A 115343-nucleotide genomic window follows, 5' to 3' on the forward strand; every position below is an offset into this window, starting at 1 on the left:
TCTTGCGGGATGATGACTCCCCGCTATGAAATTACTGCGACAAAAGCCCTATCCTAACAGCGAGCGCACAGCACCAAGCGGCAGTGGCAGCCAGTTGGGGCGGTTCTGGGCTTCGTACAGGCACTCATAGATGGCCTTATCCAGCACAAACGCTTCCAACAGCACCGGGTCGCTGCTGTCGCCATAGCCTTCCAGGAAGGCATCGATATTGCGGCGAGCCCACTGCTCAACACGCTCGGTCGCTGCCTCGGTGTCCTCACGTCCTGTCAGCAGCGGATAGTGAGCGGCATAATCGAAGGATCGAATCATGCCGGCGATATCGCGCAGGCGGTGGTCCGGCAGACGGCGCTCCTCCCACGGGCGCGACGGCTCGCCTTCGAAGTCAATCAAGCGCCATGAGCTTGGAGTGCGCAATACCTGCCCCAAGTGCAGATCACCGTGGATTCGCTGGACGACGGCACCACCTTCCGGTACCGCAGCCTCTGCGCGATTGAAGATAGCCTGCGCTTTATCCTTGACCTCCGCAATTTGTGGCACCACACCAGCGACGAAGTCCAGGCGAGCACGCAGGGGAGCCACCAACTCCGCACCGGTCAGGCGTTCCTTTACCGCGACAGCGGCGGCGAGGCTGCTGTGCACCGAGGCCACTGCTTCGCCGAGCGCACGGGCTTCGGAGGTAAAGTCGGTGCCCAAATCTTCCAGCGGGGTCTGACTGTCGCGGATGGCGTCGCGGACTGCGCCAAGAGCCAGCTCCCAGCCATCGACCGAGTTCGGTGCGAATTCCTGCAGCATGGCGGTGGTGTAGGTGTCCTCGCCAATAGTGGTCTCTACCCAGGAGTAGAGCTCAGGGACGAACTTGCAATCCGCCTGGGCCAGTGCGGCCAGCAGCTCCACATCGGCATTAGTGCCGGGGTAGAGGCGACGGAAGAACTTGCACATCACGCGGTCGTCGAAAATGACCGAGGTATTCGACTGTTCGACTCCCATAGGGCGGCCGGATTCCGGTCGGGGCTGCTCAGAGCCCGGCACACGCCGCAGTTCCATGCGGCCGAGCTTGCCTTCGTCGGAAAGCTTCTGGCCGAGTGCCGTGATGGCATCCGAATCGATCAGAGCGTCGTAGCCGACGATGCCCTCGGCGCGAACCAGTAGGGACTGCTCGTGGCCCTCGGGGACGTCCTGCGCCCAAGCGATGGGCAGCTGATAGGTCGGTGCGGAATGGGCGGTGTGCACTCTCACCAATGCGATATCGACATCGGGACTGTTGGGATTGTCGCGCAGTACGGGGTCAAGCGCGAGGATCTCGACGTGGTCGATGTCTGAGACCTTGTCAGCGAAAAAGCGCATCCTGACCAGTGTGTCTGCCAGCTCTTCGGCAATGAAATCGGCGGTGGGAATAGTCATTTCAGTTCATTCGCCTTTCGGGACTTAAAAGATCACTCTCTATTATCGGCGTTTGTGACGGCATCGGCATTGGCATCGGTGGCGGTGCCAGAGTGCTCGCGTGATGACGTCACCGGCGCGTCCGATATCGCCTGTGCAACCGGGATTGTCAGCGCGGACATTGAGACGCTCGATTCGGCGTTTGTCTCCGGCGGAAGCTGGATTTCGAACCAGTAGAAACCGTGGCCAGGAAGCGTGATTTGGTAGGAATCGGAGCCAATTGTGGGGAAGGGTACCGAACCCGTGAGCTCTACCGGTGTGGCACCGGCGAACTCGGACAGATCTAGTGAGACGGCCGCGGGATAGGAGGACAGGTTGTTGACGCACAGCAGTACTTCGTCGCCGAATGTGCGCAAATAAGTCAGAACAGAGGCCGTGTCGCTGTTTAACTCGCGGAAATCACCGAGTCCAAAAGCCTCATAGCGTTTGCGGACCTGAATTAGTCGACGCACCCAATTCAACAGGGAGTTGGAGTAGCTCGCCTGGTTTTCGACATTGACCGCCTGGTAGCCGTAGGTCGCATCCTGAATAGTGGGCAGGTAGAGCCGACCCGGGTCAGCCTTGGAGAACCCGGCATTGCGGTCGGGCGACCACTGCATGGGGGTGCGCACGCCATCGCGGTCGCCGAGCCATATGTTGTCGCCCATACCAATTTCGTCCCCGTAGTAGAGCACCGGCGAACCCGGTAGGGACAACAACAGGGCGTTGAAAAGCTCGAGTTGGGTGCGGTCATTTTGCAGCAATGGCGCTAGCCGACGGCGAATGCCGATGTTGGCCTTCATCCGTGGATCGTGCGCATACTCGGCGTACATGTAGTCGCGCTCGGCATCGGTGACCATTTCCAACGTCAGCTCATCGTGGTTGCGCAGGAAAATACCCCACTGAGCCGAAGAGGGAATCTCTGGCGTGGACTCCAGGATCTCCGAGATGGGAAAGCGGGACTGCTTGCGCACCGCCATGAAAATGCGTGGCATGAGCGGGAAGTGGAAAGCCATGTGGCATTCGTCGCCACCGACCTCCGGGTCGCCGAAGTATTCCACCACATCGGAGGGCCACTGGTTGGCCTCCGCCAGCAGGACGCGACCCGGGTATTCCTCATCCATGACCTTGCGGCAGCGCTTCAGAAAAGCGTGGGTCTCGGGCAGATTCTCGCAGTTAGTACCTTCGCGCTCGAAGAGATAAGGAACAGCGTCGAGGCGGAAGCCGTCAATGCCGAGATCCGACCAGAAGCGCAGCACATCGAGCATTGCTTCCTGCACCGCCGGATTGTCGTAATTCAGATCTGGCTGGTGGGAGAAGAACCGGTGCCAGTAGTACTGGCCACGCACCGGGTCGTAGGTCCAGTTGGAATCCTCGGTATCCACGAAAATAATGCGTGCGCCCGAGTAGGTGTCCGGGTCATCGGTCCAGACATAAAAGTCGCCGTAGGGGCCGTCTGGGTCGGTGCGTGACTGCTGGAACCACTCATGGCTATCGGAAGTGTGGTTCATCACCAGGTCAGTAATAACGCGGATACCGCGCGCATGGGCCTCGTCGAGAAGCACCTTGAAATCCTCGACCGTGCCAAACTCGTCGAGAACGGCGCGGAAGTCGCGGATATCGTAACCGCCGTCGCGCAGCGGGGAGTCGTAGAAAGGCGGCAACCAGAGGCAGTCAACGCCCAGCCACTGCAGATAATCGAGCTTTTCCGTCAGCCCTTTGAGGTCGCCGGAGCCGTTGTTGTCGGAGTCAAAGAAGGCTCGGACGAGCACCTCATAGAACACCGCGCTGCGGTACCACTCGTAATCTTTCTTGGCGATAGTCATGCATCCCAGCGTAATGACTATGCCGCTAGCCTGCAGAGGGAGTTTTCCTGCGAGATCCCACAAAACCGCGCGAGTCGGCTGTCCTAGGAGACCTCATGAAACACCTTTTAAACAGCCTTGTGTTCCTGAATCAGCGCGGCGAGTTGATACGCATCAGCCAGCGCCAACTCCGTTGCCACCGGTGTGACAGTTCCTGGCACCATGTCGATTCGCACGTTCGCCACGCCCGCTGCTTTCTTCAGCGGAGAAATGGTTAGCGTATGCCCCTGAATACGCTGCCAGGGGACTATGAACCGCGTGTGCCAGAACCGACCCTTGGTCACCAACAGCCCCCGCCGCGTGGCCTGCACCTTTTGAAATTTCCAGTCAATTGGGCTGAGCCACCATGCCGTGCGTGGAGTCTGCCAGGAGCACAACAGGTCATCGCCAGAGGCCGGTCCCGCAATCTCAGTCATCAAATCATCGACAATCGTATCGGTCTCCGCCGCCGGCGCCACGGGCACCAGTGCGTTGTTCGACTGTGTGCTGTCCAGGCCATAGCCCGCCACCGAGACATCCGCACGGGACCATTTCCACGGGCGCCACCAGAGCGGTTGCGCCACTTTAAAGCCATGAATGCGATCAATGGGAATGGTTTGAGCGCGTGTCGACAACAGTCCGGCGGTAATTGCCAGACGTCTGCTTTCCGACGACACCTTCAGCGTGAAATCCCACGACTGATTTAGTACTCCGAAAAGGCCGAGCGCGAAACTGCCAATCACAATCAGAGTAGTGATGGTTACTCCGCTGAGGATTTCCACGATGAAGTCGGTGAACAGCGCAGAGACAACGGCGAGGAGGACAAGGGCTATGCCTACGAAAAGACCGGGGCCAATGGCCACGGATGCGACCAACCGTCCGACATCGACAGGGCCAAAGATGGTCTTCGTGTCGGACATGCGGGAGGACATGTGGGCGTTGGAGGCTTGAGCAGCGGCGGGGCTGTCGCCGTCGTAAAGCGAATGCGCCAGTTCGGTGTCCAGCTTTTCTACCTCACCCAACACGTCGGCGCGGAACCGTTCGCACTGCGGGGGAGTGAGGTATTTGATTGCGAAGTGTGAATCGGAGCCGCCAGCTGTTTCAATGACAATTTCCGCGAGCCCGAAAATGCGCGCCAACAATGGTTGGTTGATATCGACCGCCTGCACGCGGTCGAGCCTTGCCGCGCGTCGAGAACGCAGTAGCCATCCGGAGCCGTAGCGAACCTCATCGTCGGTAAGTTCGTAGAACGTATACCTCCAGGACAACCACGAGAACAGAGCAATCAGGCCGATAATTATGGCGACCGCACCGGTACCGATAAGCAGGCCGAGCCATGCCCAGTCGTAGAGCTGAGTCACGACAGCAACGGCCAATTGCCACTGATTCGCAACTGCGAATGCAATCACCGCAGCGATTGTGGCGAAGCTTTTGAGCAGCGGGGATAGTGGATGAACTCTATGCTTCATTTAGAGACCCGCCATCCGGTCATGAGCACGCTGAGATAGACGGGTGCGCAGGGCGAGAGCTTCTTCGCGTGGCAAACCGTGGACGGCAGCATCCGAGCTCGCCGATGCTGTGTTGAGCTTCAGTGTTGCCAGCCCGAATAGTCGAAGGAGGGGTCCTTCATCGATGTCGATGAACTGAATCCGTCCGTAGGGAATGACAGTGATCGAGCGCCACCAGCGTCCGGAAGCAACGATGAAGTCGTTGTCCCCTTCGAGGTACCGGTGGGCACGAACTCGGCGGCCGATGAGCCAGTAGATATATGCGAAGTAGAGCACGCAGGCGAGGACACCTAACCACATCCACGGAGACCACATCACAGCGGCGACGACAGCTGCGATCGTGATAACTAGCAGGGGAGCGGCGTGCGCGATTCGCTTCACATTAGCCAGCGCGGGGTCGACCGGCTGCAGCGCAGAATTCTCGGGGATTAATAGATTAAGCGGCTCCATAGTTGACAGTTAAACACAGAGGGAAAGCTTGCCTCTCGCCTGGTGTATCGGTAAGAACGGTGGTTATGGATCGCAGGAAACTCATAGCAGTACTCATCACGCTGATTACCATTTTGGTCTGCGTAGAGATTTATCAGTACATGCAGACTTTGCCGAGCTAAATAGCAGCGCTAATCGGTGCGGCCAATGGCAAGCCTCAGCCGCCTCATGCGCCTAATCCCGTTTTATGCGCCAAAGAGCTGGCGCGGAGCCGCCCACGCATCGATGGCGATGCCCTCAACTGCCTGTGCGTCAGCGCCAGCAAAGGTGGTTATCTTGCGGTCGTCGTTGTAGCGGGGCATGTGCGAAGTGCCCTCGCGGATGAATTCGACCGCCACTTGGTGGAATGGATGGTTAGGCTCTTTCATACCGAAGAAGCGTGCAATATCGATGCAGTGCGGAGCACCACTGGTGCGGCCAGCAGGTGCGTAGCCCAACCCTTCTCCCGGTTCGAACTGTGCCGCCCACACATCCAGCTCAGCGGCCACGGACCGTTCGGCGACTTTAACAGCGTAAGAACGAATCGCGGAGTCAGAAATGACATTTCCCATCGGACGCTCGGCATAGGCGCCGGTCGGAAATTCGCCGTGGCCGCGATGCCCCTTGGCATAGCGCCGAGCCATCCACTCCCGCATGGGCAACTTGTCCATCGCCACAACCGGAGGTTCTGAGAAGAACTCTTCGCTGGTGGCGGTCACCATCGTGGGCAGTGTGGGAGCAAAGCTGTCAAAGCGAGGCCCAATTGCCGGATCCGAAGGCGAGGATGCCGAAACCAATTTCTGGGCCCGAGCGACCCTGCGTTCGTCGGCTCGCGAAAAGACCTCGGTGGACGGCGCACGTCCCACACCGATGCCCGCCAACGTGCGGCGGAGGCGCGAACCGGACAGCAGCGAGAAGGCCGGCGACATGGCGATGGTGCGCTGAATCTGACCGCGCGTGCGTTCGTCGGCCGCGAGGGTGAGCGCCAGCGCCGCACCCGCCGATTGCCCCGAGATAGTGATGTTGTCGATATCGCCGCCGAAGGCAGGCGCGTTCCGACGGGCCCACTGCAGCCCCAGATACAGATCATCAATGGCCCGGTAGGTCTCTGTTTGACTGTCGCGCCAGAATCCCTCCAGTCCCTTGCGGTATCCGAGCGAAACGGTGATGATGCCGGCCTGTGCAAAAGCCGTCGCGTCCGTCCAGGGCTCGGAGGGGTGCCCAAACTCGTAGCTACCACCGTGAATCCACAGCAATACGGGGTAGGAAGCGTCCGCGGGCCCAGTCGGTGCGGTGACGGTGAGAACTAACTCGCGCTCGGGCTCACAGCGCCGAGTGCCTGACTGTGGGCCGTCGGCCACTGGTGCCGACGCGGCAAACGGAGCAGCATCTGCGTAATCGATATTGAAAACTTGTATTGTGCCATCGTGAATCCGGCCAGTCAGTTGCCCGCAGGGAGCGGAAATAGTCGTCTCTGTCATGGCGGAAAACGCCTCCTCGTCACTGTTGGTCCTGCCAGAAGGGCGGGGAGCCTGTGGTAGTCGCGCTCGCGTTTTCGAGCACGCTACAGTTGAATTCACTATGACTAATGATGCACGAAATCCACTGTTGACACCGTCGGAATTGTTCTGCGAATTGCCAGATTTTGCGGCAATCGATGACAGCCACGTCCGCGAGGCGTTTAGCGAAGCAATGCGTAGCCATACACGCGAGATTGACGCCATCGCCACGTCGTCGGAGGCACCGACCTTTGTTAACACCATCGAGGCAATGGAGAAGGCGGGCCAAGATCTGGACCGCGTCGCTGCTTATTTCTTCAACGTTGCCGGCACGGACGCCACCGATGTCCGCATGGAAATTGAAGCCGAGATTGCCCCGCAGCTCACAGCACACCTGGATCAGATTCGCATGCGCAGTGACCTGTGGCAGCGCATCAATGCCATTGACAGCGTTGACGATGCCGCCAACCCGGAAGAAGCGAAGCTGCTGCTGAAGAAGGTCCGCGAGGACTTCCAGCGCGCCGGTGCGGACCTCAGCGACGAGGACAAAACCGAGCTTAGCCGCATCAATTCCCGCCTCTCTGAGCTTTCCACCGCCTTCGGCGAAAACCTGCTGAAGGACACCGTTGCGCGCGCCGTGGAAATCTACGACCGCGAAGAACTCGCCGGGCTTTCCGACGATGCCATTGCGTCCTTCGCCGCCTACGCGAAAAAGGCAGACACCGATGCGCCGTGGCTGATTCCACTGGACCTACCATCAACTCCTGCACAGCTGGCTGACCTCGATAATCCGGCTACTCGCGCCAAGCTCTACGAAGCCTCGCTGGGGCGCTCGGGTGCTGCCTCCGGCAAGTTCGACAACTCCGACATTGTGCTGGAAATGGCGCGCTTGCGTGCCCGCCGTGCCAAGCTGCTCGGCTACGACACGCATGCGGATTACGTCATTGCCAAGGAGACGGCAACCACCGCAGAGGCTGCTCGGAAGCTCATTGCAGACCTGGCGCCAGCTGCCATTGCCAATGCTGAAGGTGAGTACAAGCGGGTCGCTGATCTGGCTGGCGATGAGACGGTAACTGGCGCTGACTGGCCGTACTGGGAGCGCCGTCGTAAAGCGGAAGAATTCGCAGTCGACACGGATGAACTCAAGAACTACTTCGAGCTGCACCGTGTCATCGAAGACGGCGTGTTCTACGCTGCCCGCAAGCTCTACGGCATCGAGGTAGTCAAGCGCGAGGAACTGCAGGGATACGCGCCGGGCACGACCGTGTGGGAGGTACGCCAGGGCGGAGGCGAGACCATCGGCCTGATTATCACAGACTACTTCTCGCGTCCGACCAAGCGCGGTGGTGCGTGGATGAGCTCGTTTAGGGATCAGTCCCGTCTGTTGGGGCGCCTGCCAGTCGTGGTCAACGTGATGAACATCGCCGAAACCGAGCCGGGAACCCCGGTGCTGCTGACACTCGACGAGGTCACCACTGCTTTCCACGAGTTCGGGCATGCCCTCCACGGTCTGCTTTCCGACGTCACGTACCCGACCTTCTCGGGCACTAACGTCCCGCGCGACTTCGTGGAATTCCCCTCTCAGATCAACGAGAACTGGGCGCTTGAGCCGTCCATTCTGGCCAATTACGCCGTCCACGTTCGTACCGGTGAGCCGATTCCGGCCGAGCTAGTCGAGTCGGTGAAGAAGGCCCGCACCGCTGGTGAGGGATTCGCCACGGTTGAATACCTCGCGGCGTGCGCCATCGATCTCGCCTGGCACAGCCTCACTGAGGAGGAGGCAGCTCATGTCACTGATGTTGACGCTTTCGAAGCGGAAGCACTCGCCGAACTCGGCCTCGACGTTCCCCACCTGGCTCCGCGTTACCGCTCCCGCTACTTCAACCACATCTTCGCCGGCGGTTACTCGGCAGGCTATTACTCCTACCTGTGGGCGGAGGTTCTCGACGCGGACGGTTTCGGTTGGTTCACCGACAACGGCGGCGCCACAATCGGCGGCGGCAGCCACTTCCGCGAGGAGATTCTCTCCCGTGGTGGTGCCATCGATTTTATGGCCGCCTACCGTGCCTTCCGAGGTCGCGACAAGGACATCCAGCCGCTCCTCGAACGCCGCGGGCTGTCGGGCACTGATGCCTAGCTTCACGCTTTACGACGAGCGCCGCGACGGCCGCCCACTAGTTATTCCGGTCACCGGCAGGGTAGGTTGACACTCATGGCTGAAGCATTCGACAGGGTAGGGCAGTGGCTTATTCAATTGCCACTGCTTGCGCAGGTCAGCGTGCTATGCGCAGTTCTGCTGGTAGTCGGAGGGTTTGTTGCTTTCGTTCTCGTTGGTGCAATCGATGTCGTCAGCGGTCGTCTGTGGCAGTGGTCGGTGCGCCGGCGGGAGCGTTCGCAGGAGTGTCGAGGAGCGGGCAGCGACAGCTAGCCGATGCGGTAGTGGCCCGCGGATAGCTCACTGGGAGGCCCGAAGAATTGAGCTGGGACAAGCCCCCTTTAAGTATTGGGTCGCTATCGCTGCCCTAAGGTATGTCTTAAAGTATTAGGAAATTTGCCCAACAGGCTAGAGTTGGGTAGTTCGCAAATATTTCGCAGTAGGGAGCTGAGTTAGCATGCATCGGTCGAGGCACTCGAAGGTCCTACTTGCCCTAATCGTTTTGCTTCTTCTTATCCTCATCGCTGGTGCAGTCACCGATTTCCAGTTTTAGCCTCGGTTTTAGTGCCGGGCACATAACCTGAAAGATCGGTGAACAGCAAAAATGAGGGATTAGTCGCTCACGAACCAATTAACGCTTGAATCCGGGGAAGCGAGGCAGGTCCTCGACAAGCACGGCCTTGCCCTCGGCATCAGTTAGCGGAATACACCAGTTCGGGTACTGGTCGTGGGACGTGCCCGGCTGGTTCTGAGTGCGGCGGTCGCCAACCATGTCCACCAGCGCCTCGCACTTCAGCGCGGATGGCGTCTGGTCGAGGAAGCGGTGCAAACCCGTGACCAGCGCGTCAATTGGTGGCAGATTATCGCGGGTGAGGGACTGAACATCCATGTCTGCCGCAGCCGTGTCACCGAAACATCCGGCTTCCTTGGCCGCGCCCAAAACCTTTCGAATCCACTCGAAGTCCCGGCGGTCTTCCTCCGCGACGTCGGAAAGCAATAGCCCCAGGCGTTCCCGCAGTTTGATGTGTTCGCCTGCGAGATAGCCTGCTGTCGGCGGCAAATCGTGCGTGGTGACGGAGGACAAGCACAGGCTGCGGTAAGCGCTCGGTGGTTTCGGCTGGTCGCCTTCGGATTCAAACCACACGATTGAGGTGCCCATGATGCCCCGCGAAGCTAGGTAGTCCTGCACCCACGGCTCGAAAGTGCCCAGGTCTTCGCCTACCACGACGGCCCCAGCAAGCTCGGCCTCAAGTGCGAGAATGCCGACCATGGCCTCGTGGTCGAAGTACAGGTAGGTGCCATTGACGGGGGACTCCATCCGCGGCATGACCCAGAGGCGGAACATACCCAGCACGTGGTCAACACGAATGCCACCTGCGTGGCGAAGGATTGTGCGCAGCATGTCGCGCCACGGGCGATAGCCGGCCTCGGCTAGCTTGTGCGGGTTCCACGGCGGCTGCGACCAGTCTTGGCCGCGCTGGTTAAATCCGTCTGGCGGTGCGCCAACAGAGATAGCAGGAGCGAGCCAAGCCGCAAGGTTCTTGGCATCCGCACCGCCGGGGTGCACGCCGACGGCAAGGTCGGCCATGATGCCGATGCGCATACCCGCATCCAGGGCTGCCTCTTGTGCCTGACCGAGCTGCTGATCGAGAATCCACTGCACCCAGAGGTGGAACTGGAGGATTTCCTCCCGCAGAGATTCGACACTGGCGTGGTTGCCCAACGGTGGAACCAACTCGATATCGTTCTCGGCTACGGCACCAGAATCGGAAGTGGCAGCGCGGGCAGCATCGCGGGCAGCAGCGCGATCCGCGAGCTCGCGCTCGGTGCACCACGACGCGTAGTCGTATATGCCACGGCCCTCGGCCTCCAGCCAACGGTCAAATTCCGCCTGGCGTGCGCTGGACAGGGGAATCTTGTGAATTGCCCGCAATACCTTGAGCTTTGCAGCGTAGATGGGGTTGCGGTCAATCTCATCAGGGCTGTGATTGAGCTGGTGGAAAGAGTTCGCTAGCGCACGGGCTTCATCGGCCTCGTCCTTGTCCAGGTACCCGAACTCGTCGATAAGCTCTGGCCGTGCGTACAGCGGATTGACATAGCGGCGCGTGGTGGGCAGGTACGGTGAGTCTTCTACCGGAGGCAGCGGTTCTGCGGCGTGCAACGGATTGATGAGGACGAAATCAGAGCCCGCGTGCTGAGCGCTGACCTGTGCCAAGTCGCCGAGGGTAGCGAAATCGCCGATACCCCAGCTGCGGCTGGAGCGTACCGAGTACAGCTGTGCCATGACGCCATGCGCAGGATTCTGCACGTACTTGTCGGCAGTAGCGAGACGGTTGGGGGTTACGGCCACATCGCACTCAGCGACGTTGTCGTCGTTGACTGCACGCAAGCGGTGCCAACCAAGTGGCAGATCCTCTGGAATTGCGAAGGCGGCTTCTCCCATCAACACATCGCCGACCTGGCGTGGTGGAACCAAGTGGTGCACCTGTGCGCAGGGCCATTCTGCGCCATCCTCCAGTTTCACAGTCACGCTGACATTGCTGCCGTGTGGTACGTGAACCAGAACTCGGTGGAAGATGCCCTGGCGGGTAACTACCACGGGTGGGAGAAGGCGAGACCACTGCGTGTCCGCCCACTCACGACGGGCGTCGTTGATTTCGGCATCACTCGGATTTGGGCCCAAATCGATGTCGAGAGCAGCGAGAGTTTTTAGCACTGTCTCACGAGAGACGTGCACAAGTTGGCCCTCGGTGGAGTAGTAGGAAACCCCAACTCCGACATCTTTAGCGAGGTCGGCGAGCGGAGAGGAAAGGGGAGGATTGGAAGCTGCCTGTGTCACTCTTTCCATCATGCCAGTTTAGAAAAACTTTGCCAGTAGTAAGACAAATCACTTCGTTATCGAAATATTTAGTGAAATCACAACGGCGCAGGGTTTGATGTTCTAAGTTGATTCCTAACGAAACCAACGACGGACAGAACTACCGAAAGTAGGGGTTTGTAACTCGATGCGTGAATATACTACCGAGGCGAAATACGTCATCGGCGAGGACGAAACGATTATTACCTCGCTGCAGGAGCTGGTGCAGAAGCGCCCGAAGCTGGTGCTTTTCACCCGCCCCAAGAACTTTGAGTGGGTAAATGTCACCGCTCAGGAGTTTTATGACGAGGCAAAGGGGGTCGCTAAGGGGCTAATCGCCAATGGTGTTCAGCCGGGCGACCGCGTAGCGCTGCTCAGTGAGACTCGCTACGAGTGGAACCTGATCAATACCGCTATCTGGATGGCGGGCGCCGCTGTTGTCCCGATTTACGGCTCTTCTTCGTCTGGCCAGATTCGTTGGATTATTGAAAACTCCGGTGCTGTTTTCGCATTTACTGAGTCGCGTGAGCATACCGACCGCATGAAGCCGCTGCTGGTCGAAAAAGGCGCCGAGAACCCGGAGGGCGAGTCTCAGCTGCGTCGTGTGCTGGAGATTAACGCTTCCGCTACTGACACCATTAGCTACGAAGGCCGTGACATTGACGGCGACGAGGTCGAGCGTCGCATCAAGGACACCAAGGCCGACGACCTGGCAACCGTGATTTACACCTCCGGTACCACTGGCCGTCCGAAGGGCTGCGTGCTCCTGCACAGCAACTGGCTGGCGGAGGCCCGCGCCATCCTCACCAACGAGATTGGCCTGATTGCCCGTCCGGGTAACCGCATTCTGACCTTCCTGCCGTTGGCGCACGTGTTGGCTCACGCAGTGTCCCTGGCTTCGATTATCGCTGGTGCTACCCAGTCTCACTGGGCTGATACCAAGACCGTCACCCTGGAGTTCCAGCGTTCTCGTCCGCACCTGATTCTCGGTGTGCCGCGCGTGTTCGAGAAGGTTCGTGACTCCGCCTACGCCTCCGCTAAGGAGAAGGGCGCATTCGGTCTGGCCATGTTCGAGCGTGCTGAGGCCACCGCCATCGAGTACTCCAAGGCGCTGGATACTCCGGCAGGTCCGTCGCGTGTCTTGAAGCTGCGTCGCCAGCTCTACGATCGCCTGCTGTTCTCGAAGATTCGCGCAGCTATGGGTGACGCCGTTCAGTACACCATCTCCGGTGGTTCGGCTCTGTCCTCTGACCTCGGGCACTTCTTCCGCGGTCTCGGTGTACCTGTCTACGAAGGCTACGGTCTGACCGAGTCCACGGCTGCCATCACCGTGAACAACCCGGGCGAGCAAATCATTGGCACCGTTGGTCGTCCAGTTGGTGGCTGTTCCGCCGCTATCGCTGATGATGGCGAAGTTCTGCTGCGCGGTCCGGTTGTGTTTGACCGCTACTGGAAGAACGAAGAGGCAACCAAGGATGCCTTCATCGACGGCGAATGGTTTAAGACTGGCGACCTCGGTGAGCTGACCGAAGAAGGTCACCTGAAGATCACCGGCCGCAAGAAGGACCTCATTGTCACCGCCGGTGGTAAGAATGTCGCGCCGGGCCCGATGGAAGACCGCATGCGTGCGCACCCGCTGGTGTCCCAGGCAGTCGTCATCGGCGATGGTCGTCCGTTCGTCTCCGTGTTGGTCACCCTCGATGAGGAGGCACTGGAGAAGTGGAAGATTGAGCACTCCGTCCCCGAGCACACCTCGATCCGTGAACTCGCTGCCTCCAGCGCAGTTTTGCGCGCCGAGATTCAGGATGCCGTCAACTCCGCTAATGAGCTGGTTTCTCACGCAGAGGCTATTAAGAAGTTCCACATCCTGGACAAGGACTTCACCGAGGAAAGCGGCGAGCTGACCCCGACGATGAAGGTCAAGCGCAACATTGTCATGGACAACTACTCGCGCGACATTGAGGCTCTCTACCAGCGTTAATTCACTGTCAAGCCGCTGTCGATAGAAAACGGCAGCGTGTTGTTACCGCGCTAGCGCCCCTCACCCCATTAAGGTGAGGGGCGCTAGAAATTTTTAAGGAGTTTTCAGTTTTCGAACGCCGAAGTTCGCCGATATTTTCCGGCATTCGCCGAAATTCGTCGAAGTTCGAAAGACGAAACGAAAATGATGTCACCGAGGCCGAAGATGTCGTGGGAGGGCGGGCAATGATTAACCACTTCGATGCTCGGCTACGCCTGCGCGAAGTGACCCAAGAGCTCTACGACATTGGTGACGAAGTTGCCGAACACATCGAGCACCTCGCTCAGGCGGTTGCTGATGTAGATCGTGAGCTGGTGGACGAATGTGTCCTTGAGCTCGCTGACATCGTTGACGAGGCCGTTGAGGACTGCCGCCCTCTGATTGGTGAACTTGATGGGCTACGCCAAGCGTTTACCTCCGGCATTCGCTCGGGGCGCATCGGTACTCTTTCCTCTGCTTCGACACCGCGACGACACCCGCATCCGGCACCGAAGTCACCGGATGTGCAGTCGCTGTCACTCATCCCGGCGCCATTGAAGCATCCGGTTGCAGTCCCTACGGTCACGCAGGCAATGATTGCTCGCTCCGATGCCGTGGCCTCCTACCTGGAGGAACTCGCCGACTGGGTTTCCGCCGAAAACATCCGAGGCGTGGAAAAGCTCGGTAGTGTGGTGCTTCCGCAGCTTTACGCGCAGTCTGGTCGCCGTGCGCTGTCTGCTGCCGCTGCCTGGTGCGTTGCTGTTCCCGAGACTCATCCGGCAGTTGCAAATGCGCTGCGCGGCCGCAGGCCTCCGGAGTTCCTGATGGAACGCGCCCGCATTGATGAAATTGTTCGCCGCGTCAAGCAACGTCGAGCCAAGGAGCATGCGTGAGCGAAGCCTCCGCACACACCGATTCCTTCGGTGTCTACTTACACGTCCCATTCTGCGCCACCCGTTGTGGCTACTGTGATTTCAACACGTACACGCCAGGTCAGCTGGGCAGTGGCGAGACGCAGGGAGACTACCTCGATGCCATCGTGGCTGAGCTCGAGATGGCCGTCGTAAAGCACCCTGAACTCGCGCGTGGCGCCGACACCGTATTCGTCGGCGGTGGTACGCCGTCGATGTTGGGAGCGAGCGGTCTTCGTCGTCTGCTCGACGGTGTGCGCAACAGTTTTGGGCTTGCCGACGACGCCGAGGTCACCACTGAGTCGAATCCCGAGTCGACCTCTCCGGAGTTCTTCGAAGGCCTGGCCGAGGCAGGGTTTACCCGTGTGAGCTTGGGCATGCAGTCGGCTGTGCCGCATGTGCTGGCCACTTTGGATCGTACGCACACGCCGGGGCGTCCTGCGGCAGCGGTGGCGGAGGCCCGCGCGGCCGGTTTTGAACACATCAACCTCGACGTTATCTATGGCACGCCAGGGGAGTCGATGGCTGACCTCGATACGACGTTGGAGGCAGTCCTGGCCACGGAGGTTGATCATGTTTCGGCGTACTCGCTGATTGTCGAGCCAGGTACCGCGATGGCGCGTAAGGTTCGTCGCGGTGAGCTGCCGATGCCTGACGACGATGATCTCGCCGACCGCTACGAGCGCATCGATGCTGCACTGAGTCAAGTCGGTTTCTCCTGGTATGAGGTGTCCAACTGGGCGAAGCCGGGTGGCCAGTGTCGCCACAACATGCTCTACTGGCGCGATGGAAATTGGTGGGGTGCGGGGCCTGGTGCACATTCGCACCTGGATGGCACGAGGTTTTACAACGTCAAGCATCCGGCTCGCTACGCGGCGACCATTTCCGGCGGCGAGTTGCCAATCAAGGATTCAGAAGGGCTAACGGCCGAGGATCGACACACCGAGAAGATTATGCTGGGCCTCCGCCTGGCGGAGGGCATTGATGCCAATCTGCTCGGTGAGGATGAATTGGACAAGGCACGTCGGCAAGCGGAAGCGGGCATGGTGGAGTTTGTTTCCGTCGATGGTGGTCAGCGGATTCAGCTCACCAATCGCGGCCGTTTGCTGGCCGACGCAATAATCGTTGACATCCTTAGTTAAACTATCCGCATGTCATCTCAGACGGATAAGCGCAGGCAGGAAGTTCTTCGGGCAATTGTCTCGGATTACGTAGCTTCCCAGGAGCCGGTCGGCTCGAAGGCTCTGGTGGAGCGCCACAATCTGGGTGTGTCCTCGGCGACCATTAGAAATGACATGGCTGTGCTGGAGGCCGAGGGCTATATCCAGCAGGAACATGCATCGTCCGGGCGTATCCCGACTGAGAAGGGCTACCGCCTATTTGTGGACAACCTTTCGCAGATTAAGCCGCTGTCCCGGGCTGAGCGCCGAGCTATCCTCGAGTTCCTCGAAGGCGGCGTCGATTTGGAGGATGTTCTGCGCCGCAGTGTGCAGCTGCTGGCTCAGCTAACCCGTCAGGTTGCGGTGGTGCAGGTGCCGACGCTGGAGGTCTCCCGCGTCCGACACTGCGAGGTCGTCCAGCTCGCCGACGCGCGATTGTTGCTGGTAGTCATCACCGACACCGGGCGCGTGGAGCAGCGCAATGTTGAGCTGCCAGCACCGGTGGATCCCGATCTCGTGCCGCTGTTGCGTGAGCATTTCAACCGTGCGATGTCGGGGCACACACTTGCCGACGCGTCGATCGCGATTTCCGATCTTGCAGCTAACGCCCCGCGCGATTTGCGGGATGTAATCATCCGCTGCTCGACGGTGCTGGTGGAGTCGTTGATTGAGAAGCCGAATGACAGACTCATCCTGGCCGGAGCGTCGAATTTGACCCGTGGTAATATGGCCGGTCGCTTACCTTCTACGTTGCCCATGGTTCTTGAGGCTCTCGAAGAACAGGTGGTCGTGCTGAAACTGCTGTCGGCCGCGCAGGATTTGCACCATGTTCGCGTTTCTATCGGTGAGGAAAACGAGGACGAGGAGCTGCGCGCTACTTCAGTTGTTTCAACTGGCTATGGCACCGGCACTGAGATTTTGGGTGGCATGGGAGTAGTTGGCCCCACATTTATGGATTATCCGGGAACAATTTCCTCGGTTGCTGCTGTTGCACAGTACGTTGGCCGGGTATTGAAAGGAAGTAGCTAAAGTTGGCACGCGACTATTACGGCATCCTCGGAGTGGAGAAGGACGCTACGGACGCTGAGATTAAGAAGGCGTACCGAAAGCTGGCGCTCAAGTACCACCCAGACCGTAATCCGGGTGATGAAGAAGCTGCGGAGAAGTTCCGTGAGGCCTCTGAAGCGAACGAGGTCCTGCTGGATCCTGAAAAGCGCCGGATTGTGGATATGGGAGGAGATCCTCTCAATCCGCAGGGCGGTATGCCAGGCGGTGGCTTCGGCGGTTTCGGCGGCGGCGGAGTCGGCGATATCTTCGAGGCATTCTTCGGCGGTGCCGGCGGTACCCGCCAGCGCCGCTCGCGTGTGCAGCCAGGTGCAGATGCGCTGCTGCGTATTTCTCTGGGCCTCGATGAGGCATTCACCGGTGTCCGCAAGCCCATCACGGTGGACACCGCGGTGCTGTGTGACCAGTGCGAGGGAACCGGCTCGAAGTCCAAGTCCAAGCCGAAGATGTGTACCAGCTGTGATGGCACTGGCGAGATTCAACAGGTCCAGCGTTCCTTCCTGGGCAATGTGATGACCTCGCGGCCGTGCCCGACTTGTCAGGGCACCGGCGAGATCATCCCCGATCCGTGTAACAACTGCGGTGGCGACGGTCGCGTGCGTGCTCGCCGTGATCTGACGGTAAACGTTCCAGCAGGTATCTCTGATGGCATGCGTATTCGCATGGCAGGTCAGGGCGAGGTCGGCCCGGGCGGTGGCCCAGCGGGTGACCTCTACGTGGAAGTTGCCATGGACCCGCACCCTGTATTCGAGCGTGACGGCGATGATTTGCACTTTAACGTGCAGGTGCCCATGGCTGATGCCGCACTTGGTACCGAGTTTGAGGTCGACGACCTGCTCGGTGAGCCAATGACCATCAAGGTTGATTCGGGAACCCAGCCGGCAGAGCAGATTCGCCTGTCGGGCAAGGGAATGCCACATCTGCGCGGCGAGGGCAATGGCGACGTGGTCGCACACGTCGATGTCACAGTGCCGACGAAGCTGGACCGCAAGTCCCGCGAGCTGCTGGAGAAGCTACGCGAGCACCGCGATGATGATGCCAAGGTGGCAGACTCGAATGAGCGCCACGGTTTCTTCTCCCGTTTCCGCCGCCGTTAAAAGACGCCATCCCCAAAGCCCCCTCCAGTGAGTGTGAAACACGCATGAGTTTGCCCGTATTTCTCGGTGAGTTCACCGAGCTGCCGCGCCCGGAAGAAATCATTCGAATCCTCGGGTCGGAGGCCAAACACATCAGCGTTCGCAGGCTGAAAGAGGGCTCGGAGATTCTTCTTGCCAATGGTGCGGACAAGGTGGTGCGGGCACAGCTCATGCACGTAGATCCGCGTGAGGTCCACGTTCGTGTGGTCGCCGCCGAGGAACGTCCACGTCCGCGCCCGCACGTCACCGTGGTGCAGGCGCTGCCGAAGTCGGATCGTGCTGAGCTTGCGGTCGATTTGATGACCGAGGCCGGGGTCGATGAGATTATCCCCTGGGCGGCCGTGAATTGTGTGGCCCGATGGCAGGGTACCGCGAAGGTCACTAAGTCCCGTGCTAAGTGGCAGTCGGCTGCGCGCGAGGCAGCCAAGCAGGCTCGTCGTGCATGGATTCCGCCGGTCGCTGACCTACATAGCTCCGCCGATATTGAGCAACTCATCCGGGAAACCACGTCAGCAGGTGGTGCAGCAGCCGTTTTGCACGAGGAGGAAACAGCTCCGTTCGTGGACTTCGCCGCACGGGCAGCAAACGCTGACAAGGTTCTTTTTATCGTCGGCCCAGAAGGGGGAGTCAGCCCCGGGGAACTCGAGGCCTTCTGCGGCGCAGGTGCGAGCTCGGTTGTACTCGGCCCGACAGTTCTCCGCAGTGCCCTTGCTGGAGCTGCTGCTCTTTGTGCACTGGGGCCGTTGACAAAGCGCTGGGGCGGCGCACCCACGCGTGGTCAGTAGGATAGACGCATAATGACAAAGTATTCAGTAACTGCTCGTACCACTGCCGTCGTCGAGCTCGATGACAATCTCGCGCCGATCGTGGTCGGCTATGCGGACCAGAATCTGCGGCTGTTGGAATCTCTGCTGGCAGCGGATATTCATGTCCGCGGCGGGGTTGTGACAATCAAGGGTGCTCCGGCGGATGTTTCGTTGGCTGTCCGCGCTTTCAAGGAGCTGGAGGCGATGGCCCGTCGTGGGCACGAGCTCTCCCCGGAGTCGGTGCGGCACGCGGTGGGCATTGTGGATCGCGGGGAGAAGTCCGCCAGCGAGGTGCTCGGTGGCGGCATCGTGACTCATCGTGGCAAGACCGTGCGTCCCAAGACAGAGGGACAAAAAAACTATGTCGATGCCATCGACCGCTATAACGTTGTTTTCGGTATCGGCCCCGCCGGTACGGGCAAGACGTTCCTGGCCATGGCCAAGGCCGTTGCTGCGCTGAAGAATAAGCAGGTAGAACGCATTATTCTGACTCGCCCCGCAGTGGAGGCGGGTGAGAACCTGGGCTTCCTGCCGGGTACGCTGCACGAGAAGATCGACCCCTACCTGCGCCCATTGCATGATGCGATGCGCGAAATGCTTGAGCCAGAGTTGATTCCAAAGCTGATGGAAACTGGGGTAGTGGAGGTCGCACCGCTGGCGTACATGCGCGGTCGTACCTTGAACAATGCGTTCATCATTCTCGACGAGGCACAGAACACTACTCCGGCGCAGATGAAAATGTTCCTCACCCGCCTGGGCTTTGGTTCGAAGATGGTCATCACCGGCGATGCCAGCCAGGTCGACCTACCCCGTGGGCAGAAGTCTGGTCTGGCCGTCGCCCGTGAGGTGCTGCGCGGCGTGCCGGGAATTGCTTTTCCGGCGTTGGCCGCCGCAGATGTGGTGCGCAACCCGCTGGTGACCGCAATTGTCGAGGCCTACGATGACTACGATGCCTATAACGAAGGTATTGAGCAGGGCGCCGAGTCCCCACAAAAGCGACAGTCCGCCACAAAGCGATAAAGGACGCTGAAATTACATGAGCATTGAAGTTTTCAACGAGTCCGGTCAGGGCGTCAATGAAGAGTCGCTTATCGACGTTGCCCGGTATGCGCTGGGGCGCCTGGACGTGCATCCGGCAGCTGAGCTGAGCATTCACATTGTCGACTTGAAGACAATCGAAGACCTCCATGTGCGCTGGCTGGATCTGCCGGGGCCGACGGATGTGATGAGCTTCCCGATGGATGAGCTCACTCCTGGCTCTGGCCGACCGGATGCAGCTAGCCCAGGGCCTGCGATGCTGGGCGACATTGTGTTGTGCCCGGAGTTTGCCGCGGGGCAGGCGGAGCGTGCAGGCCATCCGCTGAGCCACGAGTTGGTTTTGCTCACCGTGCACGGCGTACTACACCTGTTGGGCTATGACCATGTCACGGCGGAGGAAGAGCGCCAGATGTTCTCTCTGCAGAATGGTCTGTTGGCGGACTGGTACGACGACATCGATCGTCGTGGCGTGAGCTTTTCCGAAAAACCAATCAACCCCAATGCGTTCCCGGAGCGTTCTAACGAGCGATGATCACTTTGGTAATTGTCGCCGTTGTGGCGATGATCTGCGCTGGCGGACTCAACACAGTCGAAACTGCGGTCGCAGGGATTTCCCGTGCACGCGTGGCAGAGCTGCAGCGTGACGAGGTCGCGGGTGCTAATGCGCTTCTCAAGGTCGTAGAAAATCGGGCTCGGCACGTCAATGTGCTGGTGATTTTGCGGACGCTGTGCGAGTCAATCGGTGCAGTGACGCTTGCGGCGGTCTGTCTTAAGCTTTTCGAGCCGGAGCGCTGGGCCATTGTGGCTGCAGTGGTGTTGCTGGCTCTGTTCACCTTCCTGGTCCTCGGGGTGTTTTCCCGCACGATGGGTCGGAAGAATCCATACTCGATTTCCCTTGCCACCGCGGTCGTCTTAAGTTTTATGGCCAAGGTGTTGGGACCACTGGAAAAGTTGCTGATTTGGTTCGGCAACATCATCACCCCTGGTGGTGGCTTCCGCGATGGCCCGTTCGCCACCGAAGTCGAGTTGCGCGAGATGGTCGATATCGCCCAGGAGCGCGGCATTGTGGAGCACGATGAGCGCCGCATGATTCAGTCTGTGTTTGATCTCGCGGAAACGTCGGCACGCGTTGTTATGGTTCCGCGCCCAGAGATGGTGTGGATCGAGGCAGATAAGCACTGTGGTCAGGCAGTGGCCCTTTGTGTGAAGTCAGGGCACTCGCGACTGCCGGTGATTGGCGAGAGCGTTGAGGACATCGTCGGCGTCATTTACTTGAAGGACATTGTCCAGCAGACGTACTCGCGTACTGATGGCGGCCGCGGCGTTCGCGTCTCCGAGGTCATGCGCAACTGCGTTTTTGTACCCGACTCCAAGCCACTGGATGATCTGCTCGATGAAATGCAGCGCACCCGCAATCACATCGCCATTCTCATCGACGAATATGGATCGGTCGCCGGCCTTATCTCTATTGAGGACATCCTCGAGGAAATTGTCGGTGAGATTGCCGATGAATACGACGAGGCCGAGCAGGCCCCCATCGAACCGCTGGGGGATGCCTCCTACCGCGTGCAGGCGCGCCTCAGCTTGGGCGAGCTCATTGAGCTTTACGACGAAGCCCACGGGCGCCAACTCGTTTTCGATGATGAGGTCACCGATGAGGTGGATACGGTCTCCGGTCTGTTGGCCTATGCGCTTGGACGTGTGCCACTACCCGGTTCGTACGTAGAATATGCAGGACTGAAGTTTACCGCCGAGGGCTCGCGTGACCGTCGTGGTCGTATGCGGGTACGCACTGTGGTGGTGGAGCCGACTGCGGAGTTCTACTCCGAGGAAGAAGATACTGATGGGCAATCTTGATGACATGCTGGCCAATGCCGGACTTGGCGGCGATGCTGATGATTACAGCGCGCCGGAGGGCTTTCGCTCCGGGTTCGTTTCCATTGTGGGACGTCCGAACACGGGTAAGTCCACGCTGACCAATTCCCTGGTGGGCGAGAAGATCGCTATTACCGCTAACCAGCCGGAAACCACGCGTCACCCGGTGCGTGGTGTGGTTCACCGCGAGAACTGCCAGATTGTTGTCGTGGATACGCCCGGTCTGCACAAGCCACGCACGCTGCTCGGTGAGCGCCTGAATGACATGGTTCAGGAGACCTATTCCGATGTGGATCTGGTCGCGATGGTCGTGCCTGCCGACGAGAAAATTGGCCCCGGTGACCGTTGGATCTACGAGAACGTCTCCAAAGGTTGCAAGAACATCATGGGCATTGTGTCCAAGGTGGATAAGGTCTCTCGCGACACCATTATCGAGCGCCTGATTGAGCTGCAGGAGTTGCTCGGTCCGGATGCTGAGCTGGTGCCACTGTCGTCGAAGTCCGGCGAAAACATCAACACGCTGATTGATGTAATGGCTTCCCAGTTGCCGGAGGGACCGCGACTGTACCCAAAGGGTCACATCACCGATGAGGATCTGCACACTCGGATGGCAGAGCTCATCCGCGAGGCGGCTCTCGGCGGTCTGCGCGATGAGTTGCCGCACTCTGTGGCAGTCCAGATTGATGAGGTGCTACCAAGCCAGGACCGCGAAGGCGTCCTGGACGTCCACGCTGTTATCTATGTCGAGCGTTCGGGGCAGAAATCCATTCTCATGGGGCGCGACGGTCGACGCATGGGCACCACCATTCACAAGGCTCGTAAGGAACTCATCGCGTTGCTTGGTCAGAATGTTTACCTTGACCTGCGCGTGAAAGTGTTGAAGGACTGGCAGTCGGACCCGAAGCAGCTGGGCAAGTTGGGATTCTAAAAAATTGGTCGAGCCGTATCGCGACCGTGCGCTGGTCGTACGCCGCTACGACCTCGGCGAAGCCGACCGCATCATCGTCCTTTTCACCCGCGACCACGGCCTAGTCCGCGGTGTCGCCAAAGGCGTGCGCCGAGCGAAGAGCCGCTTCGGCTCCCGCCTGTCACCATTCGTCGACGTGGATGTCAATATCTACCCACGCCGGGGGCTGTCCACTATCGCAGGCGCAGATACTGTGCGCACGTGGGCGGCACCGCTTGTCGACGACTATGCGCGCTACACCTGTGCGTGTGCAGTCCTGGACGTCGCCGAACGTATTGTCGGCGAGGAACAAGTGCCGGCTCCCGAATTGTGGGATCTCACCACCCAATCGCTCGACGACGTTGCGGCCGGTCGCCATCGCCCCGATTTGTTGTTGACCTCCTACATCCTGCGGGCAATGGCACAGGCCGGTTGGCAGCCAAGCCTCTTTGAATGCGCAGGCTGTGGCAAAGCCGGGCCTCATCATGCGTTTTCTCCCGCACTGGGTGGAGCAGTGTGCACTAACTGCAGGCCACCGGGCGCAGATACTCCACCGACCGAGGTTCTGCATCTGATGTGGCAGCTTGCTCATGAGCAATGGGCGGGCATCGATACGTCGTCAAGCGAATTTGAGGGGCGGATGGCGACGGCGCGTACCCTAACGGCGAAGTACCTGCAGTACTACCTGGGCCGCCGGGTGCCGGCGCTGGAACATGTGGATGCTTTTTGGCAGTAAATAGTAGCGGTGGGGCACAATAGGAAGCGTGTTGAATCCTCCTGTACCGCAGCAATTCGTGCCCAATCACATCGCGCTTGTGATGGACGGCAATGGTAGATGGGCCGAGCAGCGTGGGCTCAAGCGCACCGAGGGGCACAAGCGCGGTGAAGCCGTGCTGATGGAGTGCGTCGATGCTTGTTTGGAGATGGGCGTTAAGCACCTGTCGGCCTACGCATTTTCTACTGAGAATTGGCGCCGTTCTGTCGATGAGGTCCGATTCCTGATGGGCTTTAATCGTGATGTGCTGCGCCGACGTCGTGATGAGTTGGATTCGAAGAACGTTCGCGTGCGTTGGGCAGGACGTCGTCCGCGCCTGTGGCGCTCGGTGATTAAAGAGCTTGAGATCGCCGAGGAGCAGACGAAGGACAATGACGCGCTAACTCTGTATATGTGCGTCAACTACGGTGGTCGCGCTGAGATTGTTGACGCTGCTAGAGAGATTGCTCGTCAGGCAGCAGCGGGGGAACTCAGCGAATATGACTTGACTGAGAAGTCTTTCGCACAGTTCCTGGATGAGCCGACTATGCCGGATGTTGATTTGTTCCTGCGTCCGTCGGGTGAGCAGCGCACGTCCAACTTCTTGATCTGGCAGTCCGCCTATGCGGAGATGGTCTATCAGGACAAGCTTTTCCCGGATTTCGGTCGGGATGACATGCGCGCCGCAGTGGTGGAGTACGCCAAGCGCGACCGTAGGTTCGGCAAGGCCTAGAGCCGGTATTTTTGGGGAGGGGAGCCGGGCTACTTCTTCTGGCAGTCCCTGCACAGGCCGAAGACCTCGGCAGTGTGCCCGGTCAGATTAAAACCGTGCTCCTCCGCCAGGCTGTGAGCCCACTGCTCGACGGGGCCGCCAGCGACTTCAACGGTGCTGCCGCAATCGGTGCAGACTAGGTGATGATGGTGGTGGTCACCGCACAGCCGGTAGAGAGCCTCTCCGGAAGCATTGTGCAGAACATCGACAATGTCCATTTCTGCAAGGGACTGGAGCGTCCGATAGACCGTCGTCAAGCCGACTTTGTCCCCACGTTCCGTCAGCGACTTATGAATGTCAGCTGCGGAGCGAAAATTCGGCGCTTCACTCATAATCGACACGACGGCGCGGCGTTGGCGAGTACTGCGCTGGCCGATGCGCGTTGCGGTCGGCCGCGCGGAGGCGTGCGCCCCGGGGCTAGCGGAGGAGCCCGTACCACGTGGGTTTTCGCCAGAACTAACTTCGTGCATATCTTCGCCAGCCATGTAAACGACACTACCCGGTATCGGTTGGACAAGATGCGCTAGAGTATAGGGGAACTTTTAACTGGCCTCTCGGGGTCAGTACATTTTGCTTTTCATTACGTCGTTCGCCGCACGGAACGGGCTGAATCGAGTGTCCGGAAAAGGCGTGTGGTGTGCGATGCGAAGCCATTTATAAGGAGTGGTCTAGACCGTGGCACCTAAGTCAGTTGTCGATACCGTCGCCAACCTGTGTAAGCGCAGGGGATTCGTTTACCCGTGTGGTGAAATTTACGGCGGTACCCGCTCGGCATGGGATTACGGTCCCCTGGGTGTGGAGCTGAAGGAAAACATCAAGCGCCAGTGGTGGAAGACCTTCGTCACCGGTCGTAAGGATGTCGTCGGCCTGGATTCCTCCATTATCCTGCCGCGCCAGGTCTGGGAAGCTTCCGGCCACGTCGCTACCTTCACTGACCCGCTGGTGGAGTCCCTGCATACCCACAAGCGCTACCGCGCTGACCACCTGCTGGAGGCCTACGAGGCCAAGCATGGTCACCCGCCGGCCAATGGTCTGGCAGACGTTCCGGACCCGGAGACCGGTCAGCCGGGCAATTGGACCGAGCCGCAGATGTTCTCCGGTCTGATGAAGACCTTCCTCGGCCCGGTCGACAATGAGCAGGGCCTGCACTACATGCGTCCGGAGACCGCTCAGGGTATCTTCGTCAACTTCAAGAACGTTATGACCACGGCTCGTATGAAGCCACCGTTCGGTATCGGCCAGACCGGTAAGGCATTCCGCAACGAGATTACCCCGGGTAACTTCATCTTCCGTACTCGCGAGTTCGAGCAGATGGAGATCGAGTACTTCGTCGCACCGGACCAGGCGGAAGAGAAGTTCGACGAGTGGGTCGACGCCTGCTGGAACTGGTTCATTGACCTGGGCGTTAACCCGGAGAACATGCGTCAGTTCGACGTTCCGAAGGACGAGCGCGCGCACTACTCTGCACGCACGATTGACTTCGAGTACCGCTTCCACTTCCAGGGCAACGAGTGGGGCGAGCTGATGGGTGTCGCCAATCGTACGGACTACGACCTCGGCTGCCACATCGAGCACTCCAAGGAAGATCTGCGCTACCACGACCAGGTCACCGGCGAAAAGTACGTCCCGTACGTCATCGAGCCGTCCTTCGGCCTGACCCGCGCCCTGATGGCCTTCCTGTGCGATGCCTACACCGAGGAAGAGGTGCCGAACGCAAAGGGCGGCACCGACACCCGTACCGTGCTGAAGCTCGACCCGCGTCTGTCGCCGGTTAAGGTTGCTGTTCTGCCGCTGTCGAAGAAGGACACCCTGACTCCGACTGCTGAGGCTGTCGCGGACAAGCTGCGCCAGCACTGGGCCGTCGATTACGACACCTCCGGTGCTATCGGCCGTCGTTACCGTCGCCAGGATGAGATTGGTACTCCGTTCTGTGTCACCGTTGACTTCGATACTCTCGAAGACAACGCTGTGACCGTCCGTGACCGCGACACCATGGAGCAGGAGCGCGTCAAGATTGACGAGCTGGAGAGCTACCTCGCAGCTCGCCTGGTGGGCTGCTAATGGCCGAAGAAGTTTTTTGGGAATCCTATAGTCTCGGCGACGGCTCCCGGGAAAAATCCGAGCAAACCTGGCCGATTCTGAAGGAAAGCACCGAAATCGGCACGTACAGCCGTGATGAGCAGGGCGATCGCCTCAACACCCCGGAAGGGGAGTGGGTCATTGACGCCTCTGCTAATCACCGTGTTTCCGCCACGCTTCCCGACGGTCGCGTGTTCTCGACCGTTGCTGCTGACCGTGACAAGATTTCGCGAGCCAAGCAGCTTTCAGTGACCTTTGGGCCGGATCGCCCCGAAGGCAAGCTGGTGTGTGAGGGATCGACGAACTACGTCATCGAGAATGCAAAGACCGGCGAGAAGTGGGGCCAGTTCACCGGTGCATCCCGTGGCGTGCGCCACGCAGAGGTGCAGTTCGACACCGACGAAGGCCGTGCGCTGCCGGAAGAGGAGAAAATCTTCCTGGTCTACAGTGCTCGTCGAGTGCTGGAGTCCCGCATGGTTTCCTCAACCTGGATTCTCACTGTCTGCTTGCTCTTACTGATTGCCTATATGATTTGGGTGTGGATCGTGTAGCAACTATTGCAGACGGCGTCGTTTACGACGAGAACAAAAAGGCCCTGTCCGACGGTTGGAGCTGTCAGGACGGGGTCTTTAGTGCTTTTTGGATCACCTCGCCACAAGGGCGTGGTTGGCAGGTGAAAGCCCGCTTTTTTAGCACGAACGCGCTAGTAATGACGAATTCGGACGAGGGGGAGTCTTTCGTCCTAAACAGAGAAGGACGGGGAATTCGCACGGTCTTCGACATCGAGCGTCCAGGCTATGAGCTCGCCCGAATCGTCAGAGAGGACAGCCTAGGCCGAGGGGTATTTGGTGTCTATGCCCAGGAGGGAGACTTCCGGGGGAGTTTCGAAGACTGGCTGATTGCCGCCGCACTTGCGACGTGGTCTGTGGATGGACCACGCCAGATGCGAATTTAGGCGGGAATCTAGAAGCCCATTGTGCTGCCGGAGCCGCCTGGTCGGCTCGAACCTCCGCCGAAACCGCCGAAGCCGCCGATGCTGCCACCAAAGCCGCTGTTGTTGCTGAGCATGCTGCCCAGCACCATGCCAGCGACCATCGACCCATTGCTGCCGCCACCGCGGCGCTGATCCTGGTAGCGGCGGATGTCACGGCGAGCCAGGTCAGCGGCCTCGGCCGCGAGCTTGCGCGCACGACGTGCGTAGGCCAACGCCTTTCGCGGATCGTCATTGGCCAAGCCCTGAGCAGAACCGTAAGCACGCTGCGCCTCCGCCAGGCGAGTGCGAGCCTCAGCGCCAACCACACGGCGGCGGGTAGCAATCAAGTCAGCTGCGGCGCGAATGTGATTGTCGGCATCCTGCATGCTGTGCTGCAAAGTGGCGGTAGCTCGGGCGAACGACGCGGCCTTGTCTCGAGCGGAGTCCAGGGCTTCGTCGAGCAGCTCATCGGCATCGGTCAGTGCGGTCCAGGAACTCAGTGGATCCGCTTCGGACTTATTGGCTGCCACGCCGAGTGCTTCACGGCCTGCTTCGATGGCCGCATTGAGACGCTCGCGGTTGATGTTGGCGCCTTGCGGTGCCGACATCAGGTGCGAGGCCTCATCGATTTCACCGCGGACTTCGGCGATAAGGGAAGCCAGTCCAGCGACTGCAGCGTGAATATCGCTATCGGCGTGTTCAATGGCCTCCAGAAGACTCTCCGCCTGTGTGAGCGCGAAGTCGGTGGCCGACAGTGCATCAATCAGACCACCTTGCTCACCGGCGGGTAGGTCCGCGATGCGGCGGGCTTCAGTCATTGACTGGTCAGCCTGATTCAGGTGCTCCGTGGCGATGTCGATATTGTCGGTCACAGAGCTGAGCATCTGCTCTTCGTAACGTGCGCGCAGACCGTCGAGAATTTCGCTGGCACGCGGCATACGTGAGCGCAGCTCGACACTTCGCTGAGTGAGCTTCGAAATGGTCGCTTCAGCATTCATCAACTCCTGGCGGAGTTTCTGGAAGTTTGCGGCCTCGCCGTCGAGCTGGTCATCCGCTACACCACAGGTGGAGATAATCTCTAGCAGGACACTGCGGCGCTCGATTTCGTCGGCTACGGAGCCGTCGTCAAGCTGTTGGCGAAGTGCAAACGCGCGCTCGAGCGTGGACTGAGAGTGCTTCAGTGCGTTGTCGAAGCTGCGGATGCGTTCGGTGCCGAACTCAGCGCGAGCGAGGTCGAGTTCGGTGCTGGCTTTGCGGATGGACTCATCGGTACTGACAATCTCATCGCGCGCAAGAACATCGAGCGAGCTGGTACTCAGCGAGTCCAGCGAAGAGACATCCTTGGGGTCGATGTTGTGGCCACGAGCAATCTCTTCCTCGTCGCGCTTCTTCTTATTGCGACGGCCCACGGCCCAGGTGGTGCCACCGACAACGGCGGCACCACCGAGGCCGGCGCCGAGTGCCCACCCACCGGCGGAGCCGCTGCCACCGCCTGCCTCGGCGATGGCAGCTTCGCCCGCAGCCGCCCAGTTGTCGTCCTCTAACAACTGCCCTTGAGCGGCGCTGTTGACGGCTTCTGCATTGCTGGGGAAGGAGTTGCCGACGAAAGCGCCGAGATTGCGGTCTTCCACCGCGACGACCAGGACACCGCGGTTGTCAGCAGCACCGAGGTGCTCCCAGGCCTGCTGCGCCCATTGTTCGCCCTGAATGCCGTCGAAGCTCTTGATGTAAAACACCGAGAACAGGAGCCGCTTGTCGGTCTTGAGCTGCTGAATCTGCTCCTTTAAGCGAGCCTCTTCGCCGCTGCTCAGCACACCTGCGAGATCGTCCACGGCACCTGACACATCCGCCGGTGCTTCGGCGTGCGCCAACGGTGCTGACGGTACGAGTGCCAGTAGCGATGCAGGTGCATGAACCGGCGGCTGTGTTGGTATCGCAGCTGTGATGAGCGGCATGCTCAGGCCGAGGAAAGCACCCGATGCGGCAAGGTAAAGGGGGCGAAACACGCGATTCCTGTCAGACATATCTACAAGGATACGTAACAATAATTACGTGGCCGGTAAATTTTCGTATTCATCTTTTGAACTCGCTCGTATTGTCGAGGAGTCTCCGAAGCAGTCATTGCTGCCCGGGGTGCAGTCCTTGGAATCCCATCGGGCGGCGTTTGCACGAGATCGCGCCCGCGTCCTGCACTCCGCAGCGCTGCGCAGGCTGGCTGACAAAACTCAGGTTGTGGGGCCAGGGGAGGGCGATACTCCGCGCACACGCCTGACTCACTCGCTGGAGGTCGCGCAGATTTCCCGTGGAATCGCCAGCGAGTTGGGTGCAGATGAGGATCTCGCAGAGCTGGCCGGCCTGACGCATGACATCGGGCACCCGCCGTATGGCCACAATGGCGAGCGCGCCCTCAACGAGATTGCTGCTGGTTGCGGCGGGTTCGAGGGCAACGCTCAGACGCTGCGTATTCTCACTCGCCTTGAGCCGAAGGTGCTCGATGGTACGGGTGAGCCCTGTGGACTCAATCTCACACGGGCGGCGCTCGATGCGGCTTGTAAGTACCCGTGGACACCAATCGGTCCCGATGGTCAGCTCCGCCGCAAGTACGGGGCCTACCAGGAGGATGCCGCGATTTTGCAGTGGATTCGACAGGGCGTTCCGCACGGCAAGCAGTGTCTTGAGGCGCAGATTATGGACTGGTCTGACGATGTCGCCTATTCCGTCCACGATGTCGAAGATGGCATCGTCTCTGGCCGCGTTGACCTGGGTGTTCTGTGGGACACGGTGGAACTGGCCGCGCTCGCTGACAAGGGCGCTGCCGCATTTGGTGGCGATCCAGCGGAGCTTGTCGAAGCTGCCGGGCGTCTTGCCAGCTTGCCGGTGGTATCAACTGCGGCGTCCTATGATGGTTCGCTGCGCTCGCTGGTCGCGCTGAAACGTATGACCTCTGAGCTGGTTGGCCGTTTTGTCACTGCTTCCGTCGCGGGTACGCGTGCTGCCTCCGGGTCGACGCTTCCGCTCGGGCGTTACGACGCGGACCTCGCCGTGCCCAGCTCGATTCTGGCGGAGGTCACCATGCTGAAGACCATCGCCGTGTTGTACGTGATGGATCTTCCGCGTCATATTCGCCGTCAGGAGCGTGAGCGCGATCGCCTTTTCCGGGTGGCCGAGTATCTGCAGGAGGGGGCTCCGGGAACGCTTGATCCGATGTTCCAGTGGCTCTACTCCCGGGCGGAGAGTGACCAAGCGCGGCTGCGGGTTATCGTTGATCAGCTAGCGTCGATGACGGAGTCGCGTGTAGAGCGGCTTGATCGCCAGATTGCTGGTGTGGCCGCGGCGTGGGGATAGTTGTCTAGTCCTCCGCGTCTGGAATTTCGCAGAAGCTCTCGTAGTGGTCGTCGGTGTAGTACCAGATATCCGGGTCATTTTCGGAACCGCCGCCGACAACAATGCGACGTGCACCGCGGCTGGAATTGCCCGGGGTGGTCACGGTGTATTCGCGGTAGTAGTCACCGCGCTCCTTCGGCAGGCGTCCCTCGTAGTTGCCGAAGTGCTTGCCGTCGTGCTGCGAATAGATGTGGTCCTGGTCGGTCAGGATGCGGTCGATAACATCGTCGGCCTCCTCTGGCAGGGTATCTACTGCGCAGGTGGCACCCTTGGCACCAGCCTTGTTGCTGCCCGAGTTGGGTCCAGGTTTAGCGCTGGAGGCAGTGGAACTCTGCGATTCGGAATTCTGCGACCCCTGTGAGTTCTCGGGTGCCGTAGAGTTCTGATCTCCACCATCGAGCCCCAGATAGCTACCAGCCAACACCAGGGCGGCAGCGCCTACGCCGCTCGCAATCTTCTTCCATTCAGCCATGGCTAGTATCTTTCCATATCTGTTGCCACCGGCACGTTTTTGGGTTGGGCGCGGGCGGTTCGTCGTTAAGCGAAACCTCTACGGCGGAGTCGATTGGACGGGTTGGGTAAGGTTATTTTCATGGCTAGGGGAAGAATTCCGGACTCCGATATCGCGGCGATCCGCGAGCGGACTCCGATTGAGGAGATCGTTGCGGAATACGTGAACCTCAAACCGGCTGGCGCGGATTCTCTGAAAGGGCTTTCGCCTTTTAAAGACGAGCGCACGCCGTCGTTCCACGTACGCCCCAATCATGGCTATTACCACTGCTTTTCCACTGGCAAGGGCGGTGATGTATTTAGCTTCCTCATGGAGATGGAACACCTGTCTTTCCCGGAGGCTGTCGAAGCCTGTGCGGAGAAAATTGGCTTCCACATTAACTATGAGGGCGGCGGCACAGGTCGTCGCGAGGAACCGGGAACCCGACAGCGTCTCATCGCCGCAAACCGCGAGGCACAGAAGTTCTACCGCGAACAGTTCTCCACGCCAGCGGCAGCACCCGCGCGAGAGTTTCTGGAAAACCGTGGCTTCACCGCCGAGCACGCGGCACAGTTCGGCTGTGGCTACTCGCCGGCCGGCTGGGACACTCTAACCAAGCACCTGCAGCGTCTGGGCTTCAGCTTCGAAGAGCTGGATAAGGCGGGTCTTTCCAAGATGGGGCGGATGGGGCCGATCGATCGTTTCCACCGTCGTCTCATGTGGCCGATTCGCAATATGTCCGGCGATGTCATCGGCTTCGGTGCCCGCAAGCTTTTCGACGATGACAACCTGGGCAAGTACATGAACACTCCCGAGACCATGCTGTACAAGAAGTCCAAGGTACTCTTCGGCCTGGATTTGGCCAAGAAGGACATTGCTGCTGGCCACCAGGCCGTGATCGTTGAGGGCTACACCGACGTCATGGCCATGCACGCCTCGGGTGTGACCACGGCCGTCGCGTCCTGTGGTACCGCTTTTGGCGAGGAACACCTCCAGCTGCTGCGCCGTCTCATGCTCGACGACAACTTCTTCCGCGGCGAACTCATCTACACCTTCGACGGCGACGAGGCAGGGCAGAAGGCCGCCATGCGCGCCTTCGAGGGGGAGCAGAACTTCACCGGCCAGTCCTACGTCGCGGTCGCGCCGGACGGCATGGATCCGTGCGATTTGCGCCAGAAGAAGGGCGAGGCCGCAGTGCGCGATCTCGTCGCTTCACGACGGCCATTGATCGAATTTGTCCTCCGCACGCTTCTGGCCGACTACGACCTGACCACCGCTAATGGCAGGGTCTCCGGGCTGCGCCGCGTGGTGCCTGTCCTGGCCCAGCTCAAGGACGCGGCGCTGCGCGATGAGTATGCCCGCGAAGTTGCCGGCTGGATCGGCTGGAATGATGAGGCCGAGCTGGTACAGCGTGTCCGCGAGGAGGCCAGTCGGCCACAGAGCGAAAAACGCACTCCCTACCAGCGTCGCCAAGAAGAGGCCCGTGCCCGCGAAGAGGCGGAGGAAGCGCGGCGCCGGCGCAACCCGGCACTGCCGTATCCAAATCCGCGGGACTCTGTGCTCTATGCGCAGCGTGAGGCCCTCAAGCTGGCAATTCAGGAGCCCGCCACCACCGGCCCGGTATTCGATGCGCTCGCACCCGAGACCTTTGGGCATCCGACCTACCGAGCGGTATTCGACGCCATCATGGCTGCAGGTGGTGCCTGCGGGGAAGCGGCCACACAGCCACATAGTTGGGCGACCGCAATTATGGATCAGGCGCGGGAGGACGTCGTCAAGCATCTCGTGACTGAGCTGGGGGTGGAGCAAATCGCTGTCGATGCGGAGACGCTGCGCCCGTATGCGCAGGCGATTCTGGCGCGACTGCAGGAAGTGTGGGTCGGTGACCAGATTGCACAGCTGAAAGCGATGCTCTCGCGGATGCGCCCCTCAGACGACGAAACCGCCTATAACACGCTGTTCGCGGATTTGCTCGCGATGGAGCAGTACCGCCGCGAACTGCAAGCAGAGGCGGTCAAGGTTGTATTTGAGTAGCTAGTGGCTAGCAGTTTCTAGGCGCCAGCCACCCGTCAGCAGCTAGCGACTAGTAGCCGCGGCGAATCCACTCTTCCAAGTGTGGAGCCTCGCGACCAATCGTCGTGTGATCGCCATGACCCGTGCGGACAGTCGTTTCCGCAGGCAGGGTCAGCAGGTTGTCGCGGATGGAGTTAATAATCGTGTCGAAATCCGAGTAGGACCGGCCGGTCGCTCCAGGACCGCCGGAAAACAGCGTGTCACCCGAGAACAGCTCCGCGGCCTCCGGCACGTACAGACAGCACGAGCCAGGGGAGTGGCCCGGAGTGTTAATAATGACAACCTCCGTGCCCGCAATCTCCAGGCGCTGACCGTGTGCGAGGTCCTCGTGCGCCAGGTTCGGCCAGGACTGCTCCCACAGCATCTGGTCGCCCGGGTGGACCAGCAGGGGAGCGTCGAGCTTTTCCTGCAGCTCAGGTGCCACAGTGATGTGATCGTTGTGTGCGTGGGTGCACACGATGGCCTTTACCTTGCGGCCATCCACCGCATCAATAATTGGCTGCGCCTCATGCGCCGCATCGATGACAATGACCTCACGGTCGTCGCCGAGCACCCATACGTTGTTGTCTACGTCCCACGTACCACCGTCGAGCGAGAACGTGCCCGACGTCAGAACGTGGTCGACTCTCAAATCCTTGTTCACAGCGTCACCACCGATCGCAGTACCTTACCGGCCTTCATAGTTTCGAAAGCCTCATCAACATCTTCAATGCCAATGCGCTCCGTTACGAAGCCCTCCAACGGCAGGCGGTTTTGCAACGACAGATCTACCAGCATCGGGAAGTCCCGCTCCGGCAGGCAGTCGCCGTACCAGGACGACTTCAGTGCACCACCGCGGCTAAACACATCCGCCAGCGGGATGTCCAGCTCCATCGTCGGCGCCGGAACGCCGACCAGAACAACACGTCCAGCCAGGTCACGGGCGTAGAACGCCTGCTTGTAAGTTTCCGGACGGCCGACCGCATCAATCACGACGTCAGCACCGAAACCGTCGGTCAGCTCACGCACTCGCTTAACGACGGGATCCTCTTCCCCGGTGCCCTTATCGCTCTTAGTCAGCTCCGCAGAGTTAATGGTCTCGGTCGCGCCGAATTCGCGGGCGGTGTCGAGCTTCTCGTCCGAGATATCGATGGCAATAATCGTGCTAGCGCCAGCCAGCTTGGCACCGGCGATAGCGGCGGTACCAACGCCACCGCAGCCGATGACGGCTACTGATTCACCGCGCTTGACCTCGCCGGTGTTGATGGCCGCACCGATGCCGGCCATGACGCCGCAGCCAAGCAGACCCGCAACGGCCGGATCGGCTGCCGAATCGACCTTGGTGCACTGGCCCTCGTGGACGAGGGTGGCATCCGCAAAAGCGCCGATTCCAAGTGCTGGGGTGAGGACCGTGCCGTCGTCAAGCGTCATGGGCTTGGAGGCGTTGAAAGTGCTAAAGCAGTACTGTGACTCACCACGCTTACAGGCGCGGCACTCGCCACAGACGGCGCGCCAATTGAGGACAACGAAATCGCCGACGGCAACATGCGTGACCTCTTCGCCAACCTCGGAGACTACGCCTGCGGCCTCGTGGCCGAGGAAGAACGGGTACTCGTCGGCGATATCGCCGTCGCGGTAAGCCAGATCGGTATGGCACACGCCGCAGGCCTGGATGTCAACAATGACATCGTTCGGGCCCGGGGATGGGATGTGGATATCTGTAAGTTCTACCGGTGCACCCTTCTCGCGTGCGATAACACCGCGAACAACGCGTGCGGTTTGCTCGGTGTTTTCGGTTCCGTTGGTTTGTTCAGACATAAGTCCCATCGTATGAACGCGGTACGAAAAGTGCATGATGGAAAGCGTTTTCAGTACTGCTGGGGGCTTCGTTGGGCTGTGTGAGATTGCGTGGATTGTGTGGATTGCACGGATTGTGTGGTTTCAAGAACTCACAACAATGTCATGGCCGATGGGAATAAGATGCCTAAATGAACCTCTGACCTGGCGATTTGTGAGTTTCAAGGGGTCTGGGTAAAGTATCTACCCGTCGCAAGGAACGGTGTGGCCGAAGTATGGTTTAGCTAGTTCTTGGCGGTGAGTATTCCTCCATAGCTCAATGGCAGAGCATTCGACTGTTAATCGAAGGGTTGCTGGTTCGAGTCCAGCTGGAGGAGCAATTAAGCCAGGTCAGAGAGTTTTTCTCTGGCCTGGTTTTTTATTCGCAGTGTTAATCCACTAAAACAATCATTAAATATTCGGGCCAAAGGACAAAATTCGTGTCTTTCCCCGACGCGCCCCGGCTGGTTATTGAGGGGTTGGGCCGTGGGAGTGAGCGGTCTATTTTCTATTCCGCCACTTATGGCCAAGTTTCGGGGTCTTGTCGATGGTTTTTCGGCACTTATGCGCACGGTATTGGCCGGGTCTCTCACATGTCGATGAGGTATTCACTTATGGCCACGCTCCAGCGCATCGATAGGTGAATACCTTGGCCACAAGTCGCTGGAGTCTTGGGCCAGAGCGCTGGAGCCGAAAGCTTGCCACTTACTCGCCATTTATGCGGGGGTTCTAGAATCCCAATAGCGCAATGACAAGTGAAGAGGAGCCATCACGGCATCGCGGCAGCACGCCACGTATGGCTCGAAGATGACGTATGGCTCGACAGTAACGTTTGGCTCTGTATACGCGACCATATGTACACATTTGCGCCACAGGTCACTTTTGGGCCATAGGCGGACAGTTAAGCCATAAGTGGACAGGCGCATAGGAGGCGATGGAGCACTTTTTTTTTTGGGGGGGGGGCACAAAGCTGCCCGAGCTAGCCAGTACCTGAGTACTTAGAGACGTGGGCGCTATGAGTTCCCCAGCCGAAGCCGCAGGTGGCGCGGTTGGGCTGGGGCGCGGGGACCGTCGTAAAGCTAAAGGTTAGACCTGATCCAGGAGGTCCCAGAGTGTCGAACTGTGGATAATCTGCAGGTCGTGGGCTTCGGGCGCGACGTTGACGTGGCCGGGCATGAGCGTCACGGACGAATGCGTGTGACCGTGAACGATGCCGGTCCAACGATTAGCGTGCGGAGCCCAGCGGACGGCATTCTTGGACGCGGTCCGATCCATCAGCGTGGGGTAGTGGTTGAAGAGATAGGCCTTCTTGCCCTGTTTAATCTGGAGATTCAGGCTGATGAGGTCAAAGACATTCTGGAAGGCGCCCATCCATTCCATCTGCACCGCAGGCTGGAACTTGGGGTGAATCTGATCGTGGTTACCAGGAGTCAGAATCATGGTGAGGTTGCGCGCTGACTTGACCTCGGCCAGCTTCTCCAGCGCGTAGGTATCTTCGTGGACCGAAATATGGGTTAAGTAGCAAAAAGTGTGTCTGGTCGGCGTTTCGCCGGTGGGCACCTTTTTCCGTTTAGTCCCAATGCGAGTTACTGGCCACGTTTATGACCGGTGGCGTTGGGCCGATCCGAGTTACTGACTGTGGTTATGTCAAAAATGGCCCGGAAAATTGCCTGAAAGTGTCATAAGTTCGCACAGTTTCACATTTGCAGCCCGCAAGTTTCCGGGTTGTCGGTTTTTCTACTTAGCCCACTCTATGCTCGGAGGGTTTTGCGCCTGTGAGCGTAACTCGATTCTCCGTTGGAGGGGGAGAGAGACTCAGTCACGCTGCAGGTCTCCTCACGTAACCTGGGACGCATGAGGCTCGACAATATAACCCGCCCCTTGCTGGCGTCCTTTTTCGCCGCGGTCGCGTGGAGTGTTTTAGGTGGGCTAATCTTGCCGGAGCCCAATCTCGCCTACGACGAAGGAATTGCGTCGTGGATCGTGTCCATGCTGGTCTCAGTAGTGCTGGTCGGAGCAATAGCTGTTTTTGCCGGTGATGGTTCGTCGGCCCGGGGGATGACCAGCGCGCGGAGCATTGCCGCAGCAGCTACCGGCGCAGGAATTGCTGCGCTTGGCGATTTTGCATTCCTATTTCTCACCACGCCGCCCGACGGGCAGGACGGCCTAGCCGTCGCCTATGTCGTGTTCTTTTACATCCCGCTACTATTTATCGGCGGATGGGCCGCCAGCGCCGCGATTAATCGGATGCGTAGGTGGTACCGGCAAGTGAAGAAAGAAAGAGAGGCCTAGCTGGCGGCCGTGAGCTAGGCCTCTAAATTTGGAGTCGCCAGCGCCTGGTGCGTCAGGTTAAGGCCGACTATCGAAACCGGCTAGGCGCGGAGGGCGTTTTTTGGGGGCGGGCAAGGCAATTGTCGACACCTTTATCGGACGTGAATCGGAATCGAAAGATTGCCCAGCCCAGAGGGAGCGGATTTTTAGAACAGGCCAGTCGGGTTCTCGTCGTAAGAGACGAGCATGCACTTGGTCTCCTGGTAGTGCTCGAGCATCATCAAGTGATTCTCGCGGCCGATACCGGACTGCTTGTAACCGCCGAAGGCTGCGTGAGCAGGGTAGCTGTGGTAATTATTCACCCATACGCGACCGGCCTGGATACCGCGGGCAGCGCGGTAGGCGTTGTTCTGGTTGCGGCTCCACACGCCAGCGCCAAGGCCATAGATGGTGTCGTTGGCAATTTCGAGAGCCTCTTCCAGGGTCTTGAAGGTTGTTACGGCCAGGACCGGGCCGAAGATCTCCTCGCGGAAGAAGCGCATCGAGTTGTCGCCCTTAAAGATTGTCGGCTCGATGTAGAATCCTCCCTCCAGTCCTTCGGGCTTGGCGACGTTGCCACCGGTGAGGACCTCGGCGCCCTCCTTCGGTCCGGATTCCAAGTAGCCGGAGATCTTGTCCAGCTGCTCCTGGGAGGCCTGGGCGCCCATCTGCACCGACGTATCTAGCGGGTTGCCGGTCTTAATCTGCTTGACGCGCTCGACCGCGAGCTTCAGGAACTCATCAGCGATGTCTTCGTGAACCAGGGCTCGCGACGGGCAGGTGCAGACCTCGCCCTGGTTCAACGCGAACATGGCCAGGCCCTCGACGCACTTTTCGCGGAACGCGTCGTCGGCGTCCATGACATCGGGGAAGAATATGGACGGGGACTTGCCGCCGAGCTCCAGCGTGATCGGAATAATCTTGTCGGACACTGCCTTGTTAATCAGCTGGCCCACGGCAGTCGATCCGGTGAACGCAATCTTGGAAATCCGGTCGCTTGCAGTCAGCGCAGCACCAGCCTCGGTGCCGAGGCCATTGACAATGTTGAGGACGCCGTCAGGAATCAGATCGGCGATGATCTCAGTGAGCATGAGAATCGACGCGGGGGTCTGCTCTGCGGGCTTGAGTACGATGCAGTTGCCGGCGGCCAGGGCCGGGGCGATTTTCCACGCGGCCATCAGGAGGGGGAAGTTCCACGGGATGATCTGGCCGACGACGCCGAGTGGCTCGTGGAAGTGGTAGGCGACCGTGTTGTCGTCGATTTGCGAGATGCGCCCTTCCTGCGTGCGGGTGGCGCCGGCGAAGTAGCGGAAGTGGTCGATGGCGAGGGGGATGTCAGCGGCGAGAGTCTCGCGGATGGCCTTACCGTTCTCCCAGGTCTCGGCGACTGCAATCTTCTCAAGGTTTTCCTCCAGGCGGTCTGCGATGCGGTGGAGGATCAGCGCCCGCTCGGCCGCAGGGACCGCGGCCCAGGAGTCCTTCGCTTTGTGTGCGGCGTCGAGGGCGAGCTCAATGTCTTTCTCGTTAGACCGCGGTACCCGGCAGAAAACCTCGCCCGTAATCGGGGTGGAGTTGTCCATGTACTGCCCGTCTACTGGGGGTGTCCACTTACCGCCGATGAAATTCTCGTACTGCTCCTTGTACGTGAAGATTGCATCGGGGGTGCCGGGGTTGGCATAAACAGTCATGTAGACACGTCCTTTCGGTGGGAAAACAACAAACGTACGAGCCAACTTTAAAGTGTGACTTGTGCTACTAGCAACACTTATTTTTTCATCGCCTTTGCGAGCGATGCGATTGCTGCCGACCCTAAATCTGCCCCGACGTCGCCGTGAGAAATTCCAAGATTGCTCGCACACGGCGGTTTTCCTCGCCGGGCTCCAGATGCAGCTTCATAAAGATGTTGGACACGTGTTTCGCCACTGCCGCCCCGGAAAGCACGAGGTCATCGGCAATCTGCTTATTGGACTTGCCTCGTGCCATCAGCTCGAGCACTTCGCGTTCGCGCGCCGTTAAACTGGCTAGCCCCGATTTGCCGGACTGCATCAATGCCGTCGCCACATCAGGGTCAATCACCACGCCACCACCTGCGACGACCTCGAGCGAACCCAAGAAGTCCAGCACCTGGCCAACGCGGTCTTTGAGCAGATACCCGGTCCCGCCACTCGAGCTGCTGCCACTCGAGCCGACCCCAGTACCAACCCCAGCACTACCTCCAGCACCGCCCGGCGAGAACAACTCACGCGCATACGCCGGCGCCACATACTGCGACAACACCATCACATTCAGCTGCGGATAACGCTCGCGCAACTCGACCGCCGCCCGCAGGCCGTCGTCACTCATCTTCGGTGGCATGCGCACATCGGTAATCACCAGATCTGGCAACTCGCCCGTGTCATCAAAACGGTCATCGATGTCCGCCACCAGGCCGTGGGCAGTATCGACCATCGCAATGACTTCATGTCCACGCTTTTCGACGAGCCCCGCGACCCCCTCCCGCAGGAGTGCCGAGTCATCCGCAATGACAATTTTCATTTTTTCTCCGCACCTTTCTTCTCCACGCTTTCCATATCCACGCCTTCCATTTCTCCAATGCCCGATTCCCAGCGATTTAGCATCAAGGGAATTCTGGCTATTACCTGCGTTGGCCCGCCTTCGGGAGAGTGCATGGTCATCGCACCGTCGAAAGTAGCTAGACGCTCTTTCATGCCCCGCAATCCGCGCCCCAACTTCGCACCACCGGGGCCTTGGTCGGTAATTGAAATATTCAGTGTTTGATCTGAGGTGAGCAACACAGAAACAGGGGCATTCGGTGCATATTTCGCCGCATTAGTCAGTACTTCTGCACAGAAAAAATATGCCGCGGCGAGCACGCTTTCCTCCAATTCCGGCAGGGGATAGGGAGTGTGCACAACAACGTGAGGGCCATACCCTTCAGCAATTTCCTCAACAGCCGCTTGCAGACCGCGATCGCGCAACACCTGCGGGTGAATTCCGTGGACTGTTCGTCGCAAAGCACGTAATCCATCCTCCAAATGGCCGTGCGTTTCCGCCAAGAGCTGCATTAGTTCCTCATTGCCAGTATTGGATGCCTCTAATTCCGCAAGTCCTAATTTCATTGAAGCCGCAACAATGTATTGCTGAGCTCCGTCGTGGAGGTCATTTTCAATGCGGCGACGTTCAATCTCAAAGGCTTCGGCAATTGTTCGTCGTGAAGCGGTAAGTTCGGCGATGCGGGCGGCGGCGGATTCCTCGTAGCTGCGTTTATGCGCTTTTTCGCGGCGGTTCGCGCCGATATATTTGCGGAAATAATCCTTCAGCTCCATAGTTTCCTATGGTACGAAAGCTCTGTGTGCGGAGGAATTAATTTCCGGCATGGTAGACCTAGCACTACCGCAAAAGGAAAGTGGGCACGGTGTTGAAATCGCCTCCGTGCGAGTGAAATGAGTGTCATGACAGAGAACAACAGCCCAAGAAACGCACGACTTTGTATTCGTGACATCACTAAGTCCTACAATTCCGCTCCCGTTCTCACCGGCATTTCGCTGACCATTGAGCCCGGCGAAACCGTTGCAGTCATGGGACCGTCCGGTTCTGGTAAGTCCACGTTGCTGCACTGCATGTCCGGCGTGTTGCTGCCGGACGACGGCGACGTCATCTTCGGTGACACCAAGATCAATTCGCTTTCCGACGCCGACCGCTCCGCCCTCCGCCTGCACGACTTCGGCTTCGTCTTCCAAGACGGCCAGCTCCTGCCCGAGCTGACTGCCAGGGAAAACGTCGCTTTGCCAATGATTCTGCAGGGCAGGAAGCGCTCAACGTCACTCGCGCTTGCCGACGATGTACTCAGCCGCCTGGGCCTAAAAGACCTCACGCGCCGTCGCCCAGGACAAATGTCCGGCGGTCAAGCGCAACGTGTGGCCATTGCCCGCGCGATGGCCGGTGAGCCAGGTGTCATCTTTGCTGATGAGCCGACTGGCGCGTTGGACCAGTCCACAGGTCATGAGGTCATGCAGCAACTGATTGCGTTGGTGGAGCAGACCGGCACGACCTTGGTGATGGTTACTCACGATGTGAGGGTGGCCGACTGGTGTCGTCGACGTGTGGAGATCCGCGATGGCCTGATTCACGACGACCGCCTGCTGGCAGGAGCGGAGGTTACAAAGTGAGCACCGTAACTGAAGCACCAAAACCTCAAAGAATCCCTACCGGCGCACTAGCGGACCTGAGCACGCGGCTGCAGCGCGCCGGGCGTGAATCCCATTCGGGAAACGGCTGGTTATCCGCATTGTCCGTGGTGGCCATGACCGTGAGTACCTGGTTGGCGTTGGTCGTCGTCGGTGGCACGGCCATGTTTTACCGCCGTTGGCAGGCTGAGCCAAAGCTGCCGCCGAACCCAACGCCTGAGGATTACATGAATCAAGGTCAGGGCGAGATGTACCTGCAGCTGGCACTCGTGGCCTGTGTTTTTGTGATTCCGGCAATGGTTTCGCTGGTGGCACAGTCGGCGGTGCTTGGCGCTGCAGGGCGGGAGCAGCGACTGGCAACTCTGCGCTTGATTGGTCTGTCTAACAGGGCAGTTACACGCATGGTTATTATCGAAACCCTCGTGTTGGCGGCTGTTGGGCTTGTGGTGGGCACGCTCTTGTCGGTTGCCACCGCGCCATTCTGGGCGATGATCAAGTTCGATAATGACTACCTGGATACCTGGGACATGCTGCTGTCTTGGTGGGGCTACCCACTCGTCTGGGGTGCCGTGGTGCTTCTCGCGCTCTTTGCGGCTGTGGTTGGTTTGCGTAGGGTGATGATTTCACCGCTTGGCGTTAGCCGTAAAGAAGTGCCCAAGTCGATGAAGGCATGGCGCATGATTGTGGCCGCTGTTATCGGTGCGGGTGTGCTGTACGTGGTTGGCAACTCCAATATCGCGGGTGGAACCCTCTCGACCATAATTGGTGTCGCAGCGATGATGTACCTGATGGTCTGGGCAATTGGCCTAGTGGCGCCTTTCTTTATCCAGCTTGTTGCCCGCATCTCCAGCTTCTTCGGTACTTCAAGTGATTTTGTGGCGACGCGACGAGTAGCCACTAACGCTAAGGAATCGTGGCGTCGAGTAAGTTCCATGGCCTTCCTGTCTCTGCTGCTTGGCTACACAATGATGGTGCCTGGCGAAGACAAGATTGAAGAAGTCGCAGACGCCACATTCGCGCACGATATTGCAACAGGTGTGACTATTACCTTCGTAATCGGCTTCATTCTGCTGCTGGTATCGACCGTGCTGACTCAGGCCTCAGCTGTCTATGAAGAGGCATCGCTGACAAAGGCGCTGGACTTCATCGGTACTCCAATCACCTTCCACCGCACGGTCACTTTTAAGCAGACATTCTTCCCCATGCTTGTGACCAGCATCTTCGGCTTTGTCATGGGTGCGCTGTTGGGGGCGTTCATGTTCGGTCCGGTCGCGAACGAAATCACTTTTGGGCAACGCTCACTTGTTGTTGCGCTGGCGTACGTCTTGGGAGTTTTGGCAGTTGGCGCTGCGACCTTGGCTGTCGATCCACTTCGCCGCAAGCTGCTGGGACGTCAGATTCGCCACAACGACTAGTCGCCATTGCAACGACTAGTTGCCATTAAAAGGGCAGTGGAGTGGCCGTGCAGTGGTGCTCGGCCAGTTCCTTAGGGTTCAACTTGAGGATTAGAGCTCGTAACCAACTGTGGTTCATCTGATAACCAAGCATTCATCTCACAACCACGTAATTTCTACCTCTGACTTTTAGCCTGAGGGCATGCGTACCTACGTGCTTGATACCTCGGTCCTGCTGTCCGATCCCCACGCCACCAAGAAGTTCGACGAGCACCAAGTTGTGCTTCCGCTGGTCGTGGTGAGTGAGTTGGAGGCCAAGCGCCACCACCCAGAGCTGGGGTGGTTCGCCCGAGAAGCGCTCCGTTTCCTCGAAGAGCTGCGCTACCGCTACGGCCACCTGGACCGGCCTGTGCCCGCCAATGACCTTGGCGGGTTTATGCATATTGAGCTCAACCACTCCGATCCTTCCATCCTCCCCGCAGGCTTCCGCACCGCCGAAAATGATCACCGCATTCTCGCTTGCGCCCTTAACCTTCAGCACGATGGCCATGATGTCGTGCTGGTCACCAAGGACATTCCGCTTCGCGTTAAGGCTGGGGCGGTGGGATTGCCTGCCGACGATTACCGCGCCCAGGACGTCGTACTGACTGGGTACTCGGGAATGGTGGAAGTGGACGTCGACCCGGAGGAAATTGATCGTCTCTTCGCCAATGGCTTTTTGGAGCTCGAGCAGGTTCAGGAGCAGCCGCTGCACTGCGGCGTGCAGCTCAGCGCCGGTAGCCAGTCTGCGCTGGCAAGGGTGAGCGCCCCGGGCGTCGTCAAGCTTGTGCGGGGCGATACGGAGGCGTTTGGGCTGAAGGGGCGGTCGGCGGAGCAGCGTGTGGCGCTCGACCTGCTGTTGGATGACTCGGTGGGGATTGTTTCCCTCGGCGGCCGAGCCGGCACGGGTAAGTCGGCGCTTGCGCTGTGCGCGGGTCTGGAGTCGGTGCTGGAGCGCGGTCTGCATCGCCGAATCGTGGTGTTTCGTCCGCTCTACGCGGTCGGTGGCCAGAACCTTGGTTACCTGCCCGGTAGTGAGGACGAAAAGATGAACCCGTGGGCGCAGGCTGTTTACGACACGCTGGAGGGGCTGGTCTCGGAGAACGTCATGGATGAGATTGCCTCGCGCGACATGCTAGAGGTACTGCCGTTGACTCACATTCGCGGTCGTAGCCTGCATGACAGCTTCGTGATTGTCGATGAGGCACAGTCGCTGGAGCGCAACGTACTGCTGACGGTACTGTCGCGTCTTGGTAGCAATTCCCGGGTCATCCTTACGCACGATGTGGCGCAGCGTGACAACCTGCGCGTCGGCCGCCATGACGGTGTACAGGCGGTGATTGAAAAACTCAAGGGTAATGAGCTTTTTGCACACATCACGCTGAAGCGCTCGGAGCGCTCGAAGATTGCGGAGCTCGTGACGGGGCTGCTCGATTAAGAGTAAGCTTATGAGGCAGATACGTAGGAGCTGTTCCTGCGGTTACTTTCACTCGGATCGTTCGGCACGTACCTGCCGATGAAAGGTTTGCATTCACATGGCTACTGTGACTTTTTCTGATGCCACTCGCATTTACCCTGGTGCGACGAAGCCTTCTGTGGACAAGTTCAACTTGGAAATTGCCGATGGTGAGTTCCTGGTTCTGGTGGGCCCCTCCGGTTGTGGTAAGTCCACAACACTGCGCATGCTTGCCGGTCTGGAAGAAGTCAATGAGGGCAAGATTTTCATTGGAGATCGTGATGTGACCAATGTCTCGCCCAAGGATCGCGATATTGCGATGGTCTTCCAGAACTACGCACTGTACCCGCATATGACGGTGCGCGAGAACATGGGCTTCGCGCTCAAGATTGCTGGTGTGGACAAGGACGAGATTGACCGTCGTGTCGAAGAGGCTGCAAAGACTCTGGATCTAACTCAGTTCCTGGACCGCAAGCCTAAGGCTCTGTCCGGTGGTCAGCGTCAGCGTGTGGCAATGGGGCGTGCGATTGTGCGCAAGCCGCAGGTGTTCCTGATGGACGAGCCGTTGTCGAACCTGGACGCGAAGCTGCGTGTTCAAACCCGCACACAGATTGCGGCCATGCAGCGTCGGATGGGCGTGACCACGATGTATGTCACCCACGATCAGACTGAGGCGCTGACCATGGGCGACCGCATCGCCGTTATTAACTTCGGTGTTCTGCAGCAGGTCGGTACTCCGCGTGAACTCTACGAAACCCCGGCAAACGAATTCGTCGCAGGCTTCATTGGCTCACCTGCGATGAACCTGGGCACGTTCAACGTCTCGAATGGTTACGCCACGTTGGGTGAGGCCAAGATTAAGCTGCCGGAAGCAACACTTGCTGCAATCGTGCCGGAGGATCAGAACCAGATTATTGTGGGCTTCCGTCCGGAGGCATTTGACCTGGTCGAGGGGCCGGGCGATGACGTCATTCCGGTGCAGGTCAATTTGGTCGAGGAATTGGGCTCCGATGCATTCATGTATGGCGACCTCGTCGGTGGTGGAGCACTGAGTTCCGGATCCTCCTCTAATCCGGACGAAGAGGAGCACGGTCAGGTGGTTATTCGTACCGCCCCGCGCACCGCGCCGAAGTTGGGCTCGGTAGTTTACGGCAAGATTCGCCCGGGCATGCTGCACCTGTTCTCTAAGTCGACTGGTATGCGCCTTCCAGCTTAAACTCCTACGTTTAGATGAAATGAGTAGCTGGTAGGGCAGCAGGACAGTTTTAGGAGCCACCGTGTCGGAAACTATGAAAATAGCCGCGACAACGGTGGCTTCGAAGCTTTTGCGCCTTCCTTGGCATATACCTCTGGAACAGTGGCCAGATGATTTGTTAGCCGCCCTACCTCAGGGAATTTCCCGGCACATTGTCCGATTCGTCAACTTAGACGACCGCGTCATTGCAGTGAAAGAAATTGGTCAGTTCACTGCTCATCATGAATACCGAATGTTGCGTGACCTGATCAGGCTCGGTGCTCCATCGGTTCGCCCGCTCGCGGTAATTACCGGCCGTAAGGATGCAGATGGCGAACCGTTAACTGCCGCACTCGTCACAGAACATCTCGAGTATTCGCTGCCGTATCGTGCAGTTTTTTCTCAACAGGTCACCCGCGAAACTGTGGTTCGCCTGATTGACTCTTTAGCAGTTCTGCTAGTTCGTCTGCATCTGCTTGGTTTTTACTGGGGTGACGTGTCGCTGTCGAACACTCTGTTTCGTCGTGACGCAGATGCCTTTTCCGCCTACCTTGTCGACGCGGAGACGGGAGATTTGCAAGGTACGCTCTCAGATTCCCGCAGGCTCTACGATGTCGACGTTGCCCATACCAATATCATCGGGGAGCTCATGGATCTGCAGGCCGGCGGATTCCTGGATCCTGAAATGGATGTAATTGCGGTGGGTAGACGCATTATTGAGCGTTATGAAGATCTGTGGCAAGAGCTGACGGGGGAAGAATCCATCGGTGTTGAGGAGCCTTGGCTTGTCGATGAGCGGATGCGCAGGCTCAATGACCTCGGTTTCGATGTCGGTGAGCTGAAAGTCACGAGTGATGGTGGCCGCGTTGTGTTCCGACCACGGGTGGTTGACGCAGGCCATCATCATCGGCAGCTGATGCGGCTGACAGGATTGGACGTGCAAGAGGGGCAAGCGAGGAGGATGCTCAATAGTATGCAGACCTTTCGGTTGTCGGAAGGTCTGGAAGGGATCCCGCTAGAGCAAGTTGCGCACCGATGGCTGCGTGAAGTTTTCGAGGCCACAATCCTGGCTGTGCCCGAGGGGCTGCGTGGAAGGCTGCAGGATGCGCAGATTTTCCACGAGGTCTTGGAACATCGCTGGTACATAGCGGAAAAACGCCGTGCGGATGTGCCGCTTCAAGAAGCGGTGCAGAGCTACGTGGCCCGAGTGTTGCCCGGGCATCGCGACGAGTCCGTATATCTTCCGGCGAGCGATGAGGTCGAGTAGCTCTCTAAAAGCAGACTGCTGAGCGTACGATTATTTCAAAAGTGACAACCAAACGACCTACCAGAATGTATATAAAAATATACATACAGGCCAAACAGGGGTACTTTTGGCGGTCGGGTGGTTGTCGGGTCTGTGTGTGATTGTCGCGGCCAGGTGCTTGCTTTGGTGTCGGTAGATGGCTCTGTTCAGTGAAAACAGCTCGAGAACAGCTCTAATTCTAGGTGTGTTTTCGAGAGCTTTTACTATTTTTCTCCTTTGCATTTGTTCACAGCTGACTGAAGGCCAACCTAAATTGGTTTTGGTCAAGTAAGATTTTGGTGAGACCGAATGCCCGCGTGGGTGGCATCGAAGTTCGCATGAAAGGCTACTTCTAGCCGCAGGGCGGGATAATCCAATTAGGCCACGGCTGTTGGCAAATATCCGTCCGAATTACTCGGAGGGTGCCATTGAAGTGGCCTTTCTTCTCAAGGGAGAAAATATAGTGAAGAACTTCAAGCGCCTTTCAGCTCTGTGTGCAGCAGGCCTGATGGCAACCGCTGGTTTGGTTGCGTGCTCGAGTGATGATGCGGTTGCAGATGGTGGTGTCTACTTCCTTAACTTCAAGCCGGAGCAGGATGCCGCATATCAGAAGATTGCGAAGGCATACACTGACAAGACTGGTGTTCAGGTCAAGGTCGTTACCGCTGCTTCGAATTCCTATGAGCAGACTCTGAAGGCCGAGATTGGTAAAAAGGACGCGCCAACACTGTTCCAAGTCAATGGTCCGGCGGGCCTGCGTACTTGGCAGGAATACATGGCAGACATGTCTGACACTGAAATTGCACAAAACCTCAACGAGGGCATTGAGCCGCTGAAGGGGGAGGACGGCAAGGTATACGGCGTCCCGTTTGCAGTCGAGGGATTTGGCCTGATCTATAACGAAGAGATTATGGACAAGTACTTCGCGATGCCTGATGCCAAGGCCAAGAGCATCGACGAAATCAAGGCCTTCGGAAAGCTGAAGGAAGTCGCTGAGGACATGCAGGCCAAGAAGGACAAGCTGGGAATCTCCGGCACCTTCGCTTCCACCTCGCTCGCATCCGGTGAGGATTGGCGCTGGCAGACGCACTTGGCCAACGGGCCGGTTCATTATGAATTCGAGGACCTTGGCACCAAGGAAACCGCTGATGTGAAGTTCAAGTACAACAAGGAGTTCAAGAACCTCTTTGATTTGTACCTGAATAACTCCACTGTCGAAAAGACTCTGGCCCCGTCGAAGGCTGTGTCCGACTCGATGGCTGAGTTCGCTCAGGGCAAGGCCGCTATGGTTCAGAATGGCAACTGGGCATGGTCCCAGATCAACGATGTCTCTGGCAACGTGGTCAAGCAGGACAAGATTAAGTTCATGCCTATGTACATGGGTCTGAAGGACGAGGATAAGACCGGCATCTCGGTTGGTACTGAAAACTACCTGACGGTCAACTCCAAGGCTTCGGAGGCTTCCCAAAAGGCAACGAAGGACTTCGTCAATTGGCTGTTCAACACCGATGAGGGCAAGAAGTACGTCGTCGAGGATCTTGGATTCATCGCTCCGTTCCAGAACTTCACTGAAGCCGACACCCCGAATGACCCGCTGGCCAAGGAAGTTGCCGCAGCAATTGAGAACGAGGATCTGACCACCATCCCGTGGGACTTCCAGTACTTCCCGTCTCAGCAGTTCAAGGATGATTTTGGCGCAGCGCTGGCGCAGTACGCTTCCGGAAAGATGCCGTGGGACAAGGTTGTCGAGACTTTCGCCGACAGCTGGAATGCGGAATCTCCAAACAATTAAATACCAGCAAATCAAAGGTGAGCCATTCCATCGGTGAGTGTGAAGCGAAAGTTTCTCGTGCATGAACAACCGACGGAATGAGTTCAACCAATGGCAAGGCGGAGCTCGGGGCTCGGTGACCTGTTAAACCGGTCTCGAGGCACCGGGCTCCGCCTTTAGCTTTAGGAGCGGTGTTGTAAATGCAAGCAACATTGAAAAAGTATTTCCCAATTTTCGTGCTACCCACGCTGATTGCCTTTGCAATCGCGTTCTTGGTGCCGTTCGTAATCGGTTTCTTCCTATCATTTACTGACTTCACAACCATCACTAATGCGCAGTGGGTTGGTATCGAGAACTACCAGAAGGCCTTTAGTGAGCGCGAGGGCTTCGTCGCTTCCTTCGGATTCACTCTCATGGTGGTTGTTGTTTCCATCATTACTGTGAACTTGTTCGCGTTCTGGATCGCATGGATTCTGACGCGCAAGCTGAAGGGTACGAACTTCTTCCGAACAGTCTTCTTCATGCCGAACCTTATCGGTGGCATTGTGCTCGGTTACACCTGGCAGTCGATGATCAACGCCGTGCTGGCATCGTACGGTACGACGATTGTGTCCGACTGGAAGTTCGGTTACGCCGGTCTGATCATCCTCATCAACTGGCAGCTGGTCGGCTACATGATGATTATCTATATTGCCGGTCTGCAGAATGTCCCGCCGGAGCTCATTGAAGCTGCGGAGATTGATGGCGCTGGACGCTGGGAGATTCTGCGGCACGTTACTATCCCGATGGTCATGCCATCGATTACCATTTGCCTCTTCTTGACCCTGTCGAACACTTTCAAACTCTTCGATCAAAACTTGGCCCTGACCAATGGTGCGCCGGGTTCAGAGACAGAAATGGTTGCTCTGAACATCGTCAACACCATGTTCAACCGAATTGGTGTGGAGGGCGTTGGTCAAGCCAAGGCAGTAATTTTCGTCGTCGTGGTCGTAGCGATCGCGATGCTGCAGCTGCGTGCTACTCGCAGCAAGGAAGTGGAGGCATAAATGTCTGTCGACGCTGCAATGACCACTGAAACGACCACCAAGCTCCCAAAGTCCAAGCCCGCTAAGCAGGACGAGGCCAAGGTGGGAGGCGTATCTAAGGTCATCATCTACGCGATTCTGGTGTTTTTGACCGTCGTGTTCTTGGGGCCAATCGCGTTCATTATCTTCAACTCGTTCAAGTCCAAGTTCGCAATTTCAGATAACCCCTTCCAGCTGCCACTAGGTGACATGTGGGTCGGGTTCGAAAACTACGCCGTCGGCCTGATGAAGGAGGGCTTCGGCTGGGCGATCGTGTGGTCCTTTGTCATCACGATCCTCTCGGTTATTGCGATTGTGTTCTTCTCTGCGATGACGGCTTACTACATCACGCGGGTGAAGACGTGGTGGACCTCGCTGCTGTATTACCTGTTTGTGTTCTCGATGGTCATCCCGTTCCAGATGGTGATGTTCCCGACCGTCAAGATCGCCGACATGCTGCATTTGAACAACCCAATCGGCATTGTGGTTCTCTACTTGGGCTTTGGTTCTGGTCTGTCGGTATTCATGTTTGCCGGCTTCATCAAGTCGATCCCGATCGATATCGAGGAAGCCGCGATGATTGACGGCGCATCTCCGATGCAGAACTACTTCCGCATCGTTTTGCCCATGCTCAAGCCGACTGCAGTGACAGTCGCAATTCTTAACGCGATGTGGGTATGGAACGACTACCTGCTGCCGTACCTGGTCATTGGCCTGTCCACTAAGTACAAGACCATCCCGGTTGTCGTGCAGAGCTTCGTTGGCTCCAACGGTAACCGTGACCTTGGCGCGATGATGGCAATGCTGGTGCTCGCAATCATTCCGATTGTGATCTTCTACGTCGCTACCCAGAAGCACATTATCGAGGGTGTTGCTGCGGGCGCCGTTAAGGGGTAGTCGCCTAAGCGTTAGCGCATAGGGCGCCAAGCACCGCGTTTTACGAAAGCGAAAGCCTCAACCGCGTAGGTTGAGGCTTTCGTCTGTTAATCAGCCTTTATTAGGATATGAACTCGTGGATAGATTTTTCAGCACCGATACAAAGTTCTACGCAGCCTGGTCGCTGTTAGCAGACCTTGTAATCATCAACCTGCTGATGATCGTCGCATCCATCCCGATAGTCACTGCAGGCGCAGCAACTCGCGCTGGAGTAGTGGTCGCTCGCGATATGGTCCGTGACGAGGGCTCGAGGCCCGTACGGCGTTACTTACGCGCCCTGTTGGACAATTGGCGCACACCAACCTTGTGGTGGCTGTTCACCTTGGTTCTCGCCGGTGCCATCGGCTATGAGTTCTACGTTATCTCGCGCGCGGACCTCGGCACTGTCGGCCTAATCTTCGCCGCAGGAGTTACCTCCGGGGCGCTAATACTGCTGGGAATTACCGCGTGGGTCTACTCGCTGTGCTCGCTTTCCGACGGTCAATCGTCGCTACGCCGAACCCTGGCAACGGCCACCAGCATGACCGTCAAAAACCTGCCGCGGACTGCGCTCGCAGTTTTGGCGCTTCTCATCGTGCCCGCGGCCATTTTCTTTTTTCCGGCGAAGATCTACGCGATCGCTACCTATGTCTTCCTCATCGGGTACTCGCTGAGTTGGTATTTAGTGATGCTGGCGCTTGAGCCCGTTCTGCCAGACAATGTTGGGTAGGTTTTCCCACTGGCTCCACTGGCACTGACTTAATCGGTGCCAGCTCGCACACCAGGCTGCTGACGGCCCTTAGCCCTCGTACTCCTTAATCTGGGGAAAGTCCTCCGCCTCGACCATCTCTAGCAGCTTCTCGCGGCGGACAAACGCGGAGCATGCGCCGACCGCCTGTACGGCTGCTGCACCCGCGGCGGTGGCCAGAGGGATGGCGTCGTAAAGCGAGGTACCCTTAGCCAGTTCTGCGGTGAGCGTGCCGACGAACGCATCACCGGAGCCAGTGCCGTCGACAATCTTCTCCTCTGGCAGCTTGAGCGCGGGGTGCTCGTAGATTGTCGGCTCGTCATCGATACCGTCGGAGTGCTGTGCGAAGAGACAGCCGTGGTCGCCGCGGAGCATGATGACGCTGGGGCAGTACTGCAGTAGTGCCTCGAGCTGTGCGCGGTAGTCGGTAGCGCGGATGCCCTCGGCGATGTCCAGGCGACGGATTGTTTCCCAGGCGCCCTTCATATTGACGATCAGCGGATCTGCATGGTCAATCAGCGCAGGTGTAACGGTTACGACCGGATTGAGGTTCAGTACCAGTCGCGCGCTGTACATGGATGCGACGGACGCGATGGCCTCAGTTGCTTCCGGGAGGAGCTCGCCCTGTGCGAGCACGATGTCCGCTGATGCGAACTCGTCGACGAAATCGGTGGGATCGGTCAGCGCATCGGCACCGCGCTGGACAAAAATGACCGGGCGGCCCTTGCGGTTCGTCGCGACGAAAGCGCTGCCGGTCGGCAAATCCCAGGAAGTCTTAATGGAGTGGACATCTACGCCGTGTGCGTTGAGTTCCTCGACCACGACGTCCGCAGCGCGATCCTCACCAACCGTACCGGCCATGACAGCACGGACACCGTCGTAAGCAATGGCAACGGCCTGGTTAGCGCCCTTACCGCCTAGCGAATTAGTGCCGTCATCAACGATGAGCGTGCCACCTTCGGCGGGGACGCTATCGACCTGGACCAGGGTATCTAGGTGGATCGATCCGCATACAACGACGGTTGGATTCTCATTCAGGTCAGGACTCGGCTGCATAAAAATATAGGATAGTCGCGAATTGAAATCCGCGTTGGCCGCCCGGTTTCACGCCCGTCAGAGCCCGCGAATCGATGCCCTACAATCGATGGCTATGGCAAAACTGTACTTCCGCTACGGAACCATGAACAGCGGAAAATCCATCGAGGTCCTTCGCGTCGCCCACAACTACCGCGAGCGCGATATGCGACCGTTGATCGCCAAACCGGCCGTGGATACTTTGGCTGACGGCGACGTGCACTCCCGCATCGGAATTGCGGAACGCGCGCACCTCATCCACGACGGCGATGACCTTTCCTCGCTTGCCGACGGCCACGATTGCCTAATCATCGATGAAGCACAGTTTCTCACCCCCGACCAGGTTGACCAGTTGCTGGGCATTACCCTTCGCGGTACTCCGGTGCTCTGCTATGGCCTGCGTACCGACTTTCGCACGCATGCCTTCCCGGGCTCCCAGCGATTGCTTGAAGTCGCCCACACCATTGAGGAAATTAAGACAATTTGCACCTGTGGGCAGAAGGCCATCTTTACGGCGCGGTTGAACCCGGACGGCAGCATTATTCTCGACGGCGAGACCGTGGAAATTGAGGCACTCGAAGCGCCGAAGTACATCTCCCTATGTGCCAGCTGCTACAACCGGATGTCGGGTAAATGGGCGTGAGCTGCCGAGGACAGTCCCGAGAGCTAGAGCTAGACAAGAAAACGGGCGAAGAGAAATAGGGAACAAAAAGGGAACAGCCCCGGCAGTCGAACCGTGGAAGTTCGCCCACCAGGGCGGGACTTTCACGAAACCTCCTGACCTGTTATATCAGGTCCACGGTTACACCCCGGTTACACCGGGTTTCGCCCCCGGTTACACGACAGGAGTCAATTATATGATGTGAACAGGAGCGCTCCTTGGAACGGGAAGTCAGGAAATTCCGCTTCCGCCTCTTCCTGCCTCTCGGCAAGCTCCACGCTCCACCGTGAACGCTCGACAAGTTCGTCAAAGGTGAGCACCTCCGGTGACTTACGGTTCGAGCGGAAACTTTCAAACCTACGGAACTTCTAGTCAATTAGGTTGCCTTCGGCGCGGCACAAATCGCACATGGGCCGATCACCAGAAACGAGCGTGGTTCAACCAAGTATGCACCGTCGCCGATGTTGTCTCTCGTTGTCCCTCTCGGCAATCCATCCGGCAAGGCTCTCCTTGGCGGCGCGAACCGTCGTCGAACCCCGAGGTGCCCCCTTTGCAAACGGGAATCGAGTCTAGGCTGCGGATGAGGTAGATAAGTTTGTTCGAGCCTTCCCGGTTCAAGATGATGAGGCCATCGAGAGTTGTCCCGTTCGGGGCATTGCTTGGGGCCTGAAAACGGATCTCGCGAACTACGCCAGGCTCGTGCGCAACTTGAATCTCGAGCTGGCGACGCTGTTTTCGCAACTTTGCCGGAATCTCTGCCATCTCTGTTCCTTCCACTGTCTCTTGAGCAGCACACACAGCTGCACCGCTACCCGGAACTTGACTAGTTCAGCGATCGCTGTATAGTTCAGCGCATGCTGACTATTGCTTCGCGTCTCGACGTGATGAACCGCCTGGGTCGTGCACTGGCCGACCCCACTCGATCCCGGATCATCTTGACCCTGCTCGACCATCCCGCCTACCCGGCGGAACTATCCCGAGATCTGGACCTGACACGCTCGAATGTGTCCAACCACCTGGCATGCTTGCGCGATTGTGGGATTGTCGTCTCCGAGCCCGAGGGTCGTCGGACACGATACGAGATCGCCGATCCGCACCTGACACAGGCGCTGACGACACTGGTCGATGCCACTCTGGCAGTAGACGAAGGCGCCCCGTGCATAGATCCCGCCTGCTCGCTTCCCGGATGCGATGTAGCTAGGGAGGGCGCATGATCCTCACCTCGGTCTTGCAGGCGATAGGCCTGTTCGCAGCTACCAACATCGACGACATCATCGTGCTCTCCCTCTTCTTCGCGCGAGGGGCAGGCCAGAGCGGCACTACCGCCCGCATTCTGGCCGGCCAGTACCTCGGATTTGCCGGCATCCTCGTTGCCGCGATCCTTGCGACCATCGGCGCCGGAGCATTTCTGCCCCCGGCAGCCATTCCATACTTTGGTCTCATCCCTCTGGGCCTCGGCCTCTGGGCCGCATGGCAGGCCTGGCGCGGAGACGATGACGACGATGACGACGAGGCCAAGGTTGCCGGCAAGAAGGTCGGCGTGGGGACAGTCGCAGGCGTCACTTTTGCCAACGGCGGCGACAACATCGGCGTCTACACCCCTGTATTCCTCAGCGTGGAACCTCTCGCGGTAGTCGCCTACTGCGTTATCTTCCTCGCGCTCGTTGCGGTCCTGGTGGCCCTGGCAAAGTTCGTCGCCACCCGCCCCCCGATCGCGGAAGTGCTCGAACGCTGGGAGGACATCCTCTTTCCCGTCGTTCTCATAGGCCTCGGCATCGTGATCCTCGTCAGCGGCGGAGCCTTCGGGCTCTGACGTAGCGGCAGTGTTCCAAACGGCCCCGACCGGGCACACCCCTCTCGGTTCAGACCCCAACAACTACCCGCAGCCAGTCCTGCGTGATCACAGCAACAAGACCGCTATGAAGCGCTGCAAAAACCGCGCCACCAGATGAGTACGGAAACTCTTCCGCGGCTCGGTCCGCGCTCATAAACAATCCGCGCTATAACCCGAGCAGGAACGGCGTTCAGACAAAGAAAAATGACCCCTCCGAACGAACGGAGCGGGTCACTTTTGTGTTCGCGGCCGTTTTCCTTCGGCCGACAGGAGGTTTCGTGAAAAGATTGGAACAGTTTCGTGAAACCCCCAGGGCATTTAGTGCCCCCACCAGGGCTCGAACCTGGGACAAAAGGATTATGAGGTAGTGAGTCGCTACTCAAAAATGAGGAGCGGGGCTGACCTGCGGTTTTAGGTAACCGCCGTTTTGTAAAAATTTCCTCCTATTACACTAGGTGTTTTCATTATGCAGTTGTCGAAAATGTTTTCTACCCCCACTGCCCAGCCAGGCGGAGCCGTAGTGGACGTGTGCAGCGACGAGCCGGGAGCAGAGCGCAGGGGCAAGGGCGCGCGAACGACCGAAGGTCGCATGCGCAAGCGCCCGCGGCAGCGGAGTGGCGCGGTAGGTGTGGGAGCGACCGCGCGCGGTAGCGTAGGTGTAGCTGACGGCGGGGCGTGGCGAGGAGCCGCAGGCGACGAGCTGGCACATGGTTTATCCATATGTGCCAAAACACGACAAAACGACAACCGGCAGGAAAACACCAAGGTGGATAGGGGATTTCCCACGGTAGAAGAATGTCGGGACGCGGCAGGAAAGCTGTCCTCACGGACGTGGGAAGGGGGAGAGGGGAAGGTCGCAACGATTCAGATTTCCCCGAGTTTGTTGCGGCTTGGTGCGTACGATTTCAATCTTCGGGAGAGAAGAGAAGAGCGGTCACGCTCCCGTGCCCGCAAGATGCAAGATCAACAAAAGGTGTTGGTGAAAATTGAGAGGGAACGTACGCGGCATAAAGAGCGCGTTGCGGAGGTCGAGCGTCGGCTAACTGAGTTGGAGGGTGTACTGGATACCTCGACGGATACCGCTGTTCGTGCGGATGCTATCCGTGAGCACACTGTACTGCTGCGGGAGTGGCGCAATTTGGGTGTTGTCCCTGCGGAGGAAAAATTGGATGCGGCATTGAGGGCACTGCGGCATGCCCGAGAGCTGTCGGAGGGGATTCTGCCGACTCTAAAGGGGATGGCAACGGAAAACCTGGAAAAGGCGGGTGACCAGCAGGAACGTGACAAGTGGGAGGTTTACCTAGAGCAGCTGGCAATGTGCCAGAAAAAGGAAGAGGACCGCCGGATTTTGGAATGGTCGCAGAAGAGTCGAACGCGCATGATTTCGACATTTTCCGAGCTGGACTGGAACGCGTTTTTGGAGCAGCCGGGCAAAGTTGCCATGGCGACTTTGACGTACCCCGGCGATTGGCAGGCGGTCGCGCCTGACTCAAAAACGGTGTATGCGCATTTGAACCGGTTGCGGCTTCAGTTTCAGCGTGATTGGGGGCGCGAAATGCTTTCGGTGTGGAAAAGAGAGTTTCAGCGCAGGGGGGCTCCGCATTATCATCTTTTGATGGTGGTGCCAGAGGGAACATGTACCGTGAAAAATCCCGTGACCAGCGAAAAGGTGCAGGTGGATTTTACCGGCTGGCTTGCTGCAACATGGGCAAGAATCGTTGCCGCCGATCAAAGTTCAGGGGAACGTGCGCGGCATCTGGTGGCGGGTACTGGTGTGCACTATACGCGGCAGCGTTTTGAGTCCCCGCGTCATGCAAGTTTCTATTTTTCAAAGTATGCGGCAAAAAATGCGGATGGGTCGGGAAAGGAATATCAGAATCGCGCTCCGCAGGAGTGGGTCGAATCCGGTGCGAGCGTCGGGCGTTTTTGGGGTGTCTTTGGTCTCAAAAAGGTGATGGCGGTTGCGTTGATTTCTGCTGATGAGATGATTTTTTTCGGTAGGACGCTCGCTCGTTGGGCATACTCGCGGTTCGGTACAAAACGTCGCATGGTGGGTAAATGGCGCGCTGGGTGGATTCTCATGGATGATGCGCCAGGTATGGCAAAAGCCCTGTTCAGAGCGTTAAGTGCGTATCGTGCAGGTGGTGAAAAACTGCCGGTGGGGATGCGGGGGTCAGTTGCTCTCCGCCAGTCGGCGCTGTAGTGCGTTGCGGTTGTATCTGGCTTCGATTTTTGCTTGGTCGGTCTCGGTTATCTCTTCAATATGGCTGGATTGCCGGGCATTGAAAATTTTAGGCACAAAATCGGCGGTGGTAGATGTGTCGGACTGTTTATCGTCACTGTGACGATTTGCCAGGGATTCCTGAACTGCTTTGTTCCACCGGTGGATTTGCGTCGGCGATACTCCAGCCCACTGTGCGACTCGGCGTTGTGGTACACCAAAATCAGCAAAAGCCAGGCTAGTGAGCGTTTTTAAGGCTTCGCGATTGGCTTCGATGATGTCGCGAGTGTGCTCGATTTGGGCTTGCAGGTCGCGGATTGCATCTTCTTTTTCTTGTGCCAGTCGGCGGTAGTCGCTAGTGCTCATGTGGCGAGTCTATGTGATGCGGGCGGTACAAATCTAGTCGTTTGATTCGTTGCGGTGCGCCGGGTGATACAATTTGGAGCGAGCGCAACAAAAAGTATGATATACTACAGATAGTTCCAAAGGGGAACGACGGTTGTTATCCGTTTTTGTTTAGTAGAGAGGAAGCCAAAAATGGCGCTCAATAGTTTTACTGTTCCGGCTGCAGGTGTGAAGCTTGTTGTTCTTGCTGATGCGGAGTCGCGTCAGGTGATGCGGTGGGAAAACCGTAAGCCCACGGACAATCCAGCGCTTGATGATGATGGCAATCAAATTCATCGCATCACGGACATTCCTGCTTTGTGGCAGGGCGAGCAGACGACCATCGCAGTACAAAGCTCGGAGGCTTTTACTCTGCCTGCTGGGAAGGTTCTCGCGGCTGGAAAGGGCTGCAGCCTGCAGGTTCGCGCAAGTTCCGACCGTGATTCGACTTTTGCGGAAATGCGTCTGACCCTGCGTATCGGTGAGCTGCAGCAGGTGGCTGATTTTTCAGAGCAGCTAGCACGCTAAGACCGCTGCGGCTGAAGTAAAAAAAATTCTCGTGACCTGTGGGTTCCGCACCAGCAATCGTTTTGGTGCGGTTCGCCAGGGGAGCCGACGAGGACTTTTCCCCTTTTCCATCTATATGTAAGGAGTAGAAGGATGGATTTTACTTCCATTGTTGTGCTGTGTGCCGTGGTTTTTGTCGCGGTCTACGTGCTGGCGTCGATTTATGAGCATCGTCACCCGCCTGTGCCTGCTGGTCTGCGAATGCTGACGGAATCGGAGCGCCAAGATCTTCGCGAGCATGAAAGTGAATTTATGCAGCGGTGGGGTGACGCGGAATCTTGTGCGGATTTTTTCGAAGCCACGTCTACATTCTCGGGTGATGAGACCGGGTTAGAGCCGGAAAGTCGTCAGTACCCCCGCCCGATTCGGGCGGAAAAAACCTCCCGAGGTGTCGAGGTAACGCTCCAACTTCCTATCGGCATCGACGCGGAGGACGTCGAAAAAGCCATTCGCCGAGGTGGTGAATGGGTCGCAATCGACGGCATTTCGGATACCGTGGTAGAGCGTAAAAGCCCTGGTCGTGTGGTGGTTCGTGCCGTCACGCGTGCAGCTTTCGAGCAGGACTTGGGTGGCGATTTCCTGTGATGTTGACGGATACGCGTCCGTGGGCGGTTGATGAAAATGGGTTGCCGGTGGTCTGGGAGCCTACCGATGTAGGTCATGTGGTGATTTCGGGCATTACTCGAACGGGTAAGTCTAAAGGTTCGCAATCGCTGATTGTTGGGACGCTTTTGCCCTGGGTTCAGTACACCGGAGTTGATCCGTCGGCTGGTTTGCTCAAGCCCCTGAAATTTTTTTCGGAGCGTCCCCAGGATTTTGTGCTCGGGTCTGACCCTGACTGGGTAGATAGCGCGGTTGCCCTGCTGGAGCGCTGCGTGGAGGTTATGCGTGAGCGCATTTCTTCTCTTGGTTGGGCGGAAAAAATCAATGATTTCTCCACTGAAACCCCCGTTATCGTGGTGATTTTGGAAGAATATGCCAATTTTTTGACTGCTCTAGAGGGGCATGGAAAAGACGGTAAGAAACTGAAAGCTCGCGTTGTCTCGCTCGTCGGTACTCTGCTGCGTGAGGGGGCAAAGGTTGGCGTGTTGTGCTTCACGATTTTGCAGCGCGCTGAAGCTGCGGTGCTCCACGACAGGTCACAGTATTCTGTGCGTATTTCGTACCGTCAGGATAATCGCGACAGTATTGCGATGCTGTTTGACCAGCCCGAGCCTGATGAAATCTCGCGGATTGTTTCTCTGTCTCCTGGTCGGGGTGTGCTCTCCGACAATGGGCAATCCTTGCGTTGGTTCCAAACCCCTAATCCTGCTTATTCGGACTATGTGCGCACCGTAGAGGAGCGCATTTATACAGGTCATACACCACTTTTGGAGGAAAATCATGAGTAAAAACGCTACGACGGTGGCGATTGCTGCGACTGCGGTCGTGGGTGTCGGTGCCCTGGTGCTCACTGGTGCTCTGGCTGGTGGTTCCGGTTCGCCTGCTCCGTCATCTGCTCCTGCGGATAGTGTGGCGGAAGTTTGTGAGGGTTGGTTTGTAGACCATGGCGAGTGTCAAATCGCGAAGGCTCGTCAGGCTGCGGAGGAAGCATGCGATTTCGACCCGACTGATGAGTTTTTTGCTGATGTGAGGGCACGTCAGTGTGAAAGCGCCCAGGATCGGTCGGTGGAGGTGGAGCGACTGTATGGTATGCCGGAAAATCCGTCTGACCTGCAGATTTCGCCGGTTACGGCTCCCTATGCTGCCAACACAGAACGTGTCTGTATGACCTACGAGGACACGGTGCGTTCCACTGGTGAGACGCTGCCGTCTCGCTGTGTTGTGCGGTTGGTGTCTACCTAGCCCCGGTGGGGGAGTACAGAGGGGGGCGCTAGCCCCCTCTTTGTCCTTGACTCGTCGCCCACGGTGACCCCCCTGGCTGTGTTCTCCGTAGCCTGCCCCGGGTGACCCCTTGCTTTTTGTGTCTCTTCTTTGATTCGCGCCCGCGACGGCGGGCGCACCTATTACTTCGTTTTTTTTGAAAGCTGGTTTACAAATGGTTTCTCTTTTGACTCCTGGTGAGGTTGCTCGTCGTTTGGGTGTGTCTCGTCAGACGTTGATGCGGTGGCGTGCTCGTGGTGTCGGTCCTGATTTTATGCAGGTTGGCGAGTTAGTTCGTTACGTCCCTGAGAGTGTGGACGCGTATGCGTCGGGTAGGGTGCGTGAGCCAAATGCCTAGCTCAGTGCCGTATTTTGGGGCTTATGCGGCTGAGTGGCTGTCGATGCACCCGGTCGCAGAAAAAACGATGGAGGATTACCGCTGGCTGTTGGAGCACTATCTACAGCCTGTCTTTGGAAATGTCCGTCTCGATCAGATTACGTACCGAGATGTGCAGGGTTGGGTGATGGAAACTGCCCCGCACGCCTACCACCAGGTACGACAGGCGTTGAGTATTATTCGCCAGGTGTACCGGCTGGCGGAGATTGAGGGCTATGTGAGGTCTTCGCCGGCGAAGCTTGTGAAAATGCCGCCTGCCACTAGGGCGCTGCCTGACCCGCTTTCCCCGGATGAGGTACAGCGAGTGTCCGCACAGCTGTCTGGTCGTGACCTGCTGATTTTTGAGGTCTTGGTCTACGGGGGCTTGCGATTTTCCGAGGTTACAGCTCTAAAACCCGCGTCGGTGCACGATGAGTACATCATGGTCTCGGGCGGTCTTATCCCTGCTCGTGGTGGCGGGTGGCTGCGTTCGGACGGCAAAACCCACCAGCGTCGGCGGGTGTATCTCCCCGGTTTTGTCATGGAGCGACTGAGGGAGTACGTAGCCCAGTGTCAGACTGAGCTGTTGTTTACTTCGGCTGTTGGTACTCCGGTGCACCGTACGAACTGGACGGCTCGTAGTCTGCAGCCTGCCTGTGACCGCGCGGGCGTGAGGAAAATCACACCGCATGCGCTCCGGGATACATGTGCAACGTTGGCTCTTCGGTCGGGGGTTGCCCCGCAGGTTGTTGCGGCGCACCTTGGGCACGCTGATGCGACCACTACGCTCAAGCACTACGCGGGGGTGGTGTCCGGTGACCTCGAACATCTATCCGTGTCGCTTCAGGACGCGATTTCCGGGGTAGTGCCCCCACCAGGGCTCGAACCTGGGACAAAAGGATTATGAGTCCTCTGCTCTAACCGACTGAGCTATAGGGGCAAGGATTGGGTGCTGTGAAGCGACAATTAAGCGCTACAAACCAGTGCCCAAAACCTCATAGCATCATAGCAATCAGCCACCGTGCGGTGATAAAAGCCCTATATCCAGCGGTTCCAGGTGCAGTTATACAGGCCCAATGAAGCCGTCCCTAGTTCTCAATGACCTTATCTCCCGGTCGCGACGAAGAAAAGTGCCTCCCCGTTCTCCGCCAACCAAAGCCCGCAAAGTTACGACTTTCGGTTGATGAATCAGTGCTTGGACACTTCTAGCATTAATCCTATGAGTACGAAACCTTCCTTGAGCAGCGCCGACGTCTCAGCCGACGCACAACCCGGTGCTACAGAGAAAGCGGAGGGCACCGCCGTCACGGCAATCGCCAACGAGGATCAGATTGCTGAGTTCTCGGCCTCGCCACAGCGCTGGTGGGGCCTGCTCGTGCTTGCGGTTGGCCTAGGCATGATTGTCCTCGACGGCACCATTGTTGGTGTCTCACTGCCGACTATCATTTCGGAGCTGGGCCTCGACATCGTCGGTGCGCAGTGGATTACCACTATCTACTCCGTCGTCTTCGCCGCGCTGCTGCTAACCTCTGGCCGTGCTGGTGACCGCTTTGGCCGTCGAACCCTTTTTCTCGTCGGTCTGGTCATCTTCACGGGCGGCTCCGTTGTGGCCGCGCTTTGCACATCCTTGGCCCCGTTGGTCGTAGCCCGCGTTATCCAGGGCATTGGTGGCGCGTGCATTCTGCCGTCGACACTGTCCAGCGTTAACGCACTGTTCCGTGACAAAGATCGCGCCACCGCATTCGGCATCTGGGGTGCGGTCATGTCCGGTGCCGCAGCAGTCGGCCCGCTCTTGGGTGGCGTCCTTACTCAATTCGCTGGTTGGGAAGCCATCTTCTGGGTCAATGTGCCCATCGCTGTGGTGCTTTTCCTCCTTGCGCTGCGCTGGGTGCCGAACACCGCGGGCGAGACCAATGGCGCTGGTGGTTTCGACGTTCTCGGCCTGCTGCTATCTGGAATCGGCTTTGGTGCCGTCGTCTTCGGCATCATTCAGGGTGCCAAGATTGGGTTTGCTTTTCCCTCCGCGCCCGTCGTCACGCTCTTGGTTGGTGCGGTGGTGCTCGTCGCCTTCGTGCTGTGGGAGAATCGTCGTCGAAAGAACGCGGATCCTGCGCTGTTGGATGTGTCGATGTTCTCTTACGCCACGTTCAGCTGGGGTAATACCACGGCGATGCTCGTCGCGGTGGGTGAGTTCGCGCTGGTCTTCGTGCTGCCGCTTTACTTGGTGTCGGCGATTGGCTTGTCGACGATCGCAACTGGCCTGGTCCTGGCAGCGATGGCTCTCGGCGCGTTTTTCGCAGGTGCCACGGCGCGTCATCTAGCGGCCCGGATTACCCCGGCCGGTGTCGTGATTGTGGGGCTGGGGCTCGAGGTCTTTGGTTCGCTGCAGTTGGCGGCGGAAGAGCGTGTTGGCCTGCCGTTGTGGCTAGTTGTGTTTGCGCTGATTATCTACGGTCTGGGCCTTGGCCTGGCGTCGGCGCAACTGACCTCGCTGGTGCTCGGCGATATTCCGGTGCGTCTGTCGGGACAGGCGTCGGCGACGCAGTCGACAATCCGGCAGATTGGTTCTGCTCTCGGTGCGGCACTCGGTGGTATGGCGTTGACGATTGGGCTGGATCGCGAGATTGCGAAGTTGTCGCCGGGACTGGAGCAGATGGGGCAGGGGCTGAAGGATTCCGCCGGCTCTATCCTGATTGGTCTGCGGGCGCAGGGCGCTTCCGACGCTGTATTGATCCCGCTGACAAATGCGTTTGCACATGCCACACAGTTTGCGCTGTATTCCGCCGTCGGTGCGCTAACTATCGGTTTCCTCTGCTCGCTAAAGGTGCTGCAGCTGCGCAAGCAGGCTGAGAAAACGAATTAAAGATTCGGAATATTTGGCTGTGAGCCTGCGTTGGGAATTGGTGTCACAACATCAATCGTGGCAGTCTTATCGTTTGTCTCTTAACCGGACTTGCAAGATAGAAATGACCAACATGAAAATGCTCACAAAGCGGCGTTGGCTCGATTACGGCCGAATTTCCACTTCCTCCTGTCGCTAAACACTTCAGGTTTCCGCCCCCGTTGCGCCTACCTCTTCGAGGCTGAGCCCAGCGGCCCTCGGATACCCCATCACGCGCATATGTCAGATGACCTAAAGTGCGCCATAAGTGTTTTCAGACAGATAAAAATCCAGGAGGAAAAGTGAATAAATTCAAATGGGCGACCGGCTTCGGTGCCCAAGTTGTCTATGGCCTGATTATTGGTCTCATTTTGGGCTTCATGGCCCGCAGTACTGGCGATGACTCCTCGCTGCGCACAGCGCTGGACGAGGTCGGCAGTACCTACGTCACGCTGTTGAAGCTGCTCATTCCGCCGCTGGTGGTCACCGCAGTCGTGGTGTCGATTGCCAACCTGCGCCAGGTCGCAGGCGCAGCCAAGCTGGCTGTTTCGACGCTTATTTGGTTCGCCATCACATCCTTTGTATCGGTGGTTATTGCCATTGGCCTGGGCTTGCTTATCAAGCCGGGCGTTAACTCCGGCGTCGATGCCTCGGCTGCACAGGAACCGGATTCTGTGGGCTCGTGGTGGGGATTCCTGCAGAGCATTGTCCCGCAGAACTTCCTCGGCCTTGGTGTGAAGATCAGCGAATCTGACGGTGCTGTATCCGGCTCGCTGAACTTCAACGTCCTGCAGCTGCTGGTCATCGCGATTGTCTTCGGTATTGCCGCAGTAAAGGTCGGCCCGAAGGCTGAACCGTTCATCGAGTTCTCCGGCTCTCTTTTGACCATCGTGCAGAAGGTGCTGTGGTGGGTTATCCGTCTGGCACCAATCGGTACTGCGGCTCTGATCGGTCATGCTGTCGCTGAGTACGGTTGGGAAGCACTTGGCAGCCTGGGCAAGTTCGCCATTGCCATCTACATTGGCCTGTTCCTGGTTATCGCAGTTGTGTACCCAGTTGTGCTGAAGATTCATGGCATTAGCCCAATCGACTTCTTCCGTCGCGTCTGGCCAGTGACCTCGCTCGGCTTCTTTACTCGTTCGTCGATGGGCGTCATGCCGGTCACTGAGCGCGTTGTCTCGCGTCGTCTGGCAGTGCCGGATGAGTACGCCTCTTTCGCAGTGCCGCTGGGTGCTACCACGAAGATGGATGGTTGCGCTGCCATTTACCCGGCTATCGCAGCTATCTTCGTGTCGCAGTTCTACGGGGTACCGCTGGACTTCACGGACTACCTGCTCATCATCTTCGTCTCCGTTATCGGTTCGGCTGCAACTGCTGGCACCACCGGCGCTACCGTCATGCTGACCCTGACCCTGTCGACCCTCGGCCTGCCACTCGCCGGTGTCGGCCTCCTGTTGGCTGTCGAGCCGATTGTGGATATGGGACGCACCGCGGTAAACGTCACCGGTCAGGCCGTGGTCCCGTTGGTCGTCGCAAAGCGTGCAGGAATTTGGGACCAGGGCGAGTGGGACGCAAGCGCCAACGCCGACCTGTCGCCAGCCGACGAAACAGCTGACGAGTCGGACGACGAGTCTGCGGACGCGCCTGCTGAGAAGTCCACGTCTGCCGCGCTTGCGTAGTCTTGAGGACATGACTTCTTGGAAGCCCTCTGTTCTAGCGCAAGTTGACCAGTGGCCAGTCGACGCGGTCGCGGCTGCCGCGCGTGCCGACGATGGCAGTTGGCACACCCACGGTGATAGCGGCCGAGTTTTTGAACTGGCCAGTGTGACCAAGCTGTTGGCGGCCGTGGGAATGCTTGTGGCCGTCGAAGAGGGTGCGCTGGAGCTCAATCAAGAGCTCACGCCACCCGGTCGTGGTGCGACTGTGCGTCACCTACTGGCGCACGCCGGCGGGGTGGGGTTTGCCAGCCGTGAGCTGGAAAAAGAGCCAGGGGAGCGGCGTATTTACTCCTCCGCGGGTTTTGACATCATCGCCGATGTAATCGCCGCGGAGGCAGACATGCCGTTTAGTGAATACCTGCGCCAGGCTGTGTTTGAGCCGCTAGGGATGGCGGATTCCGTGCTGGATGGCTCGGCAGGGCATGGCGCGCGCAGCAGCGTCGCTAATCTCATGGCCTTCGTCGATGAGATTCTCGCCCCGACTCTTCTGCATCCCGATACCGTGACTGAGGCGTTGACGGTGCAGTTCCCGGGGCTGAATGGTGTTGTGCCTGGCTATGGTATGCAACGTCCGGCCGATTGGGGCCTGGGCTTTGAGATCTTCGGGCACCCCGATTCCAAGCAGGGGCTGTGGTTTGGTGCCTCGATGCCCAAGGATGTCGCAGGCCATTTTGGGCAAGCGGGCACACTCCTGTGGCTGCATCGTCCAACCGGACGGGCGGCAATCGCGCTGACCGACCGAGATTTCGGCGAGTGGGCAAAGCCTCTATGGGCCGACTTCAACGACGAACTCTGGAGTGAGCTGGAAGAACACGCTGAGGATTAAGGGGGATGTGGAGTAAGCCGGCGTCGCTTGCGGCGCCGATTTTTCGTCTCAGCGTTAAATCACATCTGGGGGATTAAGGACAACTTGAGGGTTGCCAGCAGCCGTCTTGGAAATAACAATCATAAACACGTGCAACGCAAACCTCAGAAGTGTTGTTTTACCGCAGTGCTTTTTCTGCAGTGTGGCAAGTGTCGTTGGATGAGTTCGTAGGGGAAGACGAATCTCGTCTTACACCAATTGACCGCAACCTTTCCGAGGACCTTCGTCTATGCGCACCCAACTTTCAGGCGTCCTGTGGATTCACAGCATGCCAGGGCCGCTGCAACCACACATCACGTGGGCGCTGGCCCGACTCAGCATGCCCGATGGCACTAAGCCAGGCCGGGATATTTGGCGTGCGGCCGACCAGGATTCCACTTTGTGCGCTGAGGTGCCTTTCACTGCAAGTGCTGACACCATCGCCACACTGGTGGACAACCTGGCTAGGTGGCCGCGCCTCTATTTCGAGCTGGCGCAAGACCCAGCCGTGGATGATGACGGCTACGCCATTGACGGTATGCGCTACTGCCATACCCCGCAGCTGGGGACTTTCGCCGGACAGACCGATGCCGCCGGAAACATCGTGATCAACGAAGACGCGCTGCGTTCCATCATGGCGCGCGGCGGCGACATCAAAGGTGCCCTCGACGCGGCCATCGGTGGGCCGTGGGACCGCGTGTTAGAGCCGATGCGCATGATGACGGCAGGCGACGCCCCCGAAGACTGCTTTACGACGTCCATCCCTGCCGGGACCGACAGCGCCAGCGGCAACTCGACCGCTGGCAACGCAGACCTTGGTGGGGTAGAGGCAGCTAACGTGCTGCAGCTCTACCCGCGCCGGGCGGCGATGTAGTCAACTACATCGCCGAGGGTCTTAAACGAGGAAATGTCCTCGTCCTCAACGCGGGCTCCCAGCTCTTCTTCGCAACGGACGGCCAACTCTACGACGCTTAGGCGGTCAAAACCGTAGTCGGTCAGCGGGGTGGAGAGCTCTAAGGACTCCACCTCGTCGTTAGCCATCTTTTTGACGATTGCCGCGACCTCGCCGTGAAGACCTGCGGGCAGGTCAGCGTCGGCGGAACTCTTCTTCGAGCCCCCGTTCGCTGCATTAGGAGAGGCATCGTCAGCGTCACCGGTGACCTGTGTGCCCAGTAGGGCGCTGAGCTGATCTCCAAGGCTTGAGGTCATTATTCAGCGTCCTGAGTGGTTGCGGTTGGATCGGTAATCTGCAGCTCTTCAGCTGCTTCCTGGGCGACATTCATGTCGAGCTTGCCAGCGCGTGCCAGTGCGGACAGGGCCGCAACAGCGACTGACTCGCCGTCGGAGTTGAAGTAGCGGCGAGCGGCCGGACGGGTATCCGAGAAGCCGTAGCCGTCGGTGCCGAGGACGGTGTAGTCACCCGGAACCCACTTGCGAATCTGCTCCGGGACCGCACGTTGGAAGTCGGTCACTGCGATGAACGGCCCATCGGTGTCGGACAGCTGGCGGGTAACGAAGGCGTCGTCGACCTCTTCAGCCGGGTTGTGTAGACGCTCAGTGTCACGCTCGTGCCCATCGCGGGCCAGCTCATTCCACGATGTCACCGAGTAAATCGAGGAAGCCACGCCGTAGTCTTCCAGGATGTCCGCGGCGCGCAGCGCCTCCTGCATGCCAATGCCGGAAGCCAGCAGGTTGACATGCTTGTCGCCCTCAGCCTTGCGGAAGCGGTAGATACCGCCAAGTAGCCCCTCGACATCGAGGTCTTCCGGGACAGCCGGCTGCGAAGTCGGCTCATTGTAGATAGTCAGGTAGTAGATGACATCTTCGCCGCGCTCTGGCCCGTACATGCGGTCGATACCGTCGCAGACGATGTAGGCAATCTCGTAGGCGAACGCCGGGTCGTAGGAGACCACAGACGGGTTCGTAGCCGCCAGCAGTTGGGAGTGACCGTCCATGTGCTGCAGGCCTTCACCGGTCAGCGTCGTGCGACCAGCTGTAGCGCCGAGCAGGAAGCCACGGGTCATTTGGTCACCAGCGGCCCAAATGGAGTCAGCCGTACGCTGGAAACCGAACATCGAATAGAAGATGTAGAGCGGAATCATGGCAACGCCATGGGTGGCGTACGCCGAGCCGACAGCGGTAAACGACCCCACAGAGCCCGCCTCGGAAATGCCCTCGTGCAGAATCTGGCCGTCCTTCGCTTCCTTGTAGGACAGCATCAGCTCATGGTCGACCGGAGTGTAATTCTGGCCGTGCGGGTTGTAGATCTTCAGCGTCGGGAACCAGGAGTCCATGCCGAAAGTACGGGCCTCATCAGGGATGATGGGCACAAAACGATCCTTGAGGTCCTTATCGCGCATCAGGTCCCTGAAAACACGCACCGTCGCCATAGTGGTGGCAACCTTCTGCTTACCTGATCCCTTGAGCAGGTTCTTCAGGCTCTCAGGCTTTGGCACTGTCAGAGGCTCGTAGCTAGTGCGGCGCTCTGGCACGAAACCGCCGAGCTCCTTGCGTCGCTCCAGCATGTACTGCACTTCCTCGGACTCCGGGCCCGGGTTGTAGTACGGCGGCAGGTAGGGATCCTTCTCCAGCTCCTCGTCGGAGATTGGAATGCGCTGGTTATCGCGGAAAAGCTTCAGGTCGTCGAGTGCTAGCTTCTTCATCTGGTGGGTCGCGTTGCGGCCCTCGAAGTTGTGGCCAAGGCCATAGCCCTTAACCGTGTGCGCCAGGATGACAGTCGGCTGATCCTTGGTCTCCAAGGCCTTCTTGTAGGCAGCGTAAATCTTGCGGTAGTCGTGGCCACCGCGACGGAGGTTCCAAATCTCCTCGTCGGTCATGTCCTCGACCAGCTTGGCAGTGCGCGGGTCACGGCCGAAGAAGTGCTCTCGCACCCAAGCGCCGTCGTTAGCCTTCAGCGTCTGGTAATCGCCATCGCAGAACTTATTCATCAGGTCGACTAGTGCGCCGTCCTTGTCCTTGGCGAAGAGCTCGTCCCATTCACGGCCCCAAACGACCTTGATGACATTCCAACCAGCGCCGCGGAAGAACGACTCCAACTCTTGGATGATGCTGGTGTTACCGCGCACCGGACCGTCGAGACGTTGCAGGTTGCAGTTAATGACGAATGTCAGGTTATCCAGGTTGTTCAGCGCCGCATGCTGAATGGCACCACGGGATTCCGGCTCGTCCATTTCGCCGTCACCGAGGAAGGCCCAAACGTGCTGCTGTGAGGTGTCCTTGATGCCGCGGTCATCGAGATAGCGGTTAAAACGGGCCTGGTAGATAGCGTTAATTGGTCCCAGCCCCATAGACACCGTCGGGAACTCCCAGAACTCCGGCATGCCATGCGGGTGCGGGTAGGAGGGAAGGCCATTGCCCTCACCGAGGGAGACCTCCTGTCGGAAACCGTCGAGGTCCTCTTCGGTCAGGCGCCCCTCTAGGAATGCACGGGCGTACATGCCCGGCGAAGCGTGGCCCTGGAAGAAGACGTGGTCACCGCCGCCTGGGTGGTCCTTGCCGCGGAAGAAGTGGTTAAAGCCGACCTCGTAAAGCGGTGCGGCACCCGCATAGGTGGAGATATGTCCGCCCACGCCGATACCTGGACGCTGTGCGCGATGGACCATAATTGCCGCATTCCAGCGGATCCACTTGCGGTAGCGGCGCTCAATGTCCTCATCGCCTGGGAATTCTGGCTCCATCTCAGTCGGGATGGTGTTGACGAGGTCTGTCGAGGTCAGCGGCGGTAGGGCCACGCGCTTTGCCGTGGCACGTTCCAGCAGTCGCAGCATGAGGAAGCGTGCGCGTTCCGGACCTGCCTCTTCCAACAGGCCGTCGAGAGACTCAAGCCACTCCTTGGTCTCTTCAGGATCTGCATCCGTGAGATAGGAGGCGACCCCATCACGGATAAGGGCAAAATTTGACTCATCAGAGTGGGCTTGTGGCGTACCTGACGATGTATCGGACATTGTGAGCTCCTTTCAGTCCCTGAAGGAAAGGCAAAGGTTATTGTTCTCCACTCTACTTCTGAATCGTTTGTTGTGCCCCTAGCCGTTTCTTACACACGCTTTCACCGAATAATCCGCTTGGCTTTACGACGAACATTGCGAAGAACACCGCGAAAACTGCACCTTTTTGGGGAAATTCTTATTTTGCAGCTGTGAAAAATGTATTTGAGCGGTAAAATTTCTCCACATAGTTCGAAAAATCGAGCTGAATATTTTTTCTAGAGGAGGAAAAGGGAAGTGGTCAACGCCACAGGCGCTGCTCATGAATATGCGAGCAGGCTCGGCATCAAGGAAGGTCAGCTAGTCCAGGAGGTTGGCTGGGATACAGACTGTGACTCAGCAATCAGTGAGTCGGTCGAGAATTTCCTGGATGCAGACCTGCTCGACGAAGACACGGATGAAGTTGTCGACGTCGTATTGCTGTGGTGGCGTGAAGAAGACGGCGACTTGGTCGATGGTCTTGTGGATGCTTCCCGCCCTTTGGAGGATGAAGGTCGCGTTTGGCTACTCACGCCGGGCGCTGGTCAGCCGGGTGCCATTGATCCTGGCGTGATTGACGAGTCCGCACAGCTGGCAGGTTTCTCCAACACCTCGGCGCTTCGGCTGGGGGATTGGCAGGGCAATTGCCTGGTGCAGCGCTCTAGCTAACCGGCTCTAGCTGTCCCGTTTGAATCGGCTACTAGCTGAGCTGTTGAAACAATCGACATAAACGCTGTTTGTAGTGCGCAATTGGCAATCTATGTTTTCCGTGTGTTAGAGTTTCGCAGCAGCGCGGCGATAGCTCAGCGGTAGAGCTCTGGTTTTACACACCAGCGGTCGGGGGTTCGAAACCCTCTCGCCGCACAGATATAATCCGCCCGGATTCTTGTAACGGGGAATCCGGGCGGATTTTGTTTGTGCTAAACTTCCGGTCTGTGCGTTTTACAAAATCGCTTGCCACCATTGTTTTTGTCGGATCTCTGCTCGCGGGCGCTCCCGCCTACGCAATCGGCGGGGATGGTAAACCGATAATCGATTCGGCCACCTGTAAAGCAATGGTCAAGGCTGCAAATGCGGGCGAGCCGGTGGATAATCCGTCGATTCTCCATCTCTCGGATCAGATGCCTTCCTATATTGCCGATGGCACTTTGGATTACGTTGTTGCCCCAGATTTTCCGTACCGCGCACAGCTAGATGCTGCTACTCAAGAGTGGAATGAAAAGCTCGGTGGCAAGGTTGTGCTTCGGGAAGTGACCAAGGACAAGGCTGATTCGGATACTGTGAACGTTCGCTATGTGCCAAGGCCGGACTCGCGCGTCTTGGCTTCTGCATCGGAAATTAGTAAGGAGATGACGGTTTTCGTTACTTCCACTCTCTATCCCGATGCAATTCGCAGCACTCTTGCCCACGAGTTTGGGCACTTGCTCGGTATCCGGCACACTTGTGATTACACCTTGATGGCCGCATCGCAGCACCGCCATCCGGCAGCGCATGTCACTCCGCTCGATGTCGCAGCCGTTCTGCAGGGGCAATTTGATTAGATTGTGTACACATGCCAGAAGTCGACACCTCTGGCGGCGTGGAGCGGCCATCGCAGTGGGGTATGCACTTGACCGCATTTTCGCAGATCCCACCAATCACCATCCGGTGGCCCTCTACGGGCAGGCCGTCAGCAAACTTGAGTGCCGAATCTACGCCGACTCCAAAGCGCGCGGTGTGGCGTTCACCGCAATCGCAGTGACCACGCCGGTAGCGCTTGCCGCCGCAGCCAGCACAGTCGCACCGAGTCTCACGCTGGCTGCCGCCACGTGGGCTTCGCTCGGCGGCACCACTCTCCGCCGTACTGGCGAGCGCATGACTGACCGACTCACTTCCGGCGACATCGATGCCGCCCGCGAACTTGTGCCGTGGTTGTGTTCGCGTGATCCGGAAGCTCTCGACGCTGATGGCATCGCCCGAGCGACCGTCGAATCGCTCGCTGAAAATACCTCCGACGCAGTCACCGGCACTCTCATGTGGGGTGCCATTGCAGGCGCTCCTGGTGTGGTCGCTCATCGAGCGGCTAATACCCTCGACGCGATGGTGGGGTACCGCAACGCTCGCTATCGGCAGTTCGGGTGGGCCAGTGCACGGCTTGACGACGTCGTCGGGTTCTTCCCCGCGAGACTTACAGCTGTCGCAACTGTGGTTGCAGGTCCGGACCGTCGTCAAGCATTGGCAGCGTGGCGACGAGACGCCGGCAACCACCCAAGCCCAAACGCAGGCATCGTGGAGGCAAGCGCTGCAGGCGCGCTGGGGCTGCAGCTGGGCGGCGCGACGGTGTATCCCAGCGGAGTGGAGATGCGCCCGGTGCTTGGCAGTGGTCGGAGGCCTGCGGTGGCCGATGTGCGGCGTGCCGCAGGGCTGAGCAAGCGAGTACAAAACATCGTTGCGCTAAGCTGCGCCGGAGCAGCAGTAATTGCCGGATGTGTTCGACGAGTGAAAGCGTGAACTGAGAGTTAGAAACGCTCGTCGTATCGGTTATCGCGATAACCCGCGGCGCGGTGGCCAGTGTTGCCGTAGCGCTGCGCCATGCGCTGACGGTGCAGCTCAGCGGCGCGATCCTCTTCGGGCTTAGCCGGCGGAGGGGTGGAAGTGGTGGCATCGTCCGATTCGGGTGCCGCGTCCTCGGTGTCATCAGCGTGATTGACTGGTTCTGCGGCTTCGGCATCGCGGAGATTCTTGGCCATCTCCTCCTGCTCCGCGCGGTCGCGTTTGCGTTCGACAATCTCGGCGCGAATGAACCAGACGACGGCCAGCGGCACGAGAGCGCCGAAGAAGATCCACTGGATGCCGTAGGAGAGGTAGGGGCCGGACTCCAGGGTGGGCAGCGGAATGGCCTCGATGACGGCATCGGATTTGTCCGAGAGCTGAAGCCAATCGGGGTTGAGTTCGGTGCCGACGAGCTCGGACACTTCCTTGGTATTGATTCCGTAGACCTGCGGCGGGGTGCCGGGGATTGGGGCGGTCTCGGCGGGAACCTCGTTTCGGCGGATAAAGGCCGAGATAGTCAAGGTGCCCTTCGGGGCTGGCTCAACATTGGGGGTGCTGGAGTCTGTAGGACGCACAAAGCCACGGTTGACCAGGTAATTTTCGCCATTGTTAGCGACGAAGACATCGAGTACCTGGACAGCGGGTGCGCCATTTACTGGGCGGTTACGCAATAGTACGCGGGTATCCGGCAGGAAGGACCCGGTGGCGGTAACGCGACGCCATTCGTTGCCCTCGACGAAGCCTTTGCCCTTGGGCATTAGCTCGTTGACATCTACGGGGTTGAGCTCGAATGAGTGCTCAAGCTGCTGATTGCGATGCTGCGTCGCGGTGTTCTTACCCAACTGCCACGGAGCCAGAACAGTAAATGCGAGATAGGAAAACGCAATGGCGACAATCGCAGTGAGAACCCATCCAGGGGTCAGAAACTGGCGCACATTCTTAAACACATTCATTGAGCTTACCCGGTGCTGTGGCTGGCACCAGAGCGGATGGCACTAGAGCGGATGGCACTGTTGTGGCGGGTGGGCAGTGGCACCTGTTTTAATAGTGCATACCAAATGAGCACAGTGCTGATGAGGTGATGAGGGGGAGGAAAAGGCTGATTGCCGTGAGGGAAATCTCGCTTTCACAAGGATTCACCTGCGCGGAGATTGAGTGAACTTCGGGTAAAGTTGTTTGAGCGTATTTGACGGGGAATCTACCCGGGATAGATGGAAAGAGAGGTGTCGTGGTGGGCACGCAAACAGCGAAATCTTCGCCTTCACGTCGCTTCAGCACAGTCTCGCGCCAGTTCATCAAGTTCGGTCTGGTCGGCGGCACAGGTGTGGTTGTCAACCTGATTGTCGTGATCATTGCCCGCAAGTTGGGTCTCAGTCTGGGCACCAATGAACACGACGTGTTTTTGAACCTGTTCGGAACACGGTGGAATATCCGTTACTCCCACGTCTATGCAACTCTGGCGTTTGTCGTGGCTAATATTTGGAACTTCCAGCTCAACCGGTCCTGGACTTTCCGAACTGACAATCGCCCGAACTGGTTTAGACAGTTCTTCCCGTTTTTATTTGCAGGTATCTCAGCACTGATTGTGAACCTGGTTGTCATTACGCTGCTGACTAACCCCACCTCGCCGCTGGCACTGCCAACGGACATTTTCGACGACTCCACCGGTTTTAGGAACCGCCTCTACTGGGCAAACCTCATCGGTGTCATCTTGGGCACGCCCGCTAACTTCATCTTGAATAAGATTTGGGCGTTCCGAAACCGAGGCAATGCCAATAAAACAAAAGAAAAGGTTGTTTTGAAACCTTAACGTTCAGAGGCCAGCGCCAGAGTCTCACGCAACCATGCGATGATGCCCGGCGTCGCGGCCTCAATTTCGTTTCGAGTGCGGACGAACCCCTCCGGGCCACCGTAGTAGGGATCGGCCACGACGGCACCCTTCGGGGACGCCGGGTCGAAGGAACGCAGCAGGCGAATCTTTTCTTTTGGCACGCCAGCGCGGAGTAGACCATTGATGTGCGATTCATCCATGGCGATGAAAAGCGTTGCATCCATGTGCTCATCGCCTAGCTGTGCGGCGGTGTGATTTGGGTCGTAGCCGGCATTTTCCAGCTCGGCTTGCGCCCGCTCGTCGGCGGGTTCGCCGACATGCCAGCCGCCGATTCCGCAGGAGGCGAGCAGGACATCGTCGGCAAGCGCATTGGCTTCAACTGCGTCACGGACGATGATTTCAGCCATGGGGGAGCGGCAGATATTTCCGGAGCAGACAAACACGACGTACACGGACTCAGTACGATGCGACGAGTTCATAAGCATAATAGGCAAAACCAAACTTCTCGGAAAATAAAAATAGGATTGTCACTAATCGTTGACGAGTCTTAAAGATACAGCATTTCCCGCACAACACGATTCAGGTCCCCAGGCGACGACGCCACCGCCGCTGCCGATGCCCACTCAGATTCTGAGCCGTAGCCCCATTTAACAGCGATGGCGGGGATGCCGAACTGTGCTGCGCCCTCAAAATCATGGATGCGATCGCCGACCATTACGACCGAACCACGCGGGCGCACTGCTTCATCGGGTTCAATGCCCAACTCCTTGAGCGTGTACTCAATGACCTCAGTCTTTGTCTGCCGTGAGCCGTCGTCGCTGGCGGCGCCGATGAAGTCAAAGGCGTCGAGAAGTCCGAAATTGTCCAGGGTCTTGCGGGCGAAGTACTCGCCCTTGGAAGTCGCAGTGGCTAGCTGTACGCCTGCTGCCCGCCAATCGCGCAGGAGCTCCGGCCAGCCGGGGAACATCTCGGCACGCTGCCAAGCACCGGCGTGTTGATGCTCCATATACACAGCGAAGGCTCGGTCGACCTGTTCGTCGGAAAGCCCGAGAGATGCGAGTGTTTCCACCATTGGCGGCCCGGGAATCGTGTTGATGAAGCTCTCAGGCGGAAGTGGGCGGTCAATTTCCTCCAATGCAAGGCGAAATCCATGTGCGATTGCGGGGAGAGAATCGGCGATGGTGCCGTCGACATCAATAAGGACAGTGGGGCGATGGCCAGTGGACATATTGTTCATCCTAAAAGGTCATTAGGCTGGATGGCATGTTAGACGACCCGCTGCGCTATCACGGCGACCAGGCCGCCCATGGCGCTGACCTGGACTTTGCCGTCAATGTCCACGGCACCACACCGCAGTGGCTACAGCACTCGCTGGCCACGTCCCTCGGAGAACTTGCCGCGTATCCGTCGGCGCAGCTCGATGCCGACGTCCGCGCCGCCATCGCCGCCAACCACAATCGCAGCGCTGACGAGGTACTGCTTCTCCACGGCGTCGCCGAGGGCTTCTCGCTCTTGCCTCACTTGGGTTTGCCCGCCACAATCGTCCAGCCGCAGTTCACCGAACCCGAAGCCGCCTTCCTCGCCGCAGGAGTCGAGGTGGATTCGCTGGTACTGCCGTCGCCGTACACGCTCATGCCTACGCTTGCCGACGTCCACGAGAACGCATCCTTCCCGCATTCCCAGCAGCTTGAAGGCCGGATGGTCATCATCGGCAATCCGACCAACCCCACCGGCGTTGCTCATTCAGCGAATGACCTGCGGGGGCTCGCCAGCCGTTGTGGAATCCTGGTCGTGGATGAGGCGTTTATGGACGTCGCCGATGGCGAGATTATTCGGCGGTGCTCGCTAGCCGATTGCAGGCCGGGGGAAGCGAACAGAATCCCCGATAATGTCATCGTTTTCCGCAGTATGACTAAGACCTGGGCAATCGCAGGTCTGCGCTGCGGTTACGCACTCGGTCACCCGGAGCTCCTGGCACAGCTGGCGCGACGGCGTCCGCACTGGCCGCTGGGCACGTTGCAACTTACCGCTATGGCGGAAATCGCGCGTCGTGAGGAAGAGCTGCTATCAGAAATTCGTGCCGAGATTCGTCAGCAGCGCGAGTCTATGACCCAGCTGCTAGTGGCCGCCGGCTGGCAAGTGTTGGATTCCGAGGCTCCCTTTGTCCTGGCGCGTCCGGGAGGTGACCGGAGTTCTCACGATGGGCAGGGTGCTGCGGAGGTTGACGTCGTCAAGCATGAGCGTCTGAGACAGCAGCTCGCTGCGCGCGGAGTAGCCGTGCGGCGTTGCGACACCTTTGCCGGCCTGGACGGTTCGTGGTGGCGGCTGGCCGTGCGGGATGACGCGAGTGTGCGGCGGCTTGTTGCGGAAGTAGCGGATTTGCTGTCGCAGAACTGATGCGGTGGGGCAGAGTTCACTACGCTGGAAGAGAAGCTGGAGAGAAATGCATGTTGAAGGGATGGATGTATGACGGACTCTGCGCAGACCCGTGCCGAGGGCAATAACTCGGTGGTGACCGTTGGCGACGTGCGTACGGCGATGGACGCGGCCTACCCGCCGGCACTGGCGGAGAGCTGGGATAAAGTTGGCCTGATTTGCGGTGACCCGCAGGATGAGGTGCGTCGCATCGCGTTGGCGCTGGACTGCACTGACGAGGTCGCAGATCGCGCGATTGCCTCCGGTGCTCAGATGCTCGTTGTGCACCATCCGCTGCTTCTGCGCGGTGTGAATTCCGTGGCGGCGGATACACCGAAGGGTCGGATTATTCATAAGCTGATTCGGGCAGGTGTAGCTCTCTTTGCAGCGCACACTAACGCTGACAGCGCACGACCGGGTGTCAATGACCAGTTGGCCACGATGCTCGGAGTCGAACCGGGTGCGCCGCTAGCTCCGCAGCCGGCTCCCGGCTTGGATACCTGGACGGTGAAGGTTCCGGCAGATCACGTCGATAAGGTCGCGCAAGCCATGTTTGAGGCGGGCGCGGGCACTATCGGCGACTACGACAGCTGTGCGTTTCGCATTAACGGCCGCGGCCAGTTCCGCCCGCTGAGCGGGGCAAATCCCTTCATCGGCGCCGAGGGGCAGGTCGAGTATGTCGAGGAAGTGCGCCTGGAGATGGTCGCACCACGGTCCATGCGCGCGGCGATTGTTAAGGCTCTCGTTGCAGTGCATCCGTATGAGGAACCGGCATTCGACATCGTGGACAATCAGGCCACCGGTCTGGACCCGCAGCAGGCTGTGGGCATTGGGCGAGTGGGCACGCTAGATACGCCGATGCCATTTAAGGACTTCGTTGCGCGTGTGGCTGAGCGTCTGCCTGCAACGGCATGGGGCGTGCGCGGCGCAGGCGATCCGGAGCGGATGATTCGTACGGTTGCCGTTGCATCTGGTTCGGGCGACTCTTTCCTGGACACTGTGGCGAAGATGGGCGTCGATGCTTTTGTTACCTCGGACCTGCGGCATCATCCTGTAGATGAGACGCTGCGGACCGCGGACTTCTGCGTCGTGGATACGGCCCACTGGGCCAGCGAGTTCCCCTGGTGCTACCAGGCCGCAGACATGCTGGCCGAGAGGCTCGGGGTCGCGACCGAGGTCCTTGAGGTGCGCACCGATCCCTGGACAGTGGCAGAATCGTCGACACAGGCAAGGAAGTGAAGACCATGAGGCTTAGTCCACAAATCCAAGTGGCGATGTTGGAAAAGGCGGAAAACCAAACTCTGTTGGATGGGCTCACCGCCCGCCAGAACGTTCTGCCCGAGCGTGCCGAGTTGCAGGAGCTGCGCAAAAAGCACAGCCGTCAGGCCAGTGAGGCAGCGCGCTCCAAGCTCAGCGCCTCCGATATTGGCCGCGATATTGCCAAGCTGGAATCGGACATCAACAAGCTGAAGGCTCGCGAAAAGGCAGACCGTCTGTCGCTCGGTGCCACAGAAGACGCATCCACGCGCCGTGACCTCGAACACGACCTGCGCTCCACCGAGCGCCGCCGCGAACGCGCTGAACAGGAACTCCAGCAGTACGAGCGCATGCAGGAGGCCTATCAGGTCGACGCTGAGCACGAATACGACGCCGACGAGGCGCACGATGACATCGTCGCCGCCAAGCAAAGGCTTAACGACGCCGAGGTTGACCTCATTGCGCGCATTTCCATCGCTGAGACCCGAATCGAAGAGGCTGACAAACTCATTGATGGTTCGGCAGCCAAGCTTTACCGTCGTCTAGCGCTTGCTAACGGCATCCCTGTTGCACGCCTGAACGGGCGCACCTGCGGTTCCTGCTTCATGGAGCTCGATGTCGGAACCGTGCATGAATTCACCACGCTCGCGCCGGAAGAAGTGACGTTCTGTCCTGAATGTGGCGCGATGATCGTGCGTGCGGAAACGCTGGGAGCAGTGAAAGGCAAGTAAATGAGCCAGGCTGCAGACAAGCGCGATAGCGCGCCGGGCTGGACGGGTGCGACCACGGACCCCACGCGGCTGGTGCTGCTGCGCCATGGGCAGTCGCCGATGTCGATTCGCCGGGAGTACTCGGGAAGTCGTTCGAACCCCGACCTGACGGAGGTCGGCAGGCAGCAAGCGGCAGCGGCGGCACGGCACCTCGTAGAGCTGGTCGATAGCGGCAACATGAATTTCTCTGCCATTGTGGCCTCTCCACAGCGTCGTGCACAGCAGACCGCAGAGGCGGCAGCAAATGCGCTCGGCCTGGATATCCACGTTGACGAGGACCTGCGGGAGACCGACTTCGGGCAGTGGGAGGGCATGACTTTCTCCGAGGCGCACAACTCCACCCCTGAGCTGCACAGTTCTTGGCTCGCGGACCCGACCGTGGCGCCGCCGGAGGGGGAGGATTTCCGCTCGGTCGATAGCCGAGTGGGCGCCGCGCGTGAGCGCATCGCTCAACAATTCGGTGCCTCTGATGTGCTGGTAGTCAGCCATGTCACGCCAATCAAGTCGTTGCTGCGCCAGGGGCTCGGCTGTGGCTTTGAAATCTTCACCCGCCTGCACCTGGACCTGGCCAGCCTCTCCATCGCGGAGTTCTACGCAGATGGGCCGACATCAGTGCGGCTGATTAACGACACCAGCTACCTGCGTGGTTAGCAGCCCGGTACGGCGGGTTATTTGAATTGCGGTTGTGGCGGGTACACTAACCATTCGAGCGAGCCGGCCGGGTGATCGCGGCAGTTAACGGAACCGGACGCCTCTTTTACAGAGTGTGTCCAGGCCGCTGTCGAGGAAAGTCCGGACTCCACTGGGCATGGTGGTTGCTAACAGCAACCCAGGGTGACCTGCGGGAATAGTGCCACAGAAAATAGACCGCCGGGCGCACAGCCGATGTCTTTGACGTAAAGCTGTGGAGATCCGGTGAGGGTGAAAAGGTGCGGTAAGAGCGCACCAGCGGGGCAAGTGATTGCACCGGCTAGGTAAACCCCACCAGGAGCAAGGCAAAATCGCGCATGCTTCGTCGTGCGTGTGCGCGAGTGTTTGAGGGCTGCCCGTCCGATACTCGCGGGTGTGCTGCTTCAGGCTGTCAGCAATGGCAGACCGAGATGGATGATCGCCACCCGGCGCTTTCCGAAAGGAGCGCCGAGGGACAGAATCCGGCTCATAGGCCGACTCGTTCACACAAGCTTTTTTACTCGACCACCGCGCCGGCCGAAGTGTTCTCCACGCGGATGGTCTCGGAACCGCCGTCGTTAAGCGCGGAGGCAATCCGATCGGCGTCGTCGACGTGGGACCACATCACCAGCGACGCGCCCGGGCACGGCGCGCAACGGGCAATCTTCTCACAGTCGATGGTGTCGGTCAGCTCGGCAATCTGCCCCAGTACAGAGCTTGCCGACGGCGCGGAGCCACGCTCACTGACATCGCGCGAAACCCCTGCGATGGCTGCTTGAATATCGCTGTGCCGGATGTGACCGATGACTGCGCGGGCGCGGTCGGAGGATGCGTCGGCATCGTCAAGCCACTGGATGGCGCGGCCGATGGTGGGGATGTTTTCGTCGTCCGGGTGCACCTCGTGACGAGCGCGTACCCAGTCCGCGACCCGCTCCTGTGCGTCGGGGAGGCTAGCGAGAGTCGGCACGCCGAAAGCAGCGCAGGCTTGCTGGAAGAACTCGTAGCGCTCTTCGTCTGGCGAACCGCCGGTGACATCCGGGGAGTAAGCGATAGTCAGCGCCAACGACTGTGGCAACGCCGTCTGCGTGACTGCCTCGTCGGAGTGGTTGATGCACAGTAGACTGTCCGGGCGGCTGCGCAGTGCCGTGGTGTAGGGGTACAGCGGCCACGACTGGCCCTTTACCTGCACCATGGTCTCGTGGATAGCGGTGGCAATACGCGTGCGGGTAGGTACATCATCACGGTCGCCAAAACGCGCATTGAGAGCCAGCGCGAGTGCACACTGAATTGCCGGAATCTCTCCAAAACCGCGACCTGGCGCGATAGTGGAGGCAATGGTGACCTTCAGGCCATTGCTGTTGCGCGGAACGAGGTGCAGCGAGTGCTGCAATGCGACGATGGTAGCCGCGACAGCGGTCGGCACCTGCGAAAAAGCGGCGGGGACGCTGTCCGGGAAATCCATCTTGGTAGTTTCGCGCTTGTACACGACAATGAGCTGCTGCTCGTCGATCTCTTCAATACCGACCGCGGCATAAGCTGGAATGGCGGTGGTTAGGAGCATGCCGCCGGAGGACGCGCAGTCCTCACCCAACAGGTTGATGGAACCCGGGGCGTATGCAACTGAAGCATTAGAACCGACGGCATCGAAGACGTCGTTTACGACAGCGGGTGCGGCGGGCATGGGTGAAACCTCTCCAGAGATCGGACTCATAGTGCTTGTGTGCAGTGTTTGTATTCAGCGCTCGGATTCAGCGCTTGTGTTCTAAGGTGAACAATTCCGTCGATAATACCCGGCTCGGGGGACAGTGACAAACCTATATACTGGGATTTTATGTCGCCGCAGCGCACATGGCAGGCAAAGGATTGCCTTTCTGCAAGCTTGCTTATGGGCGGAGTTAGCGGTGGCACAACCGCTTGATAACTCGACATGTTCTCGATGTGGAAGAGGAGAAGAATCGTGAGCGACAACAGCAGTAAGTGGTACTACCAGCCATCGACAGGCACGGTGTTTCAGGGGAAGAAAACCGGTTGGGACGACCGAATGGGCCCTTATGATTCCGAAGAGGAAGCCCGCGCTGCCATGGAAAAAGTCGCCGAGCGCAACAAGGCGGCCGACGACTGGGATGAAGAAGATGATGACTGGGGCGTAGCTGAGAAATAAGGCTCTACGCGTTTAGGCCTTCTTGCCCTTCTTAATCTTCTTTTCCATCTTGCGGAAGGCCTTGAAAACCTTTGCCGCGGCATCGTCGTACTCAGCCAGGGCCTTCAGGCCGTCGTAGTACTCCATCTGGTAAAGCACGCCGTAGCCGAAGGCGTCCCTGCCCGCACGGGAGGCACGCTTAGCGCGAGCCAACACGAAGTCACGCGCAGTACAGGTGTCCTGGAAGTCACCGAGAACCGACTGCAGGTTCTTGCAGGCAGCGTAGAGCTTCTCGGTCGGCAGGTCCGCGTTCTGAGCAGCTTCCGCGCTGTAGCGGAGCTTCTTCGCAGCTTTGCGGACATCGTGGTAGCGCTCGTCCAAATCTGCCTCTGGAAGGTCAGCATCCTCTCGGCCATCGAGTACCAGGTTGTGGCGACGACGGAACTTCGAAAACGCGCTGCGCAAGTGATCGAGCAGCACCGCAGTGGTGTCGAGTTCCTTCGGTGCCTTTACCTTCTCCGGCTCGGCCTTGTCTGAGGTCGTGGAAGCAGCTGCATCGGCGGCAGCAGCAGTATCAGTCTCAGCCGCGACCTCGGAGTCAGCTGCCGAAGCATCCTCGGAGGCTGCGGCCTCCGCGTCGTCGACAAGCGAATCATCCTTCTTCTTGGACTTCTTTTCCCCAGCCTCGGCCTCTTCCGAGTTTGCGGCGATTGGCGGGTTGGCGAGGAACTCATCGAGATCGTCGAGAAGTTGCAGGTACTCGCTGGAATTGAGTGCGAAAATGACTCGCTGATGAGCGCGGTCGTAGTCCTTCTGGACATCCTCGACGAGATTCGCACGCAGCTCCTCGCCTAAAGCGGCGCTTTCGCGATTGGCCAGCAGCTCCTCCCAGCGCATAGCAACGACCTCTGCGTCACGGGCCACACCGAGAACACCCGCCAGCTGCTTGAGGTTGCTCTCCAGCTCAGCGACCTTATCGCCCACGACAATGCCGTGGAAGGTCTGCATGTGACTGCGCAGCTCACGAGTGGCGACGCGCATCTGATGCACCGAGTCAAATTCATCGCGGCGTACCTTCGGGTCGTACTCGACCATCTTGGCCACGTTAGCGGCCAGCGCATCGACCACGGTGCGCCCCGGCGTGCCCTTCGGCAGCTTCGCTGGAGTCGGCGGCAGGGGAGCAGAATCGATGGAGTCACCCAACGCCGTCGCCAACTTCGACGGGCTTTCCGACGGCACGGCACCAGCCACCTCAGCGACCTTGGACATCGCTGCCATTACAGCCTTGCCGTCCGGGTGATCTGCCCAATCCCCCAGAAGCTCAATCTCCCACTCGCGCCAGGTGGTGGTTTCTCCGCCGTCGAGGAAGGAAGTCGCCGTGACGTGGTCATCCGCGAACTCCGCCATGGGAGTGCCATCGAGGGCAAACACCGTGGTGACGTGGCGCTCATTGTCTACCTGCGCGATTGGTTGCAGCGGGTGATTGCGCACAATTGCGCGGACGGGGGCAAGCAACTCGGTGGGCACGACGTAGTCGGCGTCGCGGCCTTCACCGTTAACAGAGCCCTCTTCCAGGTCAACGCCATATTCGAGGCGACCGCCGTTGCCCGGCGCCTTCAGATGCCAACCCTCATCGGGGCCGCCGGTGCGGCGACGCAGGGTGTGCTTGGAACGGGTCAGACGCAGGTCCGCCGTGTCCAGATAAATCGCGGAGAGATTTCGCACCTCAGTGGTGGTGGAGCCAACCTGTGGAACGAAATCGAACGATGGGGCTACCACCTCTGGGGTAGCTGAGAACTTAGATTCCACCTCCAACGCCGCAGTTGGAGTTTTGGACTTAGAACCAGACTTAGATGCCATAAGCACCAATTCTACCCCCGAATCGAAGAACCCTTAAGTTACGGATGTCTGGTTTTCGTATTTGATTGCCTGGACTGGGCGGTGCCCTTAGACGTAGACGGGGGCTGGGCGGGGCCTTTAGACGAAAGCCCAGTCCAAAAAAATCGGCTCACCCCAGGGCGGTTAACCCGAGAAGTTCTGTGCCTCAGTTGGGAACTCGCGGGAGTGCACCTGGTCGACATACTGCTTAGCTCCCTTGGTCAGCATCTCGCCGACCTCTTCGAACACCGAACTAAACGACGGCCTGCGGCCATCGGCCGGAACTGCAAAGGCATCTTGCCAGACGAGAACCTGGCCATCGCACTGGTTACCAGCGCCAATGCCACAGGTTGGGATGGATAGATCACGGGTAATCTCAGTGGCCAAATCTGCAGGCACCATTTCCAGGACCACGGCCGAGGCACCAGCATCGGCTACCGCGTGGGCGTCGGCACGCAGCTGTTCCGCCCCCGCACCGCGTCCCTGTACCTTGAAGCCGGACAGCGCGTTGACGGACTGCGGAGTGAAACCGATGTGTGCCATAACCGGAATGCCGGCGTTGACCAGCGCACGGATGCGCGGAGCGATGCGCACGCCACCTTCGATCTTGATCATGTGTGCGCCGGTTTCGCGCATCATCTTCGCGGCGGACAGCACGGCCTGCTCATCGGAGGCCTCGTAAGTGCCGAAGGGTAAATCGGCAACCACAAGTGCGTTGCCAGCGCCTCGGACGACACCGCGAGCAAGCGGAATCATTTCTTCCAGCGTGATCTCGGTGGTGGTGTCGTAGCCGTAGACGACGTTTGCTGCAGAGTCGCCGACCAGTAGCAGCTCGACACCGGCGGCGGAAAAAGCGCGCGCGGTGGAGTAGTCGTAGCAAGTCAGCATTGCCCAGGGGCGAGACTCAGCCTTCCATTCGGCCAGATTATTCAGACGAATCTTTTTTCCGCTCATGCCAATAGAGCATGCCATAGTCACACGCAATCCGAGACCACGAGGGCAGCAGTTATGACGCGGGTGGGGTAGTTGGCTAGCCACGCCGAATGGTCAAAATGCGTACCGCGAATCCGGGCACCTGGGTAACGTTGGAAAGTATGAACAGTCAGCAGGAATTCGTCCTCCGCGCAATCGAAGAGCAAGATATCCGCTATATCCGCCTCTGGTTTACTGATATTTTGGGGTATCTGAAGTCCGTTGCCGTCGCTCCGGCTGAGCTTGAGGGGTCCTTCGAAGAGGGCATCGGTTTCGATGGCTCCGCGGTAGAGGGCTTTTCCCGCGTCTCCGAGGCTGACACCATTGCGCAACCGGATCCTTCGACGTTCCAGGTCATGCCACGCCTGCACAAAGAAGACACAATCACGTCCGCGCGCATGTTCTGCGACATTGTCATGCCCGATGGTCAGCCGTCGTGGGCAGATCCACGCCAGGTGCTGCGCCGCCAAATTAAGGCGCTTGCCGACGAGGGCTTCCACGCGTTCATCCACCCGGAGATTGAGTTTTTCCTAGTAGAGAGCCTGGCTACTGACGGAAAGCCGCCGGTGCCAACGGACAATGGCGGTTACTTTGACCAGGCGGTCTACGACCGCGCTCCCCGCTTTCGCCAAGAAGCGATCACGGTGTTGGAAGACATGGGAATCCCCGTGGAGTTCTCCCATCACGAAAACGCGCCGGGCCAGCAGGAAATCGATCTGCGCTACGCCGATCCGCTGACTATGGCGGATAACGTGATGTCTTTCCGCTACATCATTAAGCAGATTGCAATGAAAAATGGTGTGCAGGCGACATTCATGCCGAAACCTTTCCAGGACTTGCCGGGCAATGGCATGCACACGCATATTTCCCTCTTCGAAGGGGACACAAATGCATTCCACGATCCGGATGATGAAAATCAGCTCTCCGACACCGCAAAGGGCTTCATTGCTGGCATTCTGACTCATGCCAGCGAAATCTCCGCTGTGACCAATCAGTGGGTCAACTCCTACAAGCGCACGGTCTTTGGTGATGAAGCTCCGACGTCTGCGACCTGGGGCATGGCCAACCGCTCGGCTCTTGTGCGTGTTCCCATGTACTCGCCGGGCAAGGCGCACTCTCGCCGGGTGGAAATTCGTTCCCTGGACTCCGCATGTAACCCATATCTTGCGTACTCGGTAATTTTGGCCGCCGGTTTGAAGGGAATTAAGGAGGGCTACCAGCTGCCGGAGCAGGCAGAGGACAACATCTCGGAGCTGACCAAGCGGGAACGCCGTGCGATGGGCTACCGCGATTTGCCGACGTCCCTGGAGGTGGCGCTGCAGGAGATGGAACGCTCCGATTTGGTGGCCGATGCTCTCGGTGACCATGTCTACGAGTTCTTCCTACTCAATAAGTGGCGCGAGTGGCGCGAGTTCCAGCGTCAGGTGACGCAGTGGGAGCTGCGCACAACCCTGGATTACTAATTTTCCCGAACCGCTACCTACCTTTTTCGTCTTTACTTTTTGGGTGACCAGTTTCAATGGTGATGAATCGACCTCGCACATCCCGCCAGTCAGTGCCGCGGCCCGCAGCGCTGGGCTTGCGTAACGACGATCGGACGCGCGCTGACCTGGAAGATTTGGGGTGGTACAACGAGGAGTCCCTACAGCTGTTGTGGGGGCTTGCCGGAGCCAGCGACCCCAAGCTGGCGCTCGTGGCACTAGTGCGGCTCAAAGGCGCTCTCGACGAGCTGGAGCAGGATGGAAAGCTGGAGAACTGGGCCACCTGGTCTGGCCTCGATGAGGCCATGCGTGAGCAGGTTCCGCTGCGTACGCGTATGTTTGCGCTGCTCGGGGGATCGAGTGCACTGGGCGATCACCTGGTTGCGCACCCAGAAAAGTGGATTCTGCTCCAAGCTGAGCTTCCCACTGAGGCAGACATGTTCCGCGAGATGCTCTCCAGCGTTGGGGCTGTGCCCGAGGTCATCGAACTCACTGATGAGGCCAGTCTGGAAAAGCAGGAGGAACCGGAGTACCGCAAGCCGGTCGTTGCGCCCGCCACGCTTGAAGGCCCCGGTTTGTACCGTGCGAAGCTCACCGGCCGTGAGGCCGAAGTTGCGATGCAGTGCGCCTACCGCGACTTGATTATGCGTATTGCGTGCCACGACTTGGCTGGTACGTACCCACGGGGTCCCCGCCGCCCTGGACAGCCACAAGTCCCATTCCGTCAGGTCTCGGAGGCACTCAGTGACTTGGCGGATGCAGCGTTGACGGCTGCACTGTCTGTGGCTGTTCAACAGGTCTTTCCTTCCGCACCGGTCTCAACACGCCTGGCCGTAATCGCCATGGGTAAGTGTGGTGCGGAAGAGCTGAACTACATCTCCGATGTGGATGTCATTTTCGTCGCAGAGCCGGCGGATGCCCGAGCTACTCGTCTAGCCAGCGAATTTATCCGGATTTCTTGCCACTGCTTCTTTGAGGTCGACGCGAATCTCCGCCCGGAGGGCAAGTCGGGTGCACTCGTACGCACCGTGGATTCCCACGTCGCTTACTACAAGCGCTGGGCTGAAACCTGGGAGTTCCAAGCGTTATTGAAGGCGCGGCCGATGACAGGCGATGTCGAGCTGGGCCGCGAATACATCGATGCTCTAGCCCCGATGGTGTGGACCGCCTCTCAGCGAGACTCTTTCGTCGACGACGTTCAACGCATGCGCGCCCGCGTGGTACAAAACGTCCCCGAAGAGCTTCGCTACCGAGAGCTCAAGCTTGGACGCGGTGGTCTGCGTGATGTCGAGTTCGCGGTGCAGCTGCTGCAGTTGGTCCACGGTCGCTATGACGATAGCCTCCGCGTGCTGCCAACTGTGATGGCACTCGATGCACTTGTCGAGGCTGGCTACATCGGTCGCGAAGACGGTGCCGCGCTGATTAACGCCTACGAATTCATCCGTCTGCTGGAGCACCGCCTGCAGCTGCAGAAGATGCGACGGACGCATTTGTTGCCCGCCGAGGACGACACCGAAGCTCTTCAGTGGCTCGGTCGAGCCTCTGGCCTCGTCGGTGAGGGCGGCACCGATGCCAGCAAACCGCTGGCCAAGCAGGTTCGACTGGCCAGCTCGCAGATCCGCTCCCTGCACAACAAGCTTTTCTACCGTCCACTGCTGAACTCCGTGGTGGAGCAGGACATTGGAACCCTGCAGCTATCGGCCGATGCGGCAAAGCGCCAGCTGGCCGCGCTGGGCTATCAGTACCCGGATCGCGCCTACGAGCATCTTTCTGCGCTGGCGGCAGGCACCTCGCGCAAATCGCGTATTCAGGCGATGCTCCTACCGACGCTGATGGAGTGGCTATCTTCGACGCCAGATCCCGACGCGGGTCTGCTCAATTATCGCAAGCTCTCTGAGAAGCTCCACGACGAAACCTGGTTTCTGCGAACGCTGCGCGATGAGGGCATCGTCGGTCAGCGGCTGATGCGCGTGCTCGGTTCTTCGCCCTACGCGTCTGATTTGATTATGAGTGCGCCGGACGTAATTAAACGGTTCGGCGACGGTGCGTCCGGGCCGAAGCTACTGAATACCGACTCCGATGCAGTCGGGCGTGCGCTGGTCGCAGCGGCTGCCCGTCACAACAGTCCAGCTAAGGCCATTGGTGTGGCACGTGCGTTGCGCCGTGCAGAGCTCGCGCGCATTGCCTCCGCGGATCTCTTCGGGCTGATGGATGTGCAAGAGGTCTGTCACTCTCTGTCGATGGTGTGGGACAACGTGCTCGAAGCTGCCCTCGCCGCCGAAATCCGTGCGTGGTCGCTGGAGCATCCTGACTCGGAGGTTCCGGGCGTTATCTCCGTGATTGGTATGGGGCGACTTGGCGGTGCTGAACTGGGCTACGGCTCCGATGCCGACGTGATGTTTATCTGTGAACCTCGCAAGGACACCGAAGGAACGCCGCTTGTCGACGATTCCGAGGTAGTCAAGTGGGCAACCAGGATTTGTGACTCGTTGCGTCGTCGACTGGCAAAGCCAAGCCAGGACCCGCCACTGGAGGTCGATGTGGACCTGCGTCCAGAAGGACGCTCGGGCCCGATTGTCAGGACCCTGGATTCCTATGTGACCTACTACGAGCGCTGGGGTGAAACCTGGGAGATTCAGGCACTGCTACGTGCTACCTGGATTGCCGGCGATAAAGACCTCGGCACCCGCTTCCTCAAGGCCATCGATTCGCTGAGGTACCCACAGGGCGGAGCTGATGCCAAGATGGTCCGCGATGTCCGTCGTATGAAGGCGCGTGTTGATTCGGAGCGACTGCCGCGCGGCGCTGATCGGCGTACCCACACCAAACTCGGTTCCGGCGCACTGACCGATATTGAATGGACTGTGCAGCTGCTAATCATGCTGCATGCCCATGAAGTGCCGGAGTTGCACAACACTTCGACGCTGGAGTGTCTGGAAGTGCTGAAAAATCGCGAGATTCTAGATGCGGAGGATACCGACGCACTTCGGGATGCCTGGCTGATGGCGACGAATGCTCGTAATGCGCTGGTGCTCACGCGTGGTAAGCGCACGGACCAGCTGCCACAGCCGGGGCGTCAGCTGACTCAGGTCGCAGGTGCTGCAGGATGGGATGCATCGGATTCCAACGGTTTTATTGAGCACTATTTGCGTCTGACTCGCCACTCCAGCCGTGTCGTCAATCGCGTGTTTTGGGGTGAGGAGAACCCCGACCACGAGTAGCCCGGGCAGAGGTCTGCCGAACCTTGCTGCGAGGCTCATTATGCGGCAGCGGGGTGCAGCCTTTGTCTTAGCACGGCGACCGGGCATAATGGTGGGCTATGGAACGCAACGTCGATTACTCGGTACGCCCTAGGTATGAGGATTTCATTCTCAACCTCGATGGCACTGACCTGCGTTTTTTATTGAGCCGCACGTGTCCAGCAGCTGACACCTCAGCTGCTGGACAAGAGGCGGTGGAATTGCTGATGTCACAGGATTCAGCGCATACGGCGCTGTCTTTTTGTGATCCCGATGTTCTCGATGTGGCTCACTTAGTTCATATTCTGGAGGATTCCGCATCGCTGGATACCCTCGCAGAAGTGGCCTATTGGGCATCGGATGCGGACGTGATGGCACACGATACGCCGAAGGGTGTTGACCGCAAACGTCGTCGCGTCGGCAAGCAACAGCTTGAGCATGTGCTACGCCGTGGCCAGCGCCAGGGGCTCGTGTGGGAGGAACCGGCGGGCGTGTGGCATGTGCCGCCACATATTTCGGAGGTGTTCCCGGCGGAACCGAGCCTCAGCTTCCGCGTCGCCGACTTGGTGGCGAATATGCCAGCGGATGTGCTGAGTCGTCGTATGGAGCGCATGGGGCTGGAGCCGGATAGCGCGCGCGGAGAGGGTGCACCGCGAGCTCTGAACGCCAGCGATTTGACGGTGCGCAATTTGCAGGCTCGCCAGGTGGAGCAAATTGCAGGCTTCCTCTGCGATCCGGTGAAGGTGCGGGCGCTGGTGATGACAGCGCCGGTGGATATTCGCAATGAGCTGCGTTGGATGGCAACCGACGAGAAATACTTGCCCTCCTACATGTGGTCCGAACTGCGTGCCGACGCGGTGCGATGGGCCGAAGAGCGTCTGCTGCTGACTGTGGTTGAAGAACCGGCGATGCCGGTATTCGAGCAAGAGGCGGAAGCACACAACGGGCCGACAGAGGTTGCCCGTCTGGTGGGCGCAGTAGCGTTGGCGCTCAAGGGCGACATGTGGTCGATTCGTAAGCCGCATCCGACGGAGTCTTTCCCGGCAACGCTGGAGTCAAAGGAGTTGACCGAAGCTTCTGTGGCTGCGGTGGCGTTTGCTTCGGCGTTTATGGATGCTGCGGGCAGCGGCGACGGGCGCCTGAAGGACCCGTTGCACATGTATGAGGAATCGAGCCTGCTGTGGATTCAGGACTTTGCAGCATCAATAGGCGCGAGCGGTTTCGCGGCGCCCTGGATTGTGGAGATGCTGGTCAACGCGGGACTAATTCACGCTGACAGCGGGCATCCGACTCCGCGCGCACTGCAGTACTGGTACAACGCCGATGCCTCGACCCGTTGGGCGTATCTCGTGGCGGGCTTCCTCGTTGGTCGCGGTCCGTGGCACGGTGAGTTTCCGTGGGTGACGGTGGGTGTCGATGATTTGTCGCATGCCACCCTTGCTTACGGCTACCCGTTTGCCGCACGTGAAGTAGTGTCGCTGGCCGCGCAGCTGGAGGAAGACCAGAAGTTCTATGGCTGCTGCGTCGAAGGGCATATGGCTTGGAATGTCGACAACCTCTGCGCTCGCAACGGCGCTGATGGGGACGCGATGGTCGGTTGGCTGCTGGAGCAGGCCGGCATCTTGGGCATTCTCTACCATGGGCACGCCTCGTGGCAGGCCATGGCCATCATGTATGCCTTGCACGACATTTGGCTGACTGATCAGCATGTCGGAGCTCAGCGTATCGCTGAACTCATCGCTGAGTATGCCGCTGGCCAGGTGCCGACGGCGGAGGCAGTCCAGATTGCCCGCCTGTTCAAGGATGCCGCGCCTAACGAGCGTCTGGCTGCCACACTGGATGGCGTCGCCAGTAATCAGGTTGCCCTCGCGTTGGACTTCATCGGTGACCGCGAAACCTGCGCGGAAACCTCCCGCTGGATTATTTCCGAGGAGAGCCTGCGTCGCGCATGCCTCGCGGTTGACGGTGACGTTGATGTCCTGTTTTCCCAGCTGGGGCCACTGGTCAATAGTTCTATGAAGCTGGTCATCTACGCCGAGCTAGTCCGCATTACTAAGACCGAGAAGTTGCAGGAAATGTATGAGCGTGAGGCCGTAGAACCAACGCCTTCGCTTGACGACGCCCCGGAGAACGCAGCCCCCGAAACTGACACCGGTGAGCGCGTTTCCCATGGTGCTCAGACCGATGGCAGCGAACGCACGGCGGATAGCGGCCACGCAGACACCTCTGAGCAAGCGGACGACTCGGAGGACTCGGACGACTCGGAGGGGCTGGAAGGGCCAGAGCAGCTTTCGCTGTTCTAACCAATCTGTCTCTCGGCTTCCTGTAGTTCCTACTCCGTAGGTTCCAGCTCAAAACGGCTCTGCTGGGCGACAAAGCGTGCCGCCGCACGCTTTGCGACCAGCAGGCCAACGAAACCAATCGCCCACACACCGACGACAGCCAACCAGCCAATGCGGAAGGTTTCCCAGGTGTAGTTTCCATCGGGAGCTGCAATATCCAGCAGGAAGCCGACACCTTGTGCGGCGAGCATGGTGGCCACAAAACCGCCCATATTCGCCAGCCCAGTGCCGGTGGCGAGTACCTTGCGATCGACCTCTTCGCGCACTGAGTCGAAGCCGAAGTTGGACATCGCACCAAGACCGGCCATGAGGATGTTGACCACGATAATTGCCCAGTACGCTGGTGGGTTGCTCGGTGCCAGGAACACAATCCAGACGGCCATGTTGATAAACGCGATTGCGACAACAACCTTGATGCGGTCGCGGCCGGTGCGTGCCGACACCATGCCCATCAACGGCCCGGCGATAATTACTGACAGCGTGTTAATGACCAGCACCACACTGGCCTCGGAGGGCTTAAGCCCCATACCCAGCATCATCAGAGGCATGCCCCACAGCAATGTGAAGATGCACTGATGCATCAAACCAGTCCAGTGCGTGAAGAAACCCTGCCAGCAAACCGGGTGAGTGGTCACAGTCTTCAGAGTCTGGCCGATAGTCAGTTTCTCTTCGGCTGCGGCAGAGGCTCCGCCCTCAGCAGCCGTCTTCGCGGCCTTTTTGGCGGCGCGGCGTTCACGAAGTGACATCCTCGCTGTGGAGGAGTTCTCCGGGACGTCGGCAAGCGCGATCATGCCTACGATGGCGATGAGAAGACCTGCGGTGCTCAGCGACAGGAACGCGGGTACCCACCCTGCGGCGTGCAGAATCGCGAGGAATGGGACAGCAGAGATGAACTGACCGAGCTGGCCAAGACCAGCCGTGAGCTGTGTGAACAGCGGAGTGACGCGCAGCGGGAACCATGCGGGAAGCAGGCGCATAGCACCGAGGAATGCGGTGGCATCGCCGGCGCCGATGAATACACGAGCGATGACAGCCAGCGGATACGATGTCGTAAACGCGATGATGACCTGGCCCAGCGCCATGATCAGTGCGCCCACGACCATGGTTTTCTTGGCGCCGACGCGGTCAATGATGATGCCCGTCGGAATCTGCGCCAGGGCGTAGACACCAACCTGCACGGCGGTGAACAGCGCGAGTTGGGAGGCGTTGATATGGAAGCGATCGAGCGCCTCGACGCCAGCGACACCCATGGAGGTGCGGCCGACGATGGCAACGATGTAGGTAATCAGCGCCGCCAGCCAGACGGCAATCGCGCGGCCAGTGACGTGCTCGCGCGGGTCCTTTGCCACCGCGGTGGAGGGCTGATCTGTTGATGAAATCTGATCTTTACCGTTACGCTGCTTTACCACTCGCCACATTGTAGACCCCATCAACTAACCGGCCTGAAGTGGGGGTCGCACCGGGGGTCTAGGTGACCCGATCATGCTCGCGGCAAATTACCTTTGTGCCTTAGCCAGAACTTCCTTCACGAAGTCCGCAACCACCAGCCGTGAGACCTTGAAATCAATTACGGCAACGGAAGCCTCATCGGAGTTGGAAACGTCATGGAAATAAGCGTCGAGCTGGGCAAAGTCTTCAGGTTTGCCGACACTGAAACCGTGAGCGCCATAGGCGCACCCGACTGCGGCGAAGTTGTAGTCGGCAATCTCCATGGACGAGGTGTCCAACCCGACATCGCCAAACTGGTGCAGCTCCGCGCCGTAGGCAGCATCGTTAATGAACACCACACAACCGCCACGACCACGCCGCAGCTGCTCGATCGCCGCAGGTAAATCCGCAATACCCATTGTGCCGCCACCGTCACCGGCGACTAGCACACAATAGTCCTCGGGCCGTGCCGCCGCGAGGCCGACAAGCGAGCCCATGCCCAAACCAATTGACTGAATTGCCGTGCCCACAATCACTTGCTGCTGCGGACCAGGTACATCGAGATACTTCGGAACCCATCCCAGGAAATGGCCACCGTCAGTACACACAGCGCGCTCATTGGGCAGGATACGATTTAGATACTGCAGGCACGCCCGCGGATCCAACCGGCCATCCGCGCACGTCAGCGACTCGACCTGCGCTGTCGTCGGCAGTGCCTTCAACTCCGCACGCCATGTGCTTGACGACGATCCCAGCGTCTCACCCATTGCGCTATCTTTGGCTGTCTGCGCCCGAGATTCCAGGGGCTTCTCCAGCTGCTCTGCCAGGACGGGCAGAAGTTCCTCCAACTTAGCCAATAGCGGTGTCACCGATGGCTGAGCGGCGGGATGGGGCTCGTCTACAACCTGGATAATTTTCGCGTCCGGTGCAAACATGTTGCCGCCACGGTTTTGGAAAGCGTTGAAGCTTGCTCCCAGGAACAGCACCATATCGGCCTGTCGAGCTAGTTCTACCTGCCACGTATGCGCAAAACCGCCCACGGTGCCGATCTGCCACGGGCTGGAAAGCACATGACGAGCCATCGCTGAGTGCATAAACAGTGCCCCTACACTGTCCCCGATGCGGCGGACTAGCTCGGCGGTATCGGAGAGTAGCACACCTCTACCAGCAATAATGAGAGGGCGACGGGCAGCCTGCAGTTCCTCTGCCAGCGACGTGACAGTTGACTCTAACCATTCTGGTCTGCTGGTGTGTAGATGCTCCTGGTTAGCTGACTGTGTTTCAGACGCAGATGTCGTTATCTGTGCTTCTTGGAGGTCATAGGGGAGCAGCAGCACGACAGGCTGCCGAGAGCTCAGTGCGTGCTGGACTGCAAAGTTTGCGTCGTCAAGCGCGGACTCGGGAGTAACAGTGCGATGGCAGACGTCGAGGGCGTCGAGGAGCGCCGCCTGATTGAGGTCAAAGGGGCGGGGGCGTTCCGGGTGCGTGCCGACGACAAAAATAAGCGGGATACGGGCTACGCGAGCCTCCGCCAGAGTGGTTAGCGCATTGGTGAATCCTGCGCCACAAGTGGCGGTCGCGATAGCAAGCCCTCCGCCTGCGCGGTGGAAGGCATCGGCGGCCCCGACAGCAGCCGATTCGTGTCGGACGGAGGAGTAGCCGAATCCCGATTCAGTAAGGGCTGACGTGAAGTGGGAGTTCGCATTGCCGATGAGACCGAAGCAGTGGTCGCAGTGCTGGGCCAGTGTGTCGGCCAGCGCCCGCGAGACCGTTGTGGTCTTTTGGGAACCTTCCTGCGGGGAAGACGCGGGCGCGTGGGGCATAGGACGGCTATTAACTCGAGTGAAACTCATGTGAACAATTGTGAGGTAACCACGGGGGTAATAACAGCCCTATAGCCCAAGATAATGCCGTTTGCCCTTAAAAAAGAGGGCACTATTCCACATCGCTGCTGCGCGGATGGGGGCGTTGAGCTAGATCGGCTTTAAGCCACGTTGTCGTCGATGAATTTCTTCACCACATCGACATCGTTCGGAAGCTCGGTAACGCGGCGTGGGGCATTTATGATGTCCGCGAAACGCTCCGGACAGTCCGGCTCGCGGCCGGTGGCTTCCAGGATGGTCTCGGAGAATTTCACCGGCAGGGCGGTCTCCAGGCAGACAATTGGGGTGGATACCTGGTCTACCAGGCCGCGGGCGACGTGGATGCCGTCAGCGGTGTGCGGATCGACCATGACCTCCAGGCGCTCCCAGCAGTCCTTGATGGTCTCGACGCGGTCAGCGTGGGTGGAACGACCGGAGAGGAACCCGTACTTGGCAGAAGCCTCCGGGAAGATTGGATCAGCAGTAAGAGAGAAGCCGCCCTCCTTGACCTTGACACCAAAGAGGTCTGCAGTCCGCTCAGCATCGCGCCCCAGCAGATCGAAGATGAAACGCTCGAAGTTAGACGCGCGGGAGATATCCATCGATGGGGAAGAGGTCGCCTGTGTCTCCGCAGCGCTGCGCACGCGGTAGCCGCCCGTGTGGAAGAACTCATCCAAGACATCGTTTTCATTGGTAGCCACAATCAGGCGGTCAATTGGCACACCCATCTGACGTGCAATATGACCAGCGCAGATATCACCGAAGTTGCCGGTCGGCACACTGAAGCTGACCTTCTGCGAGTTATCGGCCTCAGCACCGTTGCCGCCAGTGACACGAATCCACGACGAGACGTAGTACACAATCTGAGCCATCAGGCGAGCCCAGTTGATGGAGTTGACTGCGCCAATGTGGCGGCTGGCCTTGTAATCCAAGTCGCCGGAGACAGCCTTAACGATGTCCTGGCAATCATCGAAGACACCGTCGAGGGCGACGTTGTGAATGTTGGCATCCTGCAGACCAAACATCTGAGCCTGCTGGAAAGCGGTCATTCGACCAGCCGGCGTTAGCATGAACACGCTGATTCCCTCACGGCCACGCATTGCGTACTCGGCCGAGGAACCCGTGTCACCAGAGGTGGCGCCGAGGATATTCAGGGTCTCGCCACGACGAGCCAGCTCATACTCGAAGAACTCACCGAGCAGCTGCATCGCCATATCCTTGAATGCCGCTGTGGGGCCCATGGACAAGTGACCGATGTAGAGCTGATCTTCCAGCTTCGTCACCGGCACAATATCCGGATCGGAGAACTTCGGGTAGGTGTACGCCCGTGCACAGATACCGCGCAAATCCTCCAGCGGAATGTCGTCCACAAAAAGGCTGACGACCTCTGCAGCCAAGGCTGCGTAACCGTCGTCGACAAGCACGGAGCGCCAACGCGTCAAAGTGGCATCGTCAACCTGTGGGTACTCGACCGGCAGGTAGAGGCCGCCGTCGTTAGCGAGACCTCCCAGGAGAATGTCTGAGAACTTGTGTGGCGTGCGCTCTGGGTCGCGAGTCGAAATGAAGTCCAAGGCGGGCCCCTTACATGTATGCCAACACCCGCCGCATCGGCCTATAAGAAGGCCTTGTGAAAGATTGCGGCGGGGTTGACCGATGGATGTTTTCTTTAATTTTTACATATGTACTGAAGCCAGTCAGGCCTCGGCTGCGGAAGATGCGGAATTGGCCACTTCCGCGTCGAAGCTGAGCTCTTCGGAACGGTCGACGACATCATCCTTGGCGAAGCGGTTAACGATCATGGCAATTGCGCCGTCACCAGTGACATTGCATGCGGTACCGAAGGAGTCGATGGCGATGTAGGCGGCAATCATCAAAGCGACCTGCTCCTGATCGAAGCCGAGCATGGACTGCAGCACACCGACCGCGGCCATAATTGCGCCACCCGGAACGCCCGGAGCCGCAATCATGGTGATACCCAAAGTGAGAATGAAGCCGATGGCCATACCCGGCGAAACCGGCTTGTCCGCCATGAACATCACCGCAAACGCGAACAGGATGATCTTCATCATCGAACCGGCCAGGTGAATGGTCGCGCACAGCGGCACGGTAAAGCCAGCGACCTTCTCCGAGACACCATTCTTCAGCGCGGCCTTGTAAGTCACCGGAATGGTAGCGGCCGAGGACGAGGTGCCGAGCGCGGTGGCGTAGGCCGGCAGCATGTTCTTCAGGGATTGCCACGGGCTGCGGCCAGCGATGGCACCCGCGATGGAGAACTGGATTGCCAACAGAAGCACGGTGCCGATGACTGCCAGAACGAGCACCTTGAAGAACATCGACAGCGTCGTGGTCAGGTTGCCGTTCATGCCCATAGACAGGAACATGCCGAAGATGTAAACCGGCAGCAGCGGGATGATAAATGCCGAGATGATCTTCATAATCACATCGCGCAGCTGTGTCGCACCGCGGTAGAGCGAGTCCGACTTCACGGTGGTCATCGCCACACCGACCGTGAAAGCCAGCAGCAGGGCGGTCATGACGTCAAACGGCGGTGGCATCTCTACATTGAAGAAGCTCTCCAGCGCGCCCTCATCAATATCCACCGATGCACCGGCCTGATCAGCGCCGAGCAGCCAAGGGTAGAGCCCCTGGGTAGCGGCGTAGGCCAATAGGCCCGAAAACACCGTCGAGCCGTAGGCAATAGCAGTGGTAATACCCAACCACTTTCCGGCACCACGGCCCAGGCTGGCAATCGCCGGCGTGATGAGGGCAAAAATCAGCACCGGGATAAAGAAGCCCAGAAAGTTACCAAAGAGGCCATTGAAAGTGACAAAAATTCGAGCCAGCCATTCCGGGAAGAAAAAGCTGCAGACAATGCCCAGAATAATCGCGACAATAACGCGGAATAGGAGCGTTTGCGTAAAACGCATTCGGGTACTCATAGTCAATCCTTGTTCGGATGGAATTTACTTCTCTAGCGTGCGGTATTTACGTTAAGCAACGCAAATGACCGGGTGTGGTTTTACGCCTTTTCGGCTACCTCTTCTGTAACGGCCTCGTCGGCAAGCACACTCGCCGGGCGATTTGCGCGCTGCTTTCGCGTGATGACGTCAATTGCGTAACCAATCACCACCGCTGCCAGAGTCGGCAGGAACCATCCGAACTCGATGGTCTGACCAGGCGCGAGACTAAGGAAGTCCGCCAAAGCAGAACCGCCGACACCCAAACCGGAGAGTACTGAGATACCCGACCAGATGGTGGCAACCCAGACGCCCAGGCGGTAGGTGTAATACAGCTTGAAGGAGTAGGAAATGACTGGGTCGAGAAGTGTCAGTGCAATCAGCGTGATTGCCGGCGGGTAAATAAAGGTGATAATCGGCGCGGCAATCGCCAGTACCTGAGACAGCCCCTGTGTTGCCATTACGAAGGACATAACCGTGAAGACAATCGCCCAGGCCTTGTAACTGATACCCGGAAGCAGCAGATTGAAGAACTCACTGGTTGCGGCAATCAGACCGACGGCCGTGGTCATGCATGCCAGCAGAACGATGAGACCGAAGACAATCTGACCGCCCTGACCCATGGCCTGTTTGGAAGCCTCTGCGAGGATGCCCGAGCCGTTATCGAAGGAGGCAGCATTCGGCAGCACCTGGCCGACATAGCCCAATCCCAAGTAGATGATGGCCAGCAAAATGCCGGCGAACAGGCCTGAGATCATTGTGCCGCGAACCATACGCTTGCCCTCTGGGACACCGCTGACGCGGAGGGCAGAAATGACAATGATGCCGAATGCAAGGCCGGCGATGGAGTCCATGGTGAGGTAGCCCTCGACTAGGCCGGAGGCAAATGGGGTAGAGGAGTACTTTTCAATTGGCGCAGCCGGAGCGGCATCGAATTTGAATGCCGACATTCCAACCAATACAACCAAGAGAATCAGCAGAGCCGGGGTGAGAATCTTGCCCAGTTTGGACACAATTTCATTCGGATTCCACGCCAATGCCAACGCGATACCGAAGAAAACAAAGTAGAAGGACGCAGCGGCGGCCAGCGAATCACTGCCGAAAATCGGCTGGACACCGGTTTCGTACGACACGGCACCGGTACGCGGCAGAGCGTAGAAAGCACCGATGGAAAGGTATGCGATTACCGGGAAGCCCAGGGAAAAGATGCGGCCCGCGCGGAACGCTAGGTCACGTAAATTGCTGCCTGAAATGGCGATCGCAATGATGGCCAGAACTGGCAACGCCACACCGGTGAGCAGGAAGCCGGTGATTGAGGGGCCAAAGTTGGTACCGGAATCCACTCCGAGCTTCGGCGGGAAGATGAGGTTGCCCGCGCCGAAGAACATCGAAAACAGCATGAGCGCTGTAACAACGATTATGGAAGCGAAAGACTTCGGGGACTCCACTCCGCTCGACTTGGTCATGAGAATTGTGTTCTTTCTAAATTAGTGTCGCCCATAAGGTCAAGGGCGATGCTGCATGCTGCTGTGGCGACGCCGTTGTTGCTGGTGCTGCGGTGGCGCAAACGCCCGTTACAGCAGCGCAATTGCAGTTCGTGTGCCCATGTAGATGACAGGCCACGATGCCGAAAACTGACACTTTAATGTGAAATTGTGAATTGTCACGGGCTGGGTGGAGCCTGTTGCGTGAATTAAGTTGTGGCTTGTATGAGCCGTCTTTATTTGAACTATTAAGGGGCTTCGACGGCGTTGGTGGTGCCGACGAAGGCACTCTATTTATCCTAATGGGGCGTTCGAGAGAGGGAAAATCAAGAAAATTCCCAGAAAGTTCGCTGCTCGTGATCGTTCGATGCGCCAATAAAGAAAGAGCCTGGCACACACTTTACGCTGACCGTGTGTGCGCCAGGCTCAGTAATAATTCCGTCGCTCTACAGCAGATCCTTCACCTTCGGATCCACCAGCGCGGTCACTGCGGCCTTCGCATCGGCCGCAGTCTCGGCATCGACAGCGTACGCTGCCATCTGCTGGCAGGTAGCGCGGTCGTGGAGGCGGAGAGCGGCGCGGACGGCCGGTACCTTCTTGGAAGCCATGGACAGCGAGCTCACGCCGAGACCCACCAGGACCAGTGCCAGCAGCGGGTCACCGCCGGCTTCACCGCAGACACTAATGGGCTTGCCGGTAGCATTGCCGCCCTTGCATGCGGACTTAATCATTTGCAGTACCGCTGGTTGCCACGGGGAAAGCAGATCCGCCAGAGCCCCCTGCATGCGGTCGGCCGCCATAGTGTACTGCGACAAGTCGTTAGTACCAATGGAGGCAAAGTCCACAATGGACAGCAGCTGCTTCGCGCGAATTGCTGCTGCGGGGACCTCAATCATGATGCCGACCTTCGGCAGGCCACGCTCACGCGCCCTGTCCGCAAACCACTTTGTTTCTTCGACCGTTGCTATCATCGGAGCCATAACCCGCAGGTCAGCCTTACGGCCGGTGGCATCAAACGCAGCGGCGAGTGCATCCAGCTGCGTATCCAGCAAATCTTCCCGAGCCTGCGACAGGCGCAGTCCGCGGCGACCCAGCGCCGGGTTTTCTTCCTCGCCTAGGTCGGCAAAGCTCAGCGGCTTATCCGCACCCGCATCCAGTGTGCGCACAACCACGCGTCGCTCACCGAATGCCTTCAGCACACGAGTGTAGGTTTCCGTTTGTTCTTCCAAACTCGGAGCCTTGTCGCGGTCGAGGAAAAGGAACTCAGTACGGAACAGGCCGGTGCCCTCATTATCCTGCGCTGCTGCAGACTCACCATCTTCCGCCGTACCAATGTTGGCCAGCAGATTCACAGGGTAACCATCAGCGGTTTTGCCTGCGCCCACAGACTGCGCCAGGGCGGCTTCCCGGCGACGAGCGCGCTCTTCCAACTCGGCGACCTCATCGGCGGTCGGATTCGCAATCACCTCACCGGCACCACCGTCAATGGCGACAAAGGTACCGGCCTCAAGTTCCATGACGCCCTTCGCCTTAACGACGGCCGGAATGCCCAGCTGAGCTGCGAGGATAGCCGTGTGGCTGGTCGGCCCGCCACCAGCGGTGGCGATGCCTACGACCAACTCGGGATCAAGCCCCACGGTTTCGGCGGGCGCGAGATCGTCGGCAAGCAGAATAGTGGGGGTGGAGACATCCGGGACGCCCGGCTTTGGCAGGCCACGCAGCTCGCAAATTGTGCGGTCGCGAACATCGTAGAGGTCGGTGACACGTTCAGCCATGTAGCCGCCGAGGCTTGAGAGGAGCTGCGCGTAGTCCTCAACGGCATCGTGAACTGCCTGGGTGACGCCGGAGCCCGCCTTGAGTTTCTTTACCACAGCCTTGGCGAGTGCCCTATCGGAAGCCAGTTGCGCAGTGGCCTCCAGAATCGGACGCGCCTGCGGGCTGGAATGCTCAGCCTGCTTCTTCAGCGACTCTGCGACGTTGGCCATCGCTGCGCGGACGCGCTCACCATCGGCGACAGGGTCGGTCGACGACGGCTCTTGGGTATCAACTCCCGGAGCGGGGAGTACCTTTACTACTTCAGCGCTGGCCGTACCGGTCGAGACACCGATGCCATAGATGACAGTGTGCTGCTCGTTCATTGCTTCCGATCTCCTTTTCGGGACCTCTGCGGGGAGACCCGTCGGTCGTGGTGTGCCGTGGTGTTATCCAGGAGTGTTGTAGCTGGGCTTACTCGGCATCCAGGTCGCGCTCGAGCATGGCAGCGAGCTCGTCCAGAGCTGTAGCTGCGGAGTCGTCCTCACAGCTCAGCGTGACTTCATCACCGTGCTTAGCGCCGAGGGTCATGACCTCCAGGATCGAAGCGGCATCGGCCTCTTCGTCATCGAGGGAAATGACAATGTCGTAGTCGTACTCAGCAGCAGCCTGAGTGAACAGGGAAGCCGGGCGAGCGTGCAGGCCTACGGAGGAACCGATGGTAGCGGTACGAGTAATCATGGTTGAATCCTTTCGGGTCGAGTGTGTGGAATTCTCTGACTCAGGCACAGAGCCTGTACACCCCACCGCGGGTGCGCCGCCCGCTGGTGCTTGCTTAGCATCAACGTCGCGCACGCTTCGGGAAACCCCGGAGGCGGTGGGAGATACAGCCGCTGCCTGCACAATGCGTGCAATGTGCAGGGTGAGGTAGGAAATTTCGTCTTCCGTTAGCCCCGACCCCAGACGCAGTTCAATGACTGCGGATATGCGCTGTGCGCAACGATATGCCTCTGGGGAAGAGTCACGGATGGCCTGGCCAATAGCGGAGGAGTGGTCTTTCAACTGCTCATGCTTGGCAATCCGGACGAACAGGTAGCGCAGGTGCGTGATGAAGCGTCCCACATTGACAGTCTCTGGCTCCAGCGTGATGTCAAAATCACTTTCAATGATTGTGAGCAGCTGCTGCAGCACGCCCGTCATGGTGTAGGTGAAGCTCAAATCGCCTGTAGAAAAACCAGCATTGACCAGGTGTAACGTAATTGCCACCGATTCTGAGCGGGGCAATGGCGCTATACGACGGTCATTGAGAGCGCGATTGATATGCGACAAAATGGCCTGCGCCTGCGCGTACTCTTCACTATAAAGTTGGCTGACTTCCGCGAGCAGCGGGTAATCAGCTCGCTGCCCGTTAGCTGCCCTCATGATGGCGAAACCAATGTGATCGGCCAACGCCACAAGAAGGGAAGCGTTCTTTGTCATTGATTCCGGCAGACCGGCCGCGGTTACCGCATCGGTCACAAGAGTGATGTGGGCCAACGGAATCTCTGTGAGCATCGTGGCAATATGGTCTGGATCGCGGCCTTCCGCTGGGACAAAGATTCGAACAACTTTGCTCGAATCAACCGACTGCCCCGGGCGGGCCTTGAAGCCAATGCCGCGGCCGGTGATGATTTTCTCGCCGGCCGCGTCCTTGGCCAGGACCACGTTGTTATTGAATACTCTTAAGATTTCCATGTCGGTAACCGTGAACTCCTCCATAAGTTGAGGGATTTCAGGCCGGTATGCCTTCTAGAAATCAATTATGGCTGAACTTCGATGACCGTGTCGCCGGCGTGGACGGAGATGCCGGCGACCGGGGAAACCTTGGTCAGCTTCTTGGTATTGGTGATGGTCATCAGTGTCGTGGTTGGGTAACCAGCTTCCTTGACCTTGTCGAAATCGACTTCGGCAAGAACATCGCCGGCCTGGACGTGCTGCTTCTTGGAAACCTGGACATCGAAGCCCTCACCGGCCATCTTGACCGTGTCAATACCGACGTGGACGAGTACCTCCACACCGTCATCGGTCTTAATGCCGAAGGCGTGACCGGTCTTGGCCACGGTCATCAACGTGCCCGATACGGGGGCGACCACGGTGGAACTGGTCGGCTTGATTCCGACACCGTCACCGAGAGCACCGGAGGCAAAGACCGCGTCGCCGGCATCGGCAAGGTTGACAACCTCACCGGCAACTGGGGCCTGTACTTGTACAGGCTTGGTAGCAACGGCCGTTGCGGCACCACCGACGCCAGCTGCTGCGGCAGCCGGTGCGACAGCCTCGGTGTTGGTACCAGGGTCACCGGAAGCCTCCGCCGGAGTGGAATCGGAGCCACTGGAGGCAGCGTGTGGGGTGTCGTCGCGGGGCTCGTCGTCAAGCTCTGCAGCGCGTGCGGCCTCGGCCTCTGCCTTCTGCTCTGGTGTGCGGTAGTCGGTGAGGATGATTGCGAACATGGCGACGAAGAATGCCACGGCGATGGAGATGGCGTAGACCCACATCGGCTTGAACACGACGGTGGTCAGCAGCGAGGTGAAGACGAACGCGTTGGTCTGGACGCCCTCGTACGGAGCGGAAAGAATGGCGATGGTCAGACCACCGGCGAAACAGCCGAGCAGCATGCGCGGGTAGATCCGCTTGAAGCGTAGGTGAATACCGTAGAGGGACGGCTCGGAGATACCACCGAAGAGACCAGCGGCGAGTGCACCGGTTGCCGTCTGGCGCATCTGAGTGTCGCGGTCGCGCATGGAAAGAACCAGCACACCGGCGGTTGCGCCGAAGCAGGCGAAGTTCCAGGTGCCCATTGGGCCTTGGATGAAGTCGTAGCCGAGCGTCTGGATATTGACCAGCATCAGCGCATTCAGCGGCCAGTGCAGGCCCAGCGGCACCAGGAACGGGTAGAGCATCGGGATCAGAATTGCGAACACGAACGGTGCGTGCGAGTTCATCCATGCCAGTCCTGCGCCGATACCGTTACCCAGCCAGATGCCCAATGGGCCAATGAGGAAGGCGGTCAGCGGAATCATGATCAGCATGGAGATAAACGGTACGAAGACCATCTGGACGTTTTCCGGGAAGACCTTCTTCAAGTTGTGGTAAACCACAGCCAGGATCGCGACCATAATCAGCGGTACGAAGACCTGTCCACCATAGTCGTTGAGCTGCATCGGCAGACCAAAAATGTTGGCGGTGAAAGCCTCAGTGCCCAGCGATTCGTTGACTTCCCGGACAGTGTCGGGGAAGCGCTCAGTATCGCTCAGGCTCATAAACTCCGGCGTCATCAGTGCAGCCATAATGGCTGCACCTAGCCATGGATCCACCCGTAGTTTCTTCGCCGCATTGTAGGCGACCATGATTGGCAGGAAGTAGAAGACGCTGCGCCACATGGCATCAACAAAGATCCAAGTAGCGGACTTATCATCGGCGCGGAAATCAACGACTCCGAATGCGTCGAGTACAGCCGCAATCGCGATGATTAGCGAGGCTCCCAGAAGCACGCCCAGAATCGGGCGGAAGGAATCGGAGAGATACTCGAAGAAGTTGTCCAGCCACGCGTACTTGCCGCGTGCCTTTGAACGGGCCTCTGCCTTTACATCTGCGTCGGATTTAGTGGCGACCGCGCCGGCGCCCTTCATTTCCGGTAGGTGCTTAATTGCCGTGTACATCGATTCGACGCCACCGCCACAGATGACCTGGTAGCGATTGTCGCCCTGGTGAACGACGCCGAGTACGCCCGGCACGTTGTCAATCTTGTCCTCGTTGATCTTGGAGACATCACCGAGTTCAAAACGCAGACGCGTCGCACAGTGCGTCATGCTTGTGATGTTTCCGGGTCCACCGAGGTTTTCAACTATTGCCCTCGCGCTGGAATCTTTTGACGACCCCATCGTGACCTTCCTTCGCGGTAAACAGGGCCGTTAAACGCAAAAAAGACCCGAGACACCACAAACTGTGGGCCTCAGGTCTTGCCTCAAAAGAGTAACAACCCTGGGTTGATATCTATTGATTTCGACCCTACTCCGTTTTACATAGTTTTGGCAAGGTAGTAATTCAAGCCCAAATTTTACATTTGGGGACAGCCCGGATTTCCTGTGGACAACCGCATGCAACTTCCTTCGCGGTCAACACGGAAGTCGTAAGGTGGCAGCTATGAGGATTGGAGTTTTAGGCGTAGGAGCAGTGGGCGGCTGGTTTGGCGGTCGCCTCGTGCAAGCGGGCTATGATGTTGTCTTTCTCGCCCGCGGTAAGACCCTGACACGTATTCGTGAGGCGGGGCTCACGCTTATCGACGAGCACGGGGAACGCAGCACTATCCCCGTTAAGGCAGCCGACAACTGGGACGAACTCACTGCCGATGGCATCGGCGTCGATGTTGTGTTTGCGGCAACCAAGGCGCTGCCGGGCAATGATCCTTTCCCACAAGTTCCGGCTGGAGCTGCGGTAGTGACCACCCATAACTCGGTGGAAATCCCTTATTTGGCAGCGGGGCGGTTCGGTGAGGACAAGGTGTTCCCGGGTGTTATCCGCGGTTTCTTTATTCACACTGGCCCTGCGGAAGTCACCTTCCGCCCAGGACCGATGAGCCTGAGCATCGGCACATTCGATGGCTCCACTAATGACCTGGTCGGGGAAGTTATCGAGGCATTGCACACGGCTGGGCTCGGTGGCGAACAGCTCCCGGATATCTGGGGCGATATCTGGGCAAAGGCGATGTTCGTGGCTAACCTCGGTGCACTAGGTGCCCTGGCTGATAGTCCGATTGGTTACTTGCGTTCGGAAATGCGCGACAGCTTGACGCGGATGTTTGAAGAAACTGAAGCAGTTGGTAGAGCCTGCGGTGTCGCGCTGCCAGAGGACATCGTGTCGCGGACCTTGGCCTTTACTGATGCTCAGGGGTACGACAACACCTCGTCGATGCAGCGTGACTACACCGCGGGGCTTGCCAATGAGCTCGATGCCCAGATTGGCGCAATCCGCAGGATGGGGCAGAAGGTGTCAGTGGAAACACCGACACTCGATCTGGTGTTTGGCGCTCTGGTTGGGCGTCAACAGAACCACGAGGATTAACAGCTGCGACGCGCAGTTAAATCAAACCGGAATTGGGGGATTGGAAAGACTGATGAAAATTGGATCGGACTACACGGAAAACAATGGGCTCATCATCGGTGAGGATGAATTGGCTCGACCGGCGTGGGCGGCTCACAGCGAGCTGCTGAGAGAATATTACGATACCGAGTGGGGGATGCCGGTGCGTGATGAGCAAGGACTATTCGAACGGCTCAGCCTGGAAGTATTTCAGGCAGGACTGTCGTGGGAGACAGTTCTGAAGAAGCGGCCCGCGTTTCAGCAAGCCTTTGCGAACTTTGACCCCGATGCGGTTGCTGATTTCGATGACGAAGATGTCGAAAGATTGATGAATGATGAACGGATCATTCGGAATCGCAGGAAGATAACCGCAGTAATCAATAACGCCGAGGCGACTATTGCTCTGCGTGAGCACGGCGGCTTAGCCGAGCTGATGTGGTCGTTTAAACCGGAGAAGTCTCCGGAGCCACGTTCAATCGAAGAGGTTCCCAGCTTCTCCGAGGAGTCCAAGGCGCTTGCCAAGGCATTGAAGAAAGCCGGTTTTAAGTTCGTAGGCCCCACCACGGTCTTTGCATCAATGGCTGCCGTGGGGATTGTCGATATCAACATTGTTGGCGCACATCGGCGCGGTGCATCTGGCGTTTTTGACTAGGCGAGGGGGGGAAACTAGGTGAGTGGGGAATGTGACTAGCTAGGGAAAGAAAATGAGCGTGCCACCCGGCACGCTCAAAATCTTTCGGTTCGTGTAGAACTACTTGTTCTCGTAAGAGTCGGAGTAGTTCTGGCCGTCCTCAGAGGTCCACTTCATGGTGTCCTTAGTGAACGGCTGCTCCCAGCCGTTTTCAATCTCGGACTCCGGAGCGGTCGGCAGACCAATCTCGTTTTCCAGTGCACCGTTGGCGACCCAAGTCTCGCGAATCTTACCAATCAGTGGCTGTGCACCGTTGGTCTCCGGGGACTCAACGAAGGTGACATTCTCGTATTCAGCGGCAACTGCGTCGCCGGCCTTCTTAGCGGACTTGAACTCGCCAGCTTCAGTACCGTACGGGGAGGTGAAGGAAGAAGCTGCCTCGGTGATGGACCCAGGCAGGTCAGATTCTGCCACATCCTCGCCAGCAGCGTCGCCCAGACCCAGACCGTTCATAGCCTCGTTAGCCTTGTCCTTAGCGCCGTCAGCAGCGTCGCCGGCCTTGTCCTTAGCGCCGTCCATAGCGTCGCCAGCCTTATCAGTGGCGTCGGTTGCTACCTGGCCAGCCTGATCCTTGGCGTTGTTAGCAGCATCCTGTGCATCATCGGAAGAACATGCAGCCAGGCCGCCGAGAAGAGCGGCGGAGCCGACGATTGCGGTAGCGATACGGGTCATCTTCTTGTTCTGCATTTCAAACCACTTTCTTGAGAGCTAACTAAGTTACCTATTCAATTATTGGCATGTTCCACTATTTGCCCGATATTAAATTCAAAGAGAAAACGACAATTCTTTCGAATATCAGGCATTGGAAGATGGTGTGGCTTCAAAGCCCTACAGAAAGAACACTAGGTAATTCTGAGGCTTGTGCAAGTCAAACTGCGTGAATCTGTGTACTTTATGCACTATTTGTTACCGAATTTACGTGATTGCGAAATTGGAATAGTGCTGGTGAGGGCGTTGCGAGTAACGGAAAGGTATCAATCTTATTAAGCTTGATGTTTATTGCTTATTTTCTTTCCCCGTGGGGTTGGAGCTGCGGGCATCGTCGTCAAGCGTGTACTTGCCATCTGGCAGGACGAACCATGCCAAAAGGTAAAGAGCTAGGAATCCAGCGCCAATCTTCCAGCCAAGCATCGATCCAACGCAGGGGAGGATGATATAGACCATTCGCGTGAAAGTGATATCCCAACCTTGGCTTTCCGCAATTCCTGCGAGGACGCCACCGAGGAGGCGGTCATTACGCGAGCGGTAAATTTTCTTGGTGGATCTTTCGGGAGCGGCGTCGCTCATTAGATAAATACTCCGAGGTATGGATATTTAGGTATTTCCGGTTGATTGCGCTTATACGTAAGTTTCCTTCGGCATGATAATCCATGCTGCAATGTAGAGAAGAAACTGCGGGCCCGGCATCAGGAAAGACGCGACAAATATAACGCGCAGCAAAGTCGCATCCCAGTTGAAATACTCAGCGAACCCACCGAGCACACCGGCAACCATTTTGTTATTGGTGGAACGGGTCAGTGACTTGTTGTTCATACTTATCAAGGGTAGCCCTAATCCGTTTAGTTCGCAGTGGTGCTAGCTCTACTAAATGTTCACTAAATGTTCCGACTAAAACAGCATGCCCCAGCTAAAAACACCGCTGCCCCAAGACGGTTAGGTGGGGTAGCGGTGTGGGCGTCGTCAAGCGAGTTTTACTGGGCGAGTGCTAGCAGTCGTAGTAGAGCTCGAACTCCTGCGTTGTCGGGCGCAGACGTGCCGGCATAATCTCGTGCTCGAACTTGTAGCGGATGTGCGCGTCGATGAGGTCCTTTGTGAAGACGTCACCGGCGAGCAGGAACTCGTGGTCCTCCTCCAGTGCGTTGAGGGCACCCTCCAGCGAATGCGGGACGGTGGGAACATCCTTGAGTGTCTCTGGCGGCAGCTCGTAGAGATCCTTGTCAATCGGCTTGCCCGGCTCGATGCGGTTCTTGATGCCGTCGAGACCAGCCATCATTGCGGCGGTGAAAGCCAAGTACGGGTTGCCCGACGGGTCCGGAGCGCGGAACTCGATGCGCTTGGCCTTCGGGTTTGCGCCGGTAATCGGGATGCGGATGGCAGCCGAGCGGTTCTCCTGGCTGTAGACCAAGTTGACGGGGGCCTCGAATCCCGGAACCAGACGGTGGTAGCTGTTCATCGTCGGGTTGGTGAAAGCCAGGACTGCGCCGGCGTGCTTCAGGATGCCGCCAATGTAGTAGCGCGCCATGTCCGACAGGCCACCGTAACCGTTTTCATCGTGGAACAGCGGCTTACCATCCTTCCACAGCGACTGGTGGATGTGCATACCAGAGCCGCCATCGCCAGCCAACGGCTTCGGCATGAAGGTAGCGGACTTCTGGTTGAACTTGGCGGTGTTCTTCACCACGTACTTGAAAGTCTGCATGTCATCGGCGGCGTGCAGCAGAGTATTGAAACGGTAGTTAATCTCCTGCTGGCCACCCGAGCCCATCTCGTGGTGAGAGCGCTCAACATGGAAGCCAACATCCTGCAGGTGCTCACCGATTTCGTCACGAAGATCCTGCATATGGTCATACGGAGCAGTAGGGAAGTAGCCACCCTTGGTGCGTACCTTGTGGCCAAGGTTGCGCGATCCGTCCGGGTTTACCTTCACACCGGAGTTCCACCAGCCCTCAACCGAGTCCACCTCGTGGAATGACTTGTTCGAAGTGGCGTCGTATCGGACGGAGTCGAAGATGTAGAACTCTGCCTCAGCGCCGAAATTACAGGTATCGGCGAAGCCCAGTTTGTTCAGGTAGTTCTCGGCCTTACGAGCAATATTGCGCGGGTCGCGGCTAAACGGCTCGCGGGTGTGCGGGTCGTGGACGAAGAACTTCATGTTCAGCGTCTTCGACTTGCGGAACGGGTCGATGAAAGCCGTGTCCAGGTCGGGCAGCAGCATCATGTCGGAGTTATCCACCGAGGTGTAACCCGCAATGGACGATCCGTCGAAGGCGAGGCCCTCATAGGCTGAGTCCTCATCAAACTCGGATACCGGAACGGTCAGGTGCTGTTCGATGCCGGGAACGTCGGTGAACTGGACGTCTACCCAGCGAATGTCATTGTCCCGGATGAATCGTTGGATCCCTTCCGGAGTTGTCTGGTCACTGCTGGGTCTGAACTTACCCATTGGTAAAACTCGCCTACTTCGCGTCTAGCTTGTTGAGCTTGTTGGTCGTCTTGTCGAACTTGCTGGTCACTATGAAATTGTGCGGCTTGTTTGTGCGTGGGGTGGAGCGTTGAGGTGGCGCTCGACCTCATGGTTAATCGAGCCCACACAGTCCGCGTCAGCTACTTCAGCAGTGGAACATCCCACAGGTTCAGCTTGGTGCCGATGCCCTTTGTCAGGGCGTTGTCGTAGACATCGGTGGCCCAGGCGACGTCCTCGACTGGCATGCCTCCGATGGAGTAGCAGAAGATTTCCTCGTCGTTCTGGCGTCCCGGAGCCTTACCGGAGGCGATATCGCCAATGTTGACAAGCTTCTCGGCGGGAAGAGTGCCCTCTTCCTTCATGTCCCACCAGCGGTTACCCGGAATACCGAGCAAGTGCTCATAGGTCACGTCTGGGCCGTTTTCGTTGAACCACTCTTCGTACAGGCCGGTGTAGTCAACGACGAGGTTGCAGTCGTCGGAACGCACGAAGTCGTCGTCGAGGCGTGCAGCGGCCGGCATGAGCAGCAGCGCGCCGGGCTTCAGGTACTCCTTCTTGAAGTACGGGAAACCGGACGGGCCATCGGAGGAAGTCGAGGTGCCGGCGATGAGGATGTCGGAGTCGCGGATGGCCTCTTCTTCGGTCTCGACGATACGGACCTCTTCAAGCTGTGGAAACTCGTTCTTAATCCAATCGACAGCTTTCTGGGTCGAAGCCTGGGAGCGGCCCTTGACCTTAACCTTCTTGATGCTCGGACGCTGCGACATAGCAGAGCCGAGAATGGTGCGGCTCATAACACCCGGGCCAATGATGCCAACGACCTCGGCATCTTCGACGGCCAGGTGCTTGACGCCGACACCCGGGACAGCGCCAGTGCGGTATGCCGAAAGGAGGTTTGCCGACATGACAGCCTTCGGTGCACCCGTAATTGCATCGTTGAGAATGAACAGGTGAATCGAACGTGGCAGGTCCTTCTGGCGGTTATCGGCATTGGAGCCGTACTACTTCACGCCTGCGCCATTGAAGCGACCACCGAATCCACCCTTGGTAGCCGCCCCCGCATTCGTCCCTCGCGTTCTCCCTAGCGCCACCCTCGCACTTATGGCCAATTTTCTGGCACCTATCGATGGTTTTCCTTCACTTGTCGACGATTTTTCGTCACTTCTCGATAACTGTCCGGCTCTTATGCGCACGGTGTTCTCCCCACCCTGTCACTTGTCGATACGCTGTTCACATATGGCCACGCTATAGCGCATCGACAAGTGAATATTGCATCGATAAGACCGGGGAGGAGAGTGCGCGACTCTACTCGTGCAGGAGGTGCGGCCCTTTTGTGGTGGTATATGGTCCTGTTCAGGGAAGTGGCCCGGAATCGCGCACAAATTCGTGCTCACATATGCGCGCGTATGCGGGCCCAGGCACCCGCAGCCAGCATGGCCGCAACGAAAAACCGCCTGGCCACATTAACTGTGGTCAGGCGGCATCTAACAAGCTCATTGGGCGGCCATGAGGAGCAATGGGTGCTGCTCGCTGTGGTCGTCGTGAAGCGAAAACTCTAGCAGTCGTAGTACATTTCGTATTCCTGCGGAGTCGGGCGAAGGCGAACCGGCTCGATCTCGTTTTCGTACTTGTAGTCGATGTAGGTCTGGATGAGGTCCTCGGTGAAGACATCGCCCTCGAGCAGGAACTCGTGGTCGTTGCGCAGAGCCTCGAGCGCGGCCTCGAGAGAGGTTGGAGCCTGCGGGATGTCGGCGGCTTCCTCCGGCGGGAGCTCGTAAAGGTCCTTGTCGACCGGAGCGTGCGGCTCGATGCGGTTCTTCACGCCGTCCAGTCCGGCCATCATCATGGCGGCGAAACCAAGATACGGGTTGCCCGACGGATCCGGGGCGCGGAACTCGATGCGCTTTGCCTTCGGGTTGGAGCCGGTGATCGGAATGCGAACAGCGGCAGAGCGATTGCGCTGCGAGTAGACCAGGTTAATCGGAGCCTCGAAGCCCTTGACCAGGCGGTGGTAGGAGTTCAGGGTCGGGTTGGTGAAGGCCAGTACCGCACCTGCGTGGTGCAGGATGCCGCCGATGTACCAGCGAGCAATGTCCGACAGGCCTGCGTAACCGGCCTCATCGTGGAACAGCGGCTTGCCGTCCTTCCACAGCGACTGGTGAGCGTGCATGCCCGAGCCGTTGTCGCCAGCCAGCGGCTTCGGCATAAAGGTGACGGACTTGCCCTCTTCCCAGGCGGTGTTCTTGATGATGTACTTGAAGGTCTGCAGGTCGTCTGCAGCGTGCAACATCGTGTTGAACTTGTAGTTGATCTCCTGCTGGCCACCAGTGCCGACCTCGTGGTGGGCGCGCTCCAGGTCGAAGCCGGCATCAGCGAGCTTCAGGCACATCTTGTCGCGCAGGTCCTGGTAGTGGTCGTACGGAGCGGTAGGGAAGTAGCCGCCCTTCAGGCGAGTCTTGTAACCCAGGTTTGCAGAGCCGTCCAGGTTCTGGTCCTTGCCGCGGTTCCACCAGCCTTCGATGGAATCAACTTCGTAGAAGCCGCGGTTGGTGTCGGTCTCGAACTTGACGTTGTCGAAGATGTAAAACTCCGCCTCGGCGCCGAAGAAGCAGGTGTCGGCGATGCCGGTGGAGATGAGGTATTCCTCCGCCTTCTTGGCGACGTTACGCGGGTCGCGGGAGAACGGCTCGAGGGTAAACGGATCGTGGACGAAGAATTTGACGTTCAAGGTCTTCGCCTTGCGGAACGGGTCAATGCGCGCGGTGCTCAGGTCGGGCAGCAGAGCCATGTCGGACTCGTCGATGGAAGTGAAACCACGAATCGAGGAACCGTCGAATGCCAGGCCTTCGGCCATCGCGTCCTCGTCAAATGCGGATGCCGGGATGGTGAAGTGCTGCTCGATGCCGGGAACATCCGTGAAGCGGACGTCTACGAACTCGACGCCCTCTTCCTTGATATATGCGACTACTTCCTCGGGAGTTTTGAAGGACATGTGCGGTCTCCTTAGTTGGCCTTGTTTAGTACACAGCAGGGAATTCTTGCACGATGTTTCGTGCACCTGCCGCGCTGTCAAGGACTGGCCGGTTGACGCCTTTAAGCTTAACGAACCACGCATTCATTCTGGAATTAGAACCACGAATTTCTGACATGGCGCGTGAGGAATTCACCAATACGGAATGGGTTACGCAAATAGGGAGCGGGTTATCTGTTTGTGGAAACTCGGCAATACCCTGCGCATTCGCGTCACACATGCTTTACGACGAGCCTTTAGCTCCCATGCTGATAAGAAAATGGAAAAGGCGACGCAACATCGCCCCCGGATTACCCCCGCGTAGGCTGAGTGGCTGTCCCAGCCCGTGATTTGATAGCCGGATTACTGCATTAGACTATGAATCCATGGAAGAAAAGCACAGTTGGCTAGATGGCCCTCAGATTCCGGGAGAGTTCGATAATCCGGACAAACTCTCGGACTATCCCGGCCAGGCGTTGGGTCTTGCCCCCGATGGCCCAGGCTCGCAAGCGACGCTGATGCGTCGCGTCGGCGGCATTCTCATTGACTGGATCATTTCCCTGATGATTGCCGGCGCTTTTTCGATGTTCTTCGGCCCGAGCGAGGAGCAAATTGACCAGTTCGGAGATTCGTTTATCGCCTGGCAGTCATTCCTTGCGACCTATACGCCAGTTGTCTTCCTCATTATTGGCACGGTGTCGGTTTGGCTGTTCGCCCGCACTCCGGGGCAGTGGATGATGAAGATGGGCGTCGCTCGCGTGGACAAGCCCGGCGCGCGAGTCGGCTTTGTTCGTGCCTTCTTCCGCAGCTTGCTTACTCTTTTCTTACTGCCGCCAGCAATCACCGACTCGGATATGCGCGGCATGCACGACCGCGCCACTGGCACGGCAGTTATTTTGGGGTAGCGCTGTTTGGGTTAGCGCTATAGCACCAACACGACCAGGACTTGGGCGAGAATGATCTTCATGATCATGGCCATCGGATACACCGTTGTGTATCCCATTGCCGGCAACTCGTTCTTGGCCTGGTCGTTGACGTATGAGAGCACTGCCGGGTGAGTCTGCAAGCCCGAGAGGATACCCGCAGTTTGACCGAACGGAATCTTCAGCACGCGGTGACCGACAATGAGGGTCAACAGTGCGGAGCTAAAGGCGATGATGGCGGCAAGGCCCAGAACTGTCAGTGATGCCGGGTCAGACAACGCAGCCTGGAATCCCTTACCAGCAGTAGTGCCGATACCAGCCAGGAACAGTGCCAGACCCATGGTGCGGAACGCCAGGTTGGCCGAGTAGGGGATAGGCCAAACCAACGGGCCAGTGCGACCAACAGCACCCAGAATCAGCGCCACAACCAGTGGACCACCAGCGGATCCCAGGGCTAGCGAGCTGCCGCCCGGAAGCGGAATCTTGATGAGACCGACCAATACACCCAGCGTAAGCCCAAGGGTGAGAGGCAAGAGGTTGACGTCGGAAAGCTTCTTGTAAGAGTCGCCGAAGAACTTTGTTGCGTCCTTGATTTTCTCTGGTGGTGCAACCACGCGGACGCGGTCGCCAAGCTCGAGGCGCATGTTTGGTTCCGCGACGATGTCGTGGTCGCCGCGGCGAATACGCGTAATAATCATGCCATCCATACGAGTCTGAAGCTCCGCAATGGGTACGCCCACCACGTCAGATGCGGAGACGAAGATGCGACGGAAGTCCAGGCGACCGTCGTGTGTCGGATCACCTGGCATAAGCTCGCCAATGTACTCGGCGGCACGAGCAATTTCTTCCTCTGTACCGACGACGGAAATAATATCGCCGACGGAGACAGTGTCACCCGGAGATGGAATGTAGAGGTGGCCCTTATACTCGATGCGTGAAACCGTGATGTCCAAACCGAACTTCGACGGAAGGTCAGTGATGGACGGCAGGTCGTCCTTGAGGACCTTGATGTCCCGAGTATGCAGCGGAAGCGCGGCGACACCTGCGTCAATAGCTTCCTGGTCGTGATCGACGCGGAAGACCTTCGACATAATACCGATTGAGGCAATCACTGCCAGCACGCCGATTGGGTAGGCCAGGGAGTAACCAATCACCGGCATATCGTGGGCAGCGGCCAGCTCGCCCTTATCCGAAATGAGGCTAGGAAGAGCATCGACGATTGCTGCCATAGCCGGGGTGTTGGTCAGGGCGCCTGTGAAGGCACCTGCGCCCTCCACCGGGTCGATAGGCAAAAACTTGATTAGCAAGAAAGACTCGATAGTGACAACTGCGAGCACACCAATGCCGAATAAGTTGTGCTTGATACCGCGTGAGCGTAACGAGCTGAAGAATTCGGGGCCCGCCTCCAACCCGATGGTGTAGACGAATAATGCCAGGCCCACGATGTAAATCAGCGGGGAGATTTGAATTTCCGGCTCAATGGTCGCGAGGATAAGGCCGACGAAGAGGACGGCAGCCACGCCAAGCTTGAAGCCGAAGATCTTGATCTGGCCAATTGCCAGGCCAAGAAACA

The 115343-nt window shown here is 58.6% G+C and carries 96 protein-coding genes, 3 tRNA genes, 1 other RNA gene and 3 pseudogenes (1 of these 103 only partly in view); 61 read left to right on the top strand and 42 right to left on the bottom strand.

All coding sequences use genetic code 11. The features are described from left to right. Window positions 1-48 precede the first annotated feature (48 nt). The 5 genes from HMPREF2860_RS09345 to HMPREF2860_RS09365 all read right to left on the bottom strand — a co-directional run bounded on the left by HMPREF2860_RS09345 (window position 49) and on the right by HMPREF2860_RS09365 (window position 6720). On the bottom strand, window positions 49-1401 hold the full coding sequence (locus HMPREF2860_RS09345) for a maltokinase N-terminal cap-like domain-containing protein (protein WP_038626062.1): 1353 nt from the start codon (window positions 1399-1401) through the stop codon (window positions 49-51). 32 nt (window positions 1402-1433) lie between these two features. Then, the gene (gene treS, locus HMPREF2860_RS09350) at window positions 1434-3245 is read right to left on the bottom strand and encodes a maltose alpha-D-glucosyltransferase (RefSeq protein ID WP_038626060.1); all 1812 of its coding nucleotides are present in this window, start codon (window positions 3243-3245) and stop codon (window positions 1434-1436) included. A gap of 107 nt (window positions 3246-3352) precedes the next feature. Next, the gene (locus HMPREF2860_RS09355; RefSeq protein WP_038626058.1) at window positions 3353-4672 is read right to left on the bottom strand and encodes a PH domain-containing protein; all 1320 of its coding nucleotides are present in this window, start codon (window positions 4670-4672) and stop codon (window positions 3353-3355) included. Between the two features lie 60 nt (window positions 4673-4732). Then, window positions 4733-5221 (bottom strand): PH domain-containing protein, encoded by a 489-nt coding sequence (locus tag HMPREF2860_RS09360; RefSeq protein ID WP_038626055.1) that lies wholly within the window; start codon window positions 5219-5221, stop codon window positions 4733-4735. Window positions 5222-5445: 224 nt separating this feature from the next. Beyond that, entirely contained in the window at window positions 5446-6720 is a 1275-nt protein-coding gene (locus tag HMPREF2860_RS09365) for a carboxylesterase family protein (RefSeq protein ID WP_038626053.1), read from the bottom strand. Between the two features lie 100 nt (window positions 6721-6820). On the opposite strand from HMPREF2860_RS09365, the gene HMPREF2860_RS09370 reads away from it, so the two are divergent. Together HMPREF2860_RS09370 and HMPREF2860_RS09375 are read left to right on the top strand one after the other, a co-directional pair. Next, window positions 6821-8875, top strand: coding sequence for a M3 family metallopeptidase (locus HMPREF2860_RS09370; RefSeq protein ID WP_038629101.1), 2055 nt, complete (start codon window positions 6821-6823; stop codon window positions 8873-8875). A gap of 75 nt (window positions 8876-8950) precedes the next feature. Beyond that, window positions 8951-9166 carry a hypothetical protein gene (locus tag HMPREF2860_RS09375; RefSeq protein ID WP_038626051.1) on the top strand — a complete coding sequence of 72 codons (216 nt, stop codon included), beginning with the start codon at window positions 8951-8953 and terminating at the stop codon, window positions 9164-9166. 358 nt (window positions 9167-9524) lie between these two features. On the opposite strand, the gene malQ is transcribed toward HMPREF2860_RS09375, so the two are convergent. Beyond that, entirely contained in the window at window positions 9525-11744 is a 2220-nt protein-coding gene (malQ, locus tag HMPREF2860_RS09380) for a 4-alpha-glucanotransferase (protein WP_038626049.1), read from the bottom strand. A 154-nt stretch (window positions 11745-11898) separates the two neighbouring features. Here malQ and HMPREF2860_RS09385 point away from each other — a divergent pair, with 154 nt between their 5' ends. The 12 genes from HMPREF2860_RS09385 to HMPREF2860_RS09440 all read left to right on the top strand — a co-directional run bounded on the left by HMPREF2860_RS09385 (window position 11899) and on the right by HMPREF2860_RS09440 (window position 24173). Continuing rightward, window positions 11899-13731, top strand: coding sequence for an AMP-dependent synthetase/ligase (locus tag HMPREF2860_RS09385; RefSeq protein ID WP_038626047.1), 1833 nt, complete (start codon window positions 11899-11901; stop codon window positions 13729-13731). A 224-nt stretch (window positions 13732-13955) separates the two neighbouring features. Next, on the top strand, window positions 13956-14642 hold the full coding sequence (locus HMPREF2860_RS09390; RefSeq protein WP_016423121.1) for a hypothetical protein: 687 nt from the start codon (window positions 13956-13958) through the stop codon (window positions 14640-14642). Continuing rightward, complete coding sequence (gene hemW, locus HMPREF2860_RS09395; protein WP_038626044.1) at window positions 14639-15802, top strand: radical SAM family heme chaperone HemW; 1164 nt, start codon at window positions 14639-14641, stop codon at window positions 15800-15802. Before HMPREF2860_RS09390 ends, hemW begins: the two co-directional genes overlap by 4 nt. Before the next feature lie 9 nt (window positions 15803-15811). Beyond that, window positions 15812-16849 carry a heat-inducible transcriptional repressor HrcA gene (hrcA, locus tag HMPREF2860_RS09400; RefSeq protein ID WP_038626042.1) on the top strand — a complete coding sequence of 346 codons (1038 nt, stop codon included), beginning with the start codon at window positions 15812-15814 and terminating at the stop codon, window positions 16847-16849. Window positions 16850-16851: 2 nt separating this feature from the next. Then, window positions 16852-17982, top strand: a complete 1131-nt coding sequence (dnaJ, locus tag HMPREF2860_RS09405; RefSeq protein WP_038626040.1) for a molecular chaperone DnaJ — start codon at window positions 16852-16854, stop codon at window positions 17980-17982. 44 nt (window positions 17983-18026) lie between these two features. After that, complete coding sequence (locus tag HMPREF2860_RS09410; protein WP_038626038.1) at window positions 18027-18806, top strand: 16S rRNA (uracil(1498)-N(3))-methyltransferase; 780 nt, start codon at window positions 18027-18029, stop codon at window positions 18804-18806. Between the two features lie 12 nt (window positions 18807-18818). After that, window positions 18819-19847: a PhoH family protein gene (locus HMPREF2860_RS09415; protein WP_038626036.1), complete on the top strand. Its 1029-nt coding sequence runs from the start codon at window positions 18819-18821 to the stop codon at window positions 19845-19847. Between the two features lie 16 nt (window positions 19848-19863). After that, a complete protein-coding gene (gene ybeY, locus HMPREF2860_RS09420) occupies window positions 19864-20397 on the top strand; it encodes an rRNA maturation RNase YbeY (RefSeq protein ID WP_005511056.1) in 534 nt (177 codons plus the stop codon). After that, window positions 20394-21722: a hemolysin family protein gene (locus HMPREF2860_RS09425; protein WP_038626034.1), complete on the top strand. Its 1329-nt coding sequence runs from the start codon at window positions 20394-20396 to the stop codon at window positions 21720-21722. The genes ybeY and HMPREF2860_RS09425 overlap by 4 nt, the downstream gene beginning before the upstream one ends. Window positions 21723-21726: 4 nt before the next feature. Then, a complete protein-coding gene (gene era / locus HMPREF2860_RS09430; RefSeq protein ID WP_052155617.1) occupies window positions 21727-22668 on the top strand; it encodes a GTPase Era in 942 nt (313 codons plus the stop codon). Between the two features lie 4 nt (window positions 22669-22672). Further along, entirely contained in the window at window positions 22673-23422 is a 750-nt protein-coding gene (gene recO / locus HMPREF2860_RS09435; protein ID WP_016423113.1) for a DNA repair protein RecO, read from the top strand. Between the two features lie 28 nt (window positions 23423-23450). After that, entirely contained in the window at window positions 23451-24173 is a 723-nt protein-coding gene (locus tag HMPREF2860_RS09440) for an isoprenyl transferase (protein ID WP_016423112.1), read from the top strand. A 29-nt stretch (window positions 24174-24202) separates the two neighbouring features. On the opposite strand, the gene HMPREF2860_RS09445 is transcribed toward HMPREF2860_RS09440, so the two are convergent. Next, window positions 24203-24697: a Fur family transcriptional regulator gene (locus tag HMPREF2860_RS09445; protein WP_038626026.1), complete on the bottom strand. Its 495-nt coding sequence runs from the start codon at window positions 24695-24697 to the stop codon at window positions 24203-24205. A gap of 190 nt (window positions 24698-24887) precedes the next feature. On the opposite strand from HMPREF2860_RS09445, the gene HMPREF2860_RS09450 reads away from it, so the two are divergent. The 3 genes from HMPREF2860_RS09450 (at window position 24888) to HMPREF2860_RS09460 (ending at window position 27246) form a co-directional block, all read left to right on the top strand. Next, complete coding sequence (locus HMPREF2860_RS09450) at window positions 24888-26273, top strand: glycine--tRNA ligase (RefSeq protein ID WP_048732689.1); 1386 nt, start codon at window positions 24888-24890, stop codon at window positions 26271-26273. Beyond that, a complete protein-coding gene (locus tag HMPREF2860_RS09455; RefSeq protein WP_048732687.1) occupies window positions 26273-26842 on the top strand; it encodes a hypothetical protein in 570 nt (189 codons plus the stop codon). The genes HMPREF2860_RS09450 and HMPREF2860_RS09455 overlap by 1 nt, the downstream gene beginning before the upstream one ends. 158 nt (window positions 26843-27000) lie before the next feature. After that, entirely contained in the window at window positions 27001-27246 is a 246-nt protein-coding gene (locus HMPREF2860_RS09460) for a hypothetical protein (RefSeq protein ID WP_038626020.1), read from the top strand. Window positions 27247-27254: 8 nt separating this feature from the next. Here the strand turns inward: HMPREF2860_RS09460 and HMPREF2860_RS09465 are convergent, their stop codons facing one another. Further along, window positions 27255-29288, bottom strand: a complete 2034-nt coding sequence (locus HMPREF2860_RS09465; protein ID WP_239392983.1) for a TPM domain-containing protein — start codon at window positions 29286-29288, stop codon at window positions 27255-27257. A 28-nt stretch (window positions 29289-29316) separates the two neighbouring features. Between HMPREF2860_RS09465 and HMPREF2860_RS09470 the strand changes: the two genes are divergently transcribed. Beyond that, entirely contained in the window at window positions 29317-30609 is a 1293-nt protein-coding gene (locus tag HMPREF2860_RS09470; RefSeq protein WP_070628835.1) for a deoxyguanosinetriphosphate triphosphohydrolase, read from the top strand. A gap of 4 nt (window positions 30610-30613) precedes the next feature. Here HMPREF2860_RS09470 and HMPREF2860_RS09475 read toward each other — a convergent pair whose 3' ends face one another. Further along, window positions 30614-31120 (bottom strand): guanyl-specific ribonuclease, encoded by a 507-nt coding sequence (locus tag HMPREF2860_RS09475; RefSeq protein WP_070628836.1) that lies wholly within the window; start codon window positions 31118-31120, stop codon window positions 30614-30616. Window positions 31121-31240: 120 nt separating this feature from the next. On the opposite strand from HMPREF2860_RS09475, the gene dnaG reads away from it, so the two are divergent. Then, on the top strand, window positions 31241-33172 hold the full coding sequence (gene dnaG, locus HMPREF2860_RS09480; protein ID WP_083309523.1) for a DNA primase: 1932 nt from the start codon (window positions 31241-31243) through the stop codon (window positions 33170-33172). Window positions 33173-33221: 49 nt separating this feature from the next. On the opposite strand, the gene HMPREF2860_RS09485 is transcribed toward dnaG, so the two are convergent. Together HMPREF2860_RS09485 and HMPREF2860_RS09490 are read right to left on the bottom strand one after the other, a co-directional pair. Next, entirely contained in the window at window positions 33222-33854 is a 633-nt protein-coding gene (locus HMPREF2860_RS09485; protein WP_016423101.1) for an MBL fold metallo-hydrolase, read from the bottom strand. After that, the gene (locus tag HMPREF2860_RS09490; protein ID WP_070559725.1) at window positions 33851-35008 is read right to left on the bottom strand and encodes an S-(hydroxymethyl)mycothiol dehydrogenase; all 1158 of its coding nucleotides are present in this window, start codon (window positions 35006-35008) and stop codon (window positions 33851-33853) included. The genes HMPREF2860_RS09485 and HMPREF2860_RS09490 overlap by 4 nt, the downstream gene beginning before the upstream one ends. Before the next feature lie 284 nt (window positions 35009-35292). Between HMPREF2860_RS09490 and HMPREF2860_RS09495 the strand changes: the two genes are divergently transcribed. Continuing rightward, window positions 35293-35364, top strand: a tRNA-Asn gene (locus tag HMPREF2860_RS09495). 748 nt (window positions 35365-36112) lie between these two features. On the opposite strand, the gene HMPREF2860_RS09500 is transcribed toward HMPREF2860_RS09495, so the two are convergent. Then, entirely contained in the window at window positions 36113-36586 is a 474-nt protein-coding gene (locus HMPREF2860_RS09500) for a hypothetical protein (protein WP_049181661.1), read from the bottom strand. A 294-nt stretch (window positions 36587-36880) separates the two neighbouring features. On the opposite strand from HMPREF2860_RS09500, the gene HMPREF2860_RS09505 reads away from it, so the two are divergent. Then, window positions 36881-37318: a hypothetical protein gene (locus HMPREF2860_RS09505; RefSeq protein ID WP_070628837.1), complete on the top strand. Its 438-nt coding sequence runs from the start codon at window positions 36881-36883 to the stop codon at window positions 37316-37318. A gap of 185 nt (window positions 37319-37503) precedes the next feature. On the opposite strand, the gene HMPREF2860_RS09510 is transcribed toward HMPREF2860_RS09505, so the two are convergent. From HMPREF2860_RS09510 to HMPREF2860_RS09520, 3 genes are all read right to left on the bottom strand, one after another. Further along, the gene (locus HMPREF2860_RS09510; protein ID WP_070628838.1) at window positions 37504-39024 is read right to left on the bottom strand and encodes an acetaldehyde dehydrogenase ExaC; all 1521 of its coding nucleotides are present in this window, start codon (window positions 39022-39024) and stop codon (window positions 37504-37506) included. 121 nt (window positions 39025-39145) lie between these two features. Then, window positions 39146-39871, bottom strand: coding sequence for a LuxR C-terminal-related transcriptional regulator (locus tag HMPREF2860_RS09515; protein WP_038626003.1), 726 nt, complete (start codon window positions 39869-39871; stop codon window positions 39146-39148). Further along, a complete protein-coding gene (locus HMPREF2860_RS09520) occupies window positions 39868-40662 on the bottom strand; it encodes a sensor histidine kinase (RefSeq protein WP_080972896.1) in 795 nt (264 codons plus the stop codon). The genes HMPREF2860_RS09515 and HMPREF2860_RS09520 overlap by 4 nt, the downstream gene beginning before the upstream one ends. Before the next feature lie 126 nt (window positions 40663-40788). On the opposite strand from HMPREF2860_RS09520, the gene HMPREF2860_RS09525 reads away from it, so the two are divergent. The 9 genes from HMPREF2860_RS09525 to HMPREF2860_RS09565 all read left to right on the top strand — a co-directional run bounded on the left by HMPREF2860_RS09525 (window position 40789) and on the right by HMPREF2860_RS09565 (window position 51411). Then, a complete protein-coding gene (locus HMPREF2860_RS09525; protein WP_038625999.1) occupies window positions 40789-41505 on the top strand; it encodes an ABC transporter ATP-binding protein in 717 nt (238 codons plus the stop codon). Beyond that, complete coding sequence (locus HMPREF2860_RS09530; protein ID WP_038625997.1) at window positions 41502-42938, top strand: FtsX-like permease family protein; 1437 nt, start codon at window positions 41502-41504, stop codon at window positions 42936-42938. The genes HMPREF2860_RS09525 and HMPREF2860_RS09530 overlap by 4 nt, the downstream gene beginning before the upstream one ends. Window positions 42939-43119: 181 nt before the next feature. Next, entirely contained in the window at window positions 43120-44394 is a 1275-nt protein-coding gene (locus HMPREF2860_RS09535) for a PhoH family protein (RefSeq protein WP_038625995.1), read from the top strand. A 97-nt stretch (window positions 44395-44491) separates the two neighbouring features. Then, window positions 44492-45628, top strand: coding sequence for an ABC transporter ATP-binding protein (locus HMPREF2860_RS09540; protein WP_038625994.1), 1137 nt, complete (start codon window positions 44492-44494; stop codon window positions 45626-45628). A gap of 61 nt (window positions 45629-45689) precedes the next feature. Further along, window positions 45690-46913 (top strand): DUF4032 domain-containing protein, encoded by a 1224-nt coding sequence (locus HMPREF2860_RS09545; protein ID WP_070628839.1) that lies wholly within the window; start codon window positions 45690-45692, stop codon window positions 46911-46913. Window positions 46914-47439: 526 nt separating this feature from the next. Beyond that, a complete protein-coding gene (locus HMPREF2860_RS09550; RefSeq protein ID WP_222867013.1) occupies window positions 47440-48723 on the top strand; it encodes an ABC transporter substrate-binding protein in 1284 nt (427 codons plus the stop codon). Window positions 48724-48902: 179 nt separating this feature from the next. Beyond that, entirely contained in the window at window positions 48903-49748 is an 846-nt protein-coding gene (locus HMPREF2860_RS09555) for a carbohydrate ABC transporter permease (protein WP_016423090.1), read from the top strand. A gap of 18 nt (window positions 49749-49766) precedes the next feature. Then, window positions 49767-50663 carry a carbohydrate ABC transporter permease gene (locus tag HMPREF2860_RS09560; RefSeq protein ID WP_038629092.1) on the top strand — a complete coding sequence of 299 codons (897 nt, stop codon included), beginning with the start codon at window positions 49767-49769 and terminating at the stop codon, window positions 50661-50663. Window positions 50664-50778: 115 nt separating this feature from the next. Then, window positions 50779-51411, top strand: coding sequence for a MusI family membrane protein (locus HMPREF2860_RS09565; RefSeq protein ID WP_070628840.1), 633 nt, complete (start codon window positions 50779-50781; stop codon window positions 51409-51411). A gap of 69 nt (window positions 51412-51480) precedes the next feature. Here the strand turns inward: HMPREF2860_RS09565 and HMPREF2860_RS09570 are convergent, their stop codons facing one another. After that, window positions 51481-52485, bottom strand: coding sequence for a PfkB family carbohydrate kinase (locus HMPREF2860_RS09570; protein WP_070628841.1), 1005 nt, complete (start codon window positions 52483-52485; stop codon window positions 51481-51483). A gap of 94 nt (window positions 52486-52579) precedes the next feature. Between HMPREF2860_RS09570 and HMPREF2860_RS09575 the strand changes: the two genes are divergently transcribed. From HMPREF2860_RS09575 to HMPREF2860_RS09600, 4 genes are all read left to right on the top strand, one after another. Beyond that, complete coding sequence (locus HMPREF2860_RS09575; RefSeq protein ID WP_038625984.1) at window positions 52580-53146, top strand: thymidine kinase; 567 nt, start codon at window positions 52580-52582, stop codon at window positions 53144-53146. An 872-nt stretch (window positions 53147-54018) separates the two neighbouring features. Continuing rightward, window positions 54019-54378 (top strand): Cd(II)/Pb(II)-sensing metalloregulatory transcriptional regulator CmtR, encoded by a 360-nt coding sequence (locus HMPREF2860_RS09590; RefSeq protein WP_070628842.1) that lies wholly within the window; start codon window positions 54019-54021, stop codon window positions 54376-54378. After that, on the top strand, window positions 54375-54977 hold the full coding sequence (locus HMPREF2860_RS09595) for a cadmium resistance transporter (RefSeq protein WP_070628843.1): 603 nt from the start codon (window positions 54375-54377) through the stop codon (window positions 54975-54977). Before HMPREF2860_RS09590 ends, HMPREF2860_RS09595 begins: the two co-directional genes overlap by 4 nt. A gap of 487 nt (window positions 54978-55464) precedes the next feature. Continuing rightward, on the top strand, window positions 55465-57201 hold the full coding sequence (locus HMPREF2860_RS09600; RefSeq protein WP_070628844.1) for a rolling circle replication-associated protein: 1737 nt from the start codon (window positions 55465-55467) through the stop codon (window positions 57199-57201). On the opposite strand, the gene HMPREF2860_RS09605 is transcribed toward HMPREF2860_RS09600, so the two are convergent. Beyond that, window positions 57172-57585, bottom strand: a complete 414-nt coding sequence (locus HMPREF2860_RS09605) for a hypothetical protein (protein ID WP_070628845.1) — start codon at window positions 57583-57585, stop codon at window positions 57172-57174. The two genes, HMPREF2860_RS09600 and HMPREF2860_RS09605, sit on opposite strands and share 30 nt — an antisense overlap. Window positions 57586-57756: 171 nt before the next feature. On the opposite strand from HMPREF2860_RS09605, the gene HMPREF2860_RS09610 reads away from it, so the two are divergent. The 6 genes from HMPREF2860_RS09610 (at window position 57757) to HMPREF2860_RS11440 (ending at window position 61316) form a co-directional block, all read left to right on the top strand. Next, window positions 57757-58131, top strand: coding sequence for a hypothetical protein (locus HMPREF2860_RS09610; RefSeq protein ID WP_070628846.1), 375 nt, complete (start codon window positions 57757-57759; stop codon window positions 58129-58131). Between the two features lie 132 nt (window positions 58132-58263). Beyond that, window positions 58264-58755 carry a hypothetical protein gene (locus tag HMPREF2860_RS09615; RefSeq protein ID WP_070628847.1) on the top strand — a complete coding sequence of 164 codons (492 nt, stop codon included), beginning with the start codon at window positions 58264-58266 and terminating at the stop codon, window positions 58753-58755. Further along, the gene (locus HMPREF2860_RS09620; protein WP_141752989.1) at window positions 58752-59561 is read left to right on the top strand and encodes a P-loop NTPase family protein; all 810 of its coding nucleotides are present in this window, start codon (window positions 58752-58754) and stop codon (window positions 59559-59561) included. The genes HMPREF2860_RS09615 and HMPREF2860_RS09620 overlap by 4 nt, the downstream gene beginning before the upstream one ends. After that, complete coding sequence (locus tag HMPREF2860_RS09625; protein WP_070628849.1) at window positions 59554-60015, top strand: hypothetical protein; 462 nt, start codon at window positions 59554-59556, stop codon at window positions 60013-60015. Before HMPREF2860_RS09620 ends, HMPREF2860_RS09625 begins: the two co-directional genes overlap by 8 nt. Before the next feature lie 193 nt (window positions 60016-60208). Further along, window positions 60209-60391, top strand: coding sequence for a helix-turn-helix domain-containing protein (locus HMPREF2860_RS11435; protein ID WP_083309524.1), 183 nt, complete (start codon window positions 60209-60211; stop codon window positions 60389-60391). Then, the gene (locus HMPREF2860_RS11440) at window positions 60384-61316 is read left to right on the top strand and encodes a tyrosine-type recombinase/integrase (protein ID WP_371440921.1); all 933 of its coding nucleotides are present in this window, start codon (window positions 60384-60386) and stop codon (window positions 61314-61316) included. The genes HMPREF2860_RS11435 and HMPREF2860_RS11440 overlap by 8 nt, the downstream gene beginning before the upstream one ends. Here HMPREF2860_RS11440 and HMPREF2860_RS09630 read toward each other — a convergent pair. Next, window positions 61276-61349: transfer RNA gene (locus HMPREF2860_RS09630), tRNA-Ile, on the bottom strand. The genes HMPREF2860_RS11440 and HMPREF2860_RS09630 overlap by 41 nt on opposite strands. A gap of 279 nt (window positions 61350-61628) precedes the next feature. Here HMPREF2860_RS09630 and HMPREF2860_RS09635 point away from each other — a divergent pair. The 4 genes from HMPREF2860_RS09635 (at window position 61629) to HMPREF2860_RS09650 (ending at window position 66726) form a co-directional block, all read left to right on the top strand. Beyond that, on the top strand, window positions 61629-63272 hold the full coding sequence (locus HMPREF2860_RS09635) for a DHA2 family efflux MFS transporter permease subunit (RefSeq protein WP_141752990.1): 1644 nt from the start codon (window positions 61629-61631) through the stop codon (window positions 63270-63272). A 320-nt stretch (window positions 63273-63592) separates the two neighbouring features. Beyond that, window positions 63593-64969 carry a dicarboxylate/amino acid:cation symporter gene (locus HMPREF2860_RS09640; RefSeq protein WP_038625982.1) on the top strand — a complete coding sequence of 459 codons (1377 nt, stop codon included), beginning with the start codon at window positions 63593-63595 and terminating at the stop codon, window positions 64967-64969. A gap of 10 nt (window positions 64970-64979) precedes the next feature. Then, window positions 64980-65834 (top strand): serine hydrolase domain-containing protein, encoded by an 855-nt coding sequence (locus HMPREF2860_RS09645; RefSeq protein WP_038625980.1) that lies wholly within the window; start codon window positions 64980-64982, stop codon window positions 65832-65834. Window positions 65835-66102: 268 nt separating this feature from the next. Next, a complete protein-coding gene (locus HMPREF2860_RS09650) occupies window positions 66103-66726 on the top strand; it encodes a DUF3145 family protein (protein ID WP_070628850.1) in 624 nt (207 codons plus the stop codon). Here HMPREF2860_RS09650 and HMPREF2860_RS10980 read toward each other — a convergent pair. Continuing rightward, the gene (locus HMPREF2860_RS10980) at window positions 66702-67061 is read right to left on the bottom strand and encodes an acyl carrier protein (RefSeq protein WP_049181616.1); all 360 of its coding nucleotides are present in this window, start codon (window positions 67059-67061) and stop codon (window positions 66702-66704) included. The genes HMPREF2860_RS09650 and HMPREF2860_RS10980 overlap by 25 nt on opposite strands. Further along, the gene (aceE, locus tag HMPREF2860_RS09660; RefSeq protein WP_070628851.1) at window positions 67061-69817 is read right to left on the bottom strand and encodes a pyruvate dehydrogenase (acetyl-transferring), homodimeric type; all 2757 of its coding nucleotides are present in this window, start codon (window positions 69815-69817) and stop codon (window positions 67061-67063) included. The genes HMPREF2860_RS10980 and aceE overlap by 1 nt, the downstream gene beginning before the upstream one ends. Before the next feature lie 276 nt (window positions 69818-70093). On the opposite strand from aceE, the gene HMPREF2860_RS09665 reads away from it, so the two are divergent. From HMPREF2860_RS09665 to HMPREF2860_RS09680, 4 genes are all read left to right on the top strand, one after another. Continuing rightward, entirely contained in the window at window positions 70094-70504 is a 411-nt protein-coding gene (locus HMPREF2860_RS09665; protein ID WP_005511050.1) for a DUF3052 domain-containing protein, read from the top strand. 123 nt (window positions 70505-70627) lie between these two features. Then, window positions 70628-70699: transfer RNA gene (locus tag HMPREF2860_RS09670), tRNA-Val, on the top strand. Window positions 70700-70770: 71 nt separating this feature from the next. Then, entirely contained in the window at window positions 70771-71376 is a 606-nt protein-coding gene (locus HMPREF2860_RS09675) for a zinc metalloprotease (protein ID WP_038625973.1), read from the top strand. Next, entirely contained in the window at window positions 71342-72325 is a 984-nt protein-coding gene (locus HMPREF2860_RS09680; protein WP_370547261.1) for a cobalamin biosynthesis protein, read from the top strand. Before HMPREF2860_RS09675 ends, HMPREF2860_RS09680 begins: the two co-directional genes overlap by 35 nt. 8 nt (window positions 72326-72333) lie before the next feature. On the opposite strand, the gene HMPREF2860_RS09685 is transcribed toward HMPREF2860_RS09680, so the two are convergent. Then, the gene (locus HMPREF2860_RS09685) at window positions 72334-73320 is read right to left on the bottom strand and encodes an SURF1 family cytochrome oxidase biogenesis protein (RefSeq protein ID WP_049181612.1); all 987 of its coding nucleotides are present in this window, start codon (window positions 73318-73320) and stop codon (window positions 72334-72336) included. A 275-nt stretch (window positions 73321-73595) separates the two neighbouring features. Between HMPREF2860_RS09685 and HMPREF2860_RS09690 the strand changes: the two genes are divergently transcribed. Next, window positions 73596-74177: a GtrA family protein gene (locus HMPREF2860_RS09690; protein ID WP_038625967.1), complete on the top strand. Its 582-nt coding sequence runs from the start codon at window positions 73596-73598 to the stop codon at window positions 74175-74177. Here the strand turns inward: HMPREF2860_RS09690 and HMPREF2860_RS09695 are convergent. Continuing rightward, window positions 74174-74677 (bottom strand): low molecular weight protein-tyrosine-phosphatase, encoded by a 504-nt coding sequence (locus tag HMPREF2860_RS09695; protein WP_370547223.1) that lies wholly within the window; start codon window positions 74675-74677, stop codon window positions 74174-74176. The two genes, HMPREF2860_RS09690 and HMPREF2860_RS09695, sit on opposite strands and share 4 nt — an antisense overlap. Before the next feature lie 68 nt (window positions 74678-74745). Beyond that, window positions 74746-75426 carry an HAD hydrolase-like protein gene (locus HMPREF2860_RS09700; RefSeq protein ID WP_049181610.1) on the bottom strand — a complete coding sequence of 227 codons (681 nt, stop codon included), beginning with the start codon at window positions 75424-75426 and terminating at the stop codon, window positions 74746-74748. Between the two features lie 35 nt (window positions 75427-75461). Here HMPREF2860_RS09700 and cobC point away from each other — a divergent pair, with 35 nt between their 5' ends. The 5 genes and pseudogenes from cobC (at window position 75462) to rnpB (ending at window position 79815) form a co-directional block, all read left to right on the top strand. Further along, window positions 75462-76595 (top strand): aminotransferase class I/II-fold pyridoxal phosphate-dependent enzyme, encoded by a 1134-nt coding sequence (gene cobC / locus HMPREF2860_RS09705; protein ID WP_070628852.1) that lies wholly within the window; start codon window positions 75462-75464, stop codon window positions 76593-76595. Window positions 76596-76664: 69 nt separating this feature from the next. Continuing rightward, entirely contained in the window at window positions 76665-77852 is a 1188-nt protein-coding gene (locus HMPREF2860_RS09710) for a Nif3-like dinuclear metal center hexameric protein (RefSeq protein WP_049181608.1), read from the top strand. A gap of 5 nt (window positions 77853-77857) precedes the next feature. After that, window positions 77858-78601, top strand: a complete 744-nt coding sequence (locus HMPREF2860_RS09715; protein ID WP_038625957.1) for a zinc ribbon domain-containing protein — start codon at window positions 77858-77860, stop codon at window positions 78599-78601. 24 nt (window positions 78602-78625) lie between these two features. Continuing rightward, window positions 78626-79291: pseudogene (locus tag HMPREF2860_RS09720) on the top strand (histidine phosphatase family protein); the annotation flags it as partial. A 59-nt stretch (window positions 79292-79350) separates the two neighbouring features. Next, an RNA gene (gene rnpB / locus HMPREF2860_RS09725) (RNase P RNA component class A) lies at window positions 79351-79815 on the top strand. An 11-nt stretch (window positions 79816-79826) separates the two neighbouring features. Here the strand turns inward: rnpB and HMPREF2860_RS09730 are convergent. Next, window positions 79827-80990: a galactokinase family protein gene (locus HMPREF2860_RS09730; protein ID WP_038625952.1), complete on the bottom strand. Its 1164-nt coding sequence runs from the start codon at window positions 80988-80990 to the stop codon at window positions 79827-79829. Between the two features lie 276 nt (window positions 80991-81266). Here HMPREF2860_RS09730 and HMPREF2860_RS09735 point away from each other — a divergent pair, with 276 nt between their 5' ends. After that, complete coding sequence (locus tag HMPREF2860_RS09735; RefSeq protein ID WP_016423068.1) at window positions 81267-81470, top strand: SPOR domain-containing protein; 204 nt, start codon at window positions 81267-81269, stop codon at window positions 81468-81470. A gap of 12 nt (window positions 81471-81482) precedes the next feature. On the opposite strand, the gene HMPREF2860_RS09740 is transcribed toward HMPREF2860_RS09735, so the two are convergent. Both HMPREF2860_RS09740 and panB read right to left on the bottom strand, forming a co-directional pair. Then, window positions 81483-83309 (bottom strand): CYTH and CHAD domain-containing protein, encoded by a 1827-nt coding sequence (locus HMPREF2860_RS09740; protein ID WP_049181607.1) that lies wholly within the window; start codon window positions 83307-83309, stop codon window positions 81483-81485. 162 nt (window positions 83310-83471) lie between these two features. After that, on the bottom strand, window positions 83472-84281 hold the full coding sequence (gene panB, locus HMPREF2860_RS09745) for a 3-methyl-2-oxobutanoate hydroxymethyltransferase (protein WP_224786587.1): 810 nt from the start codon (window positions 84279-84281) through the stop codon (window positions 83472-83474). A 140-nt stretch (window positions 84282-84421) separates the two neighbouring features. On the opposite strand from panB, the gene HMPREF2860_RS09750 reads away from it, so the two are divergent. The 3 genes from HMPREF2860_RS09750 to HMPREF2860_RS09760 all read left to right on the top strand — a co-directional run bounded on the left by HMPREF2860_RS09750 (window position 84422) and on the right by HMPREF2860_RS09760 (window position 91322). Beyond that, complete coding sequence (locus HMPREF2860_RS09750; RefSeq protein WP_038625946.1) at window positions 84422-85762, top strand: glutamine synthetase family protein; 1341 nt, start codon at window positions 84422-84424, stop codon at window positions 85760-85762. A gap of 56 nt (window positions 85763-85818) precedes the next feature. Beyond that, window positions 85819-89001, top strand: a complete 3183-nt coding sequence (locus tag HMPREF2860_RS09755; protein WP_070628853.1) for a bifunctional [glutamine synthetase] adenylyltransferase/[glutamine synthetase]-adenylyl-L-tyrosine phosphorylase — start codon at window positions 85819-85821, stop codon at window positions 88999-89001. 98 nt (window positions 89002-89099) lie between these two features. Beyond that, the gene (locus HMPREF2860_RS09760) at window positions 89100-91322 is read left to right on the top strand and encodes a hypothetical protein (RefSeq protein WP_049181603.1); all 2223 of its coding nucleotides are present in this window, start codon (window positions 89100-89102) and stop codon (window positions 91320-91322) included. A gap of 29 nt (window positions 91323-91351) precedes the next feature. Here HMPREF2860_RS09760 and HMPREF2860_RS09765 read toward each other — a convergent pair whose 3' ends face one another. The 9 genes and pseudogenes from HMPREF2860_RS09765 to HMPREF2860_RS09800 all read right to left on the bottom strand — a co-directional run bounded on the left by HMPREF2860_RS09765 (window position 91352) and on the right by HMPREF2860_RS09800 (window position 104764). Further along, window positions 91352-92779 (bottom strand): MFS transporter, encoded by a 1428-nt coding sequence (locus HMPREF2860_RS09765; RefSeq protein WP_070628854.1) that lies wholly within the window; start codon window positions 92777-92779, stop codon window positions 91352-91354. 78 nt (window positions 92780-92857) lie between these two features. Beyond that, a complete protein-coding gene (locus HMPREF2860_RS09770) occupies window positions 92858-94642 on the bottom strand; it encodes a thiamine pyrophosphate-binding protein (protein WP_239393072.1) in 1785 nt (594 codons plus the stop codon). 131 nt (window positions 94643-94773) lie between these two features. Then, a complete protein-coding gene (gene thrC, locus HMPREF2860_RS09775) occupies window positions 94774-96222 on the bottom strand; it encodes a threonine synthase (protein WP_070628856.1) in 1449 nt (482 codons plus the stop codon). A gap of 123 nt (window positions 96223-96345) precedes the next feature. Beyond that, entirely contained in the window at window positions 96346-97590 is a 1245-nt protein-coding gene (locus HMPREF2860_RS09780; protein WP_038625930.1) for a dicarboxylate/amino acid:cation symporter, read from the bottom strand. A gap of 80 nt (window positions 97591-97670) precedes the next feature. Further along, complete coding sequence (gene brnQ, locus HMPREF2860_RS09785) at window positions 97671-99074, bottom strand: branched-chain amino acid transport system II carrier protein (protein ID WP_070628857.1); 1404 nt, start codon at window positions 99072-99074, stop codon at window positions 97671-97673. 464 nt (window positions 99075-99538) lie between these two features. Continuing rightward, window positions 99539-101230, bottom strand: coding sequence for a phosphoenolpyruvate--protein phosphotransferase (gene ptsP, locus HMPREF2860_RS09790; RefSeq protein ID WP_038625926.1), 1692 nt, complete (start codon window positions 101228-101230; stop codon window positions 99539-99541). 88 nt (window positions 101231-101318) lie between these two features. Further along, window positions 101319-101585: an HPr family phosphocarrier protein gene (locus HMPREF2860_RS11300; RefSeq protein ID WP_239393073.1), complete on the bottom strand. Its 267-nt coding sequence runs from the start codon at window positions 101583-101585 to the stop codon at window positions 101319-101321. 177 nt (window positions 101586-101762) lie between these two features. Continuing rightward, window positions 101763-102602, bottom strand: a pseudogene (locus HMPREF2860_RS11305) (PRD domain-containing protein); the annotation flags it as partial. A 41-nt stretch (window positions 102603-102643) separates the two neighbouring features. Next, entirely contained in the window at window positions 102644-104764 is a 2121-nt protein-coding gene (locus HMPREF2860_RS09800; protein ID WP_038625924.1) for a glucose PTS transporter subunit IIA, read from the bottom strand. Window positions 104765-105026: 262 nt separating this feature from the next. Between HMPREF2860_RS09800 and HMPREF2860_RS09805 the strand changes: the two genes are divergently transcribed. Next, complete coding sequence (locus HMPREF2860_RS09805) at window positions 105027-105944, top strand: 2-dehydropantoate 2-reductase (protein ID WP_070628859.1); 918 nt, start codon at window positions 105027-105029, stop codon at window positions 105942-105944. A 52-nt stretch (window positions 105945-105996) separates the two neighbouring features. After that, entirely contained in the window at window positions 105997-106614 is a 618-nt protein-coding gene (locus tag HMPREF2860_RS09810; RefSeq protein WP_049181595.1) for a DNA-3-methyladenine glycosylase I, read from the top strand. A 99-nt stretch (window positions 106615-106713) separates the two neighbouring features. Here the strand turns inward: HMPREF2860_RS09810 and HMPREF2860_RS09815 are convergent, their stop codons facing one another. From HMPREF2860_RS09815 to glnA (HMPREF2860_RS09845), 6 genes and pseudogenes are all read right to left on the bottom strand, one after another. Beyond that, window positions 106714-107340: a hypothetical protein gene (locus HMPREF2860_RS09815; RefSeq protein WP_049181593.1), complete on the bottom strand. Its 627-nt coding sequence runs from the start codon at window positions 107338-107340 to the stop codon at window positions 106714-106716. 309 nt (window positions 107341-107649) lie between these two features. Further along, window positions 107650-107940: a PspC domain-containing protein gene (locus tag HMPREF2860_RS09820; protein WP_049181591.1), complete on the bottom strand. Its 291-nt coding sequence runs from the start codon at window positions 107938-107940 to the stop codon at window positions 107650-107652. Window positions 107941-107991: 51 nt separating this feature from the next. Then, window positions 107992-108186: a PspC domain-containing protein gene (locus HMPREF2860_RS09825; RefSeq protein WP_038625912.1), complete on the bottom strand. Its 195-nt coding sequence runs from the start codon at window positions 108184-108186 to the stop codon at window positions 107992-107994. Window positions 108187-108358: 172 nt separating this feature from the next. Then, a complete protein-coding gene (glnA, locus tag HMPREF2860_RS09830) occupies window positions 108359-109816 on the bottom strand; it encodes a type I glutamate--ammonia ligase (protein ID WP_070628860.1) in 1458 nt (485 codons plus the stop codon). A gap of 161 nt (window positions 109817-109977) precedes the next feature. Then, window positions 109978-110871: pseudogene (locus tag HMPREF2860_RS09835) on the bottom strand (tyramine oxidase subunit B); the annotation flags it as partial. A gap of 521 nt (window positions 110872-111392) precedes the next feature. Then, the gene (glnA, locus tag HMPREF2860_RS09845; RefSeq protein ID WP_038625898.1) at window positions 111393-112829 is read right to left on the bottom strand and encodes a type I glutamate--ammonia ligase; all 1437 of its coding nucleotides are present in this window, start codon (window positions 112827-112829) and stop codon (window positions 111393-111395) included. Between the two features lie 404 nt (window positions 112830-113233). Between glnA (HMPREF2860_RS09845) and HMPREF2860_RS09850 the strand changes: the two genes are divergently transcribed. Further along, window positions 113234-113752 carry an RDD family protein gene (locus tag HMPREF2860_RS09850; RefSeq protein ID WP_070628861.1) on the top strand — a complete coding sequence of 173 codons (519 nt, stop codon included), beginning with the start codon at window positions 113234-113236 and terminating at the stop codon, window positions 113750-113752. Window positions 113753-113769: 17 nt separating this feature from the next. Here HMPREF2860_RS09850 and HMPREF2860_RS09855 read toward each other — a convergent pair whose 3' ends face one another. Next, a protein-coding gene (locus HMPREF2860_RS09855; protein WP_191622166.1) for an aspartate:alanine exchanger family transporter crosses the window boundary here: on the bottom strand, window positions 113770-115343 show its 3' portion. It continues 46 nt past the right edge of the window; 1574 of the gene's 1620 nt are visible here — the last part of the coding sequence; its start codon lies off the right edge, out of view; its stop codon occupies window positions 113770-113772.

The organism is Corynebacterium sp. HMSC064E10 (assembly GCF_001812505.1).
Lineage (GTDB): Bacteria > Actinomycetota > Actinomycetes > Mycobacteriales > Mycobacteriaceae > Corynebacterium > Corynebacterium amycolatum.

Bases quoted from the DNA above. Each gene is read 5' to 3' on its own strand.
- HMPREF2860_RS09760 (WP_049181603.1), top strand. From the start codon at position 89,100: ATGGAACGCAACGTCGATTACTCGGTACGCCCTAGGTATGAGGATTTC.
- era (WP_052155617.1), top strand. From the start codon at position 21,727: ATGCTGGCCAATGCCGGACTTGGCGGCGATGCTGATGATTACAGCGCG.
- HMPREF2860_RS09610 (WP_070628846.1), top strand. From the start codon at position 57,757: ATGGCGCTCAATAGTTTTACTGTTCCGGCTGCAGGTGTGAAGCTTGTT.
- HMPREF2860_RS09570 (WP_070628841.1), bottom strand. From the start codon at position 52,485: ATGCAGCCGAGTCCTGACCTGAATGAGAATCCAACCGTCGTTGTATGC.
- HMPREF2860_RS09515 (WP_038626003.1), bottom strand. From the start codon at position 39,871: ATGAAAATTGTCATTGCGGATGACTCGGCACTCCTGCGGGAGGGGGTC.
- HMPREF2860_RS09625 (WP_070628849.1), top strand. From the start codon at position 59,554: ATGAGTAAAAACGCTACGACGGTGGCGATTGCTGCGACTGCGGTCGTG.
- HMPREF2860_RS09465 (WP_239392983.1), bottom strand. From the start codon at position 29,288: ATGTCTGACAGGAATCGCGTGTTTCGCCCCCTTTACCTTGCCGCATCG.
- HMPREF2860_RS09535 (WP_038625995.1), top strand. From the start codon at position 43,120: ATGCGTACCTACGTGCTTGATACCTCGGTCCTGCTGTCCGATCCCCAC.
- HMPREF2860_RS09475 (WP_070628836.1), bottom strand. From the start codon at position 31,120: ATGGCTGAATGGAAGAAGATTGCGAGCGGCGTAGGCGCTGCCGCCCTG.
- HMPREF2860_RS09635 (WP_141752990.1), top strand. From the start codon at position 61,629: ATGAGTACGAAACCTTCCTTGAGCAGCGCCGACGTCTCAGCCGACGCA.
- HMPREF2860_RS09685 (WP_049181612.1), bottom strand. From the start codon at position 73,320: ATGAATGTGTTTAAGAATGTGCGCCAGTTTCTGACCCCTGGATGGGTT.
- HMPREF2860_RS09555 (WP_016423090.1), top strand. From the start codon at position 48,903: ATGCAAGCAACATTGAAAAAGTATTTCCCAATTTTCGTGCTACCCACG.
- HMPREF2860_RS09815 (WP_049181593.1), bottom strand. From the start codon at position 107,340: ATGCAGAACAAGAAGATGACCCGTATCGCTACCGCAATCGTCGGCTCC.
- ybeY (WP_005511056.1), top strand. From the start codon at position 19,864: ATGAGCATTGAAGTTTTCAACGAGTCCGGTCAGGGCGTCAATGAAGAG.
- HMPREF2860_RS09415 (WP_038626036.1), top strand. From the start codon at position 18,819: ATGACAAAGTATTCAGTAACTGCTCGTACCACTGCCGTCGTCGAGCTC.
- HMPREF2860_RS09600 (WP_070628844.1), top strand. From the start codon at position 55,465: ATGCAGTTGTCGAAAATGTTTTCTACCCCCACTGCCCAGCCAGGCGGA.
- HMPREF2860_RS09740 (WP_049181607.1), bottom strand. From the start codon at position 83,309: ATGGCATCTAAGTCTGGTTCTAAGTCCAAAACTCCAACTGCGGCGTTG.
- HMPREF2860_RS09410 (WP_038626038.1), top strand. From the start codon at position 18,027: ATGAGTTTGCCCGTATTTCTCGGTGAGTTCACCGAGCTGCCGCGCCCG.
- HMPREF2860_RS09780 (WP_038625930.1), bottom strand. From the start codon at position 97,590: ATGAGTACCCGAATGCGTTTTACGCAAACGCTCCTATTCCGCGTTATT.
- HMPREF2860_RS09595 (WP_070628843.1), top strand. From the start codon at position 54,375: ATGATCCTCACCTCGGTCTTGCAGGCGATAGGCCTGTTCGCAGCTACC.
- treS (WP_038626060.1), bottom strand. From the start codon at position 3,245: ATGACTATCGCCAAGAAAGATTACGAGTGGTACCGCAGCGCGGTGTTC.
- HMPREF2860_RS09615 (WP_070628847.1), top strand. From the start codon at position 58,264: ATGGATTTTACTTCCATTGTTGTGCTGTGTGCCGTGGTTTTTGTCGCG.
- HMPREF2860_RS09700 (WP_049181610.1), bottom strand. From the start codon at position 75,426: ATGTCCACTGGCCATCGCCCCACTGTCCTTATTGATGTCGACGGCACC.
- dnaG (WP_083309523.1), top strand. From the start codon at position 31,241: ATGGCTAGGGGAAGAATTCCGGACTCCGATATCGCGGCGATCCGCGAG.
- HMPREF2860_RS09445 (WP_038626026.1), bottom strand. From the start codon at position 24,697: ATGGCTGGCGAAGATATGCACGAAGTTAGTTCTGGCGAAAACCCACGT.
- HMPREF2860_RS09370 (WP_038629101.1), top strand. From the start codon at position 6,821: ATGACTAATGATGCACGAAATCCACTGTTGACACCGTCGGAATTGTTC.
- HMPREF2860_RS09505 (WP_070628837.1), top strand. From the start codon at position 36,881: ATGAGGCTCGACAATATAACCCGCCCCTTGCTGGCGTCCTTTTTCGCC.
- glnA (WP_070628860.1), bottom strand. From the start codon at position 109,816: ATGGGTAAGTTCAGACCCAGCAGTGACCAGACAACTCCGGAAGGGATC.
- HMPREF2860_RS09755 (WP_070628853.1), top strand. From the start codon at position 85,819: ATGGTGATGAATCGACCTCGCACATCCCGCCAGTCAGTGCCGCGGCCC.
- HMPREF2860_RS09520 (WP_080972896.1), bottom strand. From the start codon at position 40,662: ATGGAGCTGAAGGATTATTTCCGCAAATATATCGGCGCGAACCGCCGC.
- HMPREF2860_RS09360 (WP_038626055.1), bottom strand. From the start codon at position 5,221: ATGGAGCCGCTTAATCTATTAATCCCCGAGAATTCTGCGCTGCAGCCG.
- HMPREF2860_RS10980 (WP_049181616.1), bottom strand. From the start codon at position 67,061: ATGACCTCAAGCCTTGGAGATCAGCTCAGCGCCCTACTGGGCACACAG.
- HMPREF2860_RS09490 (WP_070559725.1), bottom strand. From the start codon at position 35,008: ATGTCTGAACAAACCAACGGAACCGAAAACACCGAGCAAACCGCACGC.
- HMPREF2860_RS09345 (WP_038626062.1), bottom strand. From the start codon at position 1,401: ATGACTATTCCCACCGCCGATTTCATTGCCGAAGAGCTGGCAGACACA.
- HMPREF2860_RS09825 (WP_038625912.1), bottom strand. From the start codon at position 108,186: ATGAACAACAAGTCACTGACCCGTTCCACCAATAACAAAATGGTTGCC.
- HMPREF2860_RS09540 (WP_038625994.1), top strand. From the start codon at position 44,492: ATGGCTACTGTGACTTTTTCTGATGCCACTCGCATTTACCCTGGTGCG.
- panB (WP_224786587.1), bottom strand. From the start codon at position 84,281: ATGAGCGGAAAAAAGATTCGTCTGAATAATCTGGCCGAATGGAAGGCT.
- HMPREF2860_RS09375 (WP_038626051.1), top strand. From the start codon at position 8,951: ATGGCTGAAGCATTCGACAGGGTAGGGCAGTGGCTTATTCAATTGCCA.
- HMPREF2860_RS09805 (WP_070628859.1), top strand. From the start codon at position 105,027: ATGAGGATTGGAGTTTTAGGCGTAGGAGCAGTGGGCGGCTGGTTTGGC.
- HMPREF2860_RS09770 (WP_239393072.1), bottom strand. From the start codon at position 94,642: ATGAGTTTCACTCGAGTTAATAGCCGTCCTATGCCCCACGCGCCCGCG.
- cobC (WP_070628852.1), top strand. From the start codon at position 75,462: ATGTTAGACGACCCGCTGCGCTATCACGGCGACCAGGCCGCCCATGGC.
- HMPREF2860_RS09695 (WP_370547223.1), bottom strand. From the start codon at position 74,677: ATGAACTCGTCGCATCGTACTGAGTCCGTGTACGTCGTGTTTGTCTGC.
- HMPREF2860_RS09750 (WP_038625946.1), top strand. From the start codon at position 84,422: ATGAACAGTCAGCAGGAATTCGTCCTCCGCGCAATCGAAGAGCAAGAT.
- HMPREF2860_RS09710 (WP_049181608.1), top strand. From the start codon at position 76,665: ATGACGGACTCTGCGCAGACCCGTGCCGAGGGCAATAACTCGGTGGTG.
- hrcA (WP_038626042.1), top strand. From the start codon at position 15,812: ATGTCATCTCAGACGGATAAGCGCAGGCAGGAAGTTCTTCGGGCAATT.
- HMPREF2860_RS09820 (WP_049181591.1), bottom strand. From the start codon at position 107,940: ATGAGCGACGCCGCTCCCGAAAGATCCACCAAGAAAATTTACCGCTCG.
- HMPREF2860_RS09365 (WP_038626053.1), bottom strand. From the start codon at position 6,720: ATGACAGAGACGACTATTTCCGCTCCCTGCGGGCAACTGACTGGCCGG.
- HMPREF2860_RS09525 (WP_038625999.1), top strand. From the start codon at position 40,789: ATGACAGAGAACAACAGCCCAAGAAACGCACGACTTTGTATTCGTGAC.
- HMPREF2860_RS09510 (WP_070628838.1), bottom strand. From the start codon at position 39,024: ATGACTGTTTATGCCAACCCCGGCACCCCCGATGCAATCTTCACGTAC.
- HMPREF2860_RS09810 (WP_049181595.1), top strand. From the start codon at position 105,997: ATGAAAATTGGATCGGACTACACGGAAAACAATGGGCTCATCATCGGT.
- HMPREF2860_RS09645 (WP_038625980.1), top strand. From the start codon at position 64,980: ATGACTTCTTGGAAGCCCTCTGTTCTAGCGCAAGTTGACCAGTGGCCA.
- malQ (WP_038626049.1), bottom strand. From the start codon at position 11,744: ATGATGGAAAGAGTGACACAGGCAGCTTCCAATCCTCCCCTTTCCTCT.
- HMPREF2860_RS11300 (WP_239393073.1), bottom strand. From the start codon at position 101,585: ATGATTACTCGTACCGCTACCATCGGTTCCTCCGTAGGCCTGCACGCT.
- HMPREF2860_RS09850 (WP_070628861.1), top strand. From the start codon at position 113,234: ATGGAAGAAAAGCACAGTTGGCTAGATGGCCCTCAGATTCCGGGAGAG.
- HMPREF2860_RS09715 (WP_038625957.1), top strand. From the start codon at position 77,858: ATGAGGCTTAGTCCACAAATCCAAGTGGCGATGTTGGAAAAGGCGGAA.
- HMPREF2860_RS09650 (WP_070628850.1), top strand. From the start codon at position 66,103: ATGCGCACCCAACTTTCAGGCGTCCTGTGGATTCACAGCATGCCAGGG.
- aceE (WP_070628851.1), bottom strand. From the start codon at position 69,817: ATGTCCGATACATCGTCAGGTACGCCACAAGCCCACTCTGATGAGTCA.
- HMPREF2860_RS09590 (WP_070628842.1), top strand. From the start codon at position 54,019: ATGCTGACTATTGCTTCGCGTCTCGACGTGATGAACCGCCTGGGTCGT.
- glnA (WP_038625898.1), bottom strand. From the start codon at position 112,829: ATGTCCTTCAAAACTCCCGAGGAAGTAGTCGCATATATCAAGGAAGAG.
- HMPREF2860_RS09800 (WP_038625924.1), bottom strand. From the start codon at position 104,764: ATGGGGTCGTCAAAAGATTCCAGCGCGAGGGCAATAGTTGAAAACCTC.
- HMPREF2860_RS11440 (WP_371440921.1), top strand. From the start codon at position 60,384: ATGCCTAGCTCAGTGCCGTATTTTGGGGCTTATGCGGCTGAGTGGCTG.
- HMPREF2860_RS09575 (WP_038625984.1), top strand. From the start codon at position 52,580: ATGGCAAAACTGTACTTCCGCTACGGAACCATGAACAGCGGAAAATCC.
- HMPREF2860_RS09560 (WP_038629092.1), top strand. From the start codon at position 49,767: ATGACCACTGAAACGACCACCAAGCTCCCAAAGTCCAAGCCCGCTAAG.
- HMPREF2860_RS09680 (WP_370547261.1), top strand. From the start codon at position 71,342: ATGTCGCAGCCGTTCTGCAGGGGCAATTTGATTAGATTGTGTACACAT.
- HMPREF2860_RS09385 (WP_038626047.1), top strand. From the start codon at position 11,899: ATGCGTGAATATACTACCGAGGCGAAATACGTCATCGGCGAGGACGAA.
- HMPREF2860_RS09455 (WP_048732687.1), top strand. From the start codon at position 26,273: ATGGCCGAAGAAGTTTTTTGGGAATCCTATAGTCTCGGCGACGGCTCC.
- HMPREF2860_RS09390 (WP_016423121.1), top strand. From the start codon at position 13,956: ATGATTAACCACTTCGATGCTCGGCTACGCCTGCGCGAAGTGACCCAA.
- HMPREF2860_RS09605 (WP_070628845.1), bottom strand. From the start codon at position 57,585: ATGAGCACTAGCGACTACCGCCGACTGGCACAAGAAAAAGAAGATGCA.
- HMPREF2860_RS11435 (WP_083309524.1), top strand. From the start codon at position 60,209: ATGGTTTCTCTTTTGACTCCTGGTGAGGTTGCTCGTCGTTTGGGTGTG.
- ptsP (WP_038625926.1), bottom strand. From the start codon at position 101,230: ATGAACGAGCAGCACACTGTCATCTATGGCATCGGTGTCTCGACCGGT.
- HMPREF2860_RS09730 (WP_038625952.1), bottom strand. From the start codon at position 80,990: ATGCCCGCCGCACCCGCTGTCGTAAACGACGTCTTCGATGCCGTCGGT.
- HMPREF2860_RS09425 (WP_038626034.1), top strand. From the start codon at position 20,394: ATGATCACTTTGGTAATTGTCGCCGTTGTGGCGATGATCTGCGCTGGC.
- HMPREF2860_RS09460 (WP_038626020.1), top strand. From the start codon at position 27,001: ATGACGAATTCGGACGAGGGGGAGTCTTTCGTCCTAAACAGAGAAGGA.
- brnQ (WP_070628857.1), bottom strand. From the start codon at position 99,074: ATGACCAAGTCGAGCGGAGTGGAGTCCCCGAAGTCTTTCGCTTCCATA.
- HMPREF2860_RS09765 (WP_070628854.1), bottom strand. From the start codon at position 92,779: ATGTGGCGAGTGGTAAAGCAGCGTAACGGTAAAGATCAGATTTCATCA.
- HMPREF2860_RS09550 (WP_222867013.1), top strand. From the start codon at position 47,440: ATGGCAACCGCTGGTTTGGTTGCGTGCTCGAGTGATGATGCGGTTGCA.